At 59.1% G+C, this 84,190-nt stretch carries 73 protein-coding genes and 1 tRNA gene; 20 read left to right on the forward strand and 54 right to left on the reverse strand.

Annotation, left to right across the window (positions count from 1 at the left end):
* Positions 1 to 97: 97 nt before the first annotated feature.
* The 28 genes from IV01_RS14245 to IV01_RS14115 all read right to left on the reverse strand — a co-directional run bounded on the left by IV01_RS14245 (position 98) and on the right by IV01_RS14115 (position 26,292).
* Positions 98 to 173: transfer RNA gene (locus tag IV01_RS14245), tRNA-Val, on the reverse strand.
* Between the two features lie 176 nt (positions 174 to 349).
* Positions 350 to 1,111, reverse strand: coding sequence for an SDR family oxidoreductase (locus tag IV01_RS0125010; RefSeq protein ID WP_032628207.1), 762 nt, complete (start codon positions 1,109 to 1,111; stop codon positions 350 to 352).
* Positions 1,112 to 1,122: 11 nt separating this feature from the next.
* A complete protein-coding gene (locus IV01_RS14240) occupies positions 1,123 to 2,334 on the reverse strand; it encodes an O-succinylhomoserine sulfhydrylase (protein WP_032628208.1) in 1,212 nt (403 codons plus the stop codon).
* A gap of 18 nt (positions 2,335 to 2,352) precedes the next feature.
* Positions 2,353 to 3,861 (reverse strand): amidophosphoribosyltransferase, encoded by a 1,509-nt coding sequence (purF, locus tag IV01_RS14235; protein WP_032628211.1) that lies wholly within the window; start codon positions 3,859 to 3,861, stop codon positions 2,353 to 2,355.
* Between the two features lie 12 nt (positions 3,862 to 3,873).
* Complete coding sequence (locus IV01_RS14230) at positions 3,874 to 4,461, reverse strand: CvpA family protein (RefSeq protein WP_032628213.1); 588 nt, start codon at positions 4,459 to 4,461, stop codon at positions 3,874 to 3,876.
* A 241-nt stretch (positions 4,462 to 4,702) separates the two neighbouring features.
* Positions 4,703 to 5,386 carry an SPOR domain-containing protein gene (locus tag IV01_RS14225; protein ID WP_032628214.1) on the reverse strand — a complete coding sequence of 228 codons (684 nt, stop codon included), beginning with the start codon at positions 5,384 to 5,386 and terminating at the stop codon, positions 4,703 to 4,705.
* Entirely contained in the window at positions 5,370 to 6,677 is a 1,308-nt protein-coding gene (gene folC / locus IV01_RS14220) for a bifunctional tetrahydrofolate synthase/dihydrofolate synthase (RefSeq protein WP_032628217.1), read from the reverse strand. Before folC ends, IV01_RS14225 begins: the two co-directional genes overlap by 17 nt.
* Positions 6,674 to 7,594 carry an acetyl-CoA carboxylase, carboxyltransferase subunit beta gene (gene accD / locus IV01_RS14215; protein WP_032628219.1) on the reverse strand — a complete coding sequence of 307 codons (921 nt, stop codon included), beginning with the start codon at positions 7,592 to 7,594 and terminating at the stop codon, positions 6,674 to 6,676. Before accD ends, folC begins: the two co-directional genes overlap by 4 nt.
* 302 nt (positions 7,595 to 7,896) lie before the next feature.
* Positions 7,897 to 8,517, reverse strand: coding sequence for a phosphoribosylanthranilate isomerase (locus tag IV01_RS14210; protein ID WP_032628221.1), 621 nt, complete (start codon positions 8,515 to 8,517; stop codon positions 7,897 to 7,899).
* Positions 8,518 to 8,575: 58 nt separating this feature from the next.
* Positions 8,576 to 9,400: a tRNA pseudouridine(38-40) synthase TruA gene (truA, locus tag IV01_RS14205; protein ID WP_032628223.1), complete on the reverse strand. Its 825-nt coding sequence runs from the start codon at positions 9,398 to 9,400 to the stop codon at positions 8,576 to 8,578.
* Between the two features lie 157 nt (positions 9,401 to 9,557).
* On the reverse strand, positions 9,558 to 12,353 hold the full coding sequence (locus IV01_RS14200; protein ID WP_032628224.1) for a FimV/HubP family polar landmark protein: 2,796 nt from the start codon (positions 12,351 to 12,353) through the stop codon (positions 9,558 to 9,560).
* Positions 12,354 to 12,466: 113 nt separating this feature from the next.
* Positions 12,467 to 13,477 (reverse strand): aspartate-semialdehyde dehydrogenase, encoded by a 1,011-nt coding sequence (locus IV01_RS14195; protein ID WP_032628225.1) that lies wholly within the window; start codon positions 13,475 to 13,477, stop codon positions 12,467 to 12,469.
* A 79-nt stretch (positions 13,478 to 13,556) separates the two neighbouring features.
* Positions 13,557 to 14,117 carry a DUF1285 domain-containing protein gene (locus tag IV01_RS14190; protein WP_032628227.1) on the reverse strand — a complete coding sequence of 187 codons (561 nt, stop codon included), beginning with the start codon at positions 14,115 to 14,117 and terminating at the stop codon, positions 13,557 to 13,559.
* A gap of 9 nt (positions 14,118 to 14,126) precedes the next feature.
* Positions 14,127 to 14,732 (reverse strand): DUF4823 domain-containing protein, encoded by a 606-nt coding sequence (locus IV01_RS14185; RefSeq protein ID WP_032628229.1) that lies wholly within the window; start codon positions 14,730 to 14,732, stop codon positions 14,127 to 14,129.
* 259 nt (positions 14,733 to 14,991) lie between these two features.
* Positions 14,992 to 15,669: a TetR/AcrR family transcriptional regulator gene (locus tag IV01_RS14180; protein ID WP_032628230.1), complete on the reverse strand. Its 678-nt coding sequence runs from the start codon at positions 15,667 to 15,669 to the stop codon at positions 14,992 to 14,994.
* A gap of 395 nt (positions 15,670 to 16,064) precedes the next feature.
* A complete protein-coding gene (locus tag IV01_RS14175) occupies positions 16,065 to 16,850 on the reverse strand; it encodes a TatD family hydrolase (protein WP_032628233.1) in 786 nt (261 codons plus the stop codon).
* Between the two features lie 12 nt (positions 16,851 to 16,862).
* Positions 16,863 to 17,219, reverse strand: coding sequence for a PilZ domain-containing protein (locus IV01_RS14170; protein ID WP_032628235.1), 357 nt, complete (start codon positions 17,217 to 17,219; stop codon positions 16,863 to 16,865).
* Between the two features lie 30 nt (positions 17,220 to 17,249).
* Positions 17,250 to 18,236 carry a DNA polymerase III subunit delta' gene (locus IV01_RS14165; RefSeq protein ID WP_032628236.1) on the reverse strand — a complete coding sequence of 329 codons (987 nt, stop codon included), beginning with the start codon at positions 18,234 to 18,236 and terminating at the stop codon, positions 17,250 to 17,252.
* Positions 18,229 to 18,864, reverse strand: a complete 636-nt coding sequence (gene tmk, locus IV01_RS14160; RefSeq protein ID WP_032628238.1) for a dTMP kinase — start codon at positions 18,862 to 18,864, stop codon at positions 18,229 to 18,231. Before tmk ends, IV01_RS14165 begins: the two co-directional genes overlap by 8 nt.
* A gap of 19 nt (positions 18,865 to 18,883) precedes the next feature.
* On the reverse strand, positions 18,884 to 20,110 hold the full coding sequence (gene mltG, locus IV01_RS14155; protein ID WP_032628239.1) for an endolytic transglycosylase MltG: 1,227 nt from the start codon (positions 20,108 to 20,110) through the stop codon (positions 18,884 to 18,886).
* Positions 20,107 to 20,928 carry an aminodeoxychorismate lyase gene (gene pabC, locus IV01_RS14150; protein WP_032628240.1) on the reverse strand — a complete coding sequence of 274 codons (822 nt, stop codon included), beginning with the start codon at positions 20,926 to 20,928 and terminating at the stop codon, positions 20,107 to 20,109. Before pabC ends, mltG begins: the two co-directional genes overlap by 4 nt.
* Positions 20,928 to 22,172 (reverse strand): beta-ketoacyl-ACP synthase II, encoded by a 1,245-nt coding sequence (gene fabF / locus IV01_RS14145; protein ID WP_032628242.1) that lies wholly within the window; start codon positions 22,170 to 22,172, stop codon positions 20,928 to 20,930. The genes pabC and fabF overlap by 1 nt, the downstream gene beginning before the upstream one ends.
* Before the next feature lie 102 nt (positions 22,173 to 22,274).
* Positions 22,275 to 22,514 (reverse strand): acyl carrier protein, encoded by a 240-nt coding sequence (gene acpP, locus IV01_RS14140; RefSeq protein ID WP_032628245.1) that lies wholly within the window; start codon positions 22,512 to 22,514, stop codon positions 22,275 to 22,277.
* 193 nt (positions 22,515 to 22,707) lie between these two features.
* Positions 22,708 to 23,451, reverse strand: a complete 744-nt coding sequence (gene fabG, locus IV01_RS14135) for a 3-oxoacyl-ACP reductase FabG (RefSeq protein WP_032628246.1) — start codon at positions 23,449 to 23,451, stop codon at positions 22,708 to 22,710.
* 15 nt (positions 23,452 to 23,466) lie between these two features.
* Positions 23,467 to 24,405, reverse strand: a complete 939-nt coding sequence (gene fabD, locus IV01_RS14130) for an ACP S-malonyltransferase (RefSeq protein WP_032628248.1) — start codon at positions 24,403 to 24,405, stop codon at positions 23,467 to 23,469.
* Between the two features lie 151 nt (positions 24,406 to 24,556).
* Complete coding sequence (gene plsX, locus IV01_RS14125) at positions 24,557 to 25,564, reverse strand: phosphate acyltransferase PlsX (RefSeq protein ID WP_032628250.1); 1,008 nt, start codon at positions 25,562 to 25,564, stop codon at positions 24,557 to 24,559.
* A 4-nt stretch (positions 25,565 to 25,568) separates the two neighbouring features.
* Entirely contained in the window at positions 25,569 to 25,751 is a 183-nt protein-coding gene (gene rpmF, locus IV01_RS14120) for a 50S ribosomal protein L32 (RefSeq protein ID WP_003442519.1), read from the reverse strand.
* A gap of 13 nt (positions 25,752 to 25,764) precedes the next feature.
* Positions 25,765 to 26,292, reverse strand: a complete 528-nt coding sequence (locus tag IV01_RS14115) for a YceD family protein (RefSeq protein ID WP_032628252.1) — start codon at positions 26,290 to 26,292, stop codon at positions 25,765 to 25,767.
* A 105-nt stretch (positions 26,293 to 26,397) separates the two neighbouring features.
* Between IV01_RS14115 and IV01_RS14110 the strand changes: the two genes are divergently transcribed.
* Positions 26,398 to 26,976, forward strand: coding sequence for a Maf family protein (locus tag IV01_RS14110; protein WP_032628253.1), 579 nt, complete (start codon positions 26,398 to 26,400; stop codon positions 26,974 to 26,976).
* A gap of 70 nt (positions 26,977 to 27,046) precedes the next feature.
* Here IV01_RS14110 and IV01_RS14105 read toward each other — a convergent pair whose 3' ends face one another.
* The 3 genes from IV01_RS14105 to rluC are packed head-to-tail and all read right to left on the reverse strand — an operon-like array spanning position 27,047 to position 29,703.
* Positions 27,047 to 28,051 carry a S49 family peptidase gene (locus IV01_RS14105; RefSeq protein WP_032628254.1) on the reverse strand — a complete coding sequence of 335 codons (1,005 nt, stop codon included), beginning with the start codon at positions 28,049 to 28,051 and terminating at the stop codon, positions 27,047 to 27,049.
* 7 nt (positions 28,052 to 28,058) lie between these two features.
* Entirely contained in the window at positions 28,059 to 28,739 is a 681-nt protein-coding gene (locus IV01_RS14100; protein WP_032628324.1) for an HAD-IA family hydrolase, read from the reverse strand.
* A 7-nt stretch (positions 28,740 to 28,746) separates the two neighbouring features.
* Positions 28,747 to 29,703, reverse strand: a complete 957-nt coding sequence (gene rluC, locus IV01_RS14095) for a 23S rRNA pseudouridine(955/2504/2580) synthase RluC (RefSeq protein ID WP_032628256.1) — start codon at positions 29,701 to 29,703, stop codon at positions 28,747 to 28,749.
* A gap of 721 nt (positions 29,704 to 30,424) precedes the next feature.
* Between rluC and rne the strand changes: the two genes are divergently transcribed.
* Positions 30,425 to 33,685, forward strand: a complete 3,261-nt coding sequence (gene rne, locus IV01_RS14090) for a ribonuclease E (protein WP_032628258.1) — start codon at positions 30,425 to 30,427, stop codon at positions 33,683 to 33,685.
* A 293-nt stretch (positions 33,686 to 33,978) separates the two neighbouring features.
* On the opposite strand, the gene IV01_RS14085 is transcribed toward rne, so the two are convergent.
* From IV01_RS14085 to IV01_RS14020, 14 genes are all read right to left on the reverse strand, one after another.
* Positions 33,979 to 34,590, reverse strand: coding sequence for a nucleotidyltransferase family protein (locus IV01_RS14085; protein WP_032628260.1), 612 nt, complete (start codon positions 34,588 to 34,590; stop codon positions 33,979 to 33,981).
* Positions 34,591 to 34,616: 26 nt separating this feature from the next.
* On the reverse strand, positions 34,617 to 35,636 hold the full coding sequence (gene murB / locus IV01_RS14080; protein ID WP_032628263.1) for a UDP-N-acetylmuramate dehydrogenase: 1,020 nt from the start codon (positions 35,634 to 35,636) through the stop codon (positions 34,617 to 34,619).
* Positions 35,633 to 36,397, reverse strand: a complete 765-nt coding sequence (gene kdsB, locus IV01_RS14075; protein WP_032628265.1) for a 3-deoxy-manno-octulosonate cytidylyltransferase — start codon at positions 36,395 to 36,397, stop codon at positions 35,633 to 35,635. The genes murB and kdsB overlap by 4 nt, the downstream gene beginning before the upstream one ends.
* Positions 36,394 to 36,579 (reverse strand): Trm112 family protein, encoded by a 186-nt coding sequence (locus IV01_RS14070; protein ID WP_003174668.1) that lies wholly within the window; start codon positions 36,577 to 36,579, stop codon positions 36,394 to 36,396. The genes kdsB and IV01_RS14070 overlap by 4 nt, the downstream gene beginning before the upstream one ends.
* A gap of 17 nt (positions 36,580 to 36,596) precedes the next feature.
* Positions 36,597 to 37,592, reverse strand: coding sequence for a tetraacyldisaccharide 4'-kinase (gene lpxK / locus IV01_RS14065; RefSeq protein WP_032628267.1), 996 nt, complete (start codon positions 37,590 to 37,592; stop codon positions 36,597 to 36,599).
* A gap of 25 nt (positions 37,593 to 37,617) precedes the next feature.
* Positions 37,618 to 38,049, reverse strand: a complete 432-nt coding sequence (locus IV01_RS14060; protein ID WP_032628270.1) for an ExbD/TolR family protein — start codon at positions 38,047 to 38,049, stop codon at positions 37,618 to 37,620.
* Positions 38,046 to 38,720 (reverse strand): MotA/TolQ/ExbB proton channel family protein, encoded by a 675-nt coding sequence (locus IV01_RS14055; protein WP_032628272.1) that lies wholly within the window; start codon positions 38,718 to 38,720, stop codon positions 38,046 to 38,048. The genes IV01_RS14060 and IV01_RS14055 overlap by 4 nt, the downstream gene beginning before the upstream one ends.
* A gap of 74 nt (positions 38,721 to 38,794) precedes the next feature.
* On the reverse strand, positions 38,795 to 41,020 hold the full coding sequence (locus tag IV01_RS14050; protein ID WP_032628273.1) for a DNA internalization-related competence protein ComEC/Rec2: 2,226 nt from the start codon (positions 41,018 to 41,020) through the stop codon (positions 38,795 to 38,797).
* 143 nt (positions 41,021 to 41,163) lie between these two features.
* Positions 41,164 to 42,411, reverse strand: coding sequence for a 23S rRNA pseudouridine(2605) synthase RluB (gene rluB, locus IV01_RS14045; RefSeq protein ID WP_032628275.1), 1,248 nt, complete (start codon positions 42,409 to 42,411; stop codon positions 41,164 to 41,166).
* A 185-nt stretch (positions 42,412 to 42,596) separates the two neighbouring features.
* Positions 42,597 to 42,788 carry a DUF1289 domain-containing protein gene (locus IV01_RS14040; protein ID WP_032628276.1) on the reverse strand — a complete coding sequence of 64 codons (192 nt, stop codon included), beginning with the start codon at positions 42,786 to 42,788 and terminating at the stop codon, positions 42,597 to 42,599.
* A gap of 138 nt (positions 42,789 to 42,926) precedes the next feature.
* A complete protein-coding gene (scpB, locus tag IV01_RS14035; RefSeq protein WP_032628278.1) occupies positions 42,927 to 43,694 on the reverse strand; it encodes an SMC-Scp complex subunit ScpB in 768 nt (255 codons plus the stop codon).
* 10 nt (positions 43,695 to 43,704) lie between these two features.
* Entirely contained in the window at positions 43,705 to 44,463 is a 759-nt protein-coding gene (locus IV01_RS14030; RefSeq protein WP_195758779.1) for a segregation and condensation protein A, read from the reverse strand.
* A gap of 71 nt (positions 44,464 to 44,534) precedes the next feature.
* Positions 44,535 to 45,164 carry an L-threonylcarbamoyladenylate synthase gene (locus IV01_RS14025; RefSeq protein ID WP_154232211.1) on the reverse strand — a complete coding sequence of 210 codons (630 nt, stop codon included), beginning with the start codon at positions 45,162 to 45,164 and terminating at the stop codon, positions 44,535 to 44,537.
* A gap of 13 nt (positions 45,165 to 45,177) precedes the next feature.
* Positions 45,178 to 46,041, reverse strand: a complete 864-nt coding sequence (locus IV01_RS14020; protein WP_032628284.1) for a PHP domain-containing protein — start codon at positions 46,039 to 46,041, stop codon at positions 45,178 to 45,180.
* Between the two features lie 66 nt (positions 46,042 to 46,107).
* On the opposite strand from IV01_RS14020, the gene IV01_RS14015 reads away from it, so the two are divergent.
* The 6 genes from IV01_RS14015 (at position 46,108) to IV01_RS13990 (ending at position 50,448) form a co-directional block, all read left to right on the forward strand.
* The gene (locus IV01_RS14015; protein ID WP_032628286.1) at positions 46,108 to 46,710 is read left to right on the forward strand and encodes a septation protein A; all 603 of its coding nucleotides are present in this window, start codon (positions 46,108 to 46,110) and stop codon (positions 46,708 to 46,710) included.
* Position 46,711: 1 nt separating this feature from the next.
* The gene (locus tag IV01_RS14010) at positions 46,712 to 47,011 is read left to right on the forward strand and encodes a YciI family protein (protein WP_032628288.1); all 300 of its coding nucleotides are present in this window, start codon (positions 46,712 to 46,714) and stop codon (positions 47,009 to 47,011) included.
* 238 nt (positions 47,012 to 47,249) lie between these two features.
* Entirely contained in the window at positions 47,250 to 47,660 is a 411-nt protein-coding gene (locus IV01_RS14005) for a translation initiation factor 2 (protein ID WP_032628290.1), read from the forward strand.
* 7 nt (positions 47,661 to 47,667) lie between these two features.
* Entirely contained in the window at positions 47,668 to 48,345 is a 678-nt protein-coding gene (locus tag IV01_RS14000) for a response regulator transcription factor (RefSeq protein WP_032628291.1), read from the forward strand.
* A gap of 259 nt (positions 48,346 to 48,604) precedes the next feature.
* On the forward strand, positions 48,605 to 49,042 hold the full coding sequence (locus tag IV01_RS13995; RefSeq protein ID WP_032628292.1) for an LTXXQ domain protein: 438 nt from the start codon (positions 48,605 to 48,607) through the stop codon (positions 49,040 to 49,042).
* Between the two features lie 65 nt (positions 49,043 to 49,107).
* Positions 49,108 to 50,448 carry a HAMP domain-containing sensor histidine kinase gene (locus tag IV01_RS13990; RefSeq protein WP_032628293.1) on the forward strand — a complete coding sequence of 447 codons (1,341 nt, stop codon included), beginning with the start codon at positions 49,108 to 49,110 and terminating at the stop codon, positions 50,446 to 50,448.
* 605 nt (positions 50,449 to 51,053) lie between these two features.
* On the opposite strand, the gene IV01_RS13985 is transcribed toward IV01_RS13990, so the two are convergent.
* Positions 51,054 to 51,614 (reverse strand): nitroreductase family protein, encoded by a 561-nt coding sequence (locus IV01_RS13985; protein WP_032628295.1) that lies wholly within the window; start codon positions 51,612 to 51,614, stop codon positions 51,054 to 51,056.
* A 162-nt stretch (positions 51,615 to 51,776) separates the two neighbouring features.
* Between IV01_RS13985 and IV01_RS13980 the strand changes: the two genes are divergently transcribed.
* Positions 51,777 to 53,231, forward strand: a complete 1,455-nt coding sequence (locus IV01_RS13980; RefSeq protein ID WP_032628296.1) for a TrkH family potassium uptake protein — start codon at positions 51,777 to 51,779, stop codon at positions 53,229 to 53,231.
* A gap of 95 nt (positions 53,232 to 53,326) precedes the next feature.
* Entirely contained in the window at positions 53,327 to 53,638 is a 312-nt protein-coding gene (locus IV01_RS13975; protein WP_032628299.1) for a DUF962 domain-containing protein, read from the forward strand.
* A 25-nt stretch (positions 53,639 to 53,663) separates the two neighbouring features.
* Here the strand turns inward: IV01_RS13975 and IV01_RS13970 are convergent, their stop codons facing one another.
* Positions 53,664 to 54,491 (reverse strand): UDP-2,3-diacylglucosamine diphosphatase, encoded by an 828-nt coding sequence (locus IV01_RS13970; RefSeq protein ID WP_032628300.1) that lies wholly within the window; start codon positions 54,489 to 54,491, stop codon positions 53,664 to 53,666.
* 263 nt (positions 54,492 to 54,754) lie between these two features.
* On the opposite strand from IV01_RS13970, the gene IV01_RS13965 reads away from it, so the two are divergent.
* Positions 54,755 to 55,642 carry a DMT family transporter gene (locus tag IV01_RS13965; protein WP_032628302.1) on the forward strand — a complete coding sequence of 296 codons (888 nt, stop codon included), beginning with the start codon at positions 54,755 to 54,757 and terminating at the stop codon, positions 55,640 to 55,642.
* On the opposite strand, the gene IV01_RS13960 is transcribed toward IV01_RS13965, so the two are convergent.
* From IV01_RS13960 to recQ, 4 genes are all read right to left on the reverse strand, one after another.
* Entirely contained in the window at positions 55,639 to 55,935 is a 297-nt protein-coding gene (locus tag IV01_RS13960; RefSeq protein WP_032628303.1) for a SelT/SelW/SelH family protein, read from the reverse strand. The two genes, IV01_RS13965 and IV01_RS13960, sit on opposite strands and share 4 nt — an antisense overlap.
* 118 nt (positions 55,936 to 56,053) lie before the next feature.
* Positions 56,054 to 58,231 carry a FimV/HubP family polar landmark protein gene (locus IV01_RS13955; protein ID WP_032628304.1) on the reverse strand — a complete coding sequence of 726 codons (2,178 nt, stop codon included), beginning with the start codon at positions 58,229 to 58,231 and terminating at the stop codon, positions 56,054 to 56,056.
* Positions 58,232 to 58,334: 103 nt separating this feature from the next.
* Positions 58,335 to 58,769 carry a MarR family transcriptional regulator gene (locus IV01_RS13950; RefSeq protein ID WP_032628306.1) on the reverse strand — a complete coding sequence of 145 codons (435 nt, stop codon included), beginning with the start codon at positions 58,767 to 58,769 and terminating at the stop codon, positions 58,335 to 58,337.
* Between the two features lie 192 nt (positions 58,770 to 58,961).
* Entirely contained in the window at positions 58,962 to 61,091 is a 2,130-nt protein-coding gene (gene recQ / locus IV01_RS13945) for a DNA helicase RecQ (RefSeq protein WP_032628307.1), read from the reverse strand.
* 187 nt (positions 61,092 to 61,278) lie between these two features.
* Between recQ and IV01_RS13940 the strand changes: the two genes are divergently transcribed.
* Both IV01_RS13940 and IV01_RS13935 read left to right on the forward strand, forming a co-directional pair.
* A complete protein-coding gene (locus IV01_RS13940; protein ID WP_032628326.1) occupies positions 61,279 to 61,866 on the forward strand; it encodes a YecA family protein in 588 nt (195 codons plus the stop codon).
* A gap of 10 nt (positions 61,867 to 61,876) precedes the next feature.
* Entirely contained in the window at positions 61,877 to 62,278 is a 402-nt protein-coding gene (locus IV01_RS13935) for a YbaN family protein (RefSeq protein ID WP_032628308.1), read from the forward strand.
* Between the two features lie 152 nt (positions 62,279 to 62,430).
* Here IV01_RS13935 and IV01_RS13930 read toward each other — a convergent pair whose 3' ends face one another.
* The gene (locus tag IV01_RS13930) at positions 62,431 to 65,394 is read right to left on the reverse strand and encodes a retention module-containing protein (protein WP_032628309.1); all 2,964 of its coding nucleotides are present in this window, start codon (positions 65,392 to 65,394) and stop codon (positions 62,431 to 62,433) included.
* Positions 65,395 to 65,815: 421 nt separating this feature from the next.
* Here IV01_RS13930 and IV01_RS13925 point away from each other — a divergent pair, with 421 nt between their 5' ends.
* From IV01_RS13925 to IV01_RS13915, 3 genes are read left to right on the forward strand one after another with little or no spacing between them, the layout of a single operon-like run.
* Complete coding sequence (locus tag IV01_RS13925; protein ID WP_032628310.1) at positions 65,816 to 67,171, forward strand: TolC family outer membrane protein; 1,356 nt, start codon at positions 65,816 to 65,818, stop codon at positions 67,169 to 67,171.
* A 32-nt stretch (positions 67,172 to 67,203) separates the two neighbouring features.
* A complete protein-coding gene (locus tag IV01_RS13920) occupies positions 67,204 to 69,366 on the forward strand; it encodes a type I secretion system permease/ATPase (RefSeq protein ID WP_418903529.1) in 2,163 nt (720 codons plus the stop codon).
* A 13-nt stretch (positions 69,367 to 69,379) separates the two neighbouring features.
* Complete coding sequence (locus IV01_RS13915; RefSeq protein WP_032628313.1) at positions 69,380 to 70,729, forward strand: HlyD family type I secretion periplasmic adaptor subunit; 1,350 nt, start codon at positions 69,380 to 69,382, stop codon at positions 70,727 to 70,729.
* 404 nt (positions 70,730 to 71,133) lie between these two features.
* Here IV01_RS13915 and pap read toward each other — a convergent pair whose 3' ends face one another.
* A complete protein-coding gene (gene pap, locus IV01_RS13910) occupies positions 71,134 to 72,630 on the reverse strand; it encodes a polyphosphate:AMP phosphotransferase (RefSeq protein WP_032628315.1) in 1,497 nt (498 codons plus the stop codon).
* A gap of 217 nt (positions 72,631 to 72,847) precedes the next feature.
* Positions 72,848 to 77,455 (reverse strand): dermonecrotic toxin domain-containing protein, encoded by a 4,608-nt coding sequence (locus IV01_RS13905; protein ID WP_032628316.1) that lies wholly within the window; start codon positions 77,453 to 77,455, stop codon positions 72,848 to 72,850.
* Between the two features lie 229 nt (positions 77,456 to 77,684).
* On the opposite strand from IV01_RS13905, the gene mnmC reads away from it, so the two are divergent.
* The 4 genes from mnmC (at position 77,685) to IV01_RS13880 (ending at position 84,046) form a co-directional block, all read left to right on the forward strand.
* Positions 77,685 to 79,661, forward strand: a complete 1,977-nt coding sequence (gene mnmC, locus IV01_RS13895; RefSeq protein ID WP_032628318.1) for a bifunctional tRNA (5-methylaminomethyl-2-thiouridine)(34)-methyltransferase MnmD/FAD-dependent 5-carboxymethylaminomethyl-2-thiouridine(34) oxidoreductase MnmC — start codon at positions 77,685 to 77,687, stop codon at positions 79,659 to 79,661.
* A gap of 171 nt (positions 79,662 to 79,832) precedes the next feature.
* Positions 79,833 to 80,501, forward strand: coding sequence for an ABC transporter ATP-binding protein (locus IV01_RS13890; RefSeq protein WP_032628320.1), 669 nt, complete (start codon positions 79,833 to 79,835; stop codon positions 80,499 to 80,501).
* A 1-nt stretch (position 80,502) separates the two neighbouring features.
* Positions 80,503 to 82,983: an ABC transporter permease gene (locus IV01_RS13885; RefSeq protein ID WP_032628321.1), complete on the forward strand. Its 2,481-nt coding sequence runs from the start codon at positions 80,503 to 80,505 to the stop codon at positions 82,981 to 82,983.
* A gap of 10 nt (positions 82,984 to 82,993) precedes the next feature.
* Complete coding sequence (locus IV01_RS13880) at positions 82,994 to 84,046, forward strand: lipocalin-like domain-containing protein (RefSeq protein ID WP_080290288.1); 1,053 nt, start codon at positions 82,994 to 82,996, stop codon at positions 84,044 to 84,046.
* The last annotated feature ends 144 nt before the right edge of the window (positions 84,047 to 84,190 follow it).

Below are 84,190 nucleotides of genomic sequence, written 5' to 3' on the forward strand. Positions count from 1 at the left end.
GCGACCCCCGGCGTGACAGGCCGGTATTCTAACCGACTGAACTACCGCTGCGCGTCGGTGGACTTTCGTCCGGTATAACATGAAGCTCTTCAACGAGTGGTGGGTGATGACGGGATCGAACCGCCGACCCGCTGCTTGTAAGGCAGCTGCTCTCCCAGCTGAGCTAATCACCCTTGCTTCGTTGAGGCCGCGAAATTTACGCATATGACACACGTAAGTCAAGAGCCTGGTTGAAGTTTTTTGGAAGCAGCATAAAAGCAGCTGCAAGCTTCAAGCTTCAAGCGGTAAGCCAGAAGCAACAAAGCGAACCCGCGGGCTCGCTTTTGCCTTCTCTTGTAGCTTGCCGCGGCTACCGATAGATCATCTTCTTGCTGATCCCACCGTCGACCACGAACTCCTGCCCCGTGACAAATCCGGCATTCCTGGACAGCAGCCAGGCAACCATCGCTGCAACGTCTTCCACCGTCCCCACTCTGCCGGCAGGGTGTTGCGCGTGATCGGCCTCTGAGAGGGGCTCAGCGCGCCTTACAGCGGCATCCCGAGTGTCGATCCAGCCAGGACTGACCGCGTTGACTCTGATCTCAGGCCCAAGGCTGATCGCCAGCGAGTGAGTCAGAGCCAGCAGGCCACCCTTGCTCGCCGCATAAGCTTCAGTATCGGCTTCGGATTGTCGGGCGCGTGTCGAGGTCAGATTGATGATGCTGCCGCAGTGAGCCCGCAGATACGGCGCACAGTGTTTGGCGAGCAACATGGGGCCGCTGAGGTTGACTGCCAGCACACGGTTCCAGTGCGCGAGGCTCAGGCTTTCAAGCGTACTGTTGTGAGGATCGGCAATCGCAGCGTTACAGACCAAGGCATCCAGACGACCGAATTGGCCTATCACCTGAGCTACACCGCTGGCGACCTGCTCCTCGCTGGCGACATCCATGGCAACGAATGTGGCGTTGTCGCCAAGCGCCTCGGCCACCCGCTGACCACGTCGTTGATCAACATCCATCAGGACCACCTGCCAACCCTCGGCAATCAGCCAGGCAGAAATCCCCAGACCAATCCCACGCGCCGCGCCGGTGACCAGCGCCACCCGACCATTGCTGGTCGTGGTGGCTGGCATGACCCAGTCATTCACAGTGCTGCCAGACCCCGGGCGAGATCCGCCTTAAGGTCGGCAACATCTTCCAGACCTACAGCAACCCGGATCAGGCTGTCGCGAATCCCCGCCGCTTCACGCTCTTGAGGCGCAAGACGCCCATGGGACGTGGTGCTCGGGTGGGTGATGGTGGTTTTGCTGTCACCGAGGTTGGCGGTGATCGAAATCAGACGGGTCGCATCAATGAAACGCCATGCGCCATCCTTGCCACCCTTGACCTCAAAGCTCACTACGGCCCCGAAACCCTTCTGCTGACGCTGTGCCAGAGCATGTTGCGGATGGCTCTCGAGACCGGCGTAGTGCACTTTCTCGATGCCGTCCTGCTGCTCCAGCCACTGGGCCAGCTCCAAAGCACTGGCACAGTGAGCGCGCATGCGCAGGTTCAAAGTTTCCAGGCCCTTGAGGAAGATCCAAGCGTTGAACGGGCTGAGCGTTGGCCCCGCAGTACGCAGGAAGCCCACGACTTCTTTCATCTGTTCGCTGCGACCGGCAACCACACCGCCCATGCAACGGCCCTGACCGTCGATGAACTTGGTGGCCGAGTGCACAACCACGTCAGCACCCAGCAACAGCGGCTGCTGCAACGCTGGAGTACAGAAGCAGTTATCTACCACCAGCATCGCGCCCTTGGCGTGAGCGATTTCAGCCAGAGCGGCGATATCCACCAGTTCCGCTAGCGGATTGGACGGTGACTCGACGAACAGCAATTTGGTGCTGGGCTTGATTGCAGCGTCCCAGCCAGACAGTTCAGCCAGTGGCACGTAGTCAACTTCAACGCCGAAACGCTTGAAGTACTTCTCGAACAGGCTGATGGTCGAGCCGAACACACTGCGCGACACCAGCACATGATCGCCAGCGCTGCACAGGCTCATGACCACTGCCATGATCGCGGCCATGCCGGTGGCCGTAGCCACCGCCTGCTCTGCGCCTTCCAGCGCCGCGATACGCTCTTCGAACGAGCGCACGGTCGGGTTGGTGTAACGCGAATAGACGTTACCTGGCACTTCACCCGCGAAACGCGCCGCCGCATCGGCGGCTGTGCGGAACACGTAACTGGAGGTGAAGAACATCGGATCGCCATGCTCACCTTCCGGCGTGCGGTGTTGACCGGCACGCACGGCAAGTGTGTCGAACCCTACGCCTTCAAGGTCGCTGTCCAGCCGACCGGCATCCCATTCCTGAGTCATGCGCCCTCTCCCTGATGATTAGTTGTTGTACAGATCGATAATCGCGCTCACTGCCTGGGTCTTGACCTTGGAAGCGTCGTTACGCGCCTGCTCGATCTTGTTCAGGTAGTGCTCGTCGATATCACCCGTCACATACTTGCCGTCGAAGACCGAGCAATCGAAGTTGTCGATCTTGATCTTCTTGCTGCCACTCACCGCCTCGATCAGGTCGCTGAGGTCCTGATAAACCAGCCAGTCAGCGCCGATCAGATCAGCAACGTCCTGGGTGGTACGGTTATGCGCGATAAGCTCGTGAGCACTCGGCATGTCGATACCGTAGACGTTCGGGTAGCGAACGGCCGGGGCGGCAGAGCAGAAGTAAACGTTCTTGGCACCGGCTTCGCGAGCCATCTGGATGATCTGCTTGCAGGTGGTGCCACGCACAATGGAGTCATCCACCAGCATCACGTTCTTGCCGCGGAACTCAAGCTCGATAGCGTTGAGCTTCTGGCGTACGGATTTTTTCCGCGCTGCCTGACCCGGCATGATGAAGGTCCGGCCGATATAACGGTTCTTGACGAAACCTTCGCGGAATTTCACGCCCAAGTGGTTAGCCAGCTCCAGCGCCGCAGTCCGGCTGGTGTCCGGAATCGGGATAACCACGTCGATATCGTGATCAGGACGCTCGCGCATGATCTTGTCGGCCAGCTTCTCACCCATGCGCAGACGCGCTTTGTAGACCGAGATACCGTCGATGATCGAGTCCGGACGCGCCAGATAGACGTGTTCGAAGATGCACGGTGCGTATTTTGGATTGGTGGCGCACTGACGAGTGTGCAGCTTGCCATCTTCAGTGATGTAAACCGCTTCGCCCGGAGCCAGGTCGCGAATCAGGGTGAAACCCAGTACGTCCAGGGAAACGCTTTCCGAGGCGATCATGTACTCGACGCCTTCATCGGTATGACGCTGACCAAAGACGATCGGGCGAATCGCATCCGGATCACGGAAACCGACGATGCCGTAACCGGTAATCATCGCGACCACGGCGTATCCACCACGGCAGCGCTTATGCACGTCGGTCACAGCCGCGAAGATGTCTTCTTCGGTAGGCTGCAACTTGCCGCGCACGGCCAGTTCATGGGCGAAAACGTTGAGCAACACTTCCGAGTCGGAGTTGGTGTTGACGTGACGCAAGTCAGATTCGTAAATCTCCTTGGCCAGTTGCTCGACGTTGGTCAGGTTGCCGTTATGCGCCAACGTAATGCCATACGGCGAGTTGACGTAAAACGGTTGGGCTTCGGCGGATGTGGAGCTGCCCGCTGTTGGATAACGCACATGGCCAATCCCCATATGCCCAACCAGACGCTGCATATGGCGCTGATGGAACACATCCCGAACCAACCCGTTGTCCTTGCGCAGGAATAACCGGCCGTCGTGGCTGGTTACGATACCGGCAGCGTCCTGGCCGCGGTGCTGGAGGACGGTGAGCGCGTCATACAGCGCCTGATTGACGTTCGACTTACCGACGATACCGACGATGCCACACATGCGACACAACCCCTACTTAGTGGTACTGGATTTACCGATCACTTCCTGCGGCATTTTAGGCGGCATGAGGTGATCCTTGAACGGCAGTTCAGCAGGTACGCTGATGCCGCTGGCGAGCCACTTGCTGGACATCCCGAGAATCAGGTTTTTCGACCAGTCAGCGACCATGAGAAATTGCGGCAGCAACCTGGATTGCTGCCACCATTGATCCTGTTGTACCGGCCCCAGGCTCAACAGCCCGACTGCCACTACGACAAGCAAGCCTCCGCGCGCAGCGCCGAAGACCATGCCGAGAAAACGATCGGTCCCGGAAAGTCCGGTGACACGAATCAGTTCTCCGATAAGAAAGTTGATCATTGCGCCGACCAGCAAGGTGGCGACGAATAGAATAGTACAGGCCGCAATAACCCGAAACGACGGCGTTTCGATGTAATTGACCAGATAAACCGATAATCCCGCACCGAACATCCAGGCGACGACACCTGCAATGATCCAGGTCACCAGCGACAGTGCTTCTTTGACGAAGCCGCGCTTGAGACTGATCAGAGCGGATATGACGACGATCCCGAGGATCGCCCAGTCGACCGGGGTAAATGGCACGTTTGAGCCTGCGAACAGATAAGGCGGCGCATTTTAGCAGAGCGCCGACCTGCCGGTAAGCGAGATTTCCGGCCCAGGCTATGTGAAAACGTAGCGAGCGACGGCAAGACAAGGCAAAAACAGGCGAAAAAGCGGAGTCTAGGTGTTCTAAATGAGCATTTTTCGCCTGTTTTTAACGCAGTATTGCCGAGCGCAGTAGTTTTCACACAGCCTGGGCAGGCCTGCAATCACCTGTAAAGCATCAGCCATGCTCAGGCTGAAAACGCACGACGATACCCTTGAGTTTCTGCTGTTTATCGAGCTGATCACGCAAGCGATCGGCTTCTGCGCGCTCGATCAGCGGACCCACAAATACCCGATTCACGCCATTCGCAGTACGGATATAGGCGTTATAGCCCTGAGTGCGCAGGGTTTTCTGCAGGTTATCGGCATTGGCCCGATTGGACATGCTGGCCAATTGCACCGACCAGCTCACCGACAGGCCATTGGCATCGACCCCACTAGGCGCTGCTGGCTTGGCGGCAGCTTGCGCAGGCGCTGTTGCCGGGGCAGGCGTCGGAGTCGCTGGAGTGGTCGCAGGTTTTTGCGCAGGCTTGGCGGCCTGGGCAGGCGGCGTCACTGATTTCGTCGCAGGTGGCGCAGGTGGCGCAGGTGCGATAGGCATCGATGGCGGCTGAGTTTCGTTGCTCAGGTCATCGTCCGTAGGTACCGGTTCCTGAGGCAAGGCTTGGGGCTCAGGAACAGGCACGGGTTCAACCTGCACCTGAGGCGCCACAGGTGCCTGAGGAGCAGCAGGCGCATCGACCTGAACATGGTGCGTCTCATCCTGCCGCGTGAACAGCATTGGCAGGAAGATCACCGCCACGGCAATCAGCACCAGAGCACCAACCATTCGCTGTTTGAATACGTTATCCAGCAGTGCCATTTGCAGCTTCCTCTTTGGCGTGCCGGGTCAACCATTCCAGGGCCTCGGCTACACAGTAAAAAGACCCGAACAGCAAAATCTCGTCATCGGCCGTGGCGTGCGCACACTGGGCTTCCAGTGCCAACGCAACACTCTGATAGGACGCCACTTTCGCGCCAAGGTTCTCAAGTGCCATCTGCAAATCCGCAGCTGGACGACTGCGGGACGTGGGCAGCGGTGCAACGGCCCAGTCCTGAATACTCGCCGCCAGCTCGGCCACGACGCCATCCAGCTCTTTGTCAGCCAGCAAACCGAACACCGCGAAACGCTTGCCGACGATGGCACGTTGCGCCAGACGGCTGGCGAGGAACTGCGCCGCATGGGGATTGTGGCCCACATCCAGAAGCAGGTTGAGGGTCTTGCCATGCCAGGTGAACGATCTACGATCCAGGCGACCGGTAATACGGGTACCCACCAGAGCAGTACGAATCAGCTCAGGTTCCCAAGCGATATTCAGCAAAAGGAAGGTTTGCAGCGCTAGCGCGGCGTTTTCCATTGGTAAGTCGAGCAATGGCAAATCACGCAGCTCGACCTTCCGACCCTGAGTATCCCGACCCGCCCAGTTCCAGCTGTGGCTGTTTATCGACAGATCAAACTCACGACCTCGCAGCGACAGCGGACAGTTCAATTCCCGGGCTTTGTCCAGCAACGGGGCTGGAGGCAATGGATCGCCACACAGCGCCGGACAGCCCTCACGGAAAATACCTGCCTTCTCGAACGCGACCGACTCACGGGTATCACCCAGCCAGTCAGCGTGATCGACGCCAATACTGGTTACCACCGCAAAATCGGAATCGATGAGATTGACGGCATCCAGACGGCCGCCCAAACCGACCTCGAGCACCGCAACATCAAGCCCGGCTTTCTCGAACAACCAGAAAGCAGCCAGCGTGCCCATCTCGAAGTAAGTCAGCGTGACATCACCGCGAGCCGCCTCTACGGCAGCGAAAGCATCACAAAGCTCCAGGTCGGTGGCTTCAACGCCCTGCACCTGCACCCGCTCGTTATAGCGCAGCAGATGCGGAGAGCTGTAAACACCGACTTTCAGGCCTTGAGCCTGAAGCAAAGACGCCAGAAAAGCGCAGGTTGAACCCTTGCCGTTGGTGCCGGTGACTGTGATAACCCGAGGCGCAGGTCGGGTCAGACCCAACTGCTGCGCCACCTGTCGCGACCTATCCAACCCCATATCGATGGCAGATGGATGCAGCTGCTCGAGATAGGCGAGCCAGTCGCCCAGGGATCCTGGGGTCATACCGTGGCCGGTGCCGGCGGGACGATCACAGGCTCAAGAACAGGCGCAACGAACTTCGGTGTCGGCAGGTTCATCATCTGCGCCAGCAGGTTACCCAGACGCAGACGCAACTCCTGACGGTGGATGATCATGTCGATAGCGCCGTGATCCAGCAGGAATTCACTGCGCTGGAAGCCTTCCGGGAGTTTTTCGCGAACGGTCTGCTCGATAACCCGCGGGCCGGCAAAACCGATCAGCGCCTTCGGCTCGGCCACAATCACGTCACCCAGCATCGCCAGACTCGCGGAAACGCCACCGTAAACCGGATCGGTGAGTACGGAGATGAACGGCAGGCCTTCTTCACGCAGGCGAGCCAGAACGGCAGACGTCTTGGCCATCTGCATCAGGGAAATCAGCGCTTCCTGCATGCGTGCACCACCGGAAGCGGCGAAGCAGATCATCGGGCAGCGCTTTTCCAGTGCGTAGTTGGCGGCCTGAACGAAACGCTCGCCAACGATTGCACCCATCGAACCGCCCATGAAGGAAAATTCGAATGCGCATGCCACTACCGGCATCCCCAACAGCGAACCACTCATGGAGATCAGAGCGTCTTTTTCGCCGGTCTGTTTCTGGGCTCCGGTCAGACGGTCCTTGTATTTCTTGCTGTCGCGAAACTTCAGGCGATCAACCGGCTCCAGCTCAGCACCGATCTCGGCGCGGCCTTCGGCGTCCAGAAAAATATCCAGACGGGCCCGGGCACCGATGCGCATGTGGTGGTTGCACTTGGGGCAAACGTCCAGGGTCTTTTCCAGTTCCGGACGATAAAGCACCGCTTCACAGGACGGGCATTTGTGCCAAAGGCCTTCGGGGACCGAGCTTTTCTTGACCTCGGATCGCATGATCGAAGGGATCAGCTTGTCTACCAACCAGTTGCTCATGCTTTGTTTCTCCAGTACCGGTGGCTCGAACGCGTGGCGACTCAGCGCCCAGCGCATGCCCTTGAGCTAAATTCGTAAATGGCTTGAAGCTGGAACCGCGACCGCGTTATGGCAGGCCCTGCAGGTTCAGCAACTTCAATCGTGACTCTGTTGGATCATGATTCTGTTTCAGCCGTGGCGAGGATGTAAAACCGCCCTAGCCCGTATAAATCCATAACGCCTCGCCAGAGGCGCAGACAGGGTTGTGGACGATGGCCAGTGAAAAACCGTCACATCAAGTCAACAACCCGACCAATCTGCCATCAAGCGCCGTGAACCGCACTCATGAACGCGCGGATCTTGTCGTGATCCTTGATACCCTTGCTCTTTTCGACTCCACCACTGACGTCAACTGCGTAAGGTCGAACCTGAGCAATGGCCTGAGCGACATTGGCTGACGTCAACCCGCCCGCCAGAATAATGGGTTTTTCCAGACCGTCCGGGATCAAGGCCCAATCGAACGTCTCCCCGGTGCCGCCTGGGACACCCGACACAAACGTATCGAGCAGGATACCGCTGGCTTTTGAATACAATCGGCAGCTCGCGGCAATATCATCACCGGCTTGCACACGCAGCGCCTTGATGAACGGGCGATGATAACCCTCGCACTGCTCTGGCGTCTCGTCGCCATGGAACTGCAACAAATCCAGCGGAACCGCATCCAGCATCTCGTTCAGCTCGCAACGGCTGGCATTGACGAACAACCCGACAGTGCTGATGAACGGCGGCAGCGCTGCGATTATCGCCCGGGCCTGCTGTACGGTGACCGCCCTCGGGCTTTTAGGGTAGAACACAAAACCGATGGCGTCGGCACCCGCTTCAACGGCGGCCAGTGCATCCTCGATGCGGGTAATCCCACAGATCTTGCTGCGAACGGCTGACATGTCATTAACCTCGAGCCTTTCGGAAAGGCCCGGATGTTAACAAATGCTGCAACAAGCGTCAGCCGTCCAGTTCCGAGAACCCTGTAAGAAAATGCGGCCCGATAAAGCGTTCAGGCAGTGGAAACTCATCTCGATACTCAACCTGAACCAGATAAAGACCAAAAGGATGGGCTGTCACGCCTCCTGTACGACGCACCTTGCTTTCCAGCACTTCTTTAGCCCATTCCACGGGCCGCTCGCCGGTCCCGATGGTCATCAACACGCCTGCGATATTGCGCACCATGTGATGCAGAAAGGCGTTGGCACGTACATCAATGACAATCATTTTGCCGTGACGCGTTACCCGCAGATGGTGCAGTTGCTTGATCGGAGACTTGGCCTGGCATTGCCCGGCACGGAAGGCGCTGAAATCGTGTGTGCCTACCAGATACTGCGCAGCCTCGGCCATGCGCTCTGCATCCAGAGGACGGTGATTCCACGTGATCTCCTGATTCAAATGCGCAGGGCGGATCTGATCGTTATAGATGACGTAACGGTAGCGCCGGGCGATGGCCTTGAAGCGGGCGTGAAAGTCCGCTGGCATGACTTTGGCCCAACTGACACTGATGTCGTGGGGCAGGTTGATATTGGCACCCATTACCCAGGCCTTGAGTGAGCGCTCGGCCTTGGTATCAAAATGCACCACCTGGCCGCAGGCATGCACCCCCGCATCGGTTCGACCGGCGCACAGTAGCGAAACCGGAGAATCCGCCACTTTTGACAGCGCATTCTCGAGAGTTTCCTGCACGGTCAATACGCCGGACGCCTGACGCTGCCAGCCGCAGTAGCGCGAGCCTTTGTATTCGACTCCGAGCGCAATTCGGAAAAAGCCATCGGCCGCCATCTCGGCAGCCGGGTTATCTATGTTCGCCAAGAAGTTAAAGCCTGTCGGTTTGCGAAATGGCGGCCATTATAGAGCCGTCAAAAAAAGACGCCATGCACTCGGCGCCATAAATGCAAACGGCCGCATAAGCGGCCGTTTACTGTGCTACAGAACGGGATCAGGCGAGGCGCCCGAGCATTTCTCTAGCTTCGGTCTTCTGGCCGTCATTGCCTTCGGTAACCACTTCATCAAGGATGTCGCGAGCGCCGTCGCTATCACCCATTTCGATATAGGCACGGGCCAGATCGAGCTTGGTGGCGGCTTCGTCGGTACCGGACAGGAAATCAAACTCTGGCTCGTCGTCCATGCCTGCCATGTCATCCGCCGTAAAGCTTGGCGTCTGGAACGGCTCAGCCATGGGCGGGGTTTCCAGGTTTTGCGACAAACGCTCCAGCTCGGCATTAACGTCATCAATCTCCGAAGCGAAAGCCTGAGTTGCCTGATCAGTTTCGATCTCGTCAGCCAGCGATAAATCGAAATCGTCGGGAAGATCCAGATCATGCTCCGGTTCCAGAGGAGTTTCTGGCACAGCGGCTGGCGTTTCACCCAGATCCAGCGGCTCGTTTTCCAGACTGAGCAGGAAATCGTCTTCAGTGGTCAGCCCCGGCTCGTCTTCAGCAAGGTCCAGGTCGAAATCATCCAGATCATCAGGAGCACTGACCGCTGCGGCTTCGTTCTGCTGCCTCAACAATGACTCGAAACTCGGCTCTTCCACTGGCGCCAACGTGGGGGCATCAAGCTCAAAATCGTCTGCTGACGGCGAAGTTTCGGGCTCGGCGATATCCTCAGGTGGTGCCTGATCGAGGTCATCGAGGCTCAAGTCGAAATCGTTGTCCAGGTCATCATTTTCAGCTTCGACGATAGCCGCAGGTTCCGGCTCCGGCGCCAAAGGTGCTGGCTCTGGTGCTGGTGCTGGCTCGGCCTCCGGCTCATCGAGCAACAGGCTCTCGACGTATTTGGCGTCCATCTCGGCCGCCAATGCGGCGGCAGTGGCGGTTGCGGCTGCTGCAGTCACGGCGGCAGCGGCGATGGTCGGGTTGTTGTCTTTTAGCTGCTCGACCTCAGCTTCATTCTTTCCCCTGGCCACCACTTTGCGCTCATGCGCGGCGAACGCCTTGGTATTGCCCTGCTCGGCGTAGATCTCCATCAGCTTCAGACGGATGTCGTCGCGTGACGGATCGACTTTGACTGACTCTTCCAGCAGCTCGACAGCTTGATTCATGCGCCCGTAAGCGATATGGATTTCGGCCTGGACCAGCGGATCGGCGGGACGCTCCTTGGCAGCTGCAACTGCGGCAGCAGCAGGCGCCATTCTCACGCCTGGCGGTGGAACATCCAGACCATCGAAGCTGGCTTGTGGCAGCTCCATGTCCATGTCGGAAACGAAGTCGGACTCCTCAGCCAGCGCACGTGCCATGCGGCGATGCTTCTCGGCTTCAGCCTTGGCATTGCGACGGCGGGCCAGAAACAGCATCAACAGCAACAGTAGCAACACCACCGCACCGCCGATAATCCCGAGTACTACCGGGTTATTGAGCAGCTGTTTGAAGGGATCCTGTTCATCGACCTCCTGCGCGGCAACCGGATCAACCACCAGCGGCTGCTCCGAACCTGGCGTCGCCACCTGAGCGGCACCTGCTGGCAGCGCATCTTCCGGCGCAATCTCACCCGGCGGCTTAGCAGCTGCTTCCGGCGAGCCGGGAGTGGCGACCAGTGAGGCAGGCAAAGCCGGATTTGCTGGATTTGCGGCTGGGGTATTTGCAGGAGCAGCGCCGGGAACTACAGCCCCTGAAGCCTGCATTTTGGCCAATTGATCGCTCTTGAGCTGGATCAGACGCTGCATTTTGTCGAGCTGGCTTTGCAGATCGTTCATGCGGCTCTTGAGCTCGGCATTATCACGACGCGCGGTGTCGAGGTTTTCTTCAGCGACGGCCAGCTTGTTGGCGAGATTCTTATCGCCAGCAGCGCCTTTGGCTGCAGAGTTCGAACCCGCAGAAACCAGGCTCAGATTATCTTTGGCTTCAACTTGAGCCGGAGCGGCGCCGGCTCGATCACGGCGCGTAGCATCCAGTTGGCGAGCGCCAGTGGGCAGATTGCGACCCTGACGCCAGGCCTGATTCTGTGCCGCCACTTCGCTGATAGCCTGGGGCTGAGGCATGGTTCTTGATTGCTGCGGACTCGGCAGGCGCAACACCTGGCCTTTCTTCAGACGGTTGATGTTACCGCCGATGAACGCATTGGGATTCAACGCCTGAATCGCCAGCATGGTCTGCTGGACAGTGCCGCCATTGCGGACCTTTTCAGCGATTTCCCAAAGGGTGTCGTTGTTAGTGGTGGTATACAAAACCGGCTTGGTTTCAGATCCCGCAGCAGGTGGCGTTTGTGCCGCAGGCTCCTGGGCGGGTGCTGGAGGCGGTGTCGCCGGCTGCTCAGCAGACGGAGCGGTGCTCGGCAACTGCGCAGGCGCTGCGGGGCTTACTGGAGCGGCAGCGGCAGCAGCGGCCTCAGGCGAATACTTTGGCGGGTCCAGTAACAGGCTGTACTCACGCAGCAGACGGCCATTTGGCCAGAGCACTTGCACCAGGAATTTCACGAAAGGCTCACGTACCGGCCTGCTTGAGGTAATACGCAGAACACTCTTGCCGTTGGCGTTGATGACCGGCGTAAACGTCAGATCATTGAGAAACGCCTGGCGGGTAATCCCGGCCTGGGCAAAATCGGCAGTGGTCGCCAGACTCGGCACCACCTGCGCAGAGTTGAGGCCCTGAGCTTCCGTCAATTCTATTTCGGCTACCAGTGGCTGGTTCAGGGTCGACTTGACCGACAATTCCCCAAGGCCCAGCGCCTGCGCCATTCCCGATGACAACGCTGAAGCAGCGGCAATTGCTAAAACCAGTTTACGAACCTGAACCATAGCCCATCCCTTGTTAAAAAATTCCTCGGTAGCCGAGAAGGTAAAAAGCACTCATCTCAGCTACAAGGACACGTCCGGCTAGAATGATTCTTCAAATTGTTGCCAAGTATCTTTTACACATAGTCTTTTATCAACAATTCAGCAACCTGCACAGCGTTCAACGCCGCGCCTTTGCGAACATTGTCAGCCGTTACCCACAGACTGAGCTCACACGGATCGTCAATTCCACTTCGTACTCGTCCTACATAAACAACGTCTTGTCCTACAGCATCACCGACCGCAGTGGGGTAATCGCCGGCTTCTACCAGCTCGATACCGGCCGCCGCTTCCAGCGCCTTGTTCACTGCTGCGAGGTCCACGGGTGCCGCTGTAGCCAATGAAACAGTGAAGCTGTCGCCAAAGAACACTGGCACTTGTACGCAAGTGGCTGCCACCTTGAGTAAAGGCAGGGCCAGCAACTCGCGCAACTCGGCAACCAGACGTTTTTCCAGCGGTGCATGGCCGTCAGCATCCGGCGCGCCGACCTGAGCCAGCAAGTTGAACGCCATCTGACGATCAAAGAACCGCGGCTCCAAAGGACGCACGTTGAGCAATTCAGTGGTCTGGCGCGCCAGCTCGGCGACGCCCTCACGGCCCTGACTGGAGACTGCCAGACAAGCCGTGACATTTACGCGCAAGATCTCAAGGATTCCGCGCAGCGGCGCCAGGGTCAATGCCAATGCCGCACCGGAAGCACTCGGGCTGCTGACCTGAAACGGCTTGCCGTAGGACTCCACCAGTGCGGCATTGATTTCAGGGATCACGCCCGGCGCCTGCTCCGCTGTCAGGCCGCCGGACAAATCGATCACCGAGCAGCCCGCGGCCGTGGCCCGTGCTGCATAGCTGCGGGTGATGGCAGGACCTGCTGCAAAAAATGCGACCTGCGCTTTGCTGAAGTCGAATTCGTCAACTTCACGCACGCGCACGTTCTTGCCCCGGAAAGGCACCGAGTGGCCCGCCGATTCAATACTGGCCAGTAAATGCAGCTGTGCTACCGGAAAATCGCGTTCTTCAAGAATCTGGACGATGGTTTCGCCGACAGTACCGGTGGCGCCGATCACGGCAATATCAAAGGACTGACTCATGCAAAAACCTCAGGTAAAACGGGGAGCGGCACTTTAACCGCGCCGTCCGGCGCAGGCAATTGAGCGCACGATTTATCGATCAGGGCTCAAGCCCGATAGGAAAGAACTGTCCGGAACTCCAGACCCCAAGCCAGCGCTGCCCCTCTATTTCACGGGAAACAGCCAGTTCTACCAGCTGATAGAACACATTGCGATGGATGAGCGCCTCAAGATTGACCCGTACATTGACGTAAGGCGCAGGCTCACCGGTTTGTGGATCTGTAAGGACGCGCAACAGATGCTCGGGCCCGGCAACTGTCTGATCCTCGACATTGGTGGTAAAGCGCAGAATCTGCTGCTCGCCCTGCCCCTCCACGTCCAGCATGACCGCGACGAAGGGCGCATCATCAACCGTGATCCGCACCTTCTCCACCGGGGTGATTAGAAAATAGTCATCGCCGTCGCGTCGCATGATGGTGGAAAACAACCGAACCATCGGCTTGCGACCAATGGGCGTACCCAAGTAGTACCAGGTCCCGTCCCGGGCGATACGCATATCGATATCGCCGCAGAAATCCGGGTTCCACAGATGAACAGGCGGCAACCCTTTGCCCTTGGGAATCTGCGCGAACAGATCGTTGGCCTTACCGGTACTGCTCATGTTTGCTCCTTAACGACTGACGCCCAACAGGCTACGAGCGTATTCCTCAAGGGGCGGTGCAAGCAAATCTTCCGGACTGGTGTTGTACAGCGTCAGCAAACCGCCACGAATGTGAATCCGGGCACTGTCGATCAGATAACGAGTACTGGTTTCAATAACCATGAGTTGGATCACGCCATTGTCGATACCGAGACGATCGACAGCCTCTTGATCGATCCACTCATCAGTGTTTCCGATCCTGTCGTCGGCCCTGGCAAACCGGGTATAGAGCAAATAATGCGCGCCCATGGAACGGGCTTCAGTCATGGCTTCGTCCAGACCCAGCGGTGCACGGGCCCTGCGGACCATGGGGAAGTATTCGACGAAACCATTAAAGGCTTCTTCAGCGACCACATTCTGGCGAGGAAGAGGTCCTGCACCGTGGGGCGCGAAAGCCCCTTGGGCGATATAAATGAAGGAATCGGCCTGCAGGCGGAAATTGTTGAGGCGACGGGTATTGCTGTGGTCGAGAATCCCCGCATCACTAAGTTGATCACGAGTGCCCTGAGCCATATCGCTGACACTCATACAGCCATTTAACGCCAACAGCGCCAGTAGCAGAACCAGGCTACGCATTATCCCCTCCCAAATACCGGTGACGGAAAACCGGCGAATGGTCGTCGGATGCAGCTTCCGCGCCAGAGCGGCCAGGGAAGGGAACAATCTCGACATCAAGGTGGAAAAAAGTTTTTTGGAGATTCTACGGTTGCCAGCTAACTGAAGTGCGACGTGGGACGGGTTTTAGCCGGGAAAGCGGCATCTCTGACAAACAATAATCATTGATCGTCCCGACCTCTTCCCGGTTAGAGCCGGTCCCACGTCACGAGGGCCGAAGTCAGGTCTCAGTAGGATCGACTTTTGATTCAGCTGCTGCCACTTCAGTCACCGCATCCGGATCACGCTTGCGCTTGTTGCCCATGCGCACGCCGATATCCATGAGGAACTGGAAAAAACCTTCCTGATCTTCCAGTACATTGCTCCAGAATGGCGAATGGTAGAGCGCTACGGCACCATGCACCAACGCCCATGCGGCACAGTAATGGAAATACGGAGGCACGTCTTCGAGCTTGCCTTCGTTGATCCGCCCTTTGATCAGCAGCGTCAGATGCTCGAAGTTCGAGGCGCGGATCTTGTGCAACTCCTCGACCATTTCCGGAACCTGATTGCCTTTGACAACCTTTTCTTCGAGGCGGTCGAACAAACGATAACGCTGGGGATCGCGCATACGGAACTCGAAGTAGGCACGAGACAGCGCCTCCTTGTCTTTTTCCAGATCAGCGGAATGCAGCAGCTCGTTCAAATCCCGCTCGTAGTCGAGCATCAGGCGCAGATAAATCTCCGCCTTGGATTTGAAGTGCTTGTAGATCGTGCCTTTGCCGATACCCACAGCATCCGCAATCATCTCCACGGTGACGCTGTCTTCACCCTCATCGAGGAACAACTTAAGCGCGGTGTCGAGAATTTCCTGCTCGCGGCGGCGAAACTCACGGACCTTACGAGGTTCTTTTTGCATAGGAAAGGGTCTGTAGGGGCTCTAAATCGAAGCCCGGTATTATGCCTAACTTGCGCGAAATTGCACGGATCATCCCATTCAGGTAACGCAAATGCGTGGAACGGTATCGAGGCCCGTATCTAATGTGGGAGCACCGGGGTGGAGCTCCTGCAGGGACGGCCGCGCAACTGCGATATCGGACTCAATAACCGCTGCGCTATTCCAAAACTGTTTAAAAAACGTACAGAAGCAGCTGGACGCACGGTAATCCTGACCAATACTTAGAAAGTTGGCGCGACATCTCCCCCCAAGTGACGCGCCAGTAAAGGTGCCGATGGATAGCGCACCTTTGTTTTACTCCTAATGGTCTTAACCCGGATTCACCCCCCAGAACCCGGGTTTTTTTTGCCTGCAATTCAGCCCTTAAGATGAGCCAGAGGAAAAAGCCGAGCAAAGTTGGCAGTGGTCAACGCAGCGAAATCCTCATAGGACTCGCCCCGCAACATGGCCAGGAACTCGGCGACCTCGCGCACGTATTGCGGCAGGTTTGGCTTGCCACGATAAGGGATGGGCGCGAGATAAGGCGAGTCGGTTTCCACCAGCAAGCGATCTGCGGGGACCTGCCGGGCCACATCTCTCAAGGCGTCGGCATTGCGGAAGGTGACGATACCCGAGAGTGATATGTAGAACCCCAGATCCAGCGCGGCCTTGGCCATGTCCCAGTCTTCGGTGAAGCAATGCAGAACGCCGCCTTGAGGCAGCGCCGCCTCGCGCAGCAAAGCCAGCGTATCGGCGCGGGCGCCACGAGTATGCACAATCACCGGCTTGCCAGTGACGTTGGCGGCTTCAAGGTGCAGACGAAATGACGCCTGTTGCAGCTCGGCCGCTTCAGGCTCGTAGTGGTAATCCAGGCCCGTTTCGCCGATGGCGACCACGCGAGGATGATTCAACTCCCCAAGCAACCAGTCCAGCGCAGGCGCTTCGCCGGGCTTCAGATCCAGGGGATGAATACCCACGGAGCAATCCACATCGTTATAACGCTCGGCCAGGGCCTTGACCGCTGCGGCGTTATCGGCACTGACGCCGATACAGAGAAAGTGTCCGACGCCTCGGGCCCGGGCAGCGTCAAGTGCCGCATCGAGGGAGCCCGCGTGCTCGGCGAGGTCGAGACGATCAAGGTGGCAATGGGAATCTACAAGCATGGGATCGGGTGTCTACATCGTGTGGGTTGGGCGGTCGGACTTCAGAGCACCGACCAGGTAAGTTTCGATCAGGCTTCGAGCGGTGTTGTCCCCATCATTGAACTGCACGCCCACGCCCGCCGCACGGTTGCCCTGTGCCCCCTTGGGCGTGATCCAGGTGACCTTGCCCGCGACTGGCACCTTCTCCGGCTCATCCATCAGGTTGAGCAACATGAACACCTCGTCACCCAACTTGTAGCTTTTACTGGTGGGGATGAACAGACCGCCGTTCTTGATGAAAGGCATATAAGCGGCATACAGGACGGACTTGTCCTTGATGGTCAGCGATAAAATGCCATTACGTGGACCGGAATTCAGCGGCAAGCTCATGACAGCTCCTTGGCTCGGGAATGAGTAATCCTAACGTTGTTGGGGCATCGCTGCCCACTGCACCAGCAAGGCTTCAAGCAACAGCACGCGATTGAGATTGGCTTTTGACATGACCTTCTGACGCTGCGCCAGTATCCAGTCCTGAATCTCCAGAACCCGACCCTGGGCGGTTTTTTGCGCGAGGTATTGAAGCACCTTGCGCATGTCAGCCAGCCCCAACCCCTCTTCGTCTTCGGTCAATTGATAACGCAGAATGAGATTCGACCAGTCACAGAACCAGTCGAACAGAAGCAGCAGCGGAATATCTTTCCAGCCTTCGGCCAATTGGGTCGGCGACTGCTGTTGCTTGAGCAGTTTCTTTACGCCATCGACCACTTGCGCACGCTGTTCGCGCACACCCTGAGCCTGGAGCTTGACCGCTGCCAACGGAGACCCTGCGGCAAGGACCAGCAATTCGCGGCGTTCGTCTTCACTACATTCAGGCAATGCCAGCGCCAGCCAGTCCAGACTCATTTTCTCGCCGGGGAGTGGGCAGGCCTGCTGCACACAACGGCTTTTCACGGTCGGCAACAATCTGCTGGGCTGATGGCTGACCAACAGCAGCACGGTATTGCCGGAAGGCTCTTCGAGACTTTTCAGCAAGGCATTGGCCGCGTTGATATTCATGGATTCCACCGGCTCGATCAGCACCACCTTGCGACCGCCCATTTGCGCGGTCTGCACAACGAAGCTCACCAGATCACGAACCTGATCGACCTTGATCGCCTTGTCCGCCTCCTCTGGCTCCAGCACGTAGTTATCCGGGTGGCTGCCTGCCGCCAGCAGCATGCAGGATTTGCACTGACCGCAGGCATCCAGACCTTCAGGACGCTGGCACAGCAAACTGGCCATCAAACGCTCGGCCAGCGCGCGCTTGCCGATTCCGACAGGACCGTGCAGCAGATACGCATGAGCATGCTGGGCACGTCCGGCCATCTGCTGCCAGAGCTGCTCCTGCCAGGGATAAGCCTCAGCCACGACGATAAAGCTCCAGCAGTTGCGGCAGTAAAGCGTCGAGAGACAGCTGCACTTCCGATAATGACAACGCGGCGTCCACCAGACGATAGCGTGCGGGCGCAGCCTTCGCCCTGTTCAGGTAGGTGCTGCGCACGGCTTCGAAAAATGCCCGGCCTTCCTGCTCGAAGCGATCCAGCTGCCCCCTGGCGGAGGCTCGCGCCAGGCCGATTTCAACCGGCAAATCGAACACAAGGGTCAGATCCGGACGCAACTGGCCCTGGACGAAATCCTCCAGCACGGCGATCCGCTCCTGGGACAACCCGCGCCCGCCACCTTGATAGGCATACGTTGCATCGGTGAACCGATCACATAACACGATGGCACCACGGGCCAGGGCCGGACGAATCACCTGCGCCAAATGCTGCGCCCGCGCCGCGAAAACCAACAGCAACTCGGTATCGGCCGCCATCGACTCATCGCTAGGTGCGAGGAGCAGGTCACGAATACGCTCGGCCAGCGGCGTTCCTCCAGGCTCACGAGTGAGCACCACGTCGATGCCTTCGGCGCGCAGACGGGCTGCCAGGTATTCTCGATTGGTGCTTTTACCAGCGCCTTCCGGCCCCTCAAGGGTAATAAACAGGCCGGTCACAGGCAGTCCTCATTCATCTTCATTTAGGGCTTTGCTCGTTCTGCGGGGCAACATCTTCTGCCGCAGGCTTGGCATCCGGCGCCGATTGCGAGTCGGTTGCCGTGCCAGGGACAACAGGCGGTGTCGGTTCGGCAGGTGTGGCCGGCTTTACGGTAGGCGTAGGCGCCACCGGTGCAGCGGCTGCAGGTTCAGGCGCTACCACAGGTGACGAAGCCGGTGCCGGGCTTGAGCGATAATCGGCACGACGTTTGAGCTGGAACTCGCGAACCGCCGCATTGTGAGCGTCCAGATCGGCGGAGAACACATGACTGCCATCGCCTCGCGCCACGAAATACAGACTATTGCCCGCTACCGGGTTGAGCGCAGCATGTATCGCCTCGCGCCCCACCAATGAAATCGGCGTAGGCGGCATACCGGCAATCACATAAGTGTTGTAAGGAGTCGGTTCTCTGAGATGAGCACGAGTCAGCTTGCCGTTGTAGCGCTCACCCAGGCCGTAGATTACGGTCGGATCAGTCTGCAAAAGCATGCCCATTTGCAGACGGCGCACGAACACTCCGGCAATCTGCCCGCGCTCCTGAGGAACACCGGTTTCCTTTTCAACCATCGAGGCCATGATCAGCGCCTGATACGGATTGGAATAAGGAGCTTCAGCAGAACGCTTGGCCCACTCCTCATCCAATACCTCATCCAGGCGCCTATAGGCCTGCTTAAGAAGCTCGGCATCGCTCATGCCCCGCACGAAGCGGTAAGTGTCGGGGAAAAACCGGCCTTCCGGGAAAACGTCAGGGTGACCAATTTTGCTCATCAGCTCTGCATCACTGAGTCCCGCCAGCGTCTGCTCAAGTTTGGGCTGCTTGGCCAGGGCGGCTCGCACCTGACGAAAGTTCCAGCCTTCAACCAGCGTCACGCTGTACTGTACGACTTCACCCCGCTGCCAGAGCGCCAGCAGTGCCTGGGCGTCCATCCCTGGCGTCATGCGATATTCACCGCTATGCAGCGACTCGCTGGCGAGATTGAAGCGCCAGTAGAGACGCAGCCAGAATGCATCCTTGATCACCCCATCAGCCTGCAGGCGATTGAGCAGGCCCGTGGGCGTCGAACCCGCCGGAACATCCAGCAGTTGCTCCTGGGTGACGTTCAGGGGTTGATGCAATGCCTGATTCTGCTCCCAGTAAGCCACGCCAAGGCCAAGACCCGCCAGGACGATACCGGTTTCCAGCAGCAGCAATAATTTTCGAATCACGAAACGATATCCAGAAGCGCAAGGGCTGTGCGTTGAAGTTTACGGGTGAGTGGACCTACCGGCCAGCCCAGCTGTTCGAAGCGGCAAACAGGCCAGATACCGTAGACACTGTTACAGACAAAGACTTCATCGGCCTGTTGCAGGTCAATGCCATAGACATCGCGAATCTCAGAGGCGATACCCAACCCACGTGCCTGCTCAAGCAACGCGGCGCGCATCACGCCAGCGACGCCACAACGACTCAAGTCAGCGGTGACCAACACCTGATCCTTGATGAGGAACAGATTGCTGTAGACCCCTTCGATTATTCGTCCGCTGCTGTCACGCATCAATCCTTCGGCATAGGCAACATCCTGCCACTCGGATCGAGCCAGCACCTGTTCGAGGCGATTGAGATGCTTCAGTCCGGCCAGCAACGGCTGCTCGGCCAGACGGGTCGCACAGGGAAACAACGAGATGCCGTGTTCGGCATTAGACGCTGGGTAAGCTGGCGTCGGGCTGCCCTGAAGAATTCTGCGAGGTTTCGAATCAGAGGAAGATGCGTAGCCCCGTTGGCCGTCGCCACGGGTCAAAATCAACTTCATCACGCCGTCACCCAGTTGGGTGGCGAAGGCCAGCAGCTCATCGCGGATCAGCGGCAGATCGGCTGCAATAGCCAACCGATCACAGCCACTGCCAAGGCGCTGCATGTGAAGTTCAAGGAGTGATGGCCGCCCTGCCCTTACCGCGATGGTTTCAAACAAGCCATCGCCGTAAGCCAGCCCCCTGTCTTTGACAGATAGTGTCTCGGCAGGCTGGCCATCAATCCAGTCAGGCATTACTCGGCAAACCGGCGGAACACCAGTGAGCCGTTGGTACCGCCGAAACCGAAGGAGTTGGACAGCACGACATCGATTGGCATGTTCCGCGCCTCGTGAGGCACGAAGTCCAGATCGCAGCCCTCACCCGGCTCATCGAGGTTGATGGTCGGCGGCGCTACCTGACCATTGATGGCCAGCACGCTGAAAATCGCCTCCACCGCACCCGCCGCGCCCAGCAAGTGACCAGTCATGGATTTGGTCGAACTCACTGCCAGCTTGTAGGCGTGATCACCAAATACACTCTTGATCGCATTGGCTTCAGCGAGGTCGCCGGCCAATGTTGAAGTGCCGTGAGCATTGATGTACTGGACCTGGTCAGCGTTGACTTTGGCATCGCGCAACGCATTGACAATGCAACGGGCAGCACCGGCACCGTCATCCGGCGGCGAGGTCATGTGATAAGCATCGCCACTCATGCCGAAACCGATGAGCTCGGCATGAATCGTGGCGCCACGGGCCTTGGCGTGCTCCAGCTCTTCGAGGACCAGCGCGCCGGAACCGTCGGAGAGTACGAAACCGTCACGGCCTTTATCCCAGGGACGGCTGGCACGGGCGGGATCGTCGTTGCGGGTGGACAGCGCCCGGGAAGCACCAAAGCCGCCCATACCCAGACCACAGGCGGCCATCTCGGCACCACCGGCGATCATGACGTCGGCTTCGCCATAGGCGATGTTGCGTGCCGCCATGCCGATACAGTGCGTACCTGTGGTACACGCCGTGGCGATGGCGTAGTTAGGTCCCTGTGCACCCAGATGGATCGACAGGAAACCGGAAATCATGTTGATGATGGAACCCGGCACGAAAAACGGCGAGATACGCCCCGGACCCTGCTCATGCAGCGAACGGCTATTGTTTTCGATATTGGTCAGGCCACCGATACCCGAACCCATGGCAACGCCGATGCGCTCGCGATTTGCATCAGTGACTTCCAGCCCGGAATTACGCACAGCCTGAAAGCTGGCAGCGAGACCGTACTGGATGAAAAGATCGAGCCGGCGGGCCTCTTTGGGCGCCAGGTACTCTTCAACGTTGAAGCCTTTGATCGAGCCGCCAAAGCGGGTCGTGTAAGCCGAAAGGTCTGTGTGTTCGATAAGGCCAATGCCACTGCGGCCAGCCAGAATACCCTGCCAACTGCTTGGTACATCCGTACCCAATGGCGACAGCATACCCATACCGGTGACCACGACGCGTCTACGCGACACAGGACTCTCCTTTTTCTCATTACAGGACATCGTTCCAAAGAAAAAACCGCACGCCGATTAAGGCAGTGCGGTTTTTCCCGTGACAGCAGTAACGATTACAAATTATTTCGCCTCGTGGGCGTTAACGTAATCGATTGCAGCCTGAACGGTGGTGATTTTTTCAGCTTCTTCGTCAGGGATTTCAGTCTCGAATTCCTCTTCCAGAGCCATCACCAGCTCAACGGTATCAAGGGAGTCAGCACCCAGGTCTTCAACGAAGGAAGCAGTGTTAACAACTTCCTCAGCTTTGACGCCAAGTTGCTCGACAACGATTTTCTTGACGCGTTCTTCGATGGTGCTCATACCTGGTTTTAACTCCTAGTGGACAAATTTGGGCAGCTGGCCGGTGGGTAAGTGTATAGAAGAGGTTTTGCGCATTTCAAGCTTAATGCTCAACCCTCAAACCTCACCATCCTGCTACCCATGAATTAGATTGCAGCTTTATAACGGATTTTAGACAGCACGTATGACATTTTTTTGATGCGATCCGTCACTTTTAACTCATGTACATGCCGCCGTTAACCGGGATTGTAGCCCCAGTTACGTAGGCTGCACCGTCGGAAGCGAGAAAAGCGACAACATGCGCAATCTCTTGCGCCTGACCCAGACGCCCCAGAGGAATCTGGTTGATCAGGGACTCTCGCTGCGCTTCCGGCAGTTCGCGCGTCATGTCGGTATCAATGAAACCGGGTGCAACCGAGTTAACGGTTACCGAGCGCGAACCTACTTCACGAGCCAAGGCACGACTGAAACCTTCCAGCCCTGCTTTAGCGGATGCGTAGTTTACTTGGCCTGCGTTGCCCATGGCACCCACAACAGAGCCAATACTGATGATTCGACCCCAACGCGCCTTGGTCATGCCGCGCAAAACACCCTTGGACAGACGGAAAAGGCTGTTCAAGTTGGTATCGACGACATCATGCCATTCGTCATCTTTCATGCGCATCATCAGGTTATCGCGGGTGATTCCAGCGTTGTTGACCAGGATCAGCGGCGCGCCGACACGCTCCTGAATCAACGACAGGGTCGCTTCTACAGAGGCGGCACTGCAAACATCCAGCATCAGACCGAAGCCTTCGATGCCGTTTTCCTTGAAGGTCGCGCTGATGCGTTCGGCACCGGACTCGGAAGTCGCCGTTCCCACCACCACAGCGCCATTGCGACCCAATTCCAGGGCAATGGCTTGACCGATTCCACGGCTCGCACCAGTAACCAGTGCAACTTTACCTTGCAGACTCATGCAAGTTTCTCCTAATCAGGCCAGTGCCGCACGAGCGGCAGCAAAGGCATCCGGGGTATCCAGGTTGTAGGTTGTCACGCCTTCGGCGCAACGCTTGTTCAGACCAGCCAATACCTTGCCCGGCCCGCACTCCACCAATTGGGTCGCACCATGGCTCGCCAGACACTGGATGGACTCCACCCAGCGAACCGGCTTGTACAACTGTTCCAGCAAATCACGCTTGAGCGTAGCCAGATCACTTACTGCAGCTGCGCTGACGTTCTGCACCAGCGCAATATTCGGAGCCTGCCATTCGATTGCCTCGATGGACGCCGCAAAGCGCTCAGCCGCAGGACGCATCAACTCACAGTGGGACGGCACGCTGACCGGTAACGGCAACGCACGCTTCGCACCACGAGCCTTGCACAGTTCCATGGCACGCTTGACCGCCTCGGCGGCACCGGCAATCACTACCTGGCCCGGCGAGTTGAAGTTCACCGCACTGACCACTTCACCCTGAGCCGCTTCGGCACAGGCAGCAATGACATCGGCATCATCCAGCCCCAGAATGGCAGCCATGCCACCTTGACCGGCAGGGACAGCTTCCTGCATCAACTGACCACGGCGCTCGACCAGCTTGACCGCGTCCTCCAGGCTAAGGCTTTGCGCAGCAACCAGGGCACTGTATTCGCCCAGACTATGACCAGCCACAAACGCCGGAACCGCGCCACCTTCGGCCAGCCATACGTGCCACAAGGCGATGGAAGCGGTGAGGATGGCGGGCTGGGTTTTGTCGGTCTGGTTGAGCAGCTCGGACGGACCTTGCTGAGTCAGCGCCCAGAGGTCGTAGCCCAAGGCATCAGATGCCTGCTCGAAAGTATCAAGGATCAGCGGGTGCTGCGCGCCCAGGTCGGCGAGCATGCCCAGGGATTGCGAACCCTGACCCGGGAAGACGAATGCGAGGGATGCAGACATTGAACAAGCCTCTGATTGTGGTCGTCAAAATAAACGCCCGGTCATGACCGAGCGCGAAGAATTCGTTGAAACTGAGTTGCCAGTTTGATGACTGGCCGGTCAGCAGCGTCACATTCTAGCGGACACCGAGCCCAAACACCGAACAGAAACCCTAAAGCAGCTCGCCGAGACGACCGTGCAACCGTTGCGGCAGGTTGCCCTCAACCTCAATCAGCGCACGGTGGATAGCGCTCTGGAAGCCCTGCACGCTGGCAGAGCCATGGCTCTTAACCACAATGCCCTGAAGCCCGAGAAAACTGGCGCCATTGTGCCGTGCGGGTGCCAGATCAGCCTGCAAGCGCTTGAGCAAAGGCAACGCCAGTGCGCCGACAGCGCGGGACAGCAGATTCTGGCTGAACAATATTTCAATCCGCGCAGAAATCATGCTCGCCAACCCTTCGCTGGACTTGAGCAGGATATTGCCGACAAAGCCGTCACAAACCACAACGTCCGCTTCGCCACGGTACAAGCCATCACCCTCGACAAATCCGGTGTAGTTCAAGCCGGGCGCCGCCTGTAGCAGACTCGCCGCCAGCTTGACCTGCTGATTGCCCTTGATGTCCTCGGTACCGATATTAAGCAGCGCGACCTTTGGCCGCACAACACCTAGCGCCTCGGCTGCAACCGACCCCATCACTGCAAACTGGTACAGATTTTCCGCACCGCAATCGACGTTCGCCCCCAGATCGAGCAACTGGCAATAGCCCCGCTGAGTGGGAATTGCAGCAACCATGGCCGGGCGATCAATGCCAGGCAAGGTCTTGAGTACGAAACGCGAGAGCGCCATCAAGGCACCAGTATTGCCGGCACTGACACAGGCCTGGGCCTGACCATTAGCCACCAGATCCAAAGCCACCCGCATTGAAGAGTCGGGCTTGCCTCGCAAAGCCTGAGACGGCTTTTCATCCATGCCGATCACTTCGCTGGCATTCACAACGCGCAGACGTGAGCGATCCACACCAGATTGGCGGGCTATCAGTTCTTCAATAAGGGGAGCTTGACCCACAAGGATCAGATGAAGCGAGGGCGTAGCAATCAGGCACGCAAGGCTGGCCTGAACAATGTTGCGGGGACCGAAGTCCCCGCCCATTGCGTCGATCGCGATGATCGGAGCGGACAAGAAATTACTCGTCAGCGCCCTTGTCGATCACTTTACGACCACGGTAAACACCTTCCGGCGAAACGTGGTGACGCAGGTGAATTTCACCAGTGGTCTTTTCTACCGACAGAGTGCTAGCCGAAAGAGCGTCGTGCGAACGACGCATGTCACGGGCAGAGCGGGATTTTTTGTTCTGCTGAACAGCCATAATTGATTAACTCCTAAACGTTTGGGTCACGCTTTAACTGCGCCAATACACTGAACGGGTTGGACCGCGTTACCTCGTCCACGCTCGGTTCGGGCTCATCGAGACCCGCCGGCTGCTGGCATTCTTCCGGATGATGAGCAGGCACAATGGGCAAGGCGAGCAAAAGCTCCTCCTCGATCAATGCCAGCAGATCCAATGGATCTTCGCCCAGTTCCAGCACGTCATAACCTTTCGGTAACGACTGGGTATTCGCACCCTCCTTCACCACAGCGTAACTGCACTCGCTATGGATCGGCAGGGTGACCAGCTCAAGACAACGCTGGCAAACCATTTTGACTTCGGCGTCGATGGAACTGTGGATAACCACAGACCGGCGTTCGTCTCGTTCAAAAATGAATTTGGCCTGCACCGTACCGACATCATCGGAAAGCGGGTCGCAGAGTCTCTCCAAACTGGCCAGCAACACTTCACCTTGGAGGGTAGTGCCACGATCAGCCAGTTTGCGCGGGTCAACGTGAGGTGGAATCGGGTCATTCAACATAGGCGCAGCATTCTAGGGACGACCCTAATGCATGTCAAAGGAAATTCAGGGCAATAATCCTGCACAGGACTGATTAGAATCAACTTTCACCAATCGGAGAACCTCATGCCGCCTCTGCTCCTCGCTTCCAGCTCACCTTATCGCCGGGAATTGCTGGCCAGATTGCGACTGCCATTCGTCTGCAGCTCGCCTGATATAGACGAAAGCCACCGACCTGGAGAAGCCGCCGCTGAACTGGTGCAGCGCCTGGCAAAGGAAAAAGCACAGGTGCTGGCAAGCAAATTTCCAGACCATCTGATTATCGGCTCCGATCAAGTCGCCGTGCTAGATGGGCAAATACTTGGCAAGCCTCACACCTTTGAGCGTGCCCTGGCGCAGTTGACCGCCGCCAGCGGCTCAAGCGTCACCTTTCTCACCGGCCTGGCCCTGCTCAACGGCTCTACGGGGCAGTGCCAAGTGGACTGCGTACCCTTTACTGTCCACATGCGCGACCTGGATCAGGCCAGCATCACTCGCTACCTGCACGCCGAGCAACCCTACGACTGCGCTGGCAGCTTCAAGGCCGAAGGCCTGGGCGTAAGCCTGTTTCAGGCTACGGAAGGCCCTGATGCCACCAGCCTGATCGGCCTGCCACTCATTCGGCTGGTGGACATGCTTATAAAGGAAGGCGTGCAGATACCCTGATCGCACCATCGCCGCACTCAAAAAAACAAAACCCGACCAATGGTCGGGTTTTGCTTCAGCAACTGAGCGATTAACGCAGCGATGGCCCATTGAAGCCAGCCCACATTGCAATTTGATCTGCAACGCTCGCACCGAGCTTTTTCGAGAAACGATCAAACGGCGATTCCTGGACCGTGTAATCCACCATTTCCTTCTCGCCTATCACGTCCCGCGCGACATAGCTGGCACTGCCCAGACCATCGATCAAGCCCAAAGGCAATGCCTGCTCACCGGTCCATACCAGACCTGAAAACAGCTCAGGATGATCTTTATCCTTGAGGCGATCCCCTCGACCCTGTTTCACGCTGGCAATGAACTGACGATGGGTTGTGTCCAGCACACCCTGCCAGAACGCCGTTTCTTCAGCTTTTGGCGGCTGGAACGGATCCAGGAAGGCCTTGTGCTCGCCGGAGGTGTATGTACGACGATCCACACCCAGCTTTTCCATGGCTCCCACGAAGCCGAAGCCCGCAGCGGTCACGCCGATAGAACCCACCAGACTCGCCTTGTCGGCATAGATCTGATCAGCGGCACTGGCAATATAGTAGGCACCCGAGGCACCCAGATCAGTGATCACCGCGTACACCTTGATGGCCGGCTTTTCGGCTCGCAGGCGACGGATTTCATCCGCTACGTAACCCGACTGCACAGGACTGCCACCCGGACTGTTGATACGCAGAATGACACCCTTGGTTTTCTCGTCAGCGAAAGCCGCACGCAGGCTGCCAACAATGTTATCGGCGCTGGCCGGCTCCTTGGCGGCGATCATGCCGTCAATCTCGATCAACGCGGTATGGTTGGAGCTACGGGCCGCGCCTTTCTCGAAATCCATCAGCGGCGAGAACATGAACAACACGCCAATCAGATAGAGAAAGGTCAAAGATTTGAAAAATATGCCCCAGCGACGGGAGCGGCGCTGCTCCTGAACACTTGCCAGGAGAGTTTTCTCCAGCAGCTTCCAGCTCTTCGCATCAGCCTTACTGTCTGCGATCTCTTCTTTATCTTGCGAGACCGGTGCCTTCCATTCGTCCGACATTTATCTATTACCCCAACAACGAAGACTGAGCACTGCGATCACCCAACCAGGCACGCAGCTCGGGAAAACTTTCAATCGCCAGACGCGGCTCGAATTCACGCAGCGAGTCCAGCGCCTGGGCACCGTAACCGACCGCTACCGAATCCATGCCCGCATTGCGCGCCATCAGCAGATCGAACGACGAATCCCCTACCATCAGCGCCCGTTCAGGGTGGACGCCGCAATGCTGGAGGATCTCGTGCAACATCAACGGATCGGGTTTGCTGGCCGTTTCGTCCGCTGCCCGGGTGATATCGAAATAATCGAGCCATCCATGGGCATTGAGCACGCGATTCAAGCCGCGGCGGGCCTTGCCGGTCGCGACAGCCAACTTGTACCCCTCGGCACGGAAGCCTTCAATGGATTCCAGAACCCCCTGAAACAGCGGCGAAGGCACATCGTTATCCATCGCCATATAGCTGTCGGCGTAGTGCTGACGGAAATCAATGAGATCGTTGCCCGTGATATCCGGGTAGAGCGTGCGAATCGCTTCCGGCAAGCCCAGACCGATGATGCCTTTGATCGCGAGATCATCACGCACTGGCCGCCCACTCAGATCAGCCGCCTGCCGCATGGCCTCGACGATACGACCAATGGAGTCGGCAAGGGTGCCGTCCCAATCGAAAATCAACAGGTCATAATTCAACAGTTCACCTTCAGGGCGCACTCAAACGCTCCACAGTCTTGGCCCACATATCATCGACAGGCGCCTGCAATTTAAGCTCGCTGCCATCCTGCATGGGAACCGTCAGCATGTACGCGTGCAGGAAAAGGCGCTTGCCGCCCAGATCACGAATCTCGCGACTGAAATCCTCATCGCCATACTTGGTATCACCAGCGATGGCATGCCCGGCGTGCAACGTATGCACGCGAATCTGGTGAGTCCGTCCGGTGACCGGCTTGGCCTCCACCAGGGTCGCGAAGTCACTGAAGCGACGCAGCACCTTGAACAGGGTCAGCGCCTCCTTGCCCTCGTCGTTCACTTCGACCATGCGCTCGCCGGAACGCAGATTGCTCTTGAGCAACGGCGCACTGATGCGCTTCTGCGAAGTGTCCCAATGACCACGCACCAGGGCCATATAACGCTTGTCGACACCGTCGCCACGCAAGGCCTCATGCAGGTGGCGCAACATGCTGCGCTTCTTGGCAATCATCAACAGCCCGGAGGTATCCCGGTCGAGTCGATGCACAAGCTCAAGCTCCTTGGCATCCGGACGCATCTGCCGAAACGCTTCGATAACACCGAAATTCAGGCCGCTGCCACCATGCACGGCAATACCGGCCGGCTTGTTGAGCACGATCAGCGCCTTGTCTTCATAGACAATGGCCGCCTCCAGGCGCTGCAGCAAACCCTGGGCGACCGGCACCGGCGCATCCCGCTCGGGCACACGGACCGGCGGGACACGAATGATGTCGCCTGCCTGCAACTTGTACTCGGGCTTGATCCGCCCCTTGTTCACCCGCACTTCGCCTTTGCGCAAGATGCGGTAGATCAAGGTCTTGGGCACGCCTTTGAGGAAAGTGACAAGAAAATTATCGATGCGTTGACCGGCATATTCCGGCGCAACCTCAACCAGCTGGACGCCGGGGGTTGGGGGTGTGGTAGTCGTCATGGCGCAAATCATAACAATTTTTTATGGATTTGAAGCACTTAATGATTGCTGCTATAGTCGCGAACGCCGCCAAAAGCGGCCTGGACAGCGGATAAACGGTTTATGACCGGCCCTGCCCTACGCAATTCACGAGGACGCGAGGCCGTCCTACGGGGCTTTCGGTGACAACGGATAGGCTGCAAACGTTACAAGCGCAGGTGACATAAGGCCTGAAACACGCCAGATCGCAGAGTTATCACTCGCCTTCAGAGCTAATAATTCACGGCCAGTTCACAAAGTGCAGTCGTTTGCAGACGTTCTGAGCGAATGCTTCGGAAACCACGCCTTAAGCCATAGATGCGCGAGCTTCCCATCGAAGATCGCGGTAAATGCCAACCCGTTGCGGATTCTGCGCGCGGCAGCACCCGAATTATCAGGGATACGTGTAGGGTGGAGACGCACAACCATCGGACTGTGTAGCACAAGGCTTGTTTTAGACGCTTCATCTCGTCCGCTACCGATGGTCGATTCCTCCTCCTGACAAAGCTTTTGCTGAATGGGTGCCTTTTGTCACCACAGCAAGCAGGAAACGTCGTCGCGACACCGGCCCCGTTGGTCGGTACCTCGCTAGACACTGGAGTGTCCAACCACTCTTGACGTGCCCTGACACCGACCGTGAGAAGTCGTGTGTGCCGAACGCCGTTTCCGGCAGCCCGGAAACCGACGGTACTACATGAAAAGAATGTTGATTAACGCAACTCAACCTGAAGAGTTGCGCGTTGCACTGGTAGACGGCCAGCGCCTATACGACCTGGACATCGAGTCCGGTGCACGCGAGCAGAAGAAGGCCAATATCTATAAAGGCCGGATCACTCGCATCGAGCCAAGCCTGGAGGCTGCCTTTGTCGATTTCGGCTCTGAGCGCCACGGCTTCCTGCCCCTCAAGGAAATCTCCCGCGAGTACTTCAAGAAAGCCCCTGAAGGCCGCGTCAACATCAAGGACGTCCTGACCGAAGGCCAGGAAGTCATCGTTCAGGTCGAGAAGGAAGAGCGCGGCAACAAAGGCGCAGCCCTGACCACCTTCATCAGCCTGGCCGGTCGTTACCTGGTCCTGATGCCAAACAACCCGCGTGCCGGCGGCATCTCCCGTCGCATCGAAGGCGAAGAGCGCAACGAACTGCGTGAAGCGCTGAACGGCTTGATCGCCCCTGCCGACATGGGCCTGATCGTGCGCACTGCCGGCCTGGGCCGCAGCAGCGAAGAAATGCAGTGGGACCTCGACTACCTGCTGCAACTCTGGACCGCTATCAAGGAAGCATCCCTTGATCGTTCCGCGCCATTCCTGATCTACCAGGAAAGCAACGTCATCATCCGCGCCATCCGCGACTATCTGCGTCAGGACATCGGCGAAGTGCTGATCGACAGCGTCGAAGCCCAGGAAGAAGCCCTGACCTTCATCCGTCAGGTGATGCCGCAGTACGCCAGCAAGATCAAGCTGTACGAAGACAGCGTTCCGCTGTTCAACCGTTTCCAGATCGAAAGCCAGATCGAGACCGCCTTCCAGCGCGTCGTTGAACTGCCTTCCGGTGGCTCCATCGTTATCGATCCGACCGAGGCCCTGGTGTCCATCGACATCAACTCGGCGCGCGCCACCAAAGGCAGCGACATCGAAGAAACCGCACTGCAAACCAACCTTGAAGCGGCTGAAGAAATCGCCCGTCAATTGCGCCTGCGTGACATTGGCGGCCTGATCGTCATCGACTTCATCGACATGACGCCTGCCAAGAACCAGCGCGCCGTGGAAGAAAAAGTCCGCGAAAGCCTCGAAGCTGACCGCGCCCGGGTTCAGGTCGGTCGCATCTCGCGCTTCGGCCTGCTGGAAATGTCCCGTCAGCGTCTGCGCCCTTCCCTGGGTGAAAGCAGCGGCATCGTCTGCCCACGCTGCAACGGCACCGGCATCATCCGTGACGTTGAATCGCTGTCGCTGGCCATCCTGCGCCTGATCGAAGAAGAAGCCCTGAAAGACCGCACTGCCGAAGTCCGCGCTCAGGTGCCGATTCCGGTTGCAGCTTTCCTGCTCAACGAAAAACGCAACTCGATCACCAAGATCGAACTGCGCACCCGCGCCCGCATCATCATCCTGCCGAACGATCATCTCGAAACGCCGCACTTCGAAGTTCAGCGCCTGCGTGATGACAGCCCGGAAGCTCACACCAATCAGTCCAGCTACGAAATCGCTGCTGCCGCTGCCGAAGTGGAGGAAGTCCAGCCAGCCGCCGCGACCCGCACCCTGGTTCGCCAGGAAGCTGCAGTCAAGACCGCTCCGCCGCGTGCCAACGCACCGGTGCCGGTTGAAGCCGCAGCCGCTGCTCCAGCACCAGCCGCTCATGAGCCAAGTCTGTTCAAAGGCCTGGTCAAATCCCTGGTGAGCCTGTTCGCCACCAAGGAAGAACCAGCCGCACCGGTAGTGGTCGAGAAGCCTTCTGCCGAGCGCCCTGCGCGCAACGAAGAGCGCCGCAACGGTCGTCAACAGAGCCGTGGCCGCAATAACCGTCGCGACGAAGAGCGCAAGCCACGTGAAGAACGCGCACCTCGCGAAGAGCGTGCAGAACGCGCTCCGCGTGAAGAGCGTGCTCCTCGTGAGGAACGTGCACCACGTGAAGAGCGTGCGCCACGTCAGCCACGCGAAGCCGTCAGCGTTGAAGAAAACACTGCAGCAGCACCAGTGCAGCGCGAAGAACGTCCAGCTCGTACCCCACGCGCACCGCGCGAAGATCGCAAGCCTCGTGAAGAGCGCGTGCGTGAACTGCGCGAGCCACTGGATGCAGCACCGGCCGTCAACGTTGCCCGTGAAGAACGCCCAGAGCGTGCTCCGCGCGAAGAACGTCAGCCACGCGCACCACGTGAAGAGCGTCAACCACGCGCCGAGCAAGCTGCTGCGGCAGTGAGCGAAGAAGAGCTTTTGCCAACTGAAGAACTGGCAAACGACGATCAGCAGGAAGGTGCAGAAGGCGATCGCCCTCGCCGCCGCTCCCGTGGTCAGCGTCGTCGCAGCAACCGCCGCGAGCGTCAACGCGATGCCAACGGCAACGTGATCGAAGGTTCGGAAGGTGCTGACGGTTCTGAAGAGAACAACAGCGAAGAAAGCAGCTCCGATCTGGCCGCAGGTCTGGCAGTTACCGCTGCCGTGGCCAGCGCCGCGATCAGCGCGCCCGCAGAAGCCGAAGCCCACCGCCAAGCTGAACGCGCCAACGCCTCCCCTGTAGAAGCGTCCGATTCATCGTTCGTTCAGCAGCCAGTTGTTGAAACGCCGTCCATCCAGACGCCAGCGTTCGAAGCGGCCGAAGTTGAAAAGCCAGCGGTTGAAACGCCAGTGTTTGAAACCCCTGCGGTTGAAGCGCCGGTCACCGAGTACGCTGCAAAAGCCGAAAGCGCGCCGGATGTTGAAGCACAATCTGTTGTCGAAGCCGCTCCCGAGCCTGTAACTGAAGCTCCAGCATTGGCTGCTCAACCGGAACTGGCTCAGCCAGAACTGTTCGAAGCACCGCACGCTGAACGCGTTGTACCGTTCAAGCCGACACCAGAGCCAACACCACAGGTTGAAGCCGTTGCTGGCCAAGTAGAAGCAACAGTTGCGGAATCGGTTACTGAGTCGGCAGAACTGCCAACCCCGGCCCCGGTTGTTGCTGAAGCGCCTGCGCCTTACGCCGCTGCTGAAATCGTCGCTACCTCTCCTGCCGCAGAAGCAGCAGTGGATGTGGTTGCCGAAACGCCAGCATTGCCGGTCAGCAGCAATGGCCGCGCACCAAACGATCCTCGTGAAGTGCGTCGCCGCAAGCGTGAAGCAGAGCGTCTGGCGAAAGAAGCCGAAGAAGCCAAAGCAGCTCCTGAAGTTGCGCAAACTGCCCCGGTTGTCGATGAGAACCTGCAGTCAGTTGACGAAGTCGTTCAGCAACACCACGAAGCACTGGAAGAAAGCAAAGAGCCTAAACCGCTCGCTTGATCCACGCTGAATAAAGAGCCCCACCTGTGAAAGCAGGTGGGGCTTTTTTATGGATGACAACCCAGTTCCTGCGTTCGCCGGTGAAACGCAGTAATCGGCAGGGGCCAACGTGCTAGCGATGGCGGTTTGTCTGATACACCGCCTTCGCGACCGTCGTAACCTCCGATTGCTCCTACAGGACCGTGTTGTGCCTGAAAAAAAGCCCAACCTGTAGAAGCTCACGAGCACCGCGAGGCAGCGATAGTGTTTTGCCTGACACACCGCTATCGCTGCCTCGCGCTGCTCGTGAGCTTCTACCGGAGGGTTGAGCGACTCAGGCTAAACACCAACCCCTCAGGCACATCCACATCCCACAGAACACCAGGGTCAGCCACATCCACAGATTGAACATTGCCGTCCTGGAATAAGCGCTTGGCACCCTGATCACCCGTAAGCGCCATCAATGCCGGACCATACTTGCGCCCAAAGCCTACCGGCTGACCGCGCTCGGTTTGATGAACAGGCACGATGATCAGCTCATCGCTCTGGGCAGCAACAAGCCGCTGGAACGTTTCAGGCAGGATAAATGGCATGTCGCCCAGCACGATCAGCCAGGCGCGATGATGAGGTTCAGCCGCGACTGCTGCGGCGATGCTATCGCCCATACCGGGGGACTCCAGCATCAGCAGCCCACAGCCGTATTGATGGGCCAGCGTGATGATTTCAGAGGCATCCGGGCGTGTGACCACCAGCACCCGATCAACAACCCCTTGCAGATTGATCAACGTGTGCTCAACCACCGGCATGTCGATGCCATCGCGGCCCACGCAACGGGCCAGCAACTTGCTGCGCCCCTGACCGGCAATGGCTTGAAAACGGCTACCATGACCGGCAGCGAGAACGATGGCGCAAGTACTTTCAGTCATCACAGTTCCCGGTCCACAGGGCCGACTCAGTACAGATTAGGTTCCATTTCAAGCTCAACACCGAAACGTTCTGCGATATCGGCCTGAATTCTTTGCGCCAGCGCTAACAACTGCATGCCGCTAGCGTGACCGTAGTTGACCAGCACCAGCGACTGCAAGCGGTGAACGCCCGCATCGCCTTCGCGGTAGCCTTTCCAGCCTGCCTGCTCGATGAGCCATCCAGCGGCGAGCTTTACCTGGCCGTCCGGCTGTGAATAACCCACCAGGGCGGGGTATTGCAGACGAATGCGGTCTGCAAGCTCAGCCGATACCAACGGATTCTTGAAGAAACTCCCGGCATTGCCCAGAACAGCGGGATCGGGCAACTTCTCGCTGCGTATGGCACAGATCGCCTTACTGACGTCGTGAGGTGTTGGCTGGCTGATACCTTGATCCGTCAGGCGCTGACGCACTGGGCCGTATTCCAGGTGCAGGTGCGGGCTGCGGCTGAGCACGAAGCGTACTCGCAGAATGATCCAGCGACCGGTCTGATGCTTGAACACACTGTCGCGGTAACCAAAAGCGCACTCCTCCAGAGAGAAGTCCCGCAGCTGGCCGGTCTCGCGATCAAGGGCTGTCAGGCTGTGGAACACATCCTTGATCTCCACCCCGTAGGCGCCGATGTTCTGCATCGGCGCGGCGCCGACAGTGCCGGGGATCAGACTGAGGTTTTCCAGCCCGGCCAACCCAAGCTCAAGACATGACTGCACAAATGGATGCCACGGTTCCCCGGCTTCGGCTTCGATGATTGCCTGCTGGCAATCCTCCCGGAGGATGCGAATACCACGGCTGGCCATGCGCAGCACCAGAGACTGAACATCGCCGGTCAGCAGCAGATTGCTGCCGCCGCCCACCACCATCAGCGGTAACGTGTGCGCTGCACAGTAAGCCAATGCCTCACGCACATCATCATCGTTATGCGCCTGGGCAAACAACCGCGCCTGAGCCTCAACGCCAAAGGTGTTGAACGGCTTGAGCGAAACGGTGGACTGCAACTGCAAGGTCAAACCTCCAGCAAGCGACGAACGCGCTCAAGGTCTTCAGCAGTATCCACCCCTGCAGGCGGGGCTTCCAGCGCGTCCGCGACGTGAATGCGCACGCCATGCCACAGGGCGCGCAGTTGCTCTAGACTTTCCGTGTCTTCGAGCCAGCACGGCCCCCAGCTCACGAAATCCTGGAGAAACCCGGCGCGGTAAGCATAAATTCCGATATGCCGACGATACGGAACACCAGCAGGCAATTGCTCACGATCCTTGGCCAGTGCATCCCGAGCCCAAGGCAACGGCGCACGGCTGAAGGTCAGCGCCAGACCATTGATATCAGCCACCACCTTGACCACGTTAGGATTGAACAACGCAGTCACATCTTCAAGCGGCTCGGCCAGAGTCGACATACGCGCTTCAGGGTGAGCGGCCAGATTGGCAGCCACCTGATCGATCACCGCTGGCGGGATCATCGGCTCGTCGCCCTGTACGTTGACCACGATGGCATCCGGCTCCAGACCCAATTGAGTGGCGACTTCCGCCAGACGGTCGGTGCCGGAATTGTGATCATCGCGAGTCAGCAGCACTTCAGCGCCGAAGCCACGGCAGGCCTCAACGATGCGCGCATCGTCAGTGGCCACGACAACACGCGCTGCATGGCTTTTACGAGCCTGTTCCCAGACGTGCTGGATCATCGGTTTGCCGGCGATCTCCTTGAGCGGCTTACCGGGAAAGCGGCTGGAGCCGTAACGCGCCGGGATGACGACGGTGAACACTGCGGTCATTTGTCCAGACGCTCATCGGTGGTCAGGGTGCGGGCTTCACTTTCCAGCATCACCGGGATGCCATCGCGAATCGGGTAAGCCAGGCCTGCGCCTTTGCTGATCAGCTCGGTCTTATCGGCGCTGAGTTTGAGCGGGCCCTTGCAGATCGGGCAGGCGAGGATGTCGAGCAATTTGGTGTCCATAGGAATTCCTGAGCGAATCATGGCAAAAGACGTAATAACTGCGAATCGAACCAACTGACGAAAGCGTCGGATGGCACCGCATCCACAGCCAGGTACCACCAGTCGTCCGCCGCAAAGGGCCGGCATTTCACGGCATCCTTTTCGGTCATGACCAATGGCAGCGCTGGAGTAAAAGTCAGCGCCTGAGCGCTGAAAACGGCGTGGTCGGCGAACGCATGAGCGATTGGCCGCCAGTGTAGCCCTTCAAGGGTATTGAAGAAACGTTGCGGATTGCCGATCCCGGCCACGGCGTGCAGCGCCTGCCCGGCGGCAAAGAAATCTACCGGCTTGCTCTCGCCGCTGCGCAGATTGACCAGAGCCGATGGCTTGAGCTGAAAGGCATATCCGTCGTCCCGGTCAGCAATGGCACCGTTATAGAGCAGCGCATCCACGCTTTGCAGGCGCTCCACCGGTTCCCGTAATGGACCGGCAGGCAGACAGCGGCGGTTGCCCAGCCCACGGGCGGCGTCGATCAGGACCAGTTCAAGGTCACGAGCCAGTCGGTAGTGTTGCAAACCATCGTCGGAGAGAATCAGATCCAGAGGTTCGCTGTCGAGCAAAGCCCTCACCGCCCGACTGCGGTCCGGATCAATCATCATCGGCACGCCGCTGCGCTGCACAATCAATAAAGGCTCATCGCCCGCCTGACTGGCAGTTTGCTCGGCGGTGACCCGCCATGGAAGACTTGGCGGCTTGGCGCCATAACCGCGGCTGACCACACCCACCCGCAAGCCCTGCTTGCGACAGTGCTCGATCATCCACAGGATCAGCGGCGTCTTGCCGGTCCCGCCCACCGTGATATTGCCAACCACGAAGACCGGCACCGGGGCTTTGTAGATATCACCCTGACCGGCCAGAAAGCGCTCGCGTTTGCCTTGCACGACCCGGCGATACAGGCTTTCCAGCGGTCGCAGCAGCGCCAGCGCCGGATGACCCGCGTACCAGGCGTTGAGCAAACGGTCAGAAAGTGACATCAACAGGTGCCATCAAAAGGTGCCATTAATTAGCCGATGCGGCTTCCACGGTGGTCATGCGCAAATGGCTGAAGCCCAGTTTGCCGGCGGCATCCATCGCAGTGATCACCGCCTGATGCGGAGTCTTGCCATCAGCACTGATCGACAACGGCAAACTGGTGTCCCCGGCCGACTCACGCTGCAACGCGTCGATCAGCGTCGGCAGATCGTTCTTGGGCAGCAGTTGATTATTCAGGGAGAAGATCCCGTCAGCATTGATGGTGATATCCAGATGCTTGAGGTCGGCATCGGTTTCCGGGGTTCCTGTGACCGCTTGCGGCAGGTCCACACGCAGCTGGGTTTCGCGCGTGAAGGTCGTGGTCACAATGAAAAACAGCAGCAGGATGAATACCACATCAATCAACGAAACGAGGTTGATGTCGATATTCTCCCTGGCCTTGCGGCGACGAAACTTCACTTCTTGCGACCCTCACCCCGAGCCTGCAGCTTGAGTGCCGCTTTGGGATCGTTCAGATCCACATCACGGTCGCCCTGTACCACTTCGACCAGCTTGATGGCTTCCTGCTCCATGCCCACCACCAGCTCATCGACCCGGCTTTGCAGGTAGCGATGGAAGAAAATCGCGGGGATGGCGACGATCAGGCCCGATGCGGTGCAGATCAATGCCTTGGAGATACCACCGGCCAGCACCGAGGCATTGGCCGTGTTACCGGTTGCGTTGAACGAGCCGAAGATATCGATCATGCCCAACACCGTACCGAGCAAACCCAGCAACGGTGCCATGGCGGCGATCGAACCCAGGGTGCTCAAATAGCGCTCAAGATCGTGAATGACCCGGGCGGCAGCCTCTTCGATGCATTCCTTCATGATCTCGCGACCATGACGGGAGTTAGCCAGGCCAGCAGCCAGGATTTCACCCAGCGGCGAATCGGCGCGCAGCTCCTTGAGCTTCTCGCTGTCGAGTTTTTTGTCCTGGATCCAGCGCCATACCTGCCCCAGCAAATGCGGCGGCGTAATACGGCTGGCTCGCAGGGTCCAGAGACGCTCGATGATGATGCCGACCGCGGCAATGGAACTCAGAATGATCGGCAGCATCATCCAGCCGCCAGATTTGACCAGTTCCCACACAGTGACGACCCCCTCGGAAAAGTGGGCGCCACTCTAACATAGGGTCAGCGCCGCGCCGAAGTTTGCGATCAATATCATTCATTGAAGTCACGCCAGAAGCGTCTTTCATGGCGTTGAGACTGCGGCTGCCCGAAGGTTCCCAATTGCAGGCTGATCGCGCCAAGTTCGGCGCTGTCGTAAGGCGTAATACCCAGCCAGCCATAGCGCGCAATGACCATCGGGTGCGGGTGACCAAAGGCATTGTTGCGTCCTCGGGAAATCAGCACACCTTTCGGCCCGACCGCTTGGAGAAAGTTTTTCGACGACGAGGTCCGGCTGCCGTGGTGCGGTGCCTGCAGCCAGTGCGCACGCAGATCGAAGCCGCTGTCGATCAAGGCCCGCTCGGCAGCCACATCGATGTCGCCCGTCAACAGAAGCCTTTCACCCTGCGCATCAACCATCAACACACACGACGACTGATTCCCCTCCCCGGCGTGCTGCCAGCGCCAGATTGAAAACGTCACACCGTCCCACTCCCAGCGTTGATCATTTTCACAAAGCTGGGTATTCAGAAGAGCGGGCAATCTGGCCAGTTCACCACCCAGCACCCGCGCAACCGGCAAGCTTTGAAAAACAGCTAACGCACCCCCGGCATGATCGGCATCGGCGTGGCTGAGTACCATCAGGTCCAGTTTGGCCACGCCAGCCTTGCGGATGGCTGGCAGCACCACACGCTGACCGACATCAAACTCGCCAAAACGCGGGCCAGCGTCATAAAGCAGAGCGTGTTGCCGGGTTCGCAGCATAATTGCCAGGCCCTGCCCCACATCCAGTTGCAGCACTTGCACTTGACCGTGAGGTACGGTTTTCAACGGTGGGAACACACACAGCAGCAATAACGGCCAGCCCAACGGCCGCACGGGTAGCCCGCTGGGCAACAGCAGTAACACCGCGCCCAACAGACTCAGCAGCCAGACCCAGATCGGCAACGCGCTGGGTACCCAGGCGGGTAGCCAGTCAGCCATCCAGCCAAGGAACGTGAACAGCCATTGCAGCGCCCCGCCCGCGAGCCACAGCAGACTTTCCCCCAACAGCGGCACTGGCAGCAGCAATGTGCCGAGCAACGCAGGAGGCAACACCACGAAACTGACCCAGGGCACCGCGACCAGGTTGGCCACCGGCCCGCTGAGGCTGATGGGGAGGTTCAAGGCCAGCAGCACCGGCAATAAACCGATGGCAATCAACCATTGCGCGCGGGTCCAGCTGCGCAGCCAGCTCCAGGCGCCGAGCCGAGCGCTGAAAATCAGGATCAGAACCGCCACTGCGGCGAACGACAACCACAGACCGGGCCGCAGGCTGGCCAGCGGCTCCAGGATTAGCACCACATTAAGCGACAGCAAAAACGGCAAGGTCACGCCCAGATGACGAAAGCGCAGGCGCCAGATCAGGACCATACCCACCATCACACAGGCCCGCCGCACCGGCACGTCGAAGCCTGCCAGCAGGCCGTAAGCCAGCGCCGCGGCAAACGCCAGGCCGCACGCCCAAGGGAGCCAGGGCAGCGCTCGCGGCCAAAGCCCCCACCGGGCCAGACCGGCGATCAGCCCATACATCACCCCCGCCAGCAGGCCAATGTGCTGACCGGAGATCACCAGCAAGTGCACAGCACCCGTATTTTGCAGGACTTCCCAATCGGCGCGACTCAGGCCCGAACCGTCGCCCAGCACCAGCGCGGCCAGCCCGCCCTCACGCCCCTGTGCGTCCACGGCCAACAGGCGCTGGCGTATCCCGTCACGCCACCCGGACGCCACCGACGCCAGCCGCTCGCCATCTGCCACCGTGCCAGTCGCGCCAATCCGCTGGGCCAGCAGCCAGGCTTCATAATCAAACGCATCAGGGTTGACCAACCCGCCGGGCCGCTTGAGCTTTACCGCCAGCCGCCAGCGTTCGCCACTACGAATCTGCGGCCCGCCATACCAGGCCACGCGGATCAGCTCCGGCAAGCGGGTCCGGCGTGATTGGGGGTTTTCCAACTCAAAGCGCACCACTCCGTCAGCGGCAGCAGGCAAACCCACCACCTTGCCCTCCAGCCACAGCGTCTGGCCGTCGAGCCGTGTCGGCAATCGATCATTGAGCGCTGATTGGGCCGAGACACAAGCCCACGTAAAGCCCAGCAAAAACAGCGCCAGCGGATAGCTGCGAAACGGCAGCAGCATCAACGCCAGCACCGGCATCACCACTAACAACCAGACCGGTGGCAAGGTCGGTAAAAAGCGTAACGCCAGCAAACCCAAGGCGAACGCGAACATCCCTGTGCGCATACAAGCTCATCTCTGATAACCGCGAAGATCATCACAAGGCTTAGCGCAACCGGGAGCGAGCGTCGGAATCAAGTGTCACAAGGTCTGAATTTCAGGCAAAAAAAACGCCCATCCTGAGATGAGCGTTTTTTCACGACTGACGTTTACTGCGGTTTGCGACGACCGAAGCCCGGGCGCTGGCCCGAACCCGATGCCGGGCCACGGCGCTTGCCGGACGGCGCGTCGTCAACCAGGGTGATACCCGGACGTTTCGGCGACGGCTTGGCTGGCCGCTTGTTCATGTCGCTTGGACGCTCAGCCACTGGCGTGCCACGGCTGTTGTCGCTGCGACCATTGGCCGGACGCGGGCTGCGCGGCGACGGCTTGCTCGGATCGTTACGCTGACCACGGTTCGAATCGGTGCGCGGTGCAGCTGGACGCTGGGCCCGATCACGGTCGCTGCCGGTGATCTGCGGCTGACGCGGCGCACGATCGTGGGTCGGGGCGGCATCTTTCGCCGGACGCAATGTGCGCACGACCCGCTCGCCTTTGCCCAACGGACGGGACGACTGGCGCTGCAAGCGCTCAAGTTTGTCCTTGGTCTTGGCGTTCATCTGTGGCTGAGCCACAGGCGTCAGGCCCACTTCAGCACTGAGTACGTCGACTTCGTACTGGCTCATTTCGCGCCAGCGGCCCATCGGCAGGTCAGAGTTGAGGAACACCGGCCCGTAACGCACGCGCTTCAGACGGCTGACCACCAGACCCTGGGATTCCCACAGGCGACGGACTTCGCGGTTGCGACCTTCCATCACCACGCAGTGATACCAGTGGTTGAAACCTTCACCGCCTGGCGCTTGCTGGATATCGGTGAAGCGAGCCGGACCGTCTTCGAGGACAACGCCAGCTTTCAGGCGCGCAATCATGTCGTCGTCGACTTCGCCACGGACACGCACCGCGTATTCACGGTCCATTTCGAACGAAGGGTGCATCAGGCGGTTGGCCAGCTCACCGTCAGTGGTGAACATCAGCAGACCGGTGGTGTTGATGTCCAGACGACCGATGTTGACCCAACGGCCTTCTTTTGGACGCGGCAGGCGATCGAACACCGTCGGGCGACCTTCAGGGTCGTCACGGGTACAGATTTCACCGTCCGGCTTGTTGTACATGATCACGCGGCGCACCGTTTCGGCGGCCTCTTCACGCTTGATGACGCGGCCATCAACGCTGATCGCATCGTGCAGATCGACCCGTTGACCAAGGGTCGCGTCCTTGCCATTGACCTTAATCCGGCCCTGGCTGATCCAGGCTTCGACGTCGCGACGCGAGCCTACGCCAATACGTGCCAGAACCTTCTGCAGCTTTTCGCCTGCGGGTCCGATTTCCTGGCTGTCCTGCTTGTCTTTTTCACTCATCTGGGCACCTCCCGGTGTGTCGATTCAGGGGACGCCGAGGACCGGCGTGACCTGTTGCCTGGGCCGTGGATAGCCGCAGGACATCATTCTGATAAAGCTGATGGCGAGCATGAATCGCCAAAAGGTCGCGAATCATACGCTCACCCAGCGCAATGCGCATCAGAGCGTAGTCGAAAACAGGTGGGTTATTTCTTTTTCCGCCGACCGGCTTTCTTCAAATCCTTCAAGCGAACCGCCGAATCGGCGAGCACGCCTTTGCGTTCGTCCTTGTCCATTTTCTTCCAGCCCTTGATTTCCTTCTTGCTCCGGCCACAGCCGATGCAGATGTCGTCGTCGAATTTGCAGAGGCTGATACAGGGATTTTTGCTGCTGCTCATCACTAATGCCCTGCACAGAGACGGTATAAAACCTTGTGGGAGCGAGCTTGCTCGCGAAGAAGTCGGTACATCCGGCACATTTTTCTAGCAGGTAATATCGCTTTCGCGAGCAAGCTCGCTCCCACAGAGAGGCTGCGCCTACAGTGGACCGGCCCCGTCGTCTGATTCCTTATCAGGCTCATCCAGCAACAAATCATCAAAGTCGATCTTCAGACCCTGCTCCATGGAGTCAAGTTCGACCAACAGGCTGCGAAAACTGGTTTCGTCCCTGGGTTCTTCAGGCTCCGCATCAGGATCAATACTGGCGTCGGCCAGGGCTTGCAGATGCGCAGGCACCGGAGCGTCTTCGAAGTCCATCACCGGGTCAGGTTCCAGCTCACGCAAATCGGCGAGCGGCGGCAAGTCGTCGAGGTTTTTCAGATTGAAGTGATCGAGAAATGCCTTGGTCGTCGCGAACATTGCCGGACGGCCGGGCACTTCGCGATACCCCACGACTCGGATCCATTCGCGCTCCAGCAACGTCTTGACGATATGACTGTTAACCGCCACACCCCGCACGTCTTCAATCTCGCCACGAGTAATCGGCTGACGATAGGCAATCAACGCCATGGTTTCCAGCATGGCTCGGGAATAACGCTGGGGCCGTTCTTCCCACAGGCGCCCGACCCACGGGGAGAATTTCTCGCGGATCTGCAAGCGGTAGCCGGACGCGACTTCCTTAAGCTCAAAGGCCCTGCCTTCACAGGATTTACCCAGCAGCTGCAGGGCTTTCTTGAAGACCGGCGGTTCCGGACGCTCGCCCTCTTCGAACAATTCGAACAGGCGTTCCAGGGATTGCGGCTTACCCGAGGCCAATAGGAATGCTTCCAGCAACGGGGCCAGCTCGCGGGGTTCATTGAGGTTCATTGATCTGCTCTTATTCGGCTCGCGCCCGCACATGGATAACGGCGAAGGGCTCATTCTGCACCAGTTCCACCAAGGACTCCTTGACCAGCTCAAGCACGGCCATGAACGTCACCACCACGCCCAGCCGCCCTTCTTCGGCGGTGAACAGCTCGGCAAATGGCACAAACCCGCCACCCTTCAGGCGCTCCAGCACGTCACTCATACGTTCTCGGGTGGACAACGCTTCCCGGCTGACCTGATGGCTTTCGAACATGTCGCCACGGCGTAACACTTCGGCCATGGACATCAGCAGCTCATCCAGGCTGACATCGGGCAACAGTTTTCGCGCCCGGGCTTCAGGGGCGTCAAGTTTCGGTACAGTGACATCCCTTCCAACCCGGGTCAGTTGGTCGATGCCTTCAGCGGCTGCCTTGAAGCGCTCGTATTCCTGCAGACGGCGGATCAGTTCAGCGCGGGGGTCGTCCTCTTCGGCTTCAACCTCGGCGGAACGCGGTAGCAACATGCGCGACTTGATCTCGGCCAGCATGGCAGCCATGACCAGATATTCCGCCGCCAATTCCAGGCGCACGCTCTTCATCAACTCGACGTAGCCCATGTACTGCTTGGTGATTTCCGCCACCGGGATATCGAGGATGTCGATGTTCTGCTTGCGAATCAGGTACAGCAGCAGGTCCAGCGGGCCTTCGAAGGCTTCGAGAAAGACTTCAAGGGCATCCGGCGGAATGTACAGATCGATAGGCATCTGCGTGACCGCCTGGCCATAGACCATGGCGAACGGCAGTTCCTGCTGGGCCCCGGCCTGGCTGTCGAGAGTTTCGACGCTGCTTGTCGCTCCTGACATTACGCCTGCACACCAAAAGGTGAAGGGTCGCCGCAGCCAACGCGAATGACCTGCGGCTCACCTTCGGCCAGATTGATCACCGTTGATGCCGAAATGCCGCCAATCCCGCCGTCGATAATCAGATCAACCTGATGCTCGAGGATCTGGCGCATGTCGTAAGGATCGCTCAATGGCACTGTCTCGCCGGGCATGATCAGGCTGACGCTCATCAGCGGCTCGCCCAGTTCTTCGAGCAGCGCCTGAGCGATGGGATGCTCCGGAACCCGCAGGCCAATGGTGCGGCGCTTGGGATGCAGAATCAGTCGCGGCACTTCGCGAGTGGCATTGAGAATGAAGGTGTAAGGCCCCGGCGTGTGCGCCTTGAGCGCGCGGAAAGCCCCGGTGTCGACTTTGGCGAACAGGCCCAGTTGCGACAGGTCGCAGCACATCAGGGTGAAGTTGTGCTTGTCGTCCAGCTGCCGCAGACGGCGAATGCGCTCAATGGCGCTTTTGTCGCCCAATTGACAACCCAGCGCGTAGGACGAATCGGTTGGATAGACCACCAGCCCGCCGGCCTTGATGATTTCCACCGCCTGTTTAATCAGGCGCGGCTGCGGGTTTTCCGGATGGACCTGGAAAAATTGACTCACGGTAACTTCCTGTTCAGACGGCGGCAGTAGGCTGGTCATGTTTGAATCGAGCCCAAAGTGGCGGCAAGTCTTCGGGAACCGGGCGATAAATACCTATTTCGGCCCAGCCTCCCGGAGCATGAAAATCACTGCCGGCGGTAACCAGCAGACCAAATTCACGAGCCAGAATGGCCAGGGTTCCGACCTGCTCGGCAGGTTGCAGACCGTTGACCACTTCAATGGCATGGCCGCCGGCCTGAAGAAAGTCGGCGACCAGTTTACGACGCTTGCTACGGGTGAAATCGTAATGCGAAGGGTGCGCTAGGCTGACCCAGGCGTTGGACTCCCGCAAAGTGGCGACGGTTTCCTCCAGTGTCGGCCAGTGTTGCTTCACATCACCCAGCTTGCCCGCACCCAGCCATTTACGAAACGCCTCGGCGCGATCCTTGACGAACCCGGCACGCACCATGAAGTCGGCGAAGTGTGGTCGAGCCGGAGCATTGCCGCTGTCGCCCAGTTCTTGCTGAATGGCTCGGGCACCTTCCAGCGCACCGGGCATACCTTTGATCGCCAATTTTCGACTGATTTCTTCGGCTCGTAGCCATCGGCCATCATGCAAGCGGGCGATAGCCGCGACCAAAGCCGGAGCATCAACGGCAAAACCATAGCCCAGAATATGGATGGTTGCCCCGCCCCAGGTGCAGGAAAGCTCAACGCCATTCACCAGCTGCATACCTAGCGCATGCGCCGCCGTACGGGCCTCGGCGAGCCCTTCGAGGGTGTCGTGATCGGTCAGGGAAAGGACGCGCACGCCGTTTTCATAAGCACGGGCGACCAGAACCGAAGGCGCGAGGGCGCCATCGGAGGCGGTGCTGTGGCAGTGCAGGTCAACATTCATAGGTGGCGCTTTCGCTATCATTGATGTTTGTTATTATGCCGCCACATCCTGCTTCTGGCTGCCATTGTGAAACAATTCATCGACTTCATCCCGCTGCTGCTGTTTTTCATCGTTTACAAAATCGAGCCTCGCGCCGTCGATATCCTCGGCAATAGCTACATGCTGGGTGGTATTTTCAGTGCGACCGCCATGCTGATCGTCAGTTCAGTGGTGGTGTACGGCATTCTGTTCATCAAACAGGGCAAGCTGGAAAAGAGCCAGTGGCTGACGCTGGTCGCCTGCCTGGTGTTCGGCAGCCTCACCCTGGCCTTCCACAGCGAAACCTTCCTGAAGTGGAAGGCGCCGGTGGTGAACTGGCTGTTTGCCCTGGCTTTTCTCGGCAGCCACTTCATTGGTGACCGTCCGCTGATCCAGCGGATCATGGGCCACGCTGTGAGCTTGCCTCCAGCGATCTGGGTCAAACTGAACATCGCCTGGATCATCTTCTTCCTGTTCTGCGGTGCGGCCAACCTTTATGTGGCCTTCACCTATCAGGAATTCTGGGTGGACTTCAAAGTATTCGGCAGCCTGGGCATGACCCTGCTGTTCCTGATTGGCCAGGGCGTGTTCCTTGCCAAGCACATGCATGACCCGGCCGCGACGCCGCCAACCACAAAAACCGAGGACTGACATGCTCTACGCAATCATTGCTACAGACGTCGAAAACTCCCTGGAAAAACGCTTGAGCGTGCGCCCCGCTCACCTTGAGCGCCTCAACGCCCTCAAGGCTGAAGGACGCCTGGTTCTGGCCGGGCCGCACCCGGCGGTGGACAGCAATGATCCTGGCGCTGCGGGTTTCTCCGGCAGTCTGATCGTTGCCGAGTTCGAATCCCTGAGCGCCGCGAAAAGCTGGGCCGAAGCCGACCCGTTTGTCAAAGCCGGGGTGTACGGCAATGTTGTAGTCAAGCCTTTCAAGCAAGTCCTGCCTTAGTCCCTCGTCATACGGTGGGACCGGCGCGTGGGACCGGCTTTAGCCGGGAAGAGGCAGTAAAACCAGCACATTTACTGTGTCAGGAATACAGCCTTCCCGGCTAAAGCCGGTCCCACTAGCCGGTCCCACACGATTACTACTTCGCTCACTAATCATTCCCAACGCCCTGCCGACAACCTGTTGAATGCTCGACTCACTGTCGAGAACGCTGCCATTTTTAAAAACAACAGGAGTTCAGATGCGTTCAGGTTCGGTGTGTCTGCTGGTTATGATCTTGGCAACGGGTACCCCTGCCCTGGCCGAAGAAACGAACGGTTCAGCATCTCAGATGGTGCCTTCGCCATCTGTGGCGAATAACGTCAGCGACCTGCAACAAAGGCTGGCGGAAAGCGAGCGCCAACGCCTGGAGCTGCTCAAGCAAGTGCAGAATGTCGATGCTGACCGTGACGGCGCACTACTGAGTCGTCTTCGCCAGGAGAACCAAAGGCTCAAGTTGCAACTCAAAGAAGCACAATCCGTTGAACCGCAGCGCCTCCTCACCGAACAGCAGCAATGGTTCGTGACCGGTGGTGGTGTTGCGCTGATAGCCCTTCTGTGCGGTATCTTTGCTCGCGGTGGACGTAAGCAGCGTCGACAGTGGCTAAATTGAGTGAGAAATGAGCGAGCTGTTACTTATTGATGATGACCAGGAGCTCTGTGAGCTTCTAAGCAGTTGGCTGAGCCAGGAAGGTTTTCTGGTACGCGCCTGCCACGACGGCAGCAGCGCGCGCCAGGCGCTGGCCGAATCTGAACCTGCCGCCGTAGTGCTGGATGTCATGCTGCCCGATGGCAGTGGCCTGGAACTGCTCAAGCAATTGCGCAGCGACCACCCTGATCTGCCCGTGCTGATGCTTTCAGCCCGTGGCGAACCGCTGGACCGGATTCTGGGTCTGGAATTGGGTGCCGATGATTATCTGGCCAAACCTTGCGATCCTCGGGAACTGACAGCGCGTCTGCGGGCGGTATTGCGCCGCAGCCACCCGACGGCTGTCTCTACCCAGCTGGAACTGGGCGACCTGAGCTTCAGCCCGGTGCGCGGCGTGGTCATCATCGCAGAGCAGGAACTGACCCTTACTGTGTCCGAAAGCCGTCTGCTTGAGGCGTTGCTGCGCCAACCTGGCGAGCCGCTGGACAAGCAAGAGCTGGCTCAGTTGGCGTTGGGCCGTAAGCTGACGCTTTACGATCGAAGCCTGGACATGCACGTCAGCAATCTGCGCAAAAAGATCGGTCCCCATCCTGATGGCCGACCAAGAATCGTGGCATTGCGCAGCCGGGGGTATTTCTACAGCGAGTAGGACTGGAATCGGATCTATTGTGGGAGCGGTGCTTGCCCGCGATAAGGCTGGACTCGGTTCACTGTGGATTGCATCCAGCCTAATCGCGGGCAAGCACCGCTCCCACATTAGATCTGCGCCAGCCCTGGAGAATGTTGTGTCAGGCCACTTACAGGCCCTCTTTACCGAAGCTTTACAGACCCCTGACCGCTCTTGACCTTGATCTCCCTAAACTGGCCTCAACCGGTAACGAGCCGGATTCGAGACAAGGAGATACACCATGCGCAAGACTCTGATCGCTTTGATGTTCGCTGCTGCTCTGCCTACCGTCGCCATGGCGATGCCACCTGCAGACGGTCCTGGTTTCGGCGGCCCTGATGGCCCACGTGCTGGCATGCATCATGATCGCGGCCCTCTCGCCAAGCTGGACCTGACCCGCGAACAGCGTCAACAGGTCGGCAAGTTGATGGGCGAACAAATGCACAGCCGCAAGGAAGTCACCGAGAAGTACCTGGCCAAACTGTCTCCAGCGGACCAGAAGGCCATGAAAGACGAACTGGACGCCAAGCGTGCCAAGACTGACAGCGACATCCGCGCCCTGCTCAAACCTGAACAGCAGAAGGAGTTTGATGAAATGAAGAAAGAACGCGCCGCCAAAATGGCTGAACGTGCTGAATTCGAAGCATGGAAAGCGCAAAAGGCACAAAAAGCCCAGTAAGCTACTGCCCTACCTGAACCCGGCACTCCCCAAGCGTGCCGGGTTTTCTCATTTGAGGATTTCCTGTGCGCTCATTGTTCTGGCGAATTCTGGCCAGCTTCTGGCTAGCCATTGCCTTGGTTGCAGGCCTGTCGATTCTGCTCGGCCACATGCTCAATCAGGACGCCTGGATTCTCAGTCGGCATCCGGTGCTAAGCAAACTGCCGCAGAGCTGGACCGAGCTCTATGAAGATCAGGGCGCGGATGCAGCCCAAGAGTACTTGCAGCGTCTAAAGCGCAAGAATCACATGGACGTCCAGGTCCTCAATGACACCGGCGACCCGGTGGTTCGCGGTACATTTTCGCCACGGGCAGCGGCTCTTGAAGCCCGTCAGGGGGATGACCCCAGGCAACTGCCGTGGCGTCGCCTGACCAGTGAGTACACCAGCGACAAAAGCGGCGAAACCTACCTGTTTATCTATCGCATCCCTCACCCCGAGCTGGACGCCTGGCACCGCGACAGCCTGATGTGGCCATTAAGTGCGTTGGGTATTGCGCTGGTGGTGCTGACCTTGTTCAGCCTGCTGGTGACCTTGTCCATTACCCGTCCGCTGAGTCGCTTGCGCGGGGCGGTGCACGATCTGGGGCAGACCACCTACCAGCAGAACAGCCTGGCGCAACTGGCCAACCGCCGCGACGAATTCGGCGTGCTGGCCAATGACTTCAACCGCATGGGCGCACGTCTGCAAAGCCTGATCGGCAGTCAGCGGCAACTGCTGCGTGACGTGTCCCACGAATTGCGATCTCCCCTCGCACGCCTGCGTATTGCCCTGGCGCTGGCTGAACGGGCCGAACCTGCGGAGCGGGAAAAACTCTGGCCGCGCTTGAGCCGAGAGTGTGACCGCCTGGAAGCGCTGATCAGCGAGATTCTGGCGCTTGCACGACTTGATGCGGAGCTGAGCAGCGCCGAGCCGGTTGATCTCAAAACGCTCCTATTGCGCCTTAAGAACGACGCCAAACTGGACGGTGGCGATCAGCAGATTCGCGTTAACGTCCAGGACAACCTGCATTTGCATGGCTGGCCAGACATGATCGAGCGTGCCATGGACAACCTGCTGCGTAACGCCTTGCGCTTCAATCCCGACGGCCAGCCGATTGACGTGCAAGCCGCGCGGGTCGGCGACCGTTTGCAACTGAGCGTGCGGGATCATGGGCCAGGCGTTGCCACTGAATATCTCGCCCAATTGGGCGAGCCGTTCTATCGCGCTCCCGGCCAGACCGCATCCGGACATGGCCTGGGACTGGCCATCGCGCGCCGCGCCGCACAACGTCACGGTGGGGATCTGATCCTGAACAATCATCCGGAGGGCGGTTTTGTTGCGACGGTTGATTTGCCGGCGGAGCCGTTGGGATCGACTCCACCATAAAATCATCCTCCGCCATGGAGGCCTCGGACCTGTGGGAGCGAATTCATTCGCGAAAGCAATGTTACAACCGATGAAGATGCATCGAATGTAATGGTCTCTTCGCGAATGAATTCGCTCCCACGTAATCCACGGCGTGCGCAATTCTCTGTAGGAGCTGCCGAAGGCTGCGAATCGGTAGCCGCCTTCGCAGCCTTTGGCAGCTCATACCTTAACTCACGTAGCGCCATCCATCGCCGCAGTTGATCTTGATCTTGATCTTGATCTTGATCTTGATCTGCTTTTGATTTTGATCTTGGCGCCCCGTTAAACCACGCTGGCCGGAATCCGATGTTGAGGTGTGGGGCAAACCGGCAGGGATGCCGGTTTAGCCGCCCCAGGCCATGGATGGCCGTTGGCGGCGGCCCCACGAATCAATGTCGGATTACGGGCATGCCGAGCACCAGCGAGGGACCGAGTGGTGGGGCAAGAGCGTTTTGCTTACTTTTGACTGGGCCGGCATTCCGGCTCCATCAAAAGTGAGGCGCTGTAAAAGCGCAACCATAAGCAGCCGTTGCCGCAACACCGGATATGTACGCAAAAAAAGATGTGTACATACCCATCTGGCCCTAACCCTGCCACTCACTCACAAAATCCACCACATCCACTTTCGCGGCAATGCGCGGTGGGTTCAGCGGTGTGCCAAGGTATAGAAAAGCGATGACTTCTTCATCGGCTGTCAGGCCCAAACCTTTGGCGACCAAAGGCGAGTAAGACAACTCACCCGTGCGCCAGACCGCGCCAACACCCAATGCATAGGCCGCCAGCAACACGCTGTGCGCGGCGCAACCGGCGGTGATCAACTGCTCGGCCTTGGGCACTTTGTAGTGATCCTGCAACCGCGCAACCACCACCACGACCAGCGGCGCACGCAGCGGGCCCTGGCGAGCCTTTTCCAGGGCCTGGGTTGTAACTTCTGCGCCACTGGCTTGCAGCGCCTGAGCCAACAGGTCGCCCATGCGCTCGCGGGCCGAACCTTCTACAGTGATGAAACGAAAGGGCCGCAACTGACCATGGTCGGGAGCACGCATTGCCGCGTTGAACAGCACTTCACGCTGAGCGGCATCCGGGGCCGGGTCGATCAACCGTGGAACCGAAACCCGATTGAGCAATACGTCGAGCGCCTCCATGGGCTACCTCCTGAATAAGTGATGGGTCATTCTAGAGCCTGTGCACACGGATAACGAACCCGCAGGACAATTACTTACAAACTGTGTCGAACCCGCTGCGGTTTACATGCAGTGGCCCGCAGGTAGAATGTCGCCTTTCCTCGAACCAGTCAGAGTGACTACATGGCGTTGCCGACCCTTCGCATCATCGGTTTCATTATCGGCATCTTCCTGATCACGCTGGCCATCGCCATGATCGTGCCCATGGTCACGCTGGTGATATACGACCGTTTCGAGGATCTGCGCTCCTTTCTGTGGGCCAGCCTGATTACCTTTATTGCCGGTCTGGCGCTGATCACCCCTGGTCGGCCAGAGCATGTGCACCTGCGTCCGCGCGACATGTACATGCTGACCGTATCCAGCTGGATCGTAGTGTGCGTGTTCGCCGCGCTCCCATTCCTGCTGACGCAACACATCAGCTACACCGACTCATTCTTCGAAAGCATGTCTGGCATCACCGCCACCGGTTCTACAGTTCTCAGTGGTCTGGACAGCATGTCGCCGGGCATTCTCATCTGGCGCTCTATGCTGCACTGGCTGGGCGGCATCGGCTTCATCGGCATGGCGGTAGCGATCCTGCCGTTGCTGCGTATCGGTGGCATGCGCCTGTTCCAGACCGAATCCTCCGACCGCTCGGAAAAGGTCATGCCGCGCTCCCACATGGTGGCCAAGTTCATCGTACTGGCCTATGTCAGCATTACCGCCGTGGGCAGCGTTGCATTCTGGGCGGCGGGCATGAGCATGTTCGATGCGATCAATCACGCGATGTCGGCCATTTCCACCGGCGGTTTTTCCACCTCTGACCAATCGCTGGCCAAGTGGCCGCAACCCGCTGTGCATTGGGTCGCCATTGTGGTGATGATTCTCGGCAGCCTGCCATTCACCTTGTATGTCGCGACATTGCGTGGCCATCGTGGCGCGCTGTTTCGGGACGAGCAGGTGCGTGGCCTGCTTGGCCTGCTGCTGGCAACCTGGCTGGTGATGACCCTCTGGTACTGGTGGACAACCGATCTTCACTGGTACGACGCATTGCGTCATGTCGCGTTGAACGTCACCTCAGTGGTCACCACTACCGGCTTTGCTTTGGGCGACTACAGCCTGTGGGGCAATTTCGCCCTGATGTTCTTTTTCTATCTAGGGTTCATTGGCGGCTGTTCCGGCTCTACGGCTGGTGGCGTGAAGATCTTCCGCTTTCAAGTCGCCTACATCCTGCTCAAGGCCAACCTTAATCAGCTGGTCCACCCTCGCGCAGTGCTCAAGCAGACGTACAACGGCCATCGCCTGGATGATGAAATCGTCCGTTCGATCCTGACCTTCTCGTTTTTCTTCACCATCACCATCTGTGTCATCGCCCTGCTGCTCTCGCTGCTGGGCCTGGACTGGATGACTGCATTGACCGGCGCCGCGAGCACTGTGTCCGGCGTCGGTCCGGGGCTGGGTGAAACCATCGGTCCGGCGGGCAACTTCGCCACTCTGCCGGATACGGCGAAATGGATTCTGTCGTTGGGCATGCTGCTGGGTCGTCTGGAAATTATTACCGTGCTGGTGCTGTGCATTCCGGCATTCTGGCGCCAGTGATCGCAAAGGTTTAGAGTCAGCTGACGCGACGCCCAGATGACACGATTCTCAGCAGAGCCTAGACTCAATAGCGACCACGATCAGGAACTCCAGCCATGGAAACCGCCAAATCGTTTACCCGCTTCGCCGATTTTTACCCTTACTACTTGCAGGAGCATCAAGACAGCACCTGTCGACGCCTGCACTTTGTCGGCACCAGTCTGGTGATATTTTTGCTGGCATTCGTGCTGGGCAGTGGCAATTGGGGCCTGATCTGGCTGGTGCCGGTTGCCGGCTATGCCTTCGCCTGGGTCGGCCATTTCTTCTTTGAAAAGAATCGCCCCGCGACCTTTCAGCATCCGTTCTATAGCCTGCTGGGCGACTTTGTCATGTATCGGGACATGATTATCGGCAAGGTGCCTTTCTAAAAAGCGCATGCCTGAGCAACACCGATCAAAGCACCGGCTCGCTGGCCCGAATTTCCTCTTCGGCCAGCAATGCTTTCTCTCGCTGATGGGCATCGGCAAGCCGGAACAGCTCGATCGTGCCATCCAGATGCTCGATCAGCGCGGTACAAGACTCGACCCAATCTCCGCAATTGAGGTATTCCACCCCACCTACCTCGCGAATTTCCGCATGGTGGATATGCCCGCACACCACACCGTCCAGACCGCGTTTGACGCACTCGTGTGCGATAGCTTCTTCAAAGTCACTGATGAAGCTGACAGCGGTTTTGACCTTGTGCTTGAGATAGGCAGAGAGCGACCAGTACCCGTAGCCGTAGCGGGCCCGCCAATGGTTGAGCCAGCGATTGAGAGTCAGGGTGAATTCGTAGGCTGAGTCACCAAGGAAAGCGAGCCAGCGGTGATAGCGGGTAATCACGTCGAACTGGTCGCCATGAATCACCAGCAAGCGGCGTCCGTCGGCGGTGACATGTTCCGCTTCATCCACAAGCTGGATGTTGCCCAGAATCAGTTTCGAATAGCGACGCAGAAACTCGTCATGATTGCCGGTGACATAGATGACCTCGGTGCCGCGCTTGCTCATGGTCAGCAGGCGGCGAATCACGTTGGTGTGAGCCTGAGGCCAATACATGCCGCTGCGCAGCTTCCAACCGTCAATGATATCGCCCACCAGATAGATCTTGTCGGCCTGGTAGCCCTTGAGAAAACGCGACAGGTGTTCAGCCTGACAGTCGCGAGTCCCCAGATGCACATCGGAAATCCACAACGTGCGCACATGTTGCTTACGGCTGGGTTTGGCAAGCTGAGCACTGCTCATGGGCAACCTCCGGCAGGGTTTGAACCAGAGTGGCCCATGCCGGTTAATCGATTGTGACGGGGTTGTGGCAGTGACGTGACAATGCAGGCTGATAGAGTCCATCGCGATCTGCCACAGCGCTCTCTTTCAGCCAACGGGCCTCTGTAGGAGCGCGCTTGCCCGCGATAGCGGTGGTTCAGTCAAAGAAGTATCGTTTGACCCACCACTATCGCGGGCAAGCGCGCTCCTACAGAAAACATCCAGCCAATTAACCTGAGACAACCATGACCCCTCGCTCCGCCCTTGGCGCTTTGCATCTCGGCGCACTGATGTTCGGTCTAACCGGTGTGTTCGGCAAACTGGCCAGCGCCTCGCCCTCGGTCATCGTGTTTGGTCGCGGGATTTTCGCCGTGCTTGCCCTGGCCTTTTTCGCCCGTTTCGCCAGCGCCACAGCGTGGAAAACCCTGCGCCGCGCAGACTGGTTACGGCTGCTAGCCGCGGGCATGTTGCTGGCGGCACACTGGGTGGCGTTTTTCATCGCGGTGAAGATTTCCGGCGTCGCAGTGGCAACCCTGGGCTTCGCCAGCTTCCCGGCGTTCACGGTGATTCTCGAGGGGTTGCTGTTCCGTGAGCGAATCCGCAGTAATGAAATCGTGCTGGTTGTTCTGGTCAGCATCGGGCTGGTGCTGGTCACACCCGAGTTCGATCTGGCCAGCGAAGCCACCAGCGGCTTGCTCTGGGCAGTGTTTTCCGGGTTGACCTTCTCGCTGCTGTCCCTGATTAATCGCGTCAGCTCGAGCCGCATCCCGGCCGTGCAAGCCGCGCTTTGTCAGAATCTGGTAGTGGCTGCCTGTTTGCTGCCGATGGCAGCCCCGGAACTCGACAGCGTCTCGGCCATGGACTGGCTGTGGATCAGCCTGTTGGGGATTTTCTGTACCGGGCTGGCTCACAGCCTGTTCGTCGCCAGCCTCGCGGTGATAAAGGCCCGCACCGCCGCTGTGGTGTTCGCCATGGAACCGGTCTACGGCATTACCTTCGCCTGGCTGATTTTTGCCGAAACGCCCACCCTGCGCATACTGCTAGGGGGTGCTTTGATCATCCTGGCGATTGCTGTTTCCGCGCTGATGAGTAGCGTGAAGGCCTCGAAATCAGTCGTTGAGGCAAGCCACTAAGATGTTTTATCGCTGCTTTTATCGTTGTGTCCCAAGTCGCGCAGGGGATCTATCTGGTCCCGGACCCGCTGCTTGAGCGCCTTGGCGTCCGGAAACCCGCCGTCCGCTTTGCGCTCCCAGATCTGCACACCATCACAGCTGATAAAGAACACCCCACCGGTACCCGGCTGCAATGAGACTTTGCCCAGGTCATCGGCAAATGTGCTTAGCAGTTCCTGAGCCAGCCACGCAGCGCGCAACAGCCACTGGCATTGGGTGCAGTAGGTGATGGTGATTTCGGGTTTGGTGGTCATGGGAATCTCCAACAAACTAAGCCCTGTGCAGGCTATGTGGGAGCGAATTCATTCGCGAATGAATTCGCTCCCACAATGGGAATTGCGCCAGTCGATAGAACGTCAGGGCCTTACGGCTTTACAACCCCGCCAACAGATCCCGTGCGGTTTGCTGATGCTCTTCGTCGGACTCTTCGATCACTTCAAGCAATAACGCCCGAGCGCCCTCGATGTCGCCCTCGTCAATCATCACCTGAGCCTGATTCACCTTACTCAACGGCGCATCGTCCAGGTCGAGCAGGTCGAACTCCGAATTGTCATCCATGAAGCCATCGAGAAATGCATCGTCCAACGCGTCGCTGTTGGACTCGACGATAGGCACTTCATCGGCGAAATCACTTAAAAACCGGTCATCCGATATCTCATGCACTTCAGGATACTCGGTGAGGTTGGAGGCGAAATCCGGGTCTACTTCAGGTTCCGCCTCCACGGCAGGTTTGTTGCGGATCGTCGCTGGGGTTTCAAACGGATCCACCAGGTCCCAATCGGCATCCAGAGACAAACTGTCCAGGTTCAGCTGGAAATCATCCTCAGGTTCCGGATTCAAAGCGGCCGCTGCGCTCTCATCAAGCTCAGCCGGTTCTGCCGCAACATGGCTGGAAGCCAGGCCCACCGTGACTGGTGGTATCAGTGCCGTCGCTGCTGGAGGCGCATCCACCGGTAGCTGATCAGCCGCCTTGAGCTTCGGATAGCGGGAGCGAACATCCTCGACCTGCTGTGGCGGAACGCCGTTTTCAAGCGCTATGCGCTCTTCTGCGGCAAAGCCTGCCGAGTCGTTCTGTTCTCCCAGCAGTTCCAGCATCTTGATACGAATGTCAGTTCGCTCAGGCTGCTTGATCAACGCATCACGCAAAATACCCATGGCTTCAGCATAACGCCCATAGGCAATGTAGATGCTGACCCCATCCAGTGCATCAGGAGGGGCCGCAGCCGGACGGGAAGCAGCAGGACGTGATACGACCGGAGCGCTGACTGGCGCTACCGGAGCTGGCACTTCGTAAACCGGGACGGCAGGCGTCTGGGCCGGCTTTATCAGGTTATGTTCGGCCGAGACCGGTCCAGCCGAGTGCTCTTTCTGACGGTTGCGCCGTACCGAATACGCCAGTCCCAGCAGCAACAGCAAAATGGCAACCGCACCGAGCAACAGCGGAGAGGCCAGAATGGAGTCGCCCTCGGGCTGGGTCGGAGCCTGTGGCGCCGGGGCAGCCGGTTTGCTGGTGACAGGCGCCGAGGCGACAGGAGCAGGCGCTACCGGCACGGCCGCCGCTTGAGGGGCGGCCGACTCACGCTCAGCCAATGCCATCTGCAAGCCCGAAATCTGTTTGTCGCGACCTTCCATCTGCTCTTGCAGGCTCTGTAACTGCAGGCGCAGATCGTCCACCGTCTTGCTCAGCGCCTGATTTTCAATGACCGACGCCGTCAATTGCTGGGCATTACGGGAAGCAGCGGCAGCCGGTGCTGTGCCGGATTGTGTGGCTGCGGCAGGAACCGGGTCTGGCGTCCCATTGCTGCTGGGCAGGACCGCCGCATCAGGCAGCGCCAGGCTCTGGCCGATTTTCAAGATTGCGCCATCGCCGCTGTTGAAAGTCTGCGGATTCAGGGCCTTGATGCCCTCCGCCAGCTTGCTCGCCGAAGCATTAGCGCCACTCCCCTGCACACGGCGGGCAATGGAATTGAGCGTATCGCCACTGGCAACCACGTAACGTTTGCCTTGAGAGGCCGTCGGTGGGGACACGGCCATGCGTGACTGGGGCGCAGCCTGAGCGGTGGAATCGCGATTGCGGCTGCTGACGGCCGCACGCCCGGCGGCAGAAGTCGCCGGGTCCAGCAGCAAAGTGTATTCGTGCTGCAAGTCTCCGTTGGGGCGGCTCAACTGGACCAGAAACTGCAGATACGGCTCGGTGACCGGCTTGTTGGACACCACGCGAATCACGCCACGGTTACCTTTAATGACCGGGGTGAAGCGCAGGTCGTTGAAAAAGAACTGCCGATCAACACCCGCCCGGGCAAAAGCCTCTGGGGAAGCCAGCTTGGCAACGATGTCTTCGGCGGTAAGCCCGGCGGTTTCCACCAGTTCGATTTCAGCATTGAGCGGCTGGTTGAGCGCCGAATGCAGCGTGATATCGCCCATTCCCAACGCCTGAGCAAGCGTCGTGTGCAGCATGGATACCGAAGCCATGGCGGCGATCATCAAGCCACGACGGACGGCCGCCCTGGCAAACCCTGCTGGCGTCGCCGCCTGAGAACTGTTGCGCATACCAACCCTTATGGAAACCAAAGCAAGTTTCTCTGCAAATTCAATACAACGCGTGGACATTAATGTCCTGCTGCCAGTATGAGCGAGAAGCACCGCGTCCGCTTCAGGATCTTTCGAGGTTCGCCAGAATCTTCGTATGAACGCGCATACAAATCCGCAATTCTTCCTCGTCTATGCCAGCGAACAATTCGACTCGCAGCGCCGTGGCGATGGCTTCGATTTGTTGTATGAGAGGTCGGGCGCTGTCGCACAGGACGATTTTTTTTGCCCGGCGATCTTCAACGACGGCATGTCGCTGCACCAGCCCCTGGCTTTCAAGGCTATCGAGCAAACGGGCCAGGGTCGGGCCTTCGACGCCAACACTTTGCGCCAGTTCGCGCTGAGTGGGCGGTTCTTCGAAACGTGCGAGGTGCAGCAAAACCAGCCAGCGAGCCTGGGAAAGCCCCAGGTCAGCCAGACGTCTGTCCAGCTCTGCTCGCCATCCACGGGACATATTGGCAACCTGCATCCCGAAGCGGTGTTCATCAGTCATTGACATAGAAAACTCACAGTTAAAACTAATTATTAGTCAGCTAAGCATGGCGATGGGAGTGAGGCAAGTGCTCCTGTGACAGAGTTCCTGTGGGAGCGATCTTGCTCGCGAATGGAGTCATTCCGCGTCAAACTTCTGCCATTGAACCGCCTTCGCGAGCAAGCTCGCTCCCACGGGGTTCTGATGTCCCGCATTTCCTCAAACCTCAAACTCAGCCTGCAGCGCGGCCCGCACGCAATACAGCACACCTTCGGGCACACGGCCTGTGAATTGTTCGACAATGGCCGCAACCGGCGGCAGCTCTCCTTCGCCATCAAGGAACGCATCCTGGATTTCGCTGAGCAAATCCTCGGGCAAATCCAGTGCCTGCTCCAGGGACAACTGTTGCTTGCCAATGGCCTCGGCGAGCATGGTGTAGACGTTCTTTTCCGAACACTGCAACTGACCAGCAATCTGGATCGGGGTCATGCCTGCACGAGCAAGGCTGATCAGTTCGTGGCGAACATCGGCCACCACTTTAGGTGCCTCTGCGGTCCCGCCCAGTACTTCGAGAAACGCCTGGCCGTAACGCTCCAGCTTGCGGGCGCCCACGCCGCTGACCTGGGCCATGTCCGACAGGGTATCGGGCTTGCTGCGCAGCATTTCCAGCAGGGTCGAGTCCGGGAAGATGACGTAAGGCGGCACCCCATGTTCCTCGGCCAGCTTGCGTCGCAAGGCCCGCAATGCTTCCCATTGTTCGCGCTCCTCGCCTCGTACCAATTGACTGGCAGGGCTGCCGGAGCTGCTTTTCGAGGTGGTTTGCGGTTTTAGGTCGCGACGCAGTTCCAGGCGCACCTCGCCCCGCAGCAGCGGGCGGCACGAGTCGCTCAGGCGCAGGCCGCCGTACCCTTCCAGATCGATATCGGCCAGCCCGCGGGCCACAAGCTGGCGGAATAGCGAGCGCCATTCGCCTTCGGAGCGGTCCTTGCCCACGCCAAAGACCGAAAGATGTTGATGGCCGAAGCTCTGCACCTTTTCATTGGTCTTGCCCAGCAACACGTCCACCAGATGGCCGACGCCATAACGCTGGCCGGTGCGATAGATCGCAGACAGCGCCTGACGTGCTGGCTCGGTGGCGTCCCAGGTCTGCACGCCATCGACGCAGTTGTCGCAATGCCCGCACGGCTGCGGCATATCTTCATCGAAATAGGCCAGCAACGTCTGGCGTCGGCAGCGGGTTTCCTCGCACAACGCCAGCATGGCATCGAGCTTGTGTTGTTCCAGACGTTTGTGCCGCTCGTCGCCTTCGGAGTTCTGCAGCATCTGCTTGAGCATCAGCACATCTTGCAGACCGTAGGCCATCCAGGCATCGGCAGGCAGACCGTCACGCCCTGCCCGACCGGTTTCCTGATAATAGGCTTCCAGCGACTTGGGCAGATCCATATGCCCGACAAAGCGCACGTTGGGTTTGTCGATGCCCATGCCGAAGGCGATGGTGGCAACCATGATCAAGCCTTCCTCATTGAGGAAGCGCTTCTGGTTGGCGGCACGGGTTTCGCTTGGCAGGCCAGCGTGGTACGGCAGCGCCGGGTAGCCGTTTTCACAGAGAAAGGCCGAGACTTCGTCGACTTTCTTGCGGGACAGGCAATAGATGATGCCCGCATCGCTGCGCCGTTCGGACAGGAACGCCAGCAACTGTTTGCGCGGCTGCTCCTTGGGCACGATGCGGTAGAAAATATTGGGTCGGTCGAAACTGGACAGGAAGCGCTCGGCATTCTGCAGATGCAGGCGCGTGACGATTTCTTCCCGGGTGCGTTTGTCGGCGGTGGCCGTCAGGGCGATGCGCGGCACATCGGGGAACAGCTCGGCCAGTTGGCCCAGTTGCAGGTATTCGGGGCGGAAGTCATGACCCCATTGCGATACGCAGTGGGCTTCATCGATGGCGAACAGGGCAATTTGCAGATTCTGCAGGAAGGCCAGCATGCGTGGCTGAACCAGACGCTCTGGGGCAAGGTAAAGCATTTTGATTTCGCCCAGACGAATCCGGTTGGCCAGTTCCCGCTGCTGATCGGCGCTCAGGGTCGAATTCAGGGCCGCGGCTGAAACCCCAAGCTCTTCGAGGGTCGCCACCTGATCGTCCATCAAGGCGATCAGCGGCGAGACCACCACCGCCAGCCCGTCACGCAGCAGCCCAGGCACCTGGAAGCACAAGGACTTGCCGCCGCCGGTGGGCATCAATACCAGCGCATCGCCGCCGCTGGCCACGCGTTCAATAATGGCACCCTGGCGACCACGGAAGCTGTCATAACCGAAGATGTCTTTAAGTACGCGTTGTGCCTGTTCGAGCATAAAAACCCCAGATTGTCCTGCTGCACTGCAAAGCCGGGCAGTATACCCGAGGCATAAGAAGCAAAGGGCAGCATGGATATAAGCGGTCAAAATTAACTCAAGAGCGCATTGCGTGGCCCTCGCCGCTGGCGCCCAAGGCGCTCAGGGCCTAGAATTCAGCATCGTTTATTTTCAAGGTAGTCCGTCAATGTCCTTCGCTGAGCAACTAAACCGCCTGCAAGCCTTCCTCGATGCTGATGAGCTGCATGACGAGGCACTGGACTACGTGGCCGCCCATGGCTACCTGACCGCCCTTTCCATCTGTGCCGAATCCGTCCCCGAGCGGGAATGGATCGACGCCCTGTTCTCCGAGCCGCCGCATTACTCCGATGATGCCCAGCGCGCAGAGATCGAAGGCACGCTGATCCAGTTGCAGGCTCACATTGCCCGCCAACTGGCGTCGGATGAAGAATTTGAATTGCCATGCGACCTGGATCTGGGCGACGAGCCGGATGATTCCGATCTGCGCGGCTGGTGTATCGGCTTCATGGAAGGTGTGTTCCTGCGCGAAAGCGCCTGGTTCGAAACCGCCGAGGAAGAAGTCAGCGAAATGCTGCTGCCGATCATGGTCGGTTCCGGCCTGTTCGACGAGCAACCGGAATTCTCCGATATTGCTCAGGACGCCAACCTGATGGACGACATGATCGTCCAGATCCCGGAAGCGCTGACTGCCTTGTATCTGCTGTGCCAGGCACCGGACGAAAAACCGGCGATCCTCAAGCCTCGTCACCACTGAGTCTGCGCCTATGGCGCAAGATTCGCCGCGCACGAGTCGTAATCGATTCGTGCGCTATGCACTTCAGGGCGTTGGCTGGTTAAGCGTGGCTTTGGGAGTGATCGGGATTTTCCTGCCGATCCTGCCTACCACGCCTTTTCTGTTGCTGGCCGCCGCCTGTTTTGCCCGCAGCTCCCCACGCTTCTATTGCTGGCTGATCAATCACAAACGACTTGGCCCTTGGATCCGCGACTATCTCGAAGGCAACGGCATCCCGCTCAAGGGCAAGGTCTACGCCATCGTCACCATGTGGCTAAGCATTGCCCTCTCCTGCTATCTGGTTCCACTGCTGTGGGCCCGGATTTTCATGCTGAGCAGCGCGGTGCTGGTGACGATTTATATTTTGCGGCAGAAGACGTTGCGAAAGCCCTGAGCCGGGCGGCCTTGCTCTACCTTCTGCGGCTGACGACGTGGGACCGGCTTCAGCCGGGAAGAGGCAAGTACATCCACTCTCTTTTTTCGTCTGAGATGCCGCCTTCCCGGCTGAAGCCGGTCCCACGTCGCTCCCCGCGCCTACCTTCCCACTCACACCACATCCGCGCGCATCGAATGATCACTCAGCATCCCGGTAATGATGGCTGCAGCATCTGCGCCGCCCGCAACCATACCGCCCGCTCCGGCCGTCACGCCGTACTGGTTGGCCAGGTCGACACCGGCCAGGTCAATGGTTTGAGCGGAGCCGATTTCAATGGTCGAGACAACACTGTCGCCACTGCCGCTGACTTTGAACTGCAGAAAATCATCCAGCGAATCCGTTCCCGCCCCCAAGCCTTGCAACAGCTTCGACAGGTCCAGAGTGTCGGCGCCGACGCTGAAATCGGTGACAAGATCCTGCCCCACATCCCCCGCCAGCCATTTGAACGTGTCGTTGCCGCCACCGCCGGTGAGGGTGTCGTTGCCAAGCCCGCCGATCAGCACGTCATTACCCAACCCGCCGTTGATGAGGTTGGCTTCGTAATCCCCGGTGAGATGGTCGTCGAAATTCGAGCCGATCAGGTTCTGGATGTCGATCAAGGTATCGACGCCGGCCCCGCCGGTGTCCTGCGGGTCGGTTTGCGCCGTGCTGACGGTTATGTCCGATGAGGCCAGCTCATAACTGACGGTGTTGTTGCCCGCGCCGCCATCAAGCACGTCATTGCCGGGGCCGCTGAACAGGATATCGTTGCCGTTATCGCCGTACAGAATGTTGTCGCCCGCTCCGCCACTGAGCACGTCGTTGCCATCGCCGCCGTGCAGGCTGTCGTCCTGGTTGCCGCCCAGCAGTACATCGTCACCCGTGGTACCCAACAACGTGCAGCCTTCCTGATAGTTGATGGTCAGCGCCGCAGAGTCGCTGCCGCCGTGAGCATCGTTGACGGTATAAAGGCTTTCGTAGGTCGGCGTGTTATCCACGGCGCTGTAGTCGATGGTAAGGGTAAGCGAGTACTCCACTGAGTGATGCGCTTCCCCCTCGTCCGGTTGGTTGACCAGCAGGATGCGATACACGCCGTCCTCGGTAGCGGTGAAGGTGCCACTGGCATCCAGCAGCTGGAAGTCGCCTTCGCCCATTTGCCAACCCACACCAATGTTGTCCCCGCAATTGCCGAGGGCGACGCTGACCGTTTCTCCGGCTTTGAGGTTCACGCTGTACAGATCCTGCGCGTTGGCCGCAGAGGCGTCATCAGCCCCCAGATAACCGTTGAGCACCACCAGCGCAGTCAGGTTGCCAGCGTTGAAAAAATCACTGCGTTGCAGGTTGTTCAGCTGATTGCTCAGCTTGTTCTGATGGCCGGAAAAATCCAGGGTTTTCAGGCAATCATTGGAGAACCCTGCCCCGGCAGCTTGCCAGCCGGTACTGAAAACAGTCGGGGTAGCGTTCAACGGGTCGCCGTTTGCCGAGATATCGTTGGCAACCAGCAAGGCCGAGGGCACTTCAATGGAAGGAGCAAGCACGTTGGTGATCACGTGATCAGCCACTGCGGTTGGCCCTTGGGGGTCGATGACAGGAGCGCCAGGCACGTGGATTACCAGCTCGGCGCTGGCCAGATCGTGGTCGTTGTCACTGATCACATAACCGATGGTTTCGGTCAGCGCGACGCCACTGGAATCAAGCGAAGGCGTATAGCCGAACACCCCGGTAAGCATGTTGACCGCCAATGACGAACCATCGTCGCTGGTGACGAAAAGCACATGGGTCGCCGGGTCGAAAACCGGGTCAGGTGCACCGGGGCTGACACTCAGCCCGGATTGCGGGTCATAGCTATAAGTGACGCCGTTGAAGCAGATCGAGCTTACAAAGCCGCCATCCGCACCAAAAGTCCCGCCGTCCAGCAAACTTCCCCAGGTGGCGACTGGCGTGACGCCGTCGCAGGACAGCTCAGTGCTCGCGGTCAACTCAACATTTGCCGCCACGGGCACATCGTCAATGATGCCGATTTGCAAAGTGCTGTTGCTTGAATCGCCATCAGCATCCTGGGCCGTCACAGCAATGGTTTCGCCCGACAGGTTCGTGCCGTCGCCATCGGCGTGGGTCGCGGCGCCTACCAGCGTGTAGCTGTAAGTGACCAGACCGCTGGCCGGATCGTAATGGGTCACGCTGAACGTATTGCCGAGCGGTGTTTGCGTGCTCTGTGGAAAACTGGCCACCACTCCACCATCGATGATGATCAACCCACCGACCACCAGGCTTTGCAGACCATCTGCCGCAGACACACTAAAGGTACCGCTCTGGGTCAGTGCGGCCGGATCGCTGGCCGAGCCATCGCACAGATTGGCTTCATTGAGGGTCAACGCACCGCCGGACAGCTCCACGCCATGATCTACAGGCGGATCGATCGGCGGGACTATAACGGGAGGCTCTACCGGCGGTTCCACAGGAGGCTCAACCGGAGGTTCGACAGGCGGTACCACGACTGGCGGCTCAACAGGTGGATCAATGGGCGGGGTCACTACAACCGGCGGTTCAACCACAGGTAGCACGGCTATAGGCGGCGAATCCGCCGACGTCCCGCGCTGCCCTTCGATGTGCCCTTCGGGAAATATCGGGACGGCGCCCAGACCTTCGGTAGGAAAGCCGATGTCCGGTGTCACTTCTCCCCCCACCTCAGTCAGCATCATCGCCGAATGCCCGCCGCCCTGGGACGTTCCATCCGCCACCGGGGGTGTCTCGGCGGGCGTCGCTGTCTGGGCATTACTGCCGGTATTGCCAGCCTGCTGCACTTGGGCGAGGTCCGCAGGCTGCGCAAGCGTCGGCGTCAGTTCATCTGCGGTCGCGATGTGAGCGCTGTGATGGGTGAGTAATTGGGGGGTGAGCTGCAAACTGCTGCTGCGCCCAAGCGTCAGTTCACCGCCTGCGGCCAGATTGACGGCGACTGCACCACCGGCTCCGGTTTGCAACTGCTCGCCAGCAAACAATCGGTCTCCCTCAATCACGAGTCGACGGCTGCCATCGCTGGCCACCGCGAACACGTCACCTACCACTTGTCGCACTGTCCCAATCACCCCGACCATATTCCCTCCTGATTTCGCAACAATCCGCTTCATTCCCGTTACAGCAGAGTCTGATCTGCTGGCTCTATATCGGTCATCAACTCCGACAATTTATAAAACGACAAAATTACGTCACACCTGAGACAGCCACTTATTTCCTTATAAATCATGAGAATATGGACGCGTCATGATTTTGCCGAATTACCGATGCTATACATTAAATGCTTATAAACCACTGTATTTGCTTGGCTTGCTTCAAACACAATTACTCGAATATCGAAAAATCCCTAAGTCTTTTTCGGCATAAGGTTTATGAACAAATCGTCTTGCTTTCCCGCAAAGTTATTCTTAGCTGTGATGTTACAAACCTGATACGGTTTTAGGTGAGCGAATCGTCAGTTTTTTGGCAATCCAGTTAATTATTACTTAGGGAGAAGTATTCATGCGCGATTTGACCCCGCTCTACAGTGCAGTTGTGTTGGCGGTGGCCTGTGCCCAAGCGCAAGCCATGTCCTTGAACGAAGCCATCCAGAACACCATCGACAACCACCCGGAAATTCACGCCAGCAAAAACGATCGGCTGTCCGCTGACGAAGAAGTGAATGTCGCCAAGGGCGGGTATCTACCGAAGGTTGACCTGGTGGCTGCCTACGGCAGACAGCGCACCGACAATCCCACCACCCGCGCGCTTTATGGCCATGACGAGCGCAGCCTGAACTACACCCAATCGGAATTGCGCCTGCGCCAGTTGCTGTTCGATGGCTTCAACACTCCCAATGAAGTGGGGCGCACCAAAGCGGTGGTCGACTCCCGGGCTTACTACGTTCAGGGCACGTCTGAAACCCTCGCCCTGCGTGCCATCGAGGTTTATCTGGAAGTGCTCAAGCGTCGTGAAATGCTGACTTTGGCGAAGAACAACCTGCAGGCGCACTTGCGCATTAACGACCAGATTGGTTTACGCACCGAGCGTGGCCTGGGCAGCACCGCCGACCGCGACCAGTCAGCGGCACGCAGAGCGTTGGCGGAAAACAATTTCTACACCGCACAAGTGGACCTGGCGGATGCCGAAGCCAACTTCTTCAGCGCGGTCGGGCGCATGCCGGATGAACTGGAGGCCCCGCCATCAATCAAGGGCGAAGTGCCGTTGAGCCTGGATGCGGCGAAACAAAGCATGTTGCTCAACAACCCGTATCTGAAGTCCGCGCAGGCCGATGTGAACGCCGCCGAGAAACAGTACGAGATTGCCAAAGCGCCGTTCTACCCGCGCTTCGATGGCGAGCTGGCAGTCGGTGCCAACAACAATCTGCAAGGCGAGGAAGGCCACGACAACGAATGGCGAGCCGCAGTGGTAATGAACTACAACCTGTTCAACGGCAACCGCGACAAGGCCCGACTGCGCGCTGACTCCTACAAGACCGGCCAGGCCATGGACATCCGCAACAACGCCCTGCGCATGCTCAACGAAAACCTCTCGCTGGCCTGGAACGCTATGACCAATGCCCGCCAGCAGACCCCCGCTGCCCGTGAATACGCGATGACCACCACCCGGGTCCGCAGTGCTTATCAGGATCAGTTCGGCCTCGGCCAACGCACCCTGCTGGATCTGCTCGACAGTGAGAACGAGCTGTACAACGCCAACCGGCGCTACACCGAAGTGCGTTACACCGAAGAGTTCGCCATGTACCGCGTGTTGGCCACCGAAGGCGAGTTGTTGCGCAAGCAGCGGGTGGTGTTGCCCGCCGAAGCCGTTGCCCTGTCGGATGTGAAAAGTGACGTTCGCCTGCCGGAAATGAAATAGCCCACCGCCTCGGGAGTACGCCTGTGACCACCATGGAACTGCCCTTACCGCTCGACCCTCGGACCAGCTTCGATAGGCCGTTGCTGGATGACCCGTTGCTCGACGGCCTGCTGATCCTGTGCAAGTTGCATGATTGCGCAGTCAGTCGCACCAGCCTCAGCGGCGGCCTCCCCCTCACCGGGCAACGGCTGAGCATTGATCTGTTACCCCGTGCAGCGGCGCGAGCCGGTTTGCAGGCACGCTGGCTGCGCCGCGAACTCAAGGCAATCGACACCCTGAGCCTGCCGGTTCTATTGCTGCTCGACGACCAGCGCTGTGCGGTGCTCCGAAGTTGGGGCGATGACGGCCGGGCATTGATCCTGCCTTGCGAAACAGACGGCGGTGAGCAATGGATAGCGGCCGAAGAATTGAGCAAACGCTATAGTGGCCAGGCGCTGTTCGCACGTCCGCGCCACACCCTGGAAGACCTGCGCGCGCCGCTGGTGCCGAGGGTCAAAGCCTGGTTTCGCGACACCCTCAAGCTGTCGCGCGGGCTGTACAGCGACGCCATTCTCGCCAGCCTGCTGATCAACGTGCTGGGCCTGATGGTGCCGCTGTTTGTGATGCAAACCTATGACCGCGTCGTGCCCAACCAGGCCACCTCGACGCTCTGGGTTCTGGCCATCGGTTTGCTCGTGGGCACGCTATTCGAGCTGGGCTTGCGGATGATCCGTGCACACCTGCTGGATCAGGCCGGGCGCAAGACCGATCTGATCCTGTCCGCGACCCTGTTCGAGCGCATCATCGGCATGACCATGAAAGCCCGCCCGGCAACCGTCGGCGGCTTTGCCCAGAGCATTCACGACTTTCAAGGGCTGCGGGAATTTCTCACCGCCGTCACCCTGACCAGCCTGATTGACCTGCCCTTCGCCGTCTTGATGCTGGTGGTGATCGGCTTGCTGGGCGGCTGGCTGGTGTTGATCCCGCTAATCGCCTTTCCGCTGACCATGCTGTTTGCCTGGATCATCCAGATAAAGTTGCGCGATACCGTGGAAAAAAGCCTCAGCCTCGGTGCGCAACGCCAGGGCCTGCTGATCGAAACCCTGGGTGGCCTGGAAACCCTTAAAGCCTGCGGCGCACAGAGTCAGCGTCAGCATCAGTGGGAAACCACCCACGGCGCCCTGACCCGGCTCGATGGCCACGCACGCAATCTGGCGGCGCTGGCGAGCAATGGCACGCTGTTCGTCCAGCAGTTCTCGGGGATGGCAACCATCGTCGCCGGGGTGTACAGCATCATCGCCGGTAGCCTCAGCGTCGGTGCGCTGGTCGCCACTTATATGCTCGGCAGCCGGGTGCTGGCGCCGCTTGGGCAAATTGCCGGTTTGATCACTCGCTACCAGCAAGCGCGGCTGACCATGAGCAGCACCGACGCCCTGATGGCTTTGCCTCAGGAACGTCAACCGCTGCAAAAGCCGCTGGAGCACGGGGCGTTGCTGGGCGCATTGACCCTTGACCAAGTCAGTTTTCGCTACACGGCAAAAGGCGGGGCAGCGCTGTCCGAGGTCAATGTGCGGATTCGCCCTGGTGAACGCATCGGCATCATTGGCCGCAGCGGTTCAGGTAAAAGCACTCTGGCGCGCTTGCTGATGGGTTTTTATGAGCCGGATGAAGGGCAAGTGCTGCTGGACAACCTGGACCTGCGCCAACTGGACGTCAGCGAGGTTCGCCAGCAGATCGGTTACGTCGCCCATGACCTGCCGCTGCTGGCTGGCAGTCTGCGTGACAACCTGACGATGGGCGCGCGCCAGACCAGTGATTCACGAATGATCGAAGTAGCGCGCATCACCGGCGTCGATGAGCTTGCCCTGCGCCACCCCCAAGGCTTCGACCGGCCGGTGGGCGAGCGTGGCCAACTGCTTTCCGGAGGTCAGCGCCAGGCAGTTTTACTGGCTCGGGCCCTGCTGCTGGACCCGCCGATTCTGCTGCTGGACGAACCTACCAGCCACATGGACAACGCCAGCGAAGACCAACTGCGCCAGCACTTGTACAACCTGCTACCCGGCAAGACGTTGCTGCTGGTCACCCATCGCATGTCGATGCTGACCCTGGTGGATCGCCTGCTGGTCATGGACAACGGCAAAGTCGTCGCCGACGGTCCCAAGGACGCTGTAATCCAGGCTTTGCGCAACGGCCAGGTTGGCCCCGCCCAGGTTTAAAGGAGATGCACCCATGCCCGCCATACATACCCCTCGCTACTTCAATCCGCGCCTGCGTGAAGAAATTGAATTCATGCCGTATCTCGCGGGCGCCATGGCCCAGGACACACCGCGCAAATCACGCATGACGGTCTGGGTGGTGGCAGTGCTGATGCTGACGGCGCTGATCTGGGCAAAATACGCCGTCCTTGAAGAGGTGACCATGGGCGAAGGCAAGGCTATTCCCTCCAGCAAGGTGCAAGTGATCCAGAATCTGGAGGGCGGCATCGTGACCGAAATCTTTGTTCGCGAGGGCCAATTGGTCAACAAGGGCGAAACCCTGTTGCGTCTGGATGACACGCGCTTTCGCTCGAACAAGGGCGAGAGCGAGGTGGATCGCTACACGCTGACCGCGCAGGTCGAGCGGCTATCGGCGGAGGCTGAAGGACGACCGTTCAAGCTGCCCGCCGAGGTGATTGCCAAAGCGCCTCAGGTCGCGGCCGACGAGCTGGCGCTCTACCAGTCCCGCCAGCAACGCCTGCGCAGCGAACAACGCACCCTGACTGAACAACTGCGACAGAAGACTCAGGAACTGGCGGAGTTTCGCGCCAAACAGGAGCAATACCGCAACAGTCTCGGGCTGGTCCAGCAAGAGCTGAACATGTCGACGCCGTTGGTGGCATCAGGAGCTGTGTCGCCGGTGGAGATTCTGCGGCTCAGGCGCAGTGCGGTGGAGATACGTGGGTCGATGGATGCCACAACACTGGCGATTCCCCGGGCCGATTCGGCGATCAATGAGATCAAGAGCAAAGTGCAGGAATCGGAGTTCGCCTTTCGCTCCGACGCCTCTAAAGAACTGAACGAAAAGCGCTCGGAACTGGCCAAGATCACCGCGACCAGCATCGCTATTGATGACCGAGTGACGCGCACCACGGTGGTTTCGCCGGTACGGGGCGTCGTCAAGATGCTCAAGGTCAACACTATTGGCGGCGTGGTCCAGCCTGGCAGCGACCTGGTAGAGATCGTACCGCTGGAAGACAACCTGCTGATCGAAGCCAAGGTGCGGCCGCAAGACGTGGCCTTTTTGCATCCGGGCCAGAAAGCCATGGTCAAGTTCAGTGCCTACGACTACACGATATACGGTGGCCTGCCTGCCAAACTCGAACTGATCGGTGCCGACACCACCACGGATGACAAGGGCAACAGCTTCTACCTGATCCAGGTCCGCACCGATCGCAACCACCTGGGCAGCGACGCCAAACCCCTGTTGATCATCCCCGGCATGACCGCCACGGTGGACATCATTACCGGCGAAAAAAGTGTCCTGGATTATCTGTTGAAGCCGGTATTGAAAGCCCGGACCGAGGCGATGCGGGAAAGGTAGGTTTCTGCCTGACGCACAGCGTCATCATTCATCGCGAGCAAGCTCGGCTCCTACAGACGATGACTGACCTGTGGGAGCGGTGCTTGCCCGCGAATTGGGCGACGCGGTCTGTCAGGACACACCGCATCATCGTTCTTCGCGGGCAAGCGCGCTCCTACGGATCACCAAAACCTGTTGGAGCGTGTGGGCGGCATTCCGACTTGCCCGCGATGCAGGCGCGGCGGTGCATCAGGCATACCGAGTCACCCTTAATCGCGAGCAAGCTCGGCTCCTACAGACGACCGCGTTTCCATGTGGGACCGGCTTTAGCCGGGAAGAGGCGAGTAAATCCACTGCATATCTATCGACTCATATGCAGCCTTCCCCGATAAAGCCGGTCCCTCGGGAACTGTGCAACCCTCAAACTACTTCTTCTTATCCCGCGCAAACGCTGCTTCCAGCGCTTCGTTCAAGGTGCGCAATACCTTGACCCGTGCCCAGCGTTTGTCGTTGGCTTCGACCAGGGTCCAAGGTGCGATTTCGGTGCTGGTGCGGTCCACCATGTCGCCTACCGCATCGCGATATTGAGGCCATTTTTCGCGGTTGCGCCAGTCATCCTCAGTGATTTTGTAGCGTTTGAACGGGATCTTCTCCCGGGCCTGAAAGCGCTCCAACTGGGTTTTGTCATCAATGGCGAGCCAGAATTTGACCACCACGATATTGGCCTCGGTGAGTTGTTCTTCGAAGTCGTTGATCTCGCCGTAAGCCCGCAACCAGTCGGCCTCACTACAGAACCCCTCGATCCGCTCGACCAGCACCCGCCCATACCAGGAGCGGTCAAAAATGGTGAACTTACCCCGCGCCGGAATATGCCTCCAGAAGCGCCACAAATAAGGTTGCGCTCGCTCGTCCTCGCTGGGGGCGGCGATCGGCACGATGTTGTAGTGACGTGGATCAAGAGCCGCAGCCACGCGACGGATCGCCCCGCCCTTGCCGGCGGCGTCATTGCCTTCGAACACGGCCACCAACGCATGTTTGCGCATGCGCTTGTCACGAATATTGCCCGATAACCGCGCCTGCTCGGTGATCAGTTGTTCCTCGTAATCGTCCTTGCTGAGGTTGAGGCTCATGTCGAGACTGCCCAGCAACGTCGCTTCGCCCTGCTTGGGCGCGAGCGGCCCCAAGGTCAGCGTCTGAGGTTTGGCCTTGTGAGCCTTGAGCGCAGCCTGCATGCCTTCCAGCAGCAAACGGCCGACGGTGAGGCTGCGATAGTTCGGATCAAGACCCTCGATGACATGCCACGGTGCATAGTCGCGGCTGGTGCGACGCAGAACCCGTTCGCCATAGCGCACGAACTTGTCGTAAGTCTTTGATTGCTGCCAATCCAGCGGACTGATCCGCCAGCTGTGCAACGGGTCGTCCTTGAGAAGTTTGAGCCGTGATTTCATCTGTTTCTTGGACAGGTGAAACCAGAACTTGAAGATCAGCGCGCCTTCGTCGGTGAGCATCTTTTCCAGGCGCTCGGACGCATTGATCGCCTGGTCGAGCACCGGCTCCTTGAACAACCCATGGACGCGGCCCTGAAGCATCTGGCTGTACCAGTTACCGAAGAATATCCCCATACGCCCTTTGGCAGGCAGTTGCCGCCAGTAACGCCAGGCCACGGGATGGGCCAGTTCTTCATCGGTCTGTTGATCGAAGGTGCGCACTTCGATGAAGCGTGGGTCCATCCATTCATTCAATAGCTTGACAGTCTCGCCCTTGCCCGCGCCTTCAATACCATTGATCAGTACGATGATCTGGCGCTTGCCCTGTTCATGCAGATCGTACTGCGCATCAAGCAAGGCCTCGCGCAACGCCGGGACTTCAGCGTCATAGGTTTCCTTGGCAATGACGTGACCGATTTCAGCGGATTCGAACATGCAGGTGTTACCTCTCATAGCCAACGCATGGTTCACGGATACACCGGACCTGTGGGAGCGGTGCTTGCCCGCGATGAGGCTGGGCGCAATTCACGGTAGATCGCGTCCAGCCTTATCGCGGGCAAGCACCGCTCCCACAACGCCTGGCGCTCGCAATGAGGTTGAGACTAACCCAGCCCCGACAAAGTTGCCGGGGCTGGATCAACTCAAGTGATACTCAAAACCATTTTTGCCTCATGCTGCTGGTCAATTGCTCCAGCAGGGCTTTCTCGGCAGCGTTGAGGCTGGCGATCAAGGTTCGGCCCTGGCGGTCGTATTCATCGGGATCCGTGGGAGGATTCTCTTCCAGGGCATCCATCTGTGCCCTGATCGACGCAGTGGCGCGGGTCAACTCAGCCTGATGCTCTGTGCGCAGACGCTCGTTCCAGCGCCGGTCAGCCACGGCATAATTCACGAACTCATCACCGGCTTCACGCTCCAGCACCTGACGGCGCGCGGCAAGAATCGCCTGACGATCCACCGAGGCCAGACGACTCCAGGCCATGCTCAAGGGTTGCCCGGGCAAACTCAAATCACTGGCCAGACCGATACGGTAGGCCATGCGCACTTCCGCCTCATCGACCTGTATACCCCGAGCCTCGCGAACGAGGATTTCCATGTCGGCGATGGCCTGCACTTCGTTCAGGCGAAATAACCCGCGAATCGCGCGGAATAACACTTCAGTGTGCTGCGCCTCAGGCACGCCTTGAAGTTCATTACGGGCATACACCGCCACCTGAATGTCGCTGAAAATCAGTCGCGCGCCGTCTTCGCAGGTCTGGTCGGCACCGAACAGCCGATCATTGGCCATGATCTCCAGTTCAGCCCGCAACACCGGGTCAGCTGCTGCCGCATCAAGCACTCGCACCACGTCATTCGCCAGCTCCTCATGAAAACGCTTGAAGTCCGGTGCTTCGTGAAGCCGCTGCAACAACACCAGCAAGTTAGGAGCATCGCCCGCTGTTTCAACCTGCTCCCAGGCAATGCGCAACCTGGAATTCAATTCGCTGCGGCCTTCCACCAGCCAGATGTCCAGGACTGGCAAAGGCGGCACATATGGCGTATGGCCTGCGTTGTGCAAATGCCAGTCTGAATCATCGTCCGATGAACTCCCCTCATCGCTGGTGGTGGTATCGACCACCAGATCACGAATGTCCTCGGGGAAGTTGCACTCAAGCCGATAGGCCATGTCGTAGCCCCGATCATTGATCCAGAACAGGCGCAGGTCTTCATGATCGAAGGGGTTGTCATAGCCGTGAATGGTCAGTTGGGACAGTGCGTTCTGGCTGTTTTCCACAATGTGATTGGGCAAATGTACGATCTGGTTATCACTGATATCCAGCGACCGCAGCCCGAGCGTCTCAGCCCAGGCAGGCCATTGGGTGAGCCCTGTTTCGTTCAACCACAAGGTCGAGAGGCGAAGACGTTCTATATCCGTGAAAGCGCCGATGACATTACCGGAGAGGTCCAGCTCGTCCAGGTTCGGGATGCGCATGAACAGATCAAAAGCGGCCTGATCGATGGTCAGCCTCATGCCCTCCAGGGACAAATGCGTCAGCTCCTGCATACCCGCCAGCCCCTCCGGCAATTGCGCAAGACCGCCACCCAGTATTTCCAGACGCCTGACTCGCGGAAAGCGCCCCAGCAGGCGGTTTATGTCCTCAGCGCCACCGGTGACTCTGCTCAGGGTCAGGTAGTTGATTTCCGCATAGTGCTGGGGCAAGTCAGGCATATCGGAAAATCCGTTGAAATCCAGGCCCTCAAAGAGCAGATTGCTCGAATGCATCGGCGACATCGAGTCACTGAAACGCCACGCCCGGCCGAGGGCGTCAGCGACGGATCGGCGGACCGCAAATCGCTCGCTACTGATGGCCGGGCCCGGCCCGATCGGGTGGACCCAACCCTCAAGCGCGCTGTGCAGGACTTCCCAGGACTGCAATCTGGCCCGGGTCGCCTCCAATATTTGCGGGATGCTCCAGCCTCTGAACATCAGGTTCTGCACGTGGACTTCAAGGCTCGGGGCTTCCGGATAAAGCACCGTCAGCATCGCGATCAGCTCGTCAGAGCTGGGGGGCAAATCGGGCAGGAATGCTCCAGCACCTCGCCCGCTCATTTCGTAGCCGAAACGACGATCTGCCAGCCGTGCAGGGCCGCGAAAACCGGGGGTAATTTCCTCAAGCCCGAGGATCTTGGCAACACGCTTGCGCTGGGACGTTGCATCACTGGCGAGCCGTTGGCGGAGCGCAGTTGCATCAGCCAGGCCGCTGGTGCTCATCACGCCTTCAGGCATGGCAGCCTCAGCGGCGGCGTAAAAGTTGTCCTGAGTGACAAGCACCTTGCCCGACTGATCGCATACCGCGTACCGGCTGCCCTGCTTGACCAGGATCCGCCGCTGCGTCGCTGAGCGCTCGCCAACCCCATCGAGCAAAGGCTCGCCGAAAGCGCCATCATGCAGCTCGATTCGCAGGTCCTTCGGCCAGCCGGGCAACTGTTCCAGACCGTGCAGGGCCAGTTTCAAGGTATCGGCGTTGTCGGACCGTGTTTCCAGGAAAAAACCCTCAAGCGCCTGATTGATCCGGACCTCCTGCAGATAACCGCGAGCCCTGCCGGCAATACCCAGGGGCACGGTCTGCATGGTTTGCATCGTTGTTCGCTGCTCCGTGCTCGCCTCAAGCAGCAACTCGCGAGCCGCCGCCGAAGTCATGCCCGGGAAATCACGTTTAATCAGCTGCACCAGCGGATCACTGCTGGCTTCGCGCCGCTGGTTCAGGCGCTCGAACAGCACCTGCGGCTGCCCGTCCCTCATCTGCAACACCCGCTGATTGAGCTCGAAACGCTCGATGGCATCGGTCAGGGCGGCGGGCGGTACCTGGTTCTCCAGATGCAGAGTGGTCAGTAAGGTCTGGTCAGTCCCAGTCACTGCCATTACCTCCTCAGCGGCTTTCTGCGAGAGACCGGCAACGGAATAGCCCAGACGCCTGAATGAGGTTTGCAGATCCCAGTGCAGTGGGTTTTCCCCATCGTGACGCCAGGCACCTGCGCCGTTGTGATTCAGCTGCGGCGTAAATCTTTTGCCGCGCGGCGCCTTCAGTCGCCATTTGTTCAGGGCCGTATCCAGCTCTACTCGATAAAACCGGCCCTCTATGCCGATGTAATCAGTGCCCTCATAGTTGAAAACGCCTTCGGCGCTGGGCTTCATGCCGGTGGGCAACAGCACATCCGCGGTGAAGGGCGTCAGGTCCGGCGACCACAGACGGGTCTGACCATCGGCCAACTTGACCGGGATCATCTTGCCGACAAATGCAGAGTCCTTGATCGCCGGTGTTTCGGCGGGCAACGCGGCTTTACCCGCAGCGGCGAACGCGGCCAGCATAGCCAGGTTCTCCGCGACGCTGGCCAGGTGTTTGAGCGCCTCATCCATATCGTGGTGGGCCCAGGCTTCAATACCTTCGAAGGTGTCCACCAGTAACTGCGACCCCGCCACGACCATCATCACTTCGCCCAGCACCGGCACGTACAGCGCCGCAAGATTGACGGCGTTCATGCCCAGTTCCAGATAATGGGCAAGACGCTTCTGGCGAGAGGCCCGGTCCTCATCACCAGTAGGCACCGCCAGCGCGCGGGCATCGTCCTTGATGCGCAACATTCGCTGAAAATGGAAATACTCCAGCAGCGAATAAGGGATCTGCTCGACCTCCAGTTTCAGATCGGCATTTGGGTCCACTTCGGAGACCACCCACTGGCGCGGGATCAGCCCCGTATCCCCCGGCACCGGACGCGTGCGTCGTGGGGTCAGGCAATCGCGAAGCTTGCTGATGAACTCGGCCCTGCGTCGTTGCGCGACAAAGCCGGCGAAGTACTGCTGATAACCAACATCGCGCAGCTTTGAGCGCAGCAGCTGCATGAACTGATCCAGCGAGTCGTACTCTTTAAGCGGGGCAGTCGGGTCGCCGGGGACATACACCACACAGCCGCTCAATCCTCGGGGTTGAAACACCAGCACATCGCGCAGGGTAAACCCGAGGAGTTTCAGGTACTGGATGTCCACCGGCCAGACAGACTTTCTTGCCGCCCAGTGCTCCGTCGCCGCCAGGATGGAGTCATACGCTCCCCCGGACAGCACCTCCGGCCCACGCATAAGGGCCAGATGTGCATCCACCTGCAGCGCATTGCGCATTTGCTGGCTGAGCAGATTCTTGATCTGCGCCGCATTAAGCCCCTTCGATGGCACAGCGCGGGCGACCGGCTCCAGCACAGCCTTGATATGCGCCTGATAGCGGCCACCCAGATCCAGCTTGCGACACAACGCCATGAACTTCGCTGGCGCGATCTTCAACGGATGGGGATAGCTGGTTTTCGCCGCCAACGTCGCCAGATTGGGCGTGCCATGAAAGATCACTGAATCGGCCGTTACGGCATCGACTTCTTCCTCATGAAAGTTCTGCAAAGCCGCCTGCAGCAACGATTGCACAGTAAAGCTGCGCTCCACTAGTTTGCTCGGCAAGGGCAACAGGCTGTCGGCAAACGTGACATGACGAAAATGATCGCGATCGACATCCAGCCCGAAGCCGAAGTGTTGCTCCAGAGCGTTGGCTAATAGAGGCCTGGCGAAGGTCGTGAGGTCCTGCAAACCGCTCAAAGCCTGGCGCATCTGGCTGCGCAGGTGATGGCTACGCAGCATGTCGCGATGCAGCCGCTCACGCAGCTCGGCCGTGGTGTAGACGTACCAGGACGGCACACTGGTTTTGATGAATGAATGATGAATCCGGGCTGCTGGTTGGCTCATTGCTCAACTCCTTTTGAAAGAGTGAGCACGTGATCAGGTTTGGCGCTTTGAATGGCAGTAGATAAATACCGCACGGTCCTCCGTTGGAGCGAGGCTTGCCCGCGAAGAACGATAACGCAGTCTGTCTGACACACCACAGCGGCTTTATCGCGGGCAAGCGCGCTCCTACGGATCTGCGCATCCACAGACTGCGCTACCATAGCGACCCGCCTCCATACCGAGCCAAACCGTGACCATCACCCGCCATGCCCAGATCGACTGGGACGAACAGGGCAACCCCCACTCCCGGGAGTTTTCCGACGTCTACTTCGCCACTGGCGCCGGCCTTGAGGAAACCCGCCATGTATTTCTGGTGCAAAACGACCTGCAAGCGCGCTTCAGCGCATTGCCGGCGAACGGGCGACTGGTGATCGGCGAAACCGGCTTTGGCACCGGGCTGAACTTTCTTTGCGCCTGGCAACTGTTTGCCGAATGCGCACCGCCCACCGCGCGCCTGCACTTTGTCAGCGTCGAAAAATTCCCCCTGAGCCGCGTCGACCTGCAAAGGGCCTTGGACCTTTGGCCGGAACTGTCGCCCTTTGCCGAACCTTTGCTTGAGCAATACGTCGCCATCCACGAAGGCTTCCAGCGTCTGGTATTCGACGCTGGACGCGTCACTCTGACCCTGCTGATCGGCGATGTGCTGCAGATGCTGCCGCAACTGGACGGGCAAATAGACGCCTGGTTTCTCGACGGGTTTGCCCCAGCAAAAAACCCTGAAATGTGGACCCCGGAACTGTTCGCCGAACTGGCCCGACTCGCCGCGCCGAATTCGACGATTGGCACCTTCACCAGCACAGGTTGGGTCCGGCGTGCCCTGAACGCTGCGGGCTTCAAAATGAAACGTGTACCGGGTATCGGCCACAAGTGGGAGGTACTGCGCGGCACCTTTCTCGGCTGGCCGGAAGAAGCCGCGCCCGCGCCTACGGTTAAACCCTGGTTCGCCCGCCCTGCGCCGGTCACTGGCGAGCGCAATGCCATGGTCATCGGCGGCGGCATGGCCGGTTGCACCAGCGCTGCAAGCCTAGCGGCAAGGGGTTGGCAGGTCACGTTGCTGGAGCGTCACAACGGTATCGCCCAAGAAGCTTCGGGCAATCCTCAGGGCGTGCTGTACCTGAAACTCTCGGCACACGGCACCGCGTTGTCGCAGCTGATCCTCAGTGGCTTTGGTTATACCCGCCGTGCTCTGGAGCGTCTGCAACGGGGTGTCGACTGGGACGCATGCGGGGTACTGCAACTCGCGTTCAATGACAAGGAAGCCCAGCGTCAGGCGCAACTGGCAGCGACGTTTCCCGAGGAGTTGTTGGGTCTCGTGGACAAACCGACCGCTGAAGTTCGCAGCGGCGTGGCACTGGCCAGCGGCGGTCTGTTCTTCCCTGAAGGGGGCTGGGTGCATCCCCCTGCGTTGTGTCGGGCAGCCGTTGATCATCCGAATATTGATCTGAAGCTTCATCAGAATGCACTGGAGTTGCGCCGCGAATCGGGCCAGTGGCAAGCGTGGGATGGCGACATTTTGCTGGCCAGCGCCGAAGTGGTGATCCTCGCGGGAGCGGCAGATATCAAGCAGTTCCCGGACAGCGCCAGCTTGCCGCTCAAGCGCATTCGCGGGCAGATCACCCGCCTTTCGCAAACCGCCACCAGCAGCGAACTGAGCACCGTGGTGTGCGCTGAGGGCTACGTCGCCCCGGCGCGTCTGGGCGAGCACACCCTGGGCGCCAGTTTCGATTTCACCAATGAAGACCTGAGCCCCACCACGGCTGATCATCTGGGCAACTTGCAGCTTTTGCAGGAGATCTCCGGGGACCTGGCTGAACGGCTCGGCGCAGCGCAATTGCCAGCAGAACATCTGCAAGGCCGGGCGGCGTTTCGCTGCACCAGCCCGGATTATCTGCCGATCATCGGGCCGCTGGCTGACAAGAACGCGTTCGTTCGGGCTTATGCGGCACTGGCTAAAGATGCGCGCCAGACCCCAGACGCGCCCTGCCCGTGGCTCGATGGCCTGTACATCAACAGTGGCCATGGCTCAAGGGGTTTGATCACTGCGCCGCTGTGCGCAGAACTGCTCGCCGCGTGGCTCGACAACGAACCCTTGCCCCTGCCCCGCAGCGTGGCCGAAGCCTGCCATCCGAACCGCTTCATGTTGCGGGAGTTGATTCGGGGGAAATAAGGACAGTGCACACCCTTTGGGATATGACGACGTGGGAGCGAGGCTTGCCCGCGATAAGGCTGGACGCGGTTCACTTTAGAATTTCGGTGCCCTCATCGCGGGCAAGCACCGCTCCCACAGGTGACTCGCACGCCTGCTATCCTCCCTTCTCCCCAAAAATCGAGCCAACCCATGCTTGAAGTAAAAAACGTCTTCAAGAGTTACGCCACCGCTCAAGGCCCGCTGGCGGTTTTGCGTGGGGTTGATCTGCGCCTGGCCAACGGCAGCAGCCTGGCCTTGATGGGCGAATCCGGGAGCGGCAAAAGTACCTTGCTGCATCTGGTGGCCGGGCTGGATCAGGCGGATGCGGGTCAGATCGAGATCGCCGGGCAACGTCTGGACCAGATGAACGAAGCGCAACTGGCGAACTGGCGGCGCACGGAAATCGGTCTGGTGTTCCAGCAGTTCAACCTGATCGGCAGCCTCAAGGTCGAAGATAATCTGGCGTTCCAGGCGCGGCTGGCCGGGCGTTTCGAGCCGCAATGGCAGGCGCAACTGGTTGAGCGACTGGGCCTGGGGGATTTGCTCAAGCGTTATCCCGAGCAATTGTCTGGCGGACAGCAACAACGGGTCGCAATAGGTCGTGCGCTGGCGTCGCGCCCCGGCTTGCTGCTGGCTGATGAACCCACCGGCAACCTGGATGAAGCCACCAGCGACGAGGTCCTGCAATTGCTGCTGGATTTGCTGGCCGATAGTTCCACCAGCCTGCTGATGGTCACCCACAGTCCGCGGGTTGCCGAGCGACTTGCCCAAAAAGTGATCCTGCATCATGGTCGCCTGGCAACCGGGTGCGAGGGCTGAGATGAAGGTTTTCTACTGGACCCTGCGCGCCCTGCTCAGCCATTGGCGACGGCACCCGGTGCAATTTTTCAGCGTACTCACCGGCTTGTGGCTGGCGACCGGATTATTGACCGGCGTGCAAGCGCTCAACAGCCAGGCGCGGCAGAGTTACGCCCAGGCCAGCCAGTTGATCGGCGGCGAACCGCAAAGCAGCCTTGCGACGGCCAGCGGTGCTGCGTTTTCTCAAAGCCTGTTCGTCAGCCTGCGCCGTGCGGGCTGGCCGGTGTCGCCAGTGGTGCAAGGGCGCATTACCCTTCAAGGGCTTGAAGATCGCCGCCTGCAACTGATGGGCATCGAGCCGGTGTCGTTGCCCAGTGGCTCGGCGGTGGCCGGGCAAACACTGGATACGCGGCAGATCGTCGACTTTCTCACACCCCCAGGACAAACCTGGATCGCCACCCAAACCTTGCAGGCACTGGGGCTGCACGAAGGTGATCAGCCGAGGACCGCAGACGGTAAAAGCCTGCCGCCGTTGCGCAGTCGGGTTGATATGGCACCGGGCGTGCTACTGACCGACATCGGTTTCGCCCAACCCTTGCTGAACATGCCCAATCAGCTCTCGCGCCTGCTGCTACCCAAGGATTTCGCTGCCAGCAACCCGGCTTTACCCACCGACTTGAACGAACAATTACAGCTCAAGAAAAGTGGCGACGAAAACAATCTGGCGCGTCTCACCGAAAGCTTTCATTTGAACCTGGACGCTCTTGGTGTGCTGGCGTTTGTGGTCGGACTGTTTATCGTGCATGCCGCTATCGGCCTGGCCCTCGAGCAACGTCGCGGACTGCTGCGCAACCTGCGCGCCTGTGGGGTCAGCGCCAGAATGCTGATCGCAACCCTGGCCGTGGAGCTGGGCGTGCTGGCGTTGCTCGGCGGTCTACTGGGCGTCGCCAGCGGTTATCTGTTGGCCAGTCTGTTGTTACCGGATGTCGCCGCCAGCTTGCGCGGGCTGTATGGCGCGGAAGTGGCCGGCCAGCTGAGCCTCAGTCCGACCTGGTGGCTCGGCGGTCTCGGTTTGAGCATCCTCGGCGCGCTGCTCGCCGGGGCCAATAGCCTGCTGCGGGCAGCACGTATGCCGTTACTGGCGCTGGCCAACGCTCAGGCCTGGCACCAGGCGCATAGCCGCTGGCTGCGCCGCCAGGCCTGGGTCGCCGGGGTTGCTGCCGTAGCGGCACTCGCCGCACTGCTGTTCGGTGACAGCCTGAGCAGCGGTTTTGTACTGATGGCGGGGTTGTTGTTGTCGGCCGCGCTGGGTCTGCCGGTGCTGCTTAACGGATTACTCAATGGATTGCTCGGGCGCAGCCGCTCGGTACTCGGCCAGTGGTTTCTGGCTGATTGCCGCCAGCAGTTACCCGCACTGAGCCTGGCACTGATGGCCTTGCTGCTGGCGCTGGCCGCCAACATTGGCGCGGGCAGCATGACCTCTGGCTTTCGACAGACCTTCGGCAACTGGCTGGAACAGCGCTTGACCGCCGAGCTTTACGTCACGCCGCAAAACGCTGCACAGGCGCCGCTGATGCAGGACTGGCTGACGCAACAACCCAATGTGGAAGCTGTGCTGCCCAACTGGCAGGTGCCTATCCAACTGCAAGGCTGGCCAGCGGATTTGTTCGGTGTGGTGGATCACGCGACCTACCGCGAGCACTGGCCGTTGCTGGAGTCGGTCAGTGGCGATCCTTGGGAGCAACTGACCAAGGGCGACAGCGTGATGCTCAGTGAACAATTGGCCAGGCGCCTCAAGCTGAAGGTTGGGGACACCCTGATCATTCCTGCGCCCGGCGCTCAATGGGCACCACGCATCGTGGGCATCTACGCCGACTACGGCAATCCCAAAGGCCATTTGCTGGTCAATGCCGAGCACTTGCTCCGGCACTGGCCACACTTGACCGCCAACCGCTTCAACCTGCGCATCGACCCCGTTGCAGTGCCAGCACTGATCAGAGAGCTGCAAGACCGCTTCGCGCTGGATGACAACCACATCATCGACCAGACCCAACTCAAAGGCTGGTCGACGCAGGTGTTCGAACGCACCTTCGCCGCCACCGCCGCTCTGAACAGCCTGACCCTGGCGGTCGCTGGCATCGCCCTGTTCATCAGCCTGCTGACCCAGAGCCAAAGCCGTCTGGGGCAACTGGCCCCGCTGTGGGCGCTAGGTGTGACGCGCCGGCAATTGATGCTGCTCAATCTCGGCCAGACCTGGCTGTTGGCGGTGTTGACGCTGATACTGGCGTTACCGTTAGGGCTGCTGTTGGCCTGGTGTCTGGACGCGGTGATCAATGTGCAGGCTTTTGGCTGGCGCTTACCGCTGCATATCTTCCCGGTGCAATTGCTTCAATTGGCGGGTCTGGCGTTAATGGCCACCCTGCTCGCCTCGGCATGGCCGCTGCTGAAGTTGTTCCGCACCCGGCCTGCCGATCTGCTGAGGAGCTTTGCCAGTGAAGCTTAACGGGCTGCTCATGCTGCTGCTTCTGGCCCTCGTCGGCTGCGATCAGCAAACCACACCTGAACAGGGTTTCGCGGGGCTGGGCAATCAGGCTGAACAGTTCACGCCCGTTACGCCAGGCCGCGCGTTCGCCTTCCCGCAGGATCACGCTGCACATCCGGGTTTTCGCATTGAGTGGTGGTACATCACTGCCAATCTCAAGGACGAAAAAGGACAGGATTTCGGCGTGCAGTGGACGCTGTTTCGCAATGCCCTGCGCGCAGGGGATCAGGGTTCGGGGTGGAATGAAGGGACGATCTGGATGGGCCATGCCGCTGTCACCTCGGCGACCCGACACTACGCCGCCGAACGTTATGCCCGAGGCGGCGTCGAGCAAGCCGGAGTCAAACTGGCGCCCTTTTCGGCCTGGATCGATGACTGGTCCATGAGCAGCGACACTCCAACAGCAAACCCTCTCGCCAGCCTGCAACTACAGGCCAAGGGAGCGCATTTTGCTTACCGGTTGCACCTGTCCTCCAGCAAGCCGTTGGTGCTGCAAGGTCAACAGGGTTTCAGCAAGAAGTCCGAACAGGGACAGGCTTCCTACTATTACAGCCAGCCGTATTTCGAGGCCAAGGGCGAAGTGACCCTCGACGGCAAACGCTATCAGGTCAGCGGCCCGGCGTGGCTTGACCGCGAATGGAGCAGCCAGCCGCTAACGGCCAACCAGACCGGCTGGGACTGGTTCTCGGTGCATCTGGAAGGCGGCGATGAACTGATGCTGTACCGCATGCGCCAGAAACAGGGTGAGCCTTACCTGACGGGCACCTGGATCAGCGCCAATGGCAATACCGAGCAATTGAACGCCAAAGACATCAGCCTTGAGCCACTGGCAGACACTGAAGTCGCCGGGCACAAAATGCCCACCCGCTGGTCCGTGAAAATCCCCGGCAAAGGATTGGATATCATCACCGTCGCGCTGAATCCCAAGGCGTGGATGGACTTGCAGATCCCTTATTGGGAAGGGCCGATTACCTTGAGTGGCAGCCACAACGGCGTGGGCTATCTGGAGATGACAGGGTATTGAGGGGTGCGCGGTGAGCGTGTAGGAATGCGCTCGCCCGCGATGCAGCGTAACGCGAGAGACGTGGGACCGGCTTCAGCCGGGAAGGCGGTATTTCAGACGATAAAGATCGGGTGGATGTACTGGCCTCTTCCCGGCTAAAGACAG

The organism is Pseudomonas syringae (assembly GCF_000737245.1).
Lineage (GTDB): Bacteria > Pseudomonadota > Gammaproteobacteria > Pseudomonadales > Pseudomonadaceae > Aquipseudomonas > Aquipseudomonas syringae_J.

Bases quoted from the DNA above. Each gene is read 5' to 3' on its own strand.
- IV01_RS0125010 (WP_032628207.1), bottom strand. From the start codon at position 1,111: ATGCCAGCCACCACGACCAGCAATGGTCGGGTGGCGCTGGTCACCGGC.
- IV01_RS14240 (WP_032628208.1), bottom strand. From the start codon at position 2,334: ATGACTCAGGAATGGGATGCCGGTCGGCTGGACAGCGACCTTGAAGGC.
- purF (WP_032628211.1), bottom strand. From the start codon at position 3,861: ATGTGTGGCATCGTCGGTATCGTCGGTAAGTCGAACGTCAATCAGGCG.
- IV01_RS14225 (WP_032628214.1), bottom strand. From the start codon at position 5,386: ATGGCACTGCTGGATAACGTATTCAAACAGCGAATGGTTGGTGCTCTG.
- folC (WP_032628217.1), bottom strand. From the start codon at position 6,677: ATGACCCCAGGATCCCTGGGCGACTGGCTCGCCTATCTCGAGCAGCTG.
- accD (WP_032628219.1), bottom strand. From the start codon at position 7,594: ATGAGCAACTGGTTGGTAGACAAGCTGATCCCTTCGATCATGCGATCC.
- IV01_RS14210 (WP_032628221.1), bottom strand. From the start codon at position 8,517: ATGTCAGCCGTTCGCAGCAAGATCTGTGGGATTACCCGCATCGAGGAT.
- truA (WP_032628223.1), bottom strand. From the start codon at position 9,400: ATGGCGGCCGATGGCTTTTTCCGAATTGCGCTCGGAGTCGAATACAAA.
- IV01_RS14200 (WP_032628224.1), bottom strand. From the start codon at position 12,353: ATGGTTCAGGTTCGTAAACTGGTTTTAGCAATTGCCGCTGCTTCAGCG.
- IV01_RS14195 (WP_032628225.1), bottom strand. From the start codon at position 13,477: ATGAGTCAGTCCTTTGATATTGCCGTGATCGGCGCCACCGGTACTGTC.
- IV01_RS14190 (WP_032628227.1), bottom strand. From the start codon at position 14,117: ATGAGCAGTACCGGTAAGGCCAACGATCTGTTCGCGCAGATTCCCAAG.
- IV01_RS14185 (WP_032628229.1), bottom strand. From the start codon at position 14,732: ATGCGTAGCCTGGTTCTGCTACTGGCGCTGTTGGCGTTAAATGGCTGT.
- IV01_RS14180 (WP_032628230.1), bottom strand. From the start codon at position 15,669: ATGCAAAAAGAACCTCGTAAGGTCCGTGAGTTTCGCCGCCGCGAGCAG.
- IV01_RS14175 (WP_032628233.1), bottom strand. From the start codon at position 16,850: ATGCTTGTAGATTCCCATTGCCACCTTGATCGTCTCGACCTCGCCGAG.
- IV01_RS14170 (WP_032628235.1), bottom strand. From the start codon at position 17,219: ATGAGCTTGCCGCTGAATTCCGGTCCACGTAATGGCATTTTATCGCTG.
- pabC (WP_032628240.1), bottom strand. From the start codon at position 20,928: ATGCCTGACTGGATTGATGGCCAGCCTGCCGAGACACTATCTGTCAAA.
- acpP (WP_032628245.1), bottom strand. From the start codon at position 22,514: ATGAGCACCATCGAAGAACGCGTCAAGAAAATCGTTGTCGAGCAACTT.
- fabG (WP_032628246.1), bottom strand. From the start codon at position 23,451: ATGAGTCTGCAAGGTAAAGTTGCACTGGTTACTGGTGCGAGCCGTGGA.
- fabD (WP_032628248.1), bottom strand. From the start codon at position 24,405: ATGTCTGCATCCCTCGCATTCGTCTTCCCGGGTCAGGGTTCGCAATCC.
- rpmF (WP_003442519.1), bottom strand. From the start codon at position 25,751: ATGGCTGTTCAGCAGAACAAAAAATCCCGCTCTGCCCGTGACATGCGT.
- IV01_RS14115 (WP_032628252.1), bottom strand. From the start codon at position 26,292: ATGTTGAATGACCCGATTCCACCTCACGTTGACCCGCGCAAACTGGCT.
- IV01_RS14110 (WP_032628253.1), top strand. From the start codon at position 26,398: ATGCCGCCTCTGCTCCTCGCTTCCAGCTCACCTTATCGCCGGGAATTG.
- IV01_RS14105 (WP_032628254.1), bottom strand. From the start codon at position 28,051: ATGTCGGACGAATGGAAGGCACCGGTCTCGCAAGATAAAGAAGAGATC.
- rluC (WP_032628256.1), bottom strand. From the start codon at position 29,703: ATGACGACTACCACACCCCCAACCCCCGGCGTCCAGCTGGTTGAGGTT.
- rne (WP_032628258.1), top strand. From the start codon at position 30,425: ATGTTGATTAACGCAACTCAACCTGAAGAGTTGCGCGTTGCACTGGTA.
- IV01_RS14085 (WP_032628260.1), bottom strand. From the start codon at position 34,590: ATGACTGAAAGTACTTGCGCCATCGTTCTCGCTGCCGGTCATGGTAGC.
- kdsB (WP_032628265.1), bottom strand. From the start codon at position 36,397: ATGACCGCAGTGTTCACCGTCGTCATCCCGGCGCGTTACGGCTCCAGC.
- IV01_RS14070 (WP_003174668.1), bottom strand. From the start codon at position 36,579: ATGGACACCAAATTGCTCGACATCCTCGCCTGCCCGATCTGCAAGGGC.
- lpxK (WP_032628267.1), bottom strand. From the start codon at position 37,592: ATGTCACTTTCTGACCGTTTGCTCAACGCCTGGTACGCGGGTCATCCG.
- IV01_RS14050 (WP_032628273.1), bottom strand. From the start codon at position 41,020: ATGCGCACAGGGATGTTCGCGTTCGCCTTGGGTTTGCTGGCGTTACGC.
- rluB (WP_032628275.1), bottom strand. From the start codon at position 42,411: ATGAGTGAAAAAGACAAGCAGGACAGCCAGGAAATCGGACCCGCAGGC.
- IV01_RS14040 (WP_032628276.1), bottom strand. From the start codon at position 42,788: ATGAGCAGCAGCAAAAATCCCTGTATCAGCCTCTGCAAATTCGACGAC.
- scpB (WP_032628278.1), bottom strand. From the start codon at position 43,694: ATGAACCTCAATGAACCCCGCGAGCTGGCCCCGTTGCTGGAAGCATTC.
- IV01_RS14030 (WP_195758779.1), bottom strand. From the start codon at position 44,463: ATGGTCTATGGCCAGGCGGTCACGCAGATGCCTATCGATCTGTACATT.
- IV01_RS14020 (WP_032628284.1), bottom strand. From the start codon at position 46,041: ATGAATGTTGACCTGCACTGCCACAGCACCGCCTCCGATGGCGCCCTC.
- IV01_RS14010 (WP_032628288.1), top strand. From the start codon at position 46,712: ATGCTCTACGCAATCATTGCTACAGACGTCGAAAACTCCCTGGAAAAA.
- IV01_RS14005 (WP_032628290.1), top strand. From the start codon at position 47,250: ATGCGTTCAGGTTCGGTGTGTCTGCTGGTTATGATCTTGGCAACGGGT.
- IV01_RS14000 (WP_032628291.1), top strand. From the start codon at position 47,668: ATGAGCGAGCTGTTACTTATTGATGATGACCAGGAGCTCTGTGAGCTT.
- IV01_RS13995 (WP_032628292.1), top strand. From the start codon at position 48,605: ATGCGCAAGACTCTGATCGCTTTGATGTTCGCTGCTGCTCTGCCTACC.
- IV01_RS13985 (WP_032628295.1), bottom strand. From the start codon at position 51,614: ATGGAGGCGCTCGACGTATTGCTCAATCGGGTTTCGGTTCCACGGTTG.
- IV01_RS13980 (WP_032628296.1), top strand. From the start codon at position 51,777: ATGGCGTTGCCGACCCTTCGCATCATCGGTTTCATTATCGGCATCTTC.
- IV01_RS13975 (WP_032628299.1), top strand. From the start codon at position 53,327: ATGGAAACCGCCAAATCGTTTACCCGCTTCGCCGATTTTTACCCTTAC.
- IV01_RS13970 (WP_032628300.1), bottom strand. From the start codon at position 54,491: ATGAGCAGTGCTCAGCTTGCCAAACCCAGCCGTAAGCAACATGTGCGC.
- IV01_RS13965 (WP_032628302.1), top strand. From the start codon at position 54,755: ATGACCCCTCGCTCCGCCCTTGGCGCTTTGCATCTCGGCGCACTGATG.
- IV01_RS13960 (WP_032628303.1), bottom strand. From the start codon at position 55,935: ATGACCACCAAACCCGAAATCACCATCACCTACTGCACCCAATGCCAG.
- IV01_RS13955 (WP_032628304.1), bottom strand. From the start codon at position 58,231: ATGCGCAACAGTTCTCAGGCGGCGACGCCAGCAGGGTTTGCCAGGGCG.
- IV01_RS13950 (WP_032628306.1), bottom strand. From the start codon at position 58,769: ATGTCAATGACTGATGAACACCGCTTCGGGATGCAGGTTGCCAATATG.
- recQ (WP_032628307.1), bottom strand. From the start codon at position 61,091: ATGCTCGAACAGGCACAACGCGTACTTAAAGACATCTTCGGTTATGAC.
- IV01_RS13940 (WP_032628326.1), top strand. From the start codon at position 61,279: ATGTCCTTCGCTGAGCAACTAAACCGCCTGCAAGCCTTCCTCGATGCT.
- IV01_RS13935 (WP_032628308.1), top strand. From the start codon at position 61,877: ATGGCGCAAGATTCGCCGCGCACGAGTCGTAATCGATTCGTGCGCTAT.
- IV01_RS13930 (WP_032628309.1), bottom strand. From the start codon at position 65,394: ATGGTCGGGGTGATTGGGACAGTGCGACAAGTGGTAGGTGACGTGTTC.
- IV01_RS13925 (WP_032628310.1), top strand. From the start codon at position 65,816: ATGCGCGATTTGACCCCGCTCTACAGTGCAGTTGTGTTGGCGGTGGCC.
- IV01_RS13920 (WP_418903529.1), top strand. From the start codon at position 67,204: ATGGAACTGCCCTTACCGCTCGACCCTCGGACCAGCTTCGATAGGCCG.
- IV01_RS13915 (WP_032628313.1), top strand. From the start codon at position 69,380: ATGCCCGCCATACATACCCCTCGCTACTTCAATCCGCGCCTGCGTGAA.
- pap (WP_032628315.1), bottom strand. From the start codon at position 72,630: ATGTTCGAATCCGCTGAAATCGGTCACGTCATTGCCAAGGAAACCTAT.
- IV01_RS13905 (WP_032628316.1), bottom strand. From the start codon at position 77,455: ATGAGCCAACCAGCAGCCCGGATTCATCATTCATTCATCAAAACCAGT.
- IV01_RS13890 (WP_032628320.1), top strand. From the start codon at position 79,833: ATGCTTGAAGTAAAAAACGTCTTCAAGAGTTACGCCACCGCTCAAGGC.
- IV01_RS13885 (WP_032628321.1), top strand. From the start codon at position 80,503: ATGAAGGTTTTCTACTGGACCCTGCGCGCCCTGCTCAGCCATTGGCGA.
- IV01_RS13880 (WP_080290288.1), top strand. From the start codon at position 82,994: ATGCTGCTGCTTCTGGCCCTCGTCGGCTGCGATCAGCAAACCACACCT.